This is a genomic window from Chthoniobacterales bacterium (genome assembly GCA_039930045.1).
GTDB lineage: Bacteria > Verrucomicrobiota > Verrucomicrobiia > Chthoniobacterales > DASVRZ01 > DASVRZ01.
The window spans coordinates 113,791-229,133 of sequence record JBDSQB010000002.1 but is presented as its reverse complement, the minus strand read 5'-3'; the positions used below and the strand labels follow the sequence as shown (position 1 = coordinate 229,133).

The 115,343-nt window shown below is 56.9% G+C and carries 99 protein-coding genes and 1 tRNA gene (2 of these 100 only partly in view); 41 read left to right on the top strand and 59 right to left on the bottom strand.

What is annotated here, in order from left to right; all coding sequences use genetic code 11:
- From tpiA to ABIT76_01190, 4 genes are all read right to left on the bottom strand, one after another.
- A protein-coding gene (gene tpiA, locus ABIT76_01205; GenBank protein MEO7931754.1) for a triose-phosphate isomerase crosses the window boundary here: on the bottom strand, positions 1–235 show its 5' portion. 536 nt of this gene lie to the left of the window's left edge; only the first 235 of its 771 coding nucleotides appear in the window; its start codon is at positions 233–235; its stop codon lies off the left edge, out of view.
- A 13-nt stretch (positions 236–248) separates the two neighbouring features.
- Positions 249–1,463 (bottom strand): phosphoglycerate kinase, encoded by a 1,215-nt coding sequence (locus ABIT76_01200; GenBank protein ID MEO7931753.1) that lies wholly within the window; start codon positions 1,461–1,463, stop codon positions 249–251.
- Positions 1,464–1,479: 16 nt separating this feature from the next.
- Positions 1,480–2,532, bottom strand: coding sequence for a type I glyceraldehyde-3-phosphate dehydrogenase (gap, locus tag ABIT76_01195; GenBank protein MEO7931752.1), 1,053 nt, complete (start codon positions 2,530–2,532; stop codon positions 1,480–1,482).
- A gap of 198 nt (positions 2,533–2,730) precedes the next feature.
- Positions 2,731–3,918, bottom strand: a complete 1,188-nt coding sequence (locus tag ABIT76_01190) for a DUF1573 domain-containing protein (protein ID MEO7931751.1) — start codon at positions 3,916–3,918, stop codon at positions 2,731–2,733.
- Positions 3,919–4,164: 246 nt separating this feature from the next.
- Here ABIT76_01190 and ABIT76_01185 point away from each other — a divergent pair, with 246 nt between their 5' ends.
- From ABIT76_01185 to ABIT76_01175, 3 genes are read left to right on the top strand one after another with little or no spacing between them, the layout of a single operon-like run.
- On the top strand, positions 4,165–4,821 hold the full coding sequence (locus tag ABIT76_01185) for a phosphatidylserine decarboxylase (protein MEO7931750.1): 657 nt from the start codon (positions 4,165–4,167) through the stop codon (positions 4,819–4,821).
- A 12-nt stretch (positions 4,822–4,833) separates the two neighbouring features.
- On the top strand, positions 4,834–5,679 hold the full coding sequence (gene pssA / locus ABIT76_01180) for a CDP-diacylglycerol--serine O-phosphatidyltransferase (protein ID MEO7931749.1): 846 nt from the start codon (positions 4,834–4,836) through the stop codon (positions 5,677–5,679).
- Positions 5,676–6,842, top strand: coding sequence for a glycosyl transferase (locus ABIT76_01175; protein MEO7931748.1), 1,167 nt, complete (start codon positions 5,676–5,678; stop codon positions 6,840–6,842). The genes pssA and ABIT76_01175 overlap by 4 nt, the downstream gene beginning before the upstream one ends.
- A 169-nt stretch (positions 6,843–7,011) precedes the next feature.
- Here ABIT76_01175 and ABIT76_01170 read toward each other — a convergent pair whose 3' ends face one another.
- Both ABIT76_01170 and ABIT76_01165 read right to left on the bottom strand, forming a co-directional pair.
- On the bottom strand, positions 7,012–7,998 hold the full coding sequence (locus ABIT76_01170) for an alpha-E domain-containing protein (protein ID MEO7931747.1): 987 nt from the start codon (positions 7,996–7,998) through the stop codon (positions 7,012–7,014).
- A 6-nt stretch (positions 7,999–8,004) separates the two neighbouring features.
- Positions 8,005–9,495 carry a circularly permuted type 2 ATP-grasp protein gene (locus ABIT76_01165; protein MEO7931746.1) on the bottom strand — a complete coding sequence of 497 codons (1,491 nt, stop codon included), beginning with the start codon at positions 9,493–9,495 and terminating at the stop codon, positions 8,005–8,007.
- A gap of 88 nt (positions 9,496–9,583) precedes the next feature.
- Between ABIT76_01165 and ABIT76_01160 the strand changes: the two genes are divergently transcribed.
- The 5 genes from ABIT76_01160 (at position 9,584) to ABIT76_01140 (ending at position 20,461) form a co-directional block, all read left to right on the top strand.
- On the top strand, positions 9,584–10,222 hold the full coding sequence (locus ABIT76_01160; protein MEO7931745.1) for an NUDIX hydrolase: 639 nt from the start codon (positions 9,584–9,586) through the stop codon (positions 10,220–10,222).
- A 489-nt stretch (positions 10,223–10,711) separates the two neighbouring features.
- The gene (locus ABIT76_01155) at positions 10,712–12,670 is read left to right on the top strand and encodes a response regulator (GenBank protein ID MEO7931744.1); all 1,959 of its coding nucleotides are present in this window, start codon (positions 10,712–10,714) and stop codon (positions 12,668–12,670) included.
- 98 nt (positions 12,671–12,768) lie between these two features.
- Positions 12,769–14,016, top strand: coding sequence for an urea ABC transporter substrate-binding protein (urtA, locus tag ABIT76_01150; protein MEO7931743.1), 1,248 nt, complete (start codon positions 12,769–12,771; stop codon positions 14,014–14,016).
- 14 nt (positions 14,017–14,030) lie between these two features.
- Positions 14,031–18,698 carry a PAS domain S-box protein gene (locus tag ABIT76_01145; GenBank protein ID MEO7931742.1) on the top strand — a complete coding sequence of 1,556 codons (4,668 nt, stop codon included), beginning with the start codon at positions 14,031–14,033 and terminating at the stop codon, positions 18,696–18,698.
- Positions 18,699–18,805: 107 nt separating this feature from the next.
- Positions 18,806–20,461: an AarF/UbiB family protein gene (locus ABIT76_01140; GenBank protein ID MEO7931741.1), complete on the top strand. Its 1,656-nt coding sequence runs from the start codon at positions 18,806–18,808 to the stop codon at positions 20,459–20,461.
- 169 nt (positions 20,462–20,630) lie between these two features.
- Here ABIT76_01140 and ABIT76_01135 read toward each other — a convergent pair whose 3' ends face one another.
- The gene (locus ABIT76_01135) at positions 20,631–21,590 is read right to left on the bottom strand and encodes a S1/P1 nuclease (GenBank protein MEO7931740.1); all 960 of its coding nucleotides are present in this window, start codon (positions 21,588–21,590) and stop codon (positions 20,631–20,633) included.
- A 138-nt stretch (positions 21,591–21,728) separates the two neighbouring features.
- Here ABIT76_01135 and tatC point away from each other — a divergent pair, with 138 nt between their 5' ends.
- Positions 21,729–22,526, top strand: a complete 798-nt coding sequence (gene tatC / locus ABIT76_01130) for a twin-arginine translocase subunit TatC (GenBank protein ID MEO7931739.1) — start codon at positions 21,729–21,731, stop codon at positions 22,524–22,526.
- Here tatC and ABIT76_01125 read toward each other — a convergent pair whose 3' ends face one another.
- From ABIT76_01125 to ABIT76_01110, 4 genes are read right to left on the bottom strand one after another with little or no spacing between them, the layout of a single operon-like run.
- Positions 22,527–23,339 carry an MnmC family methyltransferase gene (locus tag ABIT76_01125; protein ID MEO7931738.1) on the bottom strand — a complete coding sequence of 271 codons (813 nt, stop codon included), beginning with the start codon at positions 23,337–23,339 and terminating at the stop codon, positions 22,527–22,529. It abuts the gene before it with no gap.
- A 1-nt stretch (position 23,340) separates the two neighbouring features.
- A complete protein-coding gene (gene corA, locus ABIT76_01120; protein ID MEO7931737.1) occupies positions 23,341–24,402 on the bottom strand; it encodes a magnesium/cobalt transporter CorA in 1,062 nt (353 codons plus the stop codon).
- 1 nt (position 24,403) lies between these two features.
- The gene (locus ABIT76_01115) at positions 24,404–25,342 is read right to left on the bottom strand and encodes a ring-cleaving dioxygenase (protein ID MEO7931736.1); all 939 of its coding nucleotides are present in this window, start codon (positions 25,340–25,342) and stop codon (positions 24,404–24,406) included.
- 20 nt (positions 25,343–25,362) lie between these two features.
- Complete coding sequence (locus ABIT76_01110; protein ID MEO7931735.1) at positions 25,363–25,989, bottom strand: alpha/beta hydrolase; 627 nt, start codon at positions 25,987–25,989, stop codon at positions 25,363–25,365.
- Between the two features lie 42 nt (positions 25,990–26,031).
- Between ABIT76_01110 and ABIT76_01105 the strand changes: the two genes are divergently transcribed.
- The 4 genes from ABIT76_01105 to ABIT76_01090 all read left to right on the top strand — a co-directional run bounded on the left by ABIT76_01105 (position 26,032) and on the right by ABIT76_01090 (position 29,605).
- Positions 26,032–26,601, top strand: coding sequence for a cob(I)yrinic acid a,c-diamide adenosyltransferase (locus ABIT76_01105; protein ID MEO7931734.1), 570 nt, complete (start codon positions 26,032–26,034; stop codon positions 26,599–26,601).
- Between the two features lie 751 nt (positions 26,602–27,352).
- The gene (locus ABIT76_01100; protein MEO7931733.1) at positions 27,353–28,084 is read left to right on the top strand and encodes a hypothetical protein; all 732 of its coding nucleotides are present in this window, start codon (positions 27,353–27,355) and stop codon (positions 28,082–28,084) included.
- A gap of 242 nt (positions 28,085–28,326) precedes the next feature.
- Entirely contained in the window at positions 28,327–28,566 is a 240-nt protein-coding gene (locus ABIT76_01095; GenBank protein MEO7931732.1) for a hypothetical protein, read from the top strand.
- A 13-nt stretch (positions 28,567–28,579) separates the two neighbouring features.
- Positions 28,580–29,605: a DUF4062 domain-containing protein gene (locus ABIT76_01090; protein MEO7931731.1), complete on the top strand. Its 1,026-nt coding sequence runs from the start codon at positions 28,580–28,582 to the stop codon at positions 29,603–29,605.
- A gap of 163 nt (positions 29,606–29,768) precedes the next feature.
- On the opposite strand, the gene ABIT76_01085 is transcribed toward ABIT76_01090, so the two are convergent.
- The 7 genes from ABIT76_01085 to ABIT76_01055 all read right to left on the bottom strand — a co-directional run bounded on the left by ABIT76_01085 (position 29,769) and on the right by ABIT76_01055 (position 38,972).
- Positions 29,769–30,914, bottom strand: a complete 1,146-nt coding sequence (locus ABIT76_01085; protein ID MEO7931730.1) for a glycosyltransferase family 1 protein — start codon at positions 30,912–30,914, stop codon at positions 29,769–29,771.
- Positions 30,911–32,446 (bottom strand): hypothetical protein, encoded by a 1,536-nt coding sequence (locus ABIT76_01080; GenBank protein ID MEO7931729.1) that lies wholly within the window; start codon positions 32,444–32,446, stop codon positions 30,911–30,913. The genes ABIT76_01085 and ABIT76_01080 overlap by 4 nt, the downstream gene beginning before the upstream one ends.
- Positions 32,443–33,681, bottom strand: coding sequence for a glycosyltransferase family 4 protein (locus tag ABIT76_01075; protein MEO7931728.1), 1,239 nt, complete (start codon positions 33,679–33,681; stop codon positions 32,443–32,445). The genes ABIT76_01080 and ABIT76_01075 overlap by 4 nt, the downstream gene beginning before the upstream one ends.
- Positions 33,678–34,805, bottom strand: coding sequence for a glycosyltransferase (locus ABIT76_01070; protein ID MEO7931727.1), 1,128 nt, complete (start codon positions 34,803–34,805; stop codon positions 33,678–33,680). Before ABIT76_01070 ends, ABIT76_01075 begins: the two co-directional genes overlap by 4 nt.
- 51 nt (positions 34,806–34,856) lie before the next feature.
- Positions 34,857–36,938 carry a polysaccharide biosynthesis tyrosine autokinase gene (locus ABIT76_01065; GenBank protein ID MEO7931726.1) on the bottom strand — a complete coding sequence of 694 codons (2,082 nt, stop codon included), beginning with the start codon at positions 36,936–36,938 and terminating at the stop codon, positions 34,857–34,859.
- 8 nt (positions 36,939–36,946) lie between these two features.
- Positions 36,947–37,558, bottom strand: a complete 612-nt coding sequence (locus ABIT76_01060) for a polysaccharide biosynthesis/export family protein (GenBank protein MEO7931725.1) — start codon at positions 37,556–37,558, stop codon at positions 36,947–36,949.
- Positions 37,559–37,655: 97 nt separating this feature from the next.
- The gene (locus tag ABIT76_01055) at positions 37,656–38,972 is read right to left on the bottom strand and encodes an outer membrane beta-barrel protein (GenBank protein MEO7931724.1); all 1,317 of its coding nucleotides are present in this window, start codon (positions 38,970–38,972) and stop codon (positions 37,656–37,658) included.
- Between the two features lie 236 nt (positions 38,973–39,208).
- On the opposite strand from ABIT76_01055, the gene ABIT76_01050 reads away from it, so the two are divergent.
- Positions 39,209–40,234 (top strand): FecR domain-containing protein, encoded by a 1,026-nt coding sequence (locus ABIT76_01050; protein MEO7931723.1) that lies wholly within the window; start codon positions 39,209–39,211, stop codon positions 40,232–40,234.
- Positions 40,235–40,364: 130 nt separating this feature from the next.
- Entirely contained in the window at positions 40,365–41,486 is a 1,122-nt protein-coding gene (locus tag ABIT76_01045; protein ID MEO7931722.1) for an AAA family ATPase, read from the top strand.
- Here ABIT76_01045 and ABIT76_01040 read toward each other — a convergent pair.
- The 3 genes from ABIT76_01040 to ABIT76_01030 form a co-directional block, all read right to left on the bottom strand.
- A complete protein-coding gene (locus ABIT76_01040; GenBank protein MEO7931721.1) occupies positions 41,483–42,217 on the bottom strand; it encodes a TVP38/TMEM64 family protein in 735 nt (244 codons plus the stop codon). The genes ABIT76_01045 and ABIT76_01040 overlap by 4 nt on opposite strands.
- Positions 42,218–42,341: 124 nt before the next feature.
- A complete protein-coding gene (locus ABIT76_01035; protein ID MEO7931720.1) occupies positions 42,342–42,647 on the bottom strand; it encodes an SWIB/MDM2 domain-containing protein in 306 nt (101 codons plus the stop codon).
- 99 nt (positions 42,648–42,746) lie between these two features.
- On the bottom strand, positions 42,747–43,016 hold the full coding sequence (locus ABIT76_01030) for a hypothetical protein (protein MEO7931719.1): 270 nt from the start codon (positions 43,014–43,016) through the stop codon (positions 42,747–42,749).
- Between the two features lie 92 nt (positions 43,017–43,108).
- Between ABIT76_01030 and ABIT76_01025 the strand changes: the two genes are divergently transcribed.
- On the top strand, positions 43,109–43,486 hold the full coding sequence (locus ABIT76_01025; GenBank protein ID MEO7931718.1) for a hypothetical protein: 378 nt from the start codon (positions 43,109–43,111) through the stop codon (positions 43,484–43,486).
- Between the two features lie 6 nt (positions 43,487–43,492).
- Here ABIT76_01025 and ABIT76_01020 read toward each other — a convergent pair whose 3' ends face one another.
- Complete coding sequence (locus ABIT76_01020; protein ID MEO7931717.1) at positions 43,493–44,194, bottom strand: transglycosylase SLT domain-containing protein; 702 nt, start codon at positions 44,192–44,194, stop codon at positions 43,493–43,495.
- Here ABIT76_01020 and priA point away from each other — a divergent pair.
- Entirely contained in the window at positions 44,162–46,402 is a 2,241-nt protein-coding gene (priA, locus tag ABIT76_01015) for a primosomal protein N' (GenBank protein ID MEO7931716.1), read from the top strand. The two genes, ABIT76_01020 and priA, sit on opposite strands and share 33 nt — an antisense overlap.
- Positions 46,399–46,989: a hypothetical protein gene (locus ABIT76_01010; GenBank protein ID MEO7931715.1), complete on the top strand. Its 591-nt coding sequence runs from the start codon at positions 46,399–46,401 to the stop codon at positions 46,987–46,989. The genes priA and ABIT76_01010 overlap by 4 nt, the downstream gene beginning before the upstream one ends.
- 81 nt (positions 46,990–47,070) lie before the next feature.
- Here ABIT76_01010 and ABIT76_01005 read toward each other — a convergent pair whose 3' ends face one another.
- The gene (locus tag ABIT76_01005; GenBank protein MEO7931714.1) at positions 47,071–48,021 is read right to left on the bottom strand and encodes a type I phosphomannose isomerase catalytic subunit; all 951 of its coding nucleotides are present in this window, start codon (positions 48,019–48,021) and stop codon (positions 47,071–47,073) included.
- Between the two features lie 85 nt (positions 48,022–48,106).
- Here ABIT76_01005 and ABIT76_01000 point away from each other — a divergent pair, with 85 nt between their 5' ends.
- The 3 genes from ABIT76_01000 to ABIT76_00990 all read left to right on the top strand — a co-directional run bounded on the left by ABIT76_01000 (position 48,107) and on the right by ABIT76_00990 (position 52,676).
- Complete coding sequence (locus ABIT76_01000; GenBank protein MEO7931713.1) at positions 48,107–48,592, top strand: DUF2062 domain-containing protein; 486 nt, start codon at positions 48,107–48,109, stop codon at positions 48,590–48,592.
- 252 nt (positions 48,593–48,844) lie between these two features.
- Positions 48,845–49,486: a DUF4230 domain-containing protein gene (locus tag ABIT76_00995; protein ID MEO7931712.1), complete on the top strand. Its 642-nt coding sequence runs from the start codon at positions 48,845–48,847 to the stop codon at positions 49,484–49,486.
- Between the two features lie 52 nt (positions 49,487–49,538).
- Positions 49,539–52,676, top strand: a complete 3,138-nt coding sequence (locus ABIT76_00990) for a hypothetical protein (GenBank protein MEO7931711.1) — start codon at positions 49,539–49,541, stop codon at positions 52,674–52,676.
- A gap of 55 nt (positions 52,677–52,731) precedes the next feature.
- Here ABIT76_00990 and ABIT76_00985 read toward each other — a convergent pair.
- Positions 52,732–52,812, bottom strand: a tRNA-Leu gene (locus ABIT76_00985).
- A gap of 133 nt (positions 52,813–52,945) precedes the next feature.
- Here ABIT76_00985 and ABIT76_00980 point away from each other — a divergent pair.
- From ABIT76_00980 to ABIT76_00955, 6 genes are all read left to right on the top strand, one after another.
- Complete coding sequence (locus ABIT76_00980) at positions 52,946–53,599, top strand: prepilin-type N-terminal cleavage/methylation domain-containing protein (GenBank protein ID MEO7931710.1); 654 nt, start codon at positions 52,946–52,948, stop codon at positions 53,597–53,599.
- Positions 53,600–53,601: 2 nt separating this feature from the next.
- Positions 53,602–54,681, top strand: coding sequence for a 3-dehydroquinate synthase (gene aroB, locus ABIT76_00975; GenBank protein MEO7931709.1), 1,080 nt, complete (start codon positions 53,602–53,604; stop codon positions 54,679–54,681).
- Positions 54,682–54,708: 27 nt separating this feature from the next.
- Positions 54,709–55,800 carry a DNA-processing protein DprA gene (gene dprA, locus ABIT76_00970; GenBank protein ID MEO7931708.1) on the top strand — a complete coding sequence of 364 codons (1,092 nt, stop codon included), beginning with the start codon at positions 54,709–54,711 and terminating at the stop codon, positions 55,798–55,800.
- A 374-nt stretch (positions 55,801–56,174) separates the two neighbouring features.
- Positions 56,175–57,704, top strand: a complete 1,530-nt coding sequence (locus tag ABIT76_00965; protein MEO7931707.1) for an FAD-dependent oxidoreductase — start codon at positions 56,175–56,177, stop codon at positions 57,702–57,704.
- Positions 57,705–57,734: 30 nt separating this feature from the next.
- A complete protein-coding gene (locus ABIT76_00960; GenBank protein MEO7931706.1) occupies positions 57,735–58,418 on the top strand; it encodes a class I SAM-dependent methyltransferase in 684 nt (227 codons plus the stop codon).
- Positions 58,419–58,458: 40 nt separating this feature from the next.
- Positions 58,459–59,004: a hypothetical protein gene (locus tag ABIT76_00955; GenBank protein MEO7931705.1), complete on the top strand. Its 546-nt coding sequence runs from the start codon at positions 58,459–58,461 to the stop codon at positions 59,002–59,004.
- A 1-nt stretch (position 59,005) separates the two neighbouring features.
- Here the strand turns inward: ABIT76_00955 and ABIT76_00950 are convergent, their stop codons facing one another.
- Positions 59,006–59,833: a hypothetical protein gene (locus ABIT76_00950; GenBank protein ID MEO7931704.1), complete on the bottom strand. Its 828-nt coding sequence runs from the start codon at positions 59,831–59,833 to the stop codon at positions 59,006–59,008.
- A 164-nt stretch (positions 59,834–59,997) separates the two neighbouring features.
- Between ABIT76_00950 and ABIT76_00945 the strand changes: the two genes are divergently transcribed.
- Positions 59,998–62,586 carry a DNA topoisomerase III gene (locus ABIT76_00945; protein MEO7931703.1) on the top strand — a complete coding sequence of 863 codons (2,589 nt, stop codon included), beginning with the start codon at positions 59,998–60,000 and terminating at the stop codon, positions 62,584–62,586.
- A gap of 81 nt (positions 62,587–62,667) precedes the next feature.
- Positions 62,668–63,378 carry a Bax inhibitor-1 family protein gene (locus ABIT76_00940; protein MEO7931702.1) on the top strand — a complete coding sequence of 237 codons (711 nt, stop codon included), beginning with the start codon at positions 62,668–62,670 and terminating at the stop codon, positions 63,376–63,378.
- Positions 63,379–63,903: 525 nt separating this feature from the next.
- On the opposite strand, the gene ABIT76_00935 is transcribed toward ABIT76_00940, so the two are convergent.
- From ABIT76_00935 to ABIT76_00925, 3 genes are all read right to left on the bottom strand, one after another.
- Positions 63,904–64,128, bottom strand: a complete 225-nt coding sequence (locus ABIT76_00935; protein MEO7931701.1) for a hypothetical protein — start codon at positions 64,126–64,128, stop codon at positions 63,904–63,906.
- Positions 64,129–64,192: 64 nt separating this feature from the next.
- The gene (locus ABIT76_00930; protein MEO7931700.1) at positions 64,193–65,626 is read right to left on the bottom strand and encodes an ATP-binding protein; all 1,434 of its coding nucleotides are present in this window, start codon (positions 65,624–65,626) and stop codon (positions 64,193–64,195) included.
- Position 65,627: 1 nt separating this feature from the next.
- Positions 65,628–66,410 carry a BtpA/SgcQ family protein gene (locus ABIT76_00925; GenBank protein ID MEO7931699.1) on the bottom strand — a complete coding sequence of 261 codons (783 nt, stop codon included), beginning with the start codon at positions 66,408–66,410 and terminating at the stop codon, positions 65,628–65,630.
- Between the two features lie 48 nt (positions 66,411–66,458).
- On the opposite strand from ABIT76_00925, the gene ABIT76_00920 reads away from it, so the two are divergent.
- The 7 genes from ABIT76_00920 to ABIT76_00890 are packed head-to-tail and all read left to right on the top strand — an operon-like array spanning position 66,459 to position 72,310.
- Entirely contained in the window at positions 66,459–66,929 is a 471-nt protein-coding gene (locus ABIT76_00920; GenBank protein ID MEO7931698.1) for an 8-oxo-dGTP diphosphatase, read from the top strand.
- A gap of 45 nt (positions 66,930–66,974) precedes the next feature.
- The gene (locus tag ABIT76_00915) at positions 66,975–67,841 is read left to right on the top strand and encodes an MqnA/MqnD/SBP family protein (GenBank protein ID MEO7931697.1); all 867 of its coding nucleotides are present in this window, start codon (positions 66,975–66,977) and stop codon (positions 67,839–67,841) included.
- Between the two features lie 11 nt (positions 67,842–67,852).
- Entirely contained in the window at positions 67,853–68,164 is a 312-nt protein-coding gene (locus ABIT76_00910; GenBank protein ID MEO7931696.1) for a hypothetical protein, read from the top strand.
- An 18-nt stretch (positions 68,165–68,182) separates the two neighbouring features.
- A complete protein-coding gene (locus tag ABIT76_00905) occupies positions 68,183–69,697 on the top strand; it encodes a hypothetical protein (protein ID MEO7931695.1) in 1,515 nt (504 codons plus the stop codon).
- A 23-nt stretch (positions 69,698–69,720) separates the two neighbouring features.
- On the top strand, positions 69,721–70,623 hold the full coding sequence (locus ABIT76_00900) for a 3-keto-5-aminohexanoate cleavage protein (protein ID MEO7931694.1): 903 nt from the start codon (positions 69,721–69,723) through the stop codon (positions 70,621–70,623).
- Positions 70,624–70,628: 5 nt separating this feature from the next.
- A complete protein-coding gene (locus tag ABIT76_00895; GenBank protein MEO7931693.1) occupies positions 70,629–71,327 on the top strand; it encodes a hypothetical protein in 699 nt (232 codons plus the stop codon).
- Complete coding sequence (locus ABIT76_00890) at positions 71,327–72,310, top strand: hypothetical protein (protein ID MEO7931692.1); 984 nt, start codon at positions 71,327–71,329, stop codon at positions 72,308–72,310. The genes ABIT76_00895 and ABIT76_00890 overlap by 1 nt, the downstream gene beginning before the upstream one ends.
- On the opposite strand, the gene xerD is transcribed toward ABIT76_00890, so the two are convergent.
- The 4 genes from xerD to ABIT76_00870 form a co-directional block, all read right to left on the bottom strand.
- Positions 72,307–73,197: a site-specific tyrosine recombinase XerD gene (xerD, locus tag ABIT76_00885; GenBank protein ID MEO7931691.1), complete on the bottom strand. Its 891-nt coding sequence runs from the start codon at positions 73,195–73,197 to the stop codon at positions 72,307–72,309. The genes ABIT76_00890 and xerD overlap by 4 nt on opposite strands.
- A gap of 118 nt (positions 73,198–73,315) precedes the next feature.
- The gene (locus ABIT76_00880; protein ID MEO7931690.1) at positions 73,316–74,185 is read right to left on the bottom strand and encodes a phosphoribosylaminoimidazolesuccinocarboxamide synthase; all 870 of its coding nucleotides are present in this window, start codon (positions 74,183–74,185) and stop codon (positions 73,316–73,318) included.
- Positions 74,186–74,215: 30 nt separating this feature from the next.
- Entirely contained in the window at positions 74,216–75,190 is a 975-nt protein-coding gene (locus tag ABIT76_00875) for a dipeptide epimerase (protein MEO7931689.1), read from the bottom strand.
- Positions 75,187–75,822, bottom strand: coding sequence for an enolase C-terminal domain-like protein (locus tag ABIT76_00870; GenBank protein ID MEO7931688.1), 636 nt, complete (start codon positions 75,820–75,822; stop codon positions 75,187–75,189). Before ABIT76_00870 ends, ABIT76_00875 begins: the two co-directional genes overlap by 4 nt.
- Between ABIT76_00870 and ABIT76_00865 the strand changes: the two genes are divergently transcribed.
- On the top strand, positions 75,812–76,093 hold the full coding sequence (locus ABIT76_00865; protein ID MEO7931687.1) for a hypothetical protein: 282 nt from the start codon (positions 75,812–75,814) through the stop codon (positions 76,091–76,093). The genes ABIT76_00870 and ABIT76_00865 overlap by 11 nt on opposite strands.
- 13 nt (positions 76,094–76,106) lie before the next feature.
- Here the strand turns inward: ABIT76_00865 and ABIT76_00860 are convergent, their stop codons facing one another.
- Positions 76,107–76,859, bottom strand: a complete 753-nt coding sequence (locus ABIT76_00860) for a helix-turn-helix transcriptional regulator (GenBank protein MEO7931686.1) — start codon at positions 76,857–76,859, stop codon at positions 76,107–76,109.
- Between the two features lie 226 nt (positions 76,860–77,085).
- On the opposite strand from ABIT76_00860, the gene ABIT76_00855 reads away from it, so the two are divergent.
- Both ABIT76_00855 and ABIT76_00850 read left to right on the top strand, forming a co-directional pair.
- Positions 77,086–78,141 carry a zinc-binding alcohol dehydrogenase gene (locus ABIT76_00855; protein MEO7931685.1) on the top strand — a complete coding sequence of 352 codons (1,056 nt, stop codon included), beginning with the start codon at positions 77,086–77,088 and terminating at the stop codon, positions 78,139–78,141.
- A 2-nt stretch (positions 78,142–78,143) separates the two neighbouring features.
- Entirely contained in the window at positions 78,144–79,211 is a 1,068-nt protein-coding gene (locus ABIT76_00850; protein ID MEO7931684.1) for a Gfo/Idh/MocA family oxidoreductase, read from the top strand.
- Positions 79,212–79,516: 305 nt separating this feature from the next.
- Here ABIT76_00850 and ABIT76_00845 read toward each other — a convergent pair whose 3' ends face one another.
- Together ABIT76_00845 and ABIT76_00840 are read right to left on the bottom strand one after the other, a co-directional pair.
- The gene (locus tag ABIT76_00845; GenBank protein MEO7931683.1) at positions 79,517–81,727 is read right to left on the bottom strand and encodes an AMP-binding protein; all 2,211 of its coding nucleotides are present in this window, start codon (positions 81,725–81,727) and stop codon (positions 79,517–79,519) included.
- An 11-nt stretch (positions 81,728–81,738) separates the two neighbouring features.
- Positions 81,739–82,539, bottom strand: a complete 801-nt coding sequence (locus ABIT76_00840; protein MEO7931682.1) for an ABC transporter ATP-binding protein — start codon at positions 82,537–82,539, stop codon at positions 81,739–81,741.
- A 68-nt stretch (positions 82,540–82,607) separates the two neighbouring features.
- On the opposite strand from ABIT76_00840, the gene mutS reads away from it, so the two are divergent.
- Positions 82,608–85,100: a DNA mismatch repair protein MutS gene (gene mutS / locus ABIT76_00835; protein ID MEO7931681.1), complete on the top strand. Its 2,493-nt coding sequence runs from the start codon at positions 82,608–82,610 to the stop codon at positions 85,098–85,100.
- Here mutS and ABIT76_00830 read toward each other — a convergent pair.
- The 6 genes from ABIT76_00830 to ABIT76_00805 all read right to left on the bottom strand — a co-directional run bounded on the left by ABIT76_00830 (position 85,097) and on the right by ABIT76_00805 (position 92,919).
- On the bottom strand, positions 85,097–86,311 hold the full coding sequence (locus tag ABIT76_00830; GenBank protein MEO7931680.1) for an exosortase/archaeosortase family protein: 1,215 nt from the start codon (positions 86,309–86,311) through the stop codon (positions 85,097–85,099). The two genes, mutS and ABIT76_00830, sit on opposite strands and share 4 nt — an antisense overlap.
- Positions 86,217–86,696, bottom strand: coding sequence for an archaeosortase/exosortase family protein (locus tag ABIT76_00825; GenBank protein ID MEO7931679.1), 480 nt, complete (start codon positions 86,694–86,696; stop codon positions 86,217–86,219). Before ABIT76_00825 ends, ABIT76_00830 begins: the two co-directional genes overlap by 95 nt.
- 51 nt (positions 86,697–86,747) lie before the next feature.
- Positions 86,748–88,868, bottom strand: a complete 2,121-nt coding sequence (locus ABIT76_00820) for a polysaccharide biosynthesis tyrosine autokinase (protein MEO7931678.1) — start codon at positions 88,866–88,868, stop codon at positions 86,748–86,750.
- A gap of 37 nt (positions 88,869–88,905) precedes the next feature.
- Complete coding sequence (locus ABIT76_00815) at positions 88,906–89,625, bottom strand: polysaccharide biosynthesis/export family protein (protein MEO7931677.1); 720 nt, start codon at positions 89,623–89,625, stop codon at positions 88,906–88,908.
- A gap of 34 nt (positions 89,626–89,659) precedes the next feature.
- Positions 89,660–90,994: a hypothetical protein gene (locus tag ABIT76_00810; GenBank protein ID MEO7931676.1), complete on the bottom strand. Its 1,335-nt coding sequence runs from the start codon at positions 90,992–90,994 to the stop codon at positions 89,660–89,662.
- 152 nt (positions 90,995–91,146) lie between these two features.
- Positions 91,147–92,919, bottom strand: a complete 1,773-nt coding sequence (locus ABIT76_00805; GenBank protein MEO7931675.1) for an O-antigen ligase family protein — start codon at positions 92,917–92,919, stop codon at positions 91,147–91,149.
- Positions 92,920–93,918: 999 nt separating this feature from the next.
- Between ABIT76_00805 and ABIT76_00800 the strand changes: the two genes are divergently transcribed.
- A complete protein-coding gene (locus ABIT76_00800) occupies positions 93,919–94,836 on the top strand; it encodes a PEP-CTERM sorting domain-containing protein (protein ID MEO7931674.1) in 918 nt (305 codons plus the stop codon).
- A 286-nt stretch (positions 94,837–95,122) separates the two neighbouring features.
- Here ABIT76_00800 and ABIT76_00795 read toward each other — a convergent pair whose 3' ends face one another.
- The 18 genes from ABIT76_00795 to ABIT76_00710 all read right to left on the bottom strand — a co-directional run.
- On the bottom strand, positions 95,123–96,472 hold the full coding sequence (locus tag ABIT76_00795) for a sugar transferase (GenBank protein ID MEO7931673.1): 1,350 nt from the start codon (positions 96,470–96,472) through the stop codon (positions 95,123–95,125).
- A gap of 161 nt (positions 96,473–96,633) precedes the next feature.
- Positions 96,634–97,869, bottom strand: a complete 1,236-nt coding sequence (locus ABIT76_00790; protein ID MEO7931672.1) for a glycosyltransferase family 4 protein — start codon at positions 97,867–97,869, stop codon at positions 96,634–96,636.
- Positions 97,862–98,692: a glycosyltransferase family 2 protein gene (locus ABIT76_00785; GenBank protein MEO7931671.1), complete on the bottom strand. Its 831-nt coding sequence runs from the start codon at positions 98,690–98,692 to the stop codon at positions 97,862–97,864. The genes ABIT76_00790 and ABIT76_00785 overlap by 8 nt, the downstream gene beginning before the upstream one ends.
- Positions 98,693–98,778: 86 nt before the next feature.
- Complete coding sequence (locus tag ABIT76_00780) at positions 98,779–99,600, bottom strand: glycosyltransferase family 2 protein (protein MEO7931670.1); 822 nt, start codon at positions 99,598–99,600, stop codon at positions 98,779–98,781.
- 9 nt (positions 99,601–99,609) lie between these two features.
- Positions 99,610–100,062 carry a putative colanic acid biosynthesis acetyltransferase gene (locus tag ABIT76_00775; protein ID MEO7931669.1) on the bottom strand — a complete coding sequence of 151 codons (453 nt, stop codon included), beginning with the start codon at positions 100,060–100,062 and terminating at the stop codon, positions 99,610–99,612.
- A 92-nt stretch (positions 100,063–100,154) separates the two neighbouring features.
- Complete coding sequence (locus tag ABIT76_00770; GenBank protein MEO7931668.1) at positions 100,155–101,222, bottom strand: glycosyltransferase; 1,068 nt, start codon at positions 101,220–101,222, stop codon at positions 100,155–100,157.
- Between the two features lie 13 nt (positions 101,223–101,235).
- Positions 101,236–103,101 (bottom strand): asparagine synthase (glutamine-hydrolyzing), encoded by a 1,866-nt coding sequence (gene asnB / locus ABIT76_00765; protein ID MEO7931667.1) that lies wholly within the window; start codon positions 103,099–103,101, stop codon positions 101,236–101,238.
- A gap of 30 nt (positions 103,102–103,131) precedes the next feature.
- Positions 103,132–104,154 carry a glycosyltransferase family 1 protein gene (locus ABIT76_00760; GenBank protein ID MEO7931666.1) on the bottom strand — a complete coding sequence of 341 codons (1,023 nt, stop codon included), beginning with the start codon at positions 104,152–104,154 and terminating at the stop codon, positions 103,132–103,134.
- A 17-nt stretch (positions 104,155–104,171) separates the two neighbouring features.
- Positions 104,172–105,407, bottom strand: coding sequence for a glycosyltransferase family 4 protein (locus tag ABIT76_00755; protein MEO7931665.1), 1,236 nt, complete (start codon positions 105,405–105,407; stop codon positions 104,172–104,174).
- Entirely contained in the window at positions 105,400–107,013 is a 1,614-nt protein-coding gene (locus tag ABIT76_00750) for a hypothetical protein (GenBank protein MEO7931664.1), read from the bottom strand. Before ABIT76_00750 ends, ABIT76_00755 begins: the two co-directional genes overlap by 8 nt.
- Before the next feature lie 2 nt (positions 107,014–107,015).
- Positions 107,016–108,428, bottom strand: coding sequence for a hypothetical protein (locus ABIT76_00745; protein ID MEO7931663.1), 1,413 nt, complete (start codon positions 108,426–108,428; stop codon positions 107,016–107,018).
- Between the two features lie 35 nt (positions 108,429–108,463).
- Positions 108,464–109,579: a glycosyltransferase gene (locus ABIT76_00740; GenBank protein ID MEO7931662.1), complete on the bottom strand. Its 1,116-nt coding sequence runs from the start codon at positions 109,577–109,579 to the stop codon at positions 108,464–108,466.
- A 102-nt stretch (positions 109,580–109,681) separates the two neighbouring features.
- On the bottom strand, positions 109,682–110,659 hold the full coding sequence (locus tag ABIT76_00735) for a glycosyltransferase (protein MEO7931661.1): 978 nt from the start codon (positions 110,657–110,659) through the stop codon (positions 109,682–109,684).
- Position 110,660: 1 nt separating this feature from the next.
- On the bottom strand, positions 110,661–111,722 hold the full coding sequence (locus tag ABIT76_00730) for an acyltransferase (GenBank protein ID MEO7931660.1): 1,062 nt from the start codon (positions 111,720–111,722) through the stop codon (positions 110,661–110,663).
- Positions 111,723–111,764: 42 nt separating this feature from the next.
- Complete coding sequence (locus tag ABIT76_00725; protein MEO7931659.1) at positions 111,765–112,712, bottom strand: glycosyltransferase family 2 protein; 948 nt, start codon at positions 112,710–112,712, stop codon at positions 111,765–111,767.
- 4 nt (positions 112,713–112,716) lie between these two features.
- Positions 112,717–113,679, bottom strand: a complete 963-nt coding sequence (locus tag ABIT76_00720) for a hypothetical protein (protein MEO7931658.1) — start codon at positions 113,677–113,679, stop codon at positions 112,717–112,719.
- On the bottom strand, positions 113,676–114,563 hold the full coding sequence (locus ABIT76_00715) for a hypothetical protein (protein ID MEO7931657.1): 888 nt from the start codon (positions 114,561–114,563) through the stop codon (positions 113,676–113,678). The genes ABIT76_00720 and ABIT76_00715 overlap by 4 nt, the downstream gene beginning before the upstream one ends.
- 122 nt (positions 114,564–114,685) lie before the next feature.
- On the bottom strand, positions 114,686–115,343 hold the 3' portion of the coding sequence (locus ABIT76_00710) for a polysaccharide ABC transporter ATP-binding protein (GenBank protein ID MEO7931656.1). 593 nt of this gene lie beyond the right edge of the window; 658 of the gene's 1,251 nt are visible here — the last part of the coding sequence; its start codon lies off the right edge, out of view — the gene reads right to left on this strand; it ends in the stop codon at positions 114,686–114,688.

Here is a 115,343-nt window from a genome sequence, read left to right as displayed (position 1 = left end):
TTTCACCGGTGAAGGCACCCGATTTCTCGAAGTGCATGTTTTGCGCGCCGACTTTCACGCTTTGATGTTTGCTGAGGCATTCCGTCACCGTGGCAATGGAAAGAAAGGGCGGGATGATGACGACTTCGACGTCGAGTTCGTCGCCGATTTCGCGAAGGAAGCTCTCCATGAACGACCGGGCTTCCCCGTTGGTCAGGTTCATTTTCCAATTGGCGGCAAGGATTTTTTTTCTCATTCGAGTTGCAGTGTTATTTGTCGGCCAGAGCGGCGACGCCGGGGAGGACTTTGCCTTCGAGAAGTTCGAGCGAGGCACCGCCGCCGGTGGAAATGAAGGTGACTTTGTCGGAAACGCCCGCACGTTTGACGGCTTTCACGCTGTCGCCGCCGCCGATGATGGTTTTGGCGGACTGATTTTGCGCGATGACTTCGGCGAGGGCAAAGGTGCCTTTGGCGCAATCTTTGATCTCGAAGACGCCCATGGGGCCGTTCCAGAGGACGGTTTTGGCGGAGGCGATTTCGGCGGAAAACAATTTGATGGTTTCAGGTCCGATATCAACGCCTTCCCAGCCATCGGGAATGTCCTCGCCCACCGCAGTGACTTTGCCGGGACTGACGGTTTTGTTCTTAAAATCGAGGGTTTCGACGATGTAGTTATCGACCGGCAATAGGAATTTAACTCCCTTGGCCTTGGCTTTGGCGAGCGCGAGCTTGGCGGTGTCCACCTTGTCGGGCTCGGAGAGGGATTTGCCGATTTTTTTGCCGAGGGCGAGGCCAAAGGTATAAGCCATGCCGCCGCCGATGAGAATGGTGTCGGCTTTTTCGAGCAGCGCATCGATGACTTGGATTTTGTCGGAGACTTTCGCGCCGCCGAGGATGACGACGAAGGGTTTGGCCGGGTTTTGCAGTTCGTCGCCGAGGAAGTGGAGTTCCTTTTCCATGAGGAGGCCGGAAACCGCAATCGGAACGAGGTGGGCAACGCCCTCAGTGGAGGCGTGAGCGCGATGGGCGGAGCCGAAAGCGTCGTTGACGTAGATGTCGGCGAGCTCGGCAAACTGCTTGGCAAGTGCGGGGTCGTTCTTTTCCTCACCCGGCATGAAGCGGACATTTTCCAAGAGAAGAATCTCACCCGGATCGAGCGCCTGCGATTTTTCGACGGCTTCGGGTCCAACACAAACACTGGAAAATGCCACCGGGATGGAGAGCATTTCCGCCAGTCGTGCGGCGACGGGACGCAGGCTTTGCTTGAGATCGACCTGGCCTTTTGGGCGTCCGAGATGGCTGCAAAGGATGACTTTTGCGCCCTGCTCGACGAGGTAGCGCAGCGTGGGCAGCGTTTCCTTGATCCGGGTGTCGTCGGTAATGACCATCCCGCCGGGTTTGTCGTCGAGCGGGACGTTAAAATCGACGCGCACGAGGACGCGTTTCCCGGTGACTTTGATGTCGCGGATGTCTTTCTTGGCCATCGGAGTTGGATCTAAATCAGACGCCTTTGTCCGCGATGTATTTCAAGAGATCAACGCAGCGATTGCTGTAACCCCACTCGTTGTCATACCAGCTGATCAGTTTGAAGAATTTATCGTTCAAGGCGATGCCGCTGCCGGCGTCGAAGATCGAGGAGTGCGTATCGTGGATGAAATCGGTCGAAACGACTTCGTCCTCGGTGTAGCCCAGAATGCCCTTCAAGTAGGTCTCGCTGGCCTTTTTCATGGCGGCTTTGATCTCCTCGTAGCTGGTGGATTTCACGGTTTTGACAGTGAGATCGACCACAGAAACCGTAGGAGTCGGCACGCGGAATGACATGCCAGTGAGTTTGCCTTTGACCTCAGGAATGGCGAGTCCGACCGCTTTCGCAGCGCCAGTGGTGGATGGGATGATGTTGATCGCGGCGGAACGGCCACCTTTCCAATCTTTCTTGGAAGCGCCATCGACGGTTTTCTGAGTCGCAGTGTAGCTGTGGACGGTGGTCATGAGGCCTTCCTCGATGCCGAAACCTTCCTTCAGGAGCACGTGAACAACGGGAGCAAGGCAGTTCGTCGTGCAACTCGCATTGGAAATGATGTGGTGGTTCGCCGGATCGTATTTCTCGTGATTCACGCCCATGACGATCGTGATATCCTCGTCCTTGCCAGGAGCGGAAATGATGACTTTTTTGGCCCCAGCGGTGATGTGGCCGCGAGCTTTGGCGGCATCGACGAAGAGGCCGGTCGATTCAATAACAATATCCACGCCAAGCGCGGCCCAAGGCAATGCGGTCGGGCCTTCCTTGACGGCGAGACATTTGATCTCGTGGCCATCGACAACCAAGATGTCGTCCTCGGGCACTTCAGGACTGGATTTCTTGGAGTAAACTTCCTCCTTGGCGCGACCTTGGGTCGAATCGTATTTGACGAGGTAGGCGAGGTTGTCGGCACCGACGAGGTCGTTCACTGCGACGACTTCGATTTCTTTGCCGAGAAGGCCTTGGTCACAGATTGCGCGAAAGACGAGACGACCGATGCGTCCGAAGCCGTTAATGCCGATTTTGATGCTCATAAATAATAGATAATAGTGTGGTTGCGAGGCGTAGAAAATAGTGGGAAGCCACCCACCGTCAATGCCATTCGCAGAAAAGCATCAGATTGTCTGGCCATACGTCGCTATCACCTCTGCGGAAGCAGCCGCATAGCTCAAATATACTCCGAAGCACTCAAGCCTATGGCTGGAGCTGTCTACTAAAGCCCAGCGGGGGCTTTAGTAGCCTGTGCCAGTCAAGCGCCTTTTATTATTTCCGGCAGCGGCATTGCTTCTGACAGTCAAGTAACTGTTAAAAGTGCCCTTTCGGTTTGGGGAAAAGATTACGCGCACCGATTTACTCCTTCCGGGAGCAAGACTGCCGCTATATCGGGCTTCGTAGCCAGATGGACAGTCGATGCCACGAATTTTTAAAGTCGTTGTGCCGGTGTTCACTATTTTCAACGTGAGAGTGGTCTTCGACTTAACTTTGCGAGAGCCATAATTGAGGACGCCGCTTAATGAAATTGCGGGTCCCTGGGCCACCGTCAGCGTGAACGATCCCACCCGCCCGTCCATGCCATCTACCGCAATCGCATAAGTCTCCCCGCCGATGACTTTGAAATCGAGTTCGTTTGGGGTCGAATTTATTACGCCAGAATTCGCAGAGCTCGAGGCATCGAACAATGCACCCAAGCCATCACCGACATACACTCCCAAAATGGTATCGAAGTTTGTACCGGTGGATTTTATCTGCACCAAGCCCGTTCGGGGTGCCGTCCAGCTGTACCAGAGGGATTCGCCCCCCGCATTGCCAGCGTGATTTGGCTCACCAAATTCTCTAGTGCCACCCACATTGGTGGCAGAGATGGTTGCTCCAGCGCCATTCACAACCTGCCTGTTGGCAAAATTATCGTTGCTGGGAGGCGTAAACTTCATGGCCAGATTTAACTCGATGAAGCCGATGTTTCCGACAAACCCATCGATGGAAATTTGATAGGTAACCCCGGCTTGAGCCGTGAATGTGACCAAACTGGCCAAGCCAATCCCGGCATCATCATCCTCTGCAAAGTAAAGCTGGTTGCCTTGAACTTCGGTTACAATGAACAAATTTGACAGGGAATTGCCTGTGAAAACCGCCATGGTCGTATCGAAACTACTTCCATTCGTATCAATGGTAACGACCCCATCCACCGGCGCAGTCCAGCTCCACCACACTGTGTGTGACACAGAGCTGATGGAATAACCCCGGTCGTTTGTTTCTGTGGTAGCTAGAACATTATTTCCAAAACTAATGTGGTTGGTGCCATAAATAACCTCGCGATTGGCAAAGTTATCATTAGCAGGCACTTGCTGCGTTTGCGCTTGGGCGGATGACCATGCGAGAAGGATTCCGAGGCAGGTCGCGATAAATGGGTTGAGTCTCATAAATTGGTTGGCTTTCGCCTTTTTAGTGGGTGCCTTCCAGGAAAAGAGGCTTGGGGGGGTGAAAGTTACGCTAAAGGGGCATCTGCGAGCCCGCTGATCGGCATCGCTTCAATCAGTATGGCATTAAGACGATGCGCCTGTCTTGTCAATGAATTAGGAGCAAACTATCTAACTTGGCTGCTGAACCGATCTCGATCCGGGAACTTACGCTTGACGCTGGTTTCTCCGTGTCGAGACTAGGGGCTTATGCGCTGGCAAACTATCTATGAGGCTCGTTGGATCTTGGCAATTGTGGTCGCTCTGGCGGTCGGATCAGCAATTTTAAGCATCTGGTTTGCCATTCTGGGCACCTTGCTCGTGGGCTTGTGGCTGCTCCTCATCATTTACGTGTTTTACTTTTTTCGCGACCCGATTCGAGTGATTCCTCCCGGCGATTCGCTCGTTGTGGCGGCCGCTGACGGGGTCGTGGCCGATATTGTGGGTGAAATGCTCGAGCCCGAAGTGACCAATTCCAAAATGCAGCGCGTCGGCATTTTTCTTTCCGTTTTCGACGTCCATACGAACCGGGCTCCGCTCGCCGGACGCGTCATCCACCGGGCGCATCACCTCGGCAAAATGCTCGACGCGCGCCATCCCGACGCCACCACGCTCAACGAATACATCACCTGGGGCTTCCAAAATTCCCGGGTCACCTTCGTCGTCCGCCAGATCACCGGGGCCATCGCGCGGCGCATTGTTCCGTGGAGCGCGGTTGGCGACGAACTGAAAAAAGGCGACCACTTTGGCATGATCCGCTTCGGCTCGCGCACGGAAGTCTATCTGCCGCTTGACGCGAAATTGCTCGTGAAGATCGGAGATCGGGTGAAATGCGGCACCACTCCCATCGCCGAGCTGGCCGATTAGAACCTGACTCCCATGCGCGAAGGCGAACCCAAAATCTATCTCCTGCCGAACCTGATGACGGCGGGAAATTTATTCTGCGGCTTCACGGCGATCCTGCGCATCATCGAGGGCGCGCTGATCCAAGTCCAAAGCGATCCCATTCTGGGAAATCCGTTTGTCTATTATCGCGAAGCCATCCTGCTCATTTTGGGTGCCTGCGTTTTCGATATTCTCGATGGCCGCATGGCCCGGATGGCTGGGGCGGAAAGCCCCTTTGGACGCGAGTTTGACTCCCTCGCCGACATCGTTTCCTTCGGCGTCGCCCCGGCGTTGCTGGTATATCGGATCGTCCTGCGCGACTTCGATCCCGGCTGGCTGGTGGCCTCGGTTTATCTAGTCTGTGGAGCGTTGCGGCTGGCGCGCTTCAACTGCATCGCCGCCGCCAAGCAAGCGGGCGAGCCCGTGGACAAGGATTTTTCCGGCATCCCCATTCCCGCCGCAGCGGGTGTGACCGCGTCGATCACGCTCTTCATGCTCGGCCTGCAGGAACACGACCACGAGATCGGACGCTGGCGTTTCCTGCTTCCGCCGTTGCTCCTGTTTCTCTCGTGGATGATGTTCAGCCACTTCAAATACCCGAGCTTCAAGGCGGTGAACTGGCGCACGCAGAAATCCCTCCCGCGCCTGCTCGGCGTCATCGTCATCATACTGCTCACGGTCCGCTACTATAGCGTCATGCCCGCGGTCCTCTTCATCAGCTACCTGCTCTACGGATTCTTCCGTCCTTTCGTTTCCAAAAGCTGGCGGCGGGAAATCGAGGAGGACGATGATGACGACGACGAGGAGCCTGCCGCTTCATCCGGAACGCCGGTTTCATGAGCGACTTCCATCAGCGTGGCCTCATCAGCACGCTGCCCCGGCTGAATACGACCCCGCTGGAGGAATTGGAGAGGCAATTGGAGACACTCGCCGAGTCGCATGGCACTGCGCTCATATTACCCTGCACGCTGGACGACTTCCGACGTCCGGCGATGCGCTCCATTCTCGCGGAAATCCGGCACGCCCACTATCTTTCCCAGATCGTTGTCAGCCTCAACCAGGCCACCGCCGACGACCTCCCGGACATTCGCGCCCAACTCGCCGATCACCCGCGCATCACTCTTCTCTGGAACGACGATCCCGCGCTGCAAGCCCTCCTCCCCGAACCGCGCTCCGGCAAGGGCTTCAACCTCTGGACCGCCCTCGGCTGGCTCATCCTCCGGGGCGGCTGCGAATGCGTCATCACGCACGATTGCGACATCCTCCATTACTCGCGCGAACTGCCCGCCCTCCTCACCTGGCCGCTGCTCGACCCGGCTCTCGGCTACCGCTTCATTAAGGGCTATTACCCGCGACACGGAGGCGAACGGGGTCAGCTCTACGGACGCGTCACCCGCCTATTCGTCGGCCCGCTTTTGCGCGCCCTCGTGCGGGTCGAGGGCCACTCTCCGCTGCTCGATTTCCTCGATAGTTTTCGCTACCCGCTCGCCGGGGAATTTGGCGGGCGGCTCTCCGATCTGGCCCAATTTTCCCTCTCCGATGCCTGGGGATTGGAAATGGATCTTCTCTGCTCCGTGCACCGCGCCCTGCCGCCGGAAGCCGTCGCGCAGATCGACCTCGGCTCCAACTACGAGCACAAGCATCAAGTGTTAGAAGATGGCCGTGCAGATAGCGGTCTAACTCGACTGGCCGCCGACATTAGCTCCTGCCTGCTGCACCATCTTGCGCGGGAAGGAATGCGCCTCACCCCCGATTTCTTGCAAGCCTTGCGCAGCGCCTACCAACACTCCGCGAGGCACACCCTCCGTCGCTATCGTCACGTCGCCTTGCTCAACCGACTGCATTTTCCCGAGGACGAGGAAACGATGTTAGTTGAGAAGTTTTCCGCCGTGCTGGATCGCCCCCTGGAAAACACCCCCGTTCCCCTCCCGGCTTGGTCGGAACTCATGCGCACGCAACCCGACTGGTGCGCACAATTCCGCGAAATTCTCCAGTTAACTTAGACAGAGACGAACCCGGAGCGCGCGCCGCATCGCCTAGTTAGTCCTTGGTCTCATTTGAGGTCAGCAGTTTCCATGATTTCTCGAAAACGCACTAACAGCTTCCCCGATTCACGCAAGGTAGCGTTTGAAGATTTGCTTCGGACACATCGCGAGACAGAGGAGGAAGTTACTAAGCCGCCTCGGCCTCGACTTCCGGTACCTGCCAGTCGCAATATTCATCGCTCAACGCTGCCGCGATGGCGATGAGCCGTAGTTGAATGCGGTCCAGATATTGATGGAGCCCGAATTTGAAAATTTCGTCGATCGAAACGTAGCCGAGGTCCGCTTGCAGCCGGCCGGAAAGTTGTTCCAGCTCACATTGATATTGTCCAATGGGCAGGCCGGAAATGCGGTGGATCGCGCGGTCCAGTTCGCGCACGCAGAAGTTAATCGAGCGCGGGAAACTGGCGTCGGTTATGAGAAATTTCGCCACCTTCCAAGGCGCGACTTGGTCGACGTAAAGTTTGCGATACGCCTCCAGCCCGCTGCACGAGCGCAGCACGCCCATCCAATGCACGGTATCGACGTTTCCGCCAACTTGCTCGCCGCTCGGGAGCAGCACGTGATACTTCATATCCAGCAAGCGCGAAGTGCGGTCGGCGCGCTCCAGGAAACGTCCGGCCTGGCCGAAGTGCCAGCCTTCGCCGTGGGTCATCGTGGCGTCGGTGGTGCCTTGGAAAAGATGCGAGCCTTCGACGATGTAGTTAAAGAATTCGTAGGAGCTGTTGCGGAATAGTTTCCGAGCGTCTTCCGAGCGAATGAAGAGATAAAGCTTGTTTAGAATCTCGAACATCTCGCTGGAGATTTGCTCGCGCACGGTGCGGGCATTTTCGCGGGCGTAGGCGATGCAGGAGTAGATCGAGTTCGGATTTTTTTTTTGGAACGTCACGAAGTCGACCACGTTGTCGCCATTCATCTCGGGATAGAGTTTTGCAAACAACTCGTGGTCCTCCAGAGTGCTGATGATCGGGTTCCAATGCTTATGGGCGGCGCGCTCTCCATTCATCTCAAAGTCGAGCATTACCTGGATGTTCACATCGAGCATTCGGGCATTGCTTTCCGCCCGCTCGATGTAGCGGTTCATCCAGTAAATGGCTTCTGCGACTCGGCTTAACATAAATGGTTAGGAGAGGGTTTGGAATTGAGTCTGATGCTGATCGGGCTCGTTGTTAGGTTCATGGTCGAGCACCCAGGTGTCCTTGCTGCCGCCGCCTTGTGAGCTGTTCACTACCAGCGAGCCTTTGCGTAGCGCAACGCGTGTTAGTCCGCCCGGAACGATACTAACCTTTTCGCCAAACAAAACATAGGGCCGCAAGTCGATATGACGGCCCTCTACGCCGGAGTCGCAGTGCGATGGCGAGCGGGAAAGTTGCACCACGGGTTGCGCGACATAGTTGCGAGGGTTGGCTTTGATGGCTTCGCGAAATTGATTGCACTGCTCCTTGGTGGAATGCGGTCCGATCAACATGCCGTAACCGCCGCTCTCGTTGGCGGATTTAACGACCAATTTTTCTATGTTTTCGAGAACATAAGCGCGGTCGCTTTCGTTGCCAGTGAGATAGGTCGGGACATTAGGAAGAATTGGTTCTTCGGAGAGATAGAAGCGAATCATGTCGGGCACGTAGTAGTAGGTGACCTTGTCGTCGGCGACTCCGGTGCCAATCGCATTGGCCAGACTCACGCGACCCTTGCGACAAGCCTCGACGATGCCGGGCACTCCTAACACGGAATCCTTGCGAAACACCGTCGGATCGAGGAAGTCGTCGTCGATGCGGCGATAGATGACATCTACGCGTTTCAAGCCGCGCGTCGTCTTCATGAAAACCTCCGAGCCTTGCACGACCAAGTCCTGGCCGACTACGATTTCGATGCCCATGGAGCGAGCTAGAAAACTATGCTCGAAGTAGGCCGAGTTATACACGCCGGGTGTGAGCAAAGCGATAGTCGGATCGGGGTTTCCATCGGGCGCGATGTAGCGCAGCAAGTTCAGCAAATCCTGACAATAGCCATCGACCGGACGCACCGGATATTTGGCAAACAATTTTGGAAACACCCGCTTCATCGCCTGCCGTCCCTCCAGCACATAACTCACGCCCGACGGACAGCGGCCATTGTCTTCCAGCACGAAATATTCACCCTTACCGTCACGAATCAGGTCCGTGCCGCAGATGTGAATGTAGATGTCTTTCGGCACATCGATGCCCATGAATTCGGGCCGAAAATGCACCGCGCTCTCGACGACTTCCCGCGGCACGATGCCTTCCTTAATGATGCGCTGCTCGTGATAGACGTCGTGCAAAAACATATTCAACGCCCGCAACCGCTGCTCCAAGCCGCGCTCGACATGCGCCCATTCGTCGGCGGGAATGATTCGCGGAATCAGGTCAAACGGAAAGATGCGTTCCGTGCCCTCGTCGTTGTTGTAAACCGTGAAAGTGACGCCCTGGGTGAGAAATGATTTCTCGGCGACTTCCATTTTTTTCTGGATCTCATCCGGCCCCAGCTCGTTAAAGCGCGCGAGGAGTTTTTGATAGTGAGGACGCACCACTCCGGGCGACTCAAACATTTCATCGTAGAACCCGTCCGTTTGGTAATCGTCGAAGAAGTTTCCCATGCTGATGGCCAGATTTATACAGCCTTTTTCTCGTGGCAACGAAAAACTCGGCTTAACAAAAAAGAACCGCTCTGCTAAGCCATCGCGAATGAGCGACACCTCTGGAAACTGGGCGAGCGATCCGACATTGCCCGGCGCGGCGAACATCACCGCCGATCACGACGGATGGCACACTCTGGAGCGCACGCTGGAATACGACGGGCCATTTGCCAAGGTTTACCATGAACTGGTCGTCACTCCTACCCGGCCCGAGGGCATTTCCTGGACGGTGGTAAGACGAAAAAACGCCGTCGTCGTCGCCGCGAAAACCGTGGACGATCGCTGGCTGCTCATCCGCCAGGAGCGCATCGCCATCCGGCAGGCGATCTGGGAATTTCCGGCGGGTCAGATCGAAATGGAAGCGGGCGATTTCACCGGGCTGCAGCAGCAGAGCGTCTGGCGCGAACTCCGCGAGGAAACAGGCTACGCCGCCGGCCCAGATACGACTCTAACTCCGCTCGGGGTTTTCTTTCCGTCGGCCGGATTCACCGACGAGCACAGCTATCTTTTTCTCGCCGACCAGCTAGTGCCCCATGCCGATGGAGCCCAGCACGACGAGGCGGAAAGCATCGTGGAATGCCGCTCCTTCACCCCGGACGAGTTTCGCCAGATGATCGCCAGCGCCGAGATTCGCGACGCGAACACCCTCGCCGCCTTTGCGCGGCTCGTGACCATGGGATTGATTTAGTTTCACAATATGCTGAAACTTCCCTTGTGTCCCAGTGCGATGGGACGAGGGTGTGCGTCGCAGTGCCAGAGGACTCTTTAGTACCGGAGCCAACCACATCACGGGCCAACGATGCAGGCATTCTCGCAGCGCGTGGCGGAGCGGAAACAGGATGGCATTCTTATTTGGAAGTCGAGACGGGGCGGGTGACGGATGCGAGTCCTTTTTCTCGACATGGTCACCAATCAGGCCATGCGCTCGGCGCAATTGCTCACCGCCAATGAGGACCTGGAGGCGTTTAGTTATTCCATTTCCCGCAAGTTTACAAACACGGAGTCAATGCCTACGCTGTGAAGCCAGTCAGTTTTTCCGAGTTCAGCAAGGCGGTGGAGCAGCTCGGCTTCTTCTGGGTCGGGCTCAATAAAACCGCCGCCTTATGATCCATACCAATAGCAAAGATTCGCCTGGGAACTGAGCGGTTCATTCCTTGGTGGAAAGAGAGTTTAAATAATGAAATCCCCCTTAAATATTCTGCATCTGGAAGATGATCCTCAGGATGCCGCGCTCGTTCAAGCCGCCTTGGAAGCCGGAGGCATTGTCTGCGCGACCACCTGTGTGGAAAATCGTGTGGATTTTTTGGCCACGCTCAAACGCGGAGGCATTGATCTGATTCTATCGGATTTCTCGCTGCCCGCATTTGATGGATTGTCGGCCCTGGAAATTGTGCGCGCCCAATGGCCGGACATCCCACTAATCTTCGTTTCCGGGACGCTGGGGGAGGAACGGGCCATTGATTCGCTGAAGAGTGGTGCCACGGATTATGTCTTGAAGGAGCGCCTCTCCCGCCTGGCTCCCGCAGTGCGCCGGGCCATGCGAGAAACGGACGAACGCGCGAAACGCTGCCAGGTGGAGAGTGAGTTGGAGGCGAGCGAGCAAAGTTTCGCCAATGCGTTTGAGTATGCGCCCATTGGCATGGCGCTGGCTTCCCCGGACGGACAGTTTCTCAAAGTCAATCGGTCGCTGTGCGAGACAGTCGGTTATTCCGAGGCGGAATTGCTCTCGCGGACATTTCAGGACATTACCCACGCAGAGGATCTGGAGGCGGATATGGAGCATATGAGGCAATTGCTGGAGGGCAAAACCCGTTTCTACCAGATGGAGAAGCGCTATTTGCATCGGGATGGGCGCGCGGTCACCATTCTTTTGAGTGTTTCCCTGGTGCGCAACCCCCTAGGCGAGCCGCTTTATTTCATTTCCCAGATTCAAGACATCACCGCGAACAAGCAACTTGAGGCGCAATTTGTCGAGGCGCAAAAAATGGAGGTCATTGGCCAGCTTGCTGGCGGCGTGGCGCACGATTTCAACAACATCCTGGCCGTCATCATGGGCTACGGAAATTTGATGATGCTGGAACTAGCTCCCGATGGTTTTCCGCGCAAATGTGCCGAGGAAATCCAGCAGGCTGCGGAACGCGCGGTCGCATTGACAAGGCAACTCTTGGTTTTCAGCCGCAAACAAACCGTGCAGCCTGTGGTGCTTGACCTGAATCGGGTGATCGAAGACCTCGATAAAATGCTGCGACGGCTCATTGATGAAAATATTGAGCTCACCATTCTTCCCGTGCCGGAGATCGGACACATCAAGGCCGACGCCGGTCAGGTGGGGCAGGTCTTGATGAATCTGGTCGTCAATGCCCGTGACGCCATGCCCAACGGCGGAAAGCTGAAGATCGCCGCCAGCAACGTCACGCTTGGTGAGGACAAGGCTCGCAACCAACCGGGAATGGAACCGGGAGATTATGTGCTGCTTACAGTTAGCGACACGGGAACGGGGATGACGGATGAAGTCAAGGAGCGGTTGTTCGAGGCCTTTTTCACGACGAAGCCGAAGGGTCAGGGCACGGGTTTGGGCCTGGCCACCTGCCAGACCATCGTCAAACAATCCAACGGCTTTATCGCTGTGGAGAGCAGGCTGGGTCAGGGCACGATATTTCGGGTTTATTTCCCGGTGGTCGAGCAACCTCTCACCATCTCGGCGGAGCAGCTCATGGAAGGTCCGCTGCCACGCGGCACGGAAACGTTGTTGCTGGTCGAGGATGAACCGTCCGTGCGCCATCTCGCCGCCAGTGTGCTGGAGGCGCAAGGCTACACGGTTTTGCGGGCCAATAATGGCCAGGATGGGTTGCACATGGCGCGTGAGCACAAAGGAGAGCCCATCAGCCTGGTGGTGACGGATGTCATCATGCCGCGAATGGGAGGCAAAGTGATGGCCGAATGGCTCCAGGCCACCTATCCGGACATCAAAATCCTTTTTACCTCCGGCTATACGGACGACGCCATTGCGAAGCACGGCGTGCTAGAGACGGGCGTTCATTTTCTCCCCAAACCCTACACCACCTCCATTCTCATCCAGCGAGTGCGCGAGATGCTGGATGGGCCAGTTCCGGCGAACGAAGGGAAAACTCCATAACAGAATCATTGGAGGTCTTCGGTGTGTAGTTTCCTGCGGGCAAGACTTGGAGCTGTCTGAAGACTTCGCAATCATCCGGTAAATACACATTACAGAACATGAAAAAAATCCTCATCACCGCCGGGCTGGTAATGTTCTTGATCGCGGTCGGCGTGGGCGTGTGGGTGGGCTGGAGCGCCAAGAAGCAACCGATCAAAGTGGGGATTCTTCACTCGCTGACTGGCACGATGGCCATCAGCGAAACCTCCGTTCGAGACGCCACTTTGTTGGCCATTGAAGAACTCAATGCCCGGGGCGGTGTGCTGGGCAGACGGATCGAGCCCGTCGTCGCCGATGGCCGGTCCGACTGGCCGACGTTTGCCCGCGAGGCCGAGCGGCTGATCACGCAGGAGCGGGTCGCGGTCGTCTTCGGCTGCTGGACGTCCGCCAGCCGCAAGACCGTCAAGCCCGTGTTTGAGAAACACAACCACCTGCTCTTTTATCCGGTGCAATACGAGGGCTTGGAGCAATCACCCAATATCATCTATCTAGGCGCAACGCCGAACCAGCAGATCATCCCCGCCGTGAAATGGAGTTTCGACCATCTGGGCAAACGATTTTTTCTGGTCGGATCGGACTACGTTTTCCCGCGCACCGCCAACGCCATCATCAAGGCGCAGGTGCTGGCGCTGGGCGGGGAGATCGTCGGGGAGGAATATCTCCGCCTAGGCAGCCGCGACGTCACGGGCGTCGTCCAAAAAATCGAGCAGACGCAGCCCACCGTGATTCTTAACACCATCAACGGCGACAGCAACGTGGCCTTCTTCGAGGCGCTGCGCCGCGCCGGGATCACGCCGGCGCAGATCCCGACGGTCTCGTTCAGCTTGGCCGAGGATGAGTTGCGCCATATGGACGCGCGCACGATGGCGGGCGATTACGCCGCCTGGAATTATTTTCAGAGCGTGGACAGCCCGGAAAACCGCAGCTTCGTGAAAGCGTTCCGCACTCGCTACGGTCAGAATCGCGTGACGGATGACCCGATGGAGGCGGCCTATTTCGGTGTGCAGCTTTGGGCGCGGGCGGTAACCGCTGCGGGAACAACCGACGTGCCCGAGGTGCGCAAGGCGCTACGCAACCAAAGCCTCGCCGCGCCGGAGGGCATCATCACGATTGACGCGGCCACGCAGCACACCTGGAAAGTCGTGCGGATTGGCAAAATCCGGGTGGACGGCCAGTTTGAAATCGTCTGGAGTTCCAACGATCCCATCCGGCCAATTCCTTATCCTGCGTTCCGCTCGCGATCCGAGTGGGACGCGTTTCTGGTGGAAATGCAAAACGGCTGGGGCGGCGCGTGGGCCAGCCCGTAACTTGCGAGATGCGCATGAACAAAATATCTTTTCCAAAGCTGACCCGGATGGACGCCAAACTGGCGGCGTTCTTTATCCTGATCGGGTTGCTGCCCCTGCTCATCACCGGTTCGCTGGCCTTCAATTACGCCAGCCGGAGCCTGCGGCAACAAGTCATGAGCAACCTCCAGGTCGTCGCCGACAGCAAGGCGCAACGGATCGAAGATTATTTGGTCTCGCGGATCGTGGATGTCACAGGGAACTCGCGGCGCCCGAGCCTGCTCGCCCATCTGGATGAGTTGAGTAACACCTTTCACAAAGACAGAAATTCTCCCGAATACACGGCCGCCGCCCGCAATGCCGGGATTTCTTTCCGGCCTTACGTGGAACTGAATAATTATGACAACGTCCTGCTGGTTGACGCCAGCGGCGATGTCATTTTCTCCCACTTTCCCACCGCCGAACTGGGGGCCAACCTGCGCACGGCACCGTATCAAGACACCCCGCTGGGAAATGTTTTTGAAAACGTCAGCCTGCTCCTAACGACGGAGATCTCCGATTACGCGGTAGATGCCGCCACCGGCGATCAGAAGGCATTCGTCGCCGCGCCCATCTTCAAGAATGGCTTGCTGGTGGGCACGCTGATGCTGCGGATCAATAATAGGGAACTGTTTGAGATCGCGAAGGACTACACCGGCCTGGGCGAGACGGGCGAGACCGTCATCGGACGCTTGAACGGCAACTCCATCATGTTCATGACCCCGACCCGCCACGACCCGCAGGCCGCCTTTCGCCGGTCTATTTCCGGCGGTGTGCGCAACGGGCATCCCTTGCACGAGGCCGTTCACGGTAACAACGGCATCGGCCAGGTCGTGGACTATCGCGGGAAGGAAGTGCTGGCGGCCTGGAAATATCTCCCGACGCTCCGCTGCGGTCTGGTCGTCAAACTGGACGCGGCGGAGGCCTTTGCGCCCATTCGCGCCTTGAGCAAGCTGTACCTCGTTTTGGGAACGGCGATTCTCTTTTTGATCACCTTGCTGGCCCCGCTGGTCGCCCGTTATCTCGCTGCGCCCCTCCGCGTCCTGGCCCAAACCACGCGCGCATTCAGCGCAGGGGAAACGACCCGCCGCGCCCATGTCAATTCCAGCGATGAGATTGGCGACTTGGCGGCGGCGTTCAACCAGATGGCCGACCAAATCCAGCAGCAGCTCACCGCCTTATCCCGGGACCGCGATGAACTTGAGGTGCGCGTGGCTGAACGCACTGCGGAGTTGCTCCATTCCAACGACACGCTGCAAATGCAGGGCCATGTGATGGAGAGCATGACCGAGGCGGTGATCGTTGCCGACGAAGATGGCCAGATCATCACCACAAATCCGGCGTGTGACGGCATGTTTGGTTATGAACGCGGGGAACTAATCGGCCAGAATGTTTCTGTGCTGCGCGATCTGGATGAGGCGGAAGGTCGGCGGGTTACCTCCGAAACAATGGCTGCTGTGCAACATGGATCGAGTTGGGTGGGGGAAGTCATCCGGCGCAGGAAAGACGGCACGACGTTCATCGCGCAGGCGCAGATCAGTGCTTTCGAGCTGGCCGGCAAGCGCCGTTTTTTTGCGGTTCAGGAGGACATCACCGAGCGCAAGCGGGCGGAGGAAGCCTTGGGGGAAAGTGAGCAGGAGTTCCGGGCACTGGCGGAGTCCATGCCGCAAATGGTGTGGAAGTGCCGGCCTGATGGATGGAACGTTTACTTCAATCAACGCTGGGTGGATTACACAGGTCTGACACTGGAGGAGAGTTCCGGGCACGGTTGGAGTCAGCCGTTTCATCCCGACGATCGGCAACGTGCCACAAATGCGTGGAAAAACGCCACTGAGAATGGCGCAGAGTATAACCTGGAGGTCCGACTACGCGATCACCTTGGCGGTTATCGCTGGTTCCTCGTTCGTGGAGTCCCGCAGCGCGATAAAGCCGGCGCGATTCGCTGGTGGTTTGGCACCTGCACCGACATGCACGACGTGAAGCAGGCCAGCGAGGCGTTGCGTGAAAGCGAGGAGAAATTCCGCCTGCTGGCGGATAACATCACCGACGTCTTCTGGATCACTTCGCCGGATTTGACGATCATGCACTACGTCAGTGCGGGTTATGAAATGATTTGGGGACGTTCGATGGAGAGCTTGTATGCCCGTCCTCACCAGTGGATCGAAACCATCCTCCCGGAGGATCGTGACAACGTCCTCGCGGTCTTTGGCACGCTCATGGCCAACGAGCCGCGGGTGAGCGTCGAGTATCGGATCGCTCGTCCCGATGGCACCGTCCGCTGGGTTCACGACCGCGGCTTTCAAGTGCGCGACGCCGCGGGCAAACTGGTGCGCCTCACGGGCCTGGCCAGCGACATCACGGAGCGGAAGGCCATCGAGGACAAGCTGCTGCAGAATCAGTCGTTGTTGCGCATTGCGAGTAAAATTTCGCGCGTCGGAGGATGGGCGGTCACGGTGCCGGACAACGTCGTCTTTTGGTCCAGCGAAGTCTGGGAAAGCCTGGGCTTTCAGCGCGGAGAAGAGCCTTCCCTGGAAGAGTCGTTGAACCTCTATACCCCGGACAGCCGCGAAAAGCTCGGCGCGGCCATCGCGCTTTGTGCCACGGAGGGCACTGCATTCGACATGGATGCGGAGATGAAAGAGGCCAACGGGCGGCAGATTTGGGCGCGCATCGCGGGGGAGGCGGAGCGGGATGCCGATGGCATCATCACTCGGGTGATTGGTGCTTTCGGCGACATCACCGACCGCAAACAGGCGGAAGTGAAACTGGCCTACGAGCGCGATTTGTTGCGGACCCTGCTGGATCATTCGCCCGACCAGATTTATTTCAAAGACACCCAGTCCCGTTTTCTCAAGGCGGGTCAGACACAGGCCCGGCTGTTTGGCGCGGCCTCCCCCGACGACATGGTGGGCAAGACGGATTTCGATTTCTTCTCCGAGGCGCACGCCCGTCCCGCCTTTGAGGACGAACAGGAAATCATCCGCACCGGCGAGCCGATGATTGGCAAAGTGGAAAAAGAGATCTGGCCGGATGGCCGGGAGTCGTGGTGCCTCACCACCAAACTGCCCTTTCGCGACAAGGACGGCAACGTCATCGGCACCTTCGGCATTTCCAAGGACATCACCGCCATCAAGCTGGCGGAAAAAGAGGCGGCCTACGGACACGATCTGTTGCGGACGCTGCTGGATCATTCGCCCGACCACATTTATTTCAAGGACACCCAATCCCGCTTCATCAAGGCCAGCGAGGCCCAGGCCCGGCTGTTTGGCCTGGCCTCTTCCGACGACATGGAAGGCAAGACGGATTTCGATTTCTTCTCCGAGGAACACGCCCGTCCGGCCTTTGAGGACGAACAGGAAATCATCCGCACCGGCCAGCCGCTGATCAACAAAATGGAAAATGAGGTCTGGCAGGATGGTCGCGAATCCTGGGTGCTCACGACCAAAATGCCGTTCCGCGACAAAGACGGTGAAATCATCGGCACCTTCGGCATCTCCAAGGACGTCACCGCTCTGAAAGAGGCGGAGGCCAGATTGTTTCAATCTCAAAAATTGGAGACGGTTGGCAAGCTGGCCGGCGGCATCGCCCACGAATTCAACAGCATCATGACGGCCATCATCGGCCAGAGTGAATTGCTGCTCCACGATCTGCCCCCGGGAAATCCGCTCGTAACCAACGCGACCGAAATCCGCAAGGCCGCCGACCGCGCCGCCGCTCTCACGCGCCAACTGCTGGCCTACGGACGCAAACAGATTCTCCGTCCGGAAATCCTCGATCTCAATGCCGTCCTCTTCGACAGGGAAATGATGTTGCGCCACCTGATCGGCCAAAACGTGGATTTGCGCCTCGTGCCGGGCTGCGGATTAAAACCTGTGCGGGCGGATGTCGGGCAGATCGAGCAGGTCATCGTCAACATGGTGTTAAACGCCAACGCCGCCATGCCCAATGGAGGCAGACTGACGCTAGAAACTTCCTGCGTCGCGCTGGATCCAAATGCTGTGAGCGGCTTCCCCGAATTGAAGCCAGGCGAATTCGTCATGCTCGCTATCACCGACACGGGCATCGGCATGAGCGAGACGACCCGCCGCCACATTTTCGAGCCTTTCTTTTCCACCAAAGGCGTGGGCCAGGGCACCGGCCTCGGGCTCGCCACCTGCTACGGCATCATCAAACAAAGCGGGGGGCACATTGCCGTCCAGAGCCTTCCCGGGGAAGGGACCAGCTTCCAAATCTACCTTCCCAGCTTCGCGCAGGCGAGTTCCCTCGAAGTTTCACCCGCGCCCGCATCGCCCGCCGCCAGGGGCACGGAAGCCATCCTGCTGGTGGAGGAAGATCCCGCCTTGCGCGAGATGTCCGGCATCCTGCTCGGGAAGGTGGGTTACACCGTGCTCACCGCCGCCAGCGGGCAGGCCGCCTGGAGTCTGGCGCAGCGCCCGGATCGAGGGCCGATCCATCTGCTCGTTACCGACATGGCCTTGTCCGGCATGGCTGGCGAAACTCTCGCCGCCCACGTCCTTGCACACCACCCCGGTGCGGCTGTCCTCTACACGTCCGACCAAGCGGATGCCACCGGAGCCCACGGCGGCTTCCTGCCAAAACCCTTCAGCCCGACGGCACTCATGCGCAAAATCCGTGAGACACTCGATCAATCGCCTCGCCCGTGAGTGACGTCCGGTAAGGTCCGCTCCGATTCGCTGGGAGCGATCCTGACAGGGTGGGAGTGCGCTGTTTTAATGGCAAACACTTCAGAAGTGGCCTGCGAATAAGGGGTATGGCCTTTTCTCTCAAACCCAGTCACCTCAAACGCTACAAAGACGTCGCCAGCCTGCTCATCAAATACGGACACGGCGACCTCGTCCGCCAGGCGGCGGTGATCGACGATCCGCTCGACTACGAGGCCTCCCCGCCCATTCCGCCCGAGGCGAAGGAACTCGCCGACGACCTCGAAAAACTTGGCCCGACTTTCATCAAACTCGGCCAGCTTATTTCCACCCGGTCCGACTTCGTTCCGGCGGCTTACATGGAGGCTCTCACCCGGTTGCAGGACAACGTCGAGCCGTTTCCGTATGAGAAAATCGAGGCCATCGTCTCGGTCGAACTCGGCGCCCGCATCAGCCGGGCTTTCCAGGAATTCGATCCAACTCCCATGGCCGCCGCCTCGCTGGGGCAGGTCCACCGCGCGGTGTTGCGGAGCGGTCAGATCGTCGCGGTAAAGATCCAGCGCCCCGATGTGCGCGAGACCGTCTCGGAGGATTTGGAGGCGCTCGCTGAAATCGCCGCCATGCTCGACGAGCACACCGACGCCGGGAAACGCTACCAGTTTGCCGCCATGATCGAGGAACTCCGCAAGTCGCTCTTGCGCGAGCTCGATTATCGTCTGGAGGCCGACAATTTGCGCCTCATGCGCCGCAACCTGGCCGAGTTTGAGAAGATTCTCGTGCCCGCGCCAGTGGACGATTATTGCACCGGACGCGTCCTCACCATGGAGTACGTGCCGGGTCAAAAAATCACCAAGCTGAACAAAGTCACCTTCCTCGAAATCGACGGCGCCGGCCTCGCGGAAGCCGTCTTCCAAACCTACCTGCACCAGATCCTCATCACCGGATTTTTCCACGCCGACCCGCATCCGGGTAACATCCTGCTCACGCCCGATCACCGCATCGCGCTGCTCGACTTGGGTATGACCGCGCGCATCGGGCCGAATATGCAGGAACAGATTTTGCGCCTCCTGCTCGCCATGTCCGAGGGCCAGAGCGACCGCGCCAGCGAGATCGCGCAGCGCATGGGCGAGGAGCGCGAGGGGTTCGACGAAGTGCGCTTTAAGCGCGACATGGGCGACCTCCTCAGCCAGCAGCAGGACGCGTCGATTCAGACGTTACAAACGGGGAAGGTGATCATGGAAATCACCCGCATTTCCGCCGAAACGGGGCTCACTGTTCCCTCCGAGCTCACCATGCTGGGCAAAACCCTGCTCAACCTCGACCTCATCGGACGCACGCTCAGCCCGGAGTTTGATCCCAATGAATCCATCCGCCGCAACGCCTCGGAGTTGATGCGGAAGCGGACACTAAAAAGCCTCTCGCCCGGCAACCTCCTCACCACCCTGCTCGAGGCCAAGGAACTCATCGAAAAACTCCCGTCTCGGATCAATCAATTCCTCGAACTTCTCGCAACGAACAAACTCAAGATGCAGGTGGACACCATCGACGAGGAATACCTCATGACCGGCCTGCAAAAAGTCGCCAACCGCATCACGCTCGGGCTCATTCTCGGCTCCCTGATCCTCGGGGCGTCGCTCCTCATGCGAGTGGAAACCAGCTTCCGCATCTTCGGCTACCCCGGCTTTGCGATGCTCCTTTTTCTGATCGCCACCGCCGGCGGCCTCATCCTGGCGATCCAGATTCTCCGCAGCGACACACATAAATAGTGCGCTGCGCTCCACCTTGGAGTGCGGCGGCGTGAATGGGCGAGCTTTTCATGCAGCCCCACGCCGCTCACTCCAACCAACTTCCGATGTTGGATTTCTATTGAGGGGGAGCGTTTCCAGGCTTTTCGGCCAGACGCGTGTGCTCCCGAACGACTCAAACTCCGCTAGTTTATTTCTCCGGCCAGATGGCTTTGAGCAATTCGGCGAGGCGGTAGCCGGCTTTTGAGAGCTCGACTTCGACGGTGTCGCGGGATTTTTCGTCGTAGCCGGGCGGCAAAGTGATGGCCCATTCGAAATGCTCGTCGTGTTTGTCGTCCTTGGGCACGGTGAAGCGCTGGCCGAGTTTCACGCCGTCGAAACAGGCGGCGGAAAGGTGCAGCGTGTCGGTGGCCCATTGCTCGGGCCAGGTGCCGACGGGGCCGGTGGCTTTCCAGTCGGGTTGGGGCGGATTCTTCGCGATCAGCCAACTGGTGAAATCCTCCGACCCGGCCTGGTCGCGGGCGAGTTTCACGGTTTGCGTGTCCCAATACCCGTGCAGAGTGCTACGGGTGGTGAGTTTGAAATTATTCGCGCCCGCGTCGGGGTAAGTCTTCACGCCGGTCTCGGGATCGGCGAAATGGTTCTGGTCATCGACGTAGCTGCAGCCGACATGGAGCGGCTGGTGAAGGTCGCCGAGGTAGTGGGCGATGAGCATGAGGGCGACGCGCTTGTTGATCTTGAGCGGGTTGTCGCGGACATCGTCGGGCTTTTGAAGGACCTCGATGCAGGTGCGCAGGGTGTGGACGATGTCGTGATCGTTCGTGCCGGTGAGGCCGTCTTTGTAGGCTTTTTCCTGAAACGGAATGTCGCAATAATGGTAGCCGTGATGGCCGGGGTTATTGGCGACGAAGTCTTTCATCTCGGGGTTGAGATATTGATCGGGGAGCTTCGCGCGGTCGGCCCAGGTGGCAGCGCGGTCGAGGGCTTCATCGCGGTTGAGGAGGGCGTGGACTTCTTTTCCAGCGCGGGTGCCTTCGAGGTAATGCTCGGCGATGGTGCCGACGGCTTGATGTCCGGCGTTGCCGTAGCCGAGGGCGGTGCAGGCGAGGGTGAGGCCGGTGGCGGCCGAGAGGAGGAGGGTCTTGATCATGGGTGGGTGGGGTAAAGTTCGCCGGGGAAGGGGACTCGTAAACTGGGATTCTGCTGTTTCGTTTCAGGCGCATGGAAAAATGGCCCGATTCATTGATAACTGTTTATTCGCACCCGATCGTGGATAAATTGTGCGCGAATGAGTTGGACCGACAAGATTTTCAAATTTCGCGAGCCGGACGAAGCGTCGGTGAAACCCTTTCTCGATCACCTTGAGGACCTGCGGTGGACTTCGATTAAAATGGCCGTGACGCTGTTTCTGGCGATGGGCCTGGCCTTTTGCTACCGCAACACGCTCGTGAACGTCATCCAGCATCCGCTGGTGGCGGTGAATCCGAATTTCATTTCCACGCTGCGGGCGCGCGGGCCGATGGATTCAATCGCGATCTCGTTCTCGCTGGCGTTTTACGCGGGCATCGTGCTGGCGTTTCCGTTTTTGCTCTACTTCCTCGCGCAATTTGTCCTGCCAGCGCTAACCCTCGCGGAAAAGAAATACGTCCTGCCCGTGGTCTTTATCGGGCTCGGGTTGTTCATGTCGGGCGTGCTCTCGTGCTACTACTGGCTGCTGCCGCAGACGCTGGCCTATGCGCTAAAGGATCAGCAGGACCTGAGTTGGACCTCGAACTGGGACGTGCAGTCGTATTTCTCGTTTACGACGCAATTTGTGCTGTCGTTCGGCCTGGCCTTCGAGCTGCCGCTGGTGGTGCTATTTCTCGTGCGAATCGGCGTGCTGAACTACGCGATGCTGAAAAAGACGCGCATGATCGCCTTCGTGATCATCTTTTTGCTGGCTGCCGTCATCACCCCGACGACCGATCCCTTCACTCTCTGCGCGATGGCGTTCCCGATGTATTTTCTCTACGAGATCTGCATTTTTCTGGCGAAATACACCGAGAAAAAAGCCGCCGCCCTTCAGGAAAAATTGCCGCTGGAATAGCTAGAACTGCGGGTGCGCTTCGAGCCGCCGCAAATCGTCGTTGGAGATCGGGCCTTTGGCCGAACCCAGCGGGCGCGCGCTGGTGGACATGCGGACCCGCGCCAGCCATTGCATTGGAAGTGGATTCTTCAACAACCCGAGGTCGGTCGCCGCGACGGTGGTCTGCTCTTTTTCGCCCGTGGCGTCACCGATGCCCACGTAAAAACCCGCCAATAACAATGTCACTCGCACCGCTGTGGAGCGGCTGTAACTCGTCAGCACCGCAGGACGCGTGAGCCGTTTCCGCAAGGCCGAGAAATGCGCCAGCGACCACATCGGGAGATTTTTCGCGGGCGAATACGGATCGTAAATAATGCCGTCCGGCGCAGGCGCGGCGGGCAGCGTGGTGAAGTCGCCGAGGCAAAGCTCCCAGTCGAGCACGCCGCCGTTTTCGAAAGTGATTCGAGTTCCATTCTTCTCTGCCAGCTCTGTTAGTTGAGCCAGCCAGGGCAGTGGATAAGTGAGTTGTGCGGCGTGACTCAGCGTAAATCGCAGCGGCTCCAGCGTGCAATCGAAGCTCACCAATTTGCATTGAAATGGAACTCGCATGGACGCCAGCTTTTCCAGCAGCGCCACCGCATTTGCCGCCGCTCCCAACCCCACATCCCAGATCGTGAAAACCTCCCCTCCTAACATCCGCGTCTCCAGATCGAGCGGCCCGATGTGAATCGCCTCCGCCTCCACCATCGGACCCACGACCGGATGAAACGTTTCCCCGGTTTCCAAGTCGCGCAGCGTGTGCAAACCGTCGCGCAGCGCGACTAACTCAAACATATCAGAGCCACTTTTTGCGCTTGAAGTAGATCGCCATGGAAGTCGCGAGCACGATGCAGACTAACCAGAAAATCGGGTAGCCATAAGGACTCTTCAGCTCGGGCATGTTCCAGCGTCCGGCGCTCGTGTCGAAGTTCATTCCATAGACGCCAACTAGAAAAGTGAGCGGCATGAAGATGGACGACAAAACCGTGAGCACGCGCATGATTTCATTCGTTCTCATGCTCACTGCCGACAAGTAGATGTCCATGATCGACGAGGTTAGCTCTCGGTAGTTTTCGATAATGTCCATGATCTGGATCGAGTGATCGTAGCAGTCGCGCAGAAAGGGTTTGGTAAAGTCCTTCACCATGCCCGTCTCGTCGCGCAGGAGCGAGTTGAGTATCTCCCGCTGCGGCCACGCGCCCCGGCGCAAATGCACCAGCGAACGCTTGGCCTCGTGCAGCTTTTTGACGAATTCCTGCGTCGGCCTTTCCAGCACCTCGTCCTCCATTTCCTCCAGCAGGTCGCCCATGCATTCCATCACGGGAAAGTAGTAGTCCACTACGGTGTCGATCAGTGCATAAGCTAGATAATCGCTGCCTGAGTTGCGCAGATTTCCCACGGCACGGGAGAGCCGAAGTCGAATGGGATTGAACATGTCGCTGCACGTTTCCTGAATGCTGATGACGAAATCTTTCCCGACAAAAATACTCAGTTGCTCGAAGACCAAATCCTCTCCCTCGCCCCGGTAAACCATCTGCATGACGATAAAAAAATGGTCGCCGTAATCCTCGCACTTCGGACGCTGGCCGGTGTTCAGCACATCCTCCAGCGCGAGTGGATGCAGACCGTAATGCGCTCCTAACTTCTTCAGCAATTCGACATCGCCCAGCCCGTCGATATTGATCCAGGTGATCTTGTCGTTGTCGCGAAAAGGATAGCAGTCCTCGATCTCCTGAATCTCGATGTCCTCGTAGGTGTCCTTGTTGAACTCGATGTGGCGCACGACGGGTTTTACCGTCGTAGGCGCAATCAAAGTCGCGGGCGCAGTGCCGGGCAAATGATACTTGAAATGGAGCATGTTAGATTGGTTTCAGGCCCGCCTCGATCTGGCTGCGGCGCGATTCGAGAAATGGTGGAAGCGAGAGATGTTCGCCGAGACTTTCCAGAGGTTCGTCGGCGGTAAATCCGGGCTCGTCCGTGGCTAGTTCGAAGAGAATCCCATTGGGCTCTCGGAAGTAGAGGCTGCGGAAATAAAAGCGATCCACGGGTCCGCTCGTCGCGACGCGAAACTCCGTGAGCCGGTCCGTCCACGCTTTGTAATCCGTCAGCGTGGTGCGAAAGGCGACGTGATGCACCCCGCCCGCGCCATGTCGCGCCGGGGCGATGTTAGGTTCCTCGGCGACATGTAACTCCGCCGCCGGTCCGCCCGCGCCCATTTCATAGACGGTGACCGGAGTTTGATCCGAATGAAAGTAGGTCCGCGCCTTCCGCATTTGCAGGAGTTCTAACAACAGGGCCTCCGTCTTCGCGAGTCGCGGCACGCTGATCGTGATCGGACCCAAACCGCGAATTTGATGCTCGGCTGGAATGGGACTTTTCTCCCACGGATGCGCCTCGCCCTGGCCTTCATCGTTGATCAGACTCAGGCGCTGACCCTCGGGATCGTCGAAGTCGATCGTGAGTCGTCCGTCGCGTGTTAGCAGGCCCGAGTGCGTCACGTTTGCAGCGTCGAAATGCGCGGCCCACCAAGTTAGACTCGACTCACTGCCAACTCGCAGACCGGTGCGGCAGATGCTGTTAGTACCGCGAGTTTCGCGAGGTGCTGGCCAGTCGAAAAACGTGAGGTCGCTGCCCGGTGTGGCGAGTCCATCGGCATAAAATAAATGATAGGCCGAGACGTCGTCCTGGTTGACGGTTTTTTTGACGAGGCGCATTCCCAGCACTTGCGTGTAGAAGTGGTGATTGCCCTTCGCATTGGCGGTGACCGCCGTGAGGTGATGAATGCCGTGAAGTTGCATGGCGAGTTAGGTTGTAATGGTTAGATCGTAGTGGGGAAGCTAGTGGCGAGCCAGCTTTTAGCGGCGGCGATTTCCTCGGAATGCAACTCGTGACCGCCGTTCGTCCAATGCAGCGTGACTTCCGCGCCCGCCCGCTGGAGCAACGTGGCGAGCCGCTGCGTATTCTCCGGCGGAATAATCGGGTCGCGTTTTCCACCTGCGAGGAAGATGGCCGGACGGTCGAGTTTGGGCAAAATCTCCGGCTCCAGCGGCACCATCGCTCGCAGGAGAACCGCCCCCGCCAGAATCTCTGGCCGCAGTAGAAACAAACTCGCCGCGATGTTAGCACCGTTGGAATAACCAACCGCGATCACCGGTCGTCCGGCCAGCGAATAGTCGGTCTGTGCAGACTGAATGAAGTCCGCGAGTTCGTGCGTGCGGTGAATCAGATCCGGCTCGTCGAACACACCCTCGGCCAGCCGGCGAAAGAAACGCGGCATCCCGTTTTCCAGAATCTTGCCACGCGGACTGAGCAACGCTGCCTGCGGCAAAAGCGAATGCCCGAGATCGAGCAGATCGTTTTCCGTGCCGCCAGTGCCATGCAAAAGCAGGAGGACCGGGGCGCTCGTTTCGCCGGGAACAAAGCGGTGGACGAAGGGCTCGGACATGCGGCACCATGACTCCAAACGCCCCGCCACTCAACTTCTAACATGAGCATAGCCACCCAGACCGGAGACGACGGCACGACCGCGCTAATGTTTGGCCGCCGCGTCTCCAAGACCGACCCGCGAGTCGAGGCCTACGGGACGGTGGATGAACTCAATGCCGCCCTCGGCACGGTGCGCGCCACGGTGAATGATCCCTTCATCGCGGAGCCGATTTTTCAGATTCAAAAACAACTCGTCACGCTCATGGGCGAGCTGGCCGTCGCGGCGGAAGATCGCGAGCGTTACGCGGCGAAAGGCTACGATTTCGTAACGCCGGAAATGGTCGATGCGCTCACCGCGTTGATCGATGACCTGGAGAAAAACCGGCAGGTGAGTTTCAAGCATTGGGCCACGCCCGGCTTTAACTCCGCCTCCGCCGCGCTCGACGTGGCGCGCACCATCTGCCGCCGCGCCGAGCGCCGCGTGGTCGAGTTAGGGTCGGATGGAGTGAACCCCGAGATCGTCCGTTTTCTCAACCGCCTCTCCGACCTCTGCTGGCTCTACGCGCGGTGGATCGAGACGCAGGCGGAAAAGTCACACGGAGGCACGGAGAAACACGGAGAGAGCGAGTAGGTTAGTTTTTCCTCCGTGTTCTCGGTCCGTGCCTCTCGTTCCCAAACTCCTGTTTGGGAATGCCTTGGTCTTGGAAACTCCGTTTCCCCGCCTGCAAACAGAGTTTGCCCAGCAAGTGCGTTCCCAAACGGGAGTTTGGGAACGAGTGAAACCCACGAGGGCAGATCCCCTCCAGAGAACGCCACTGGAGGGCACTTGTCTCAAGTGCCTACCATTTCCCAAAGTAACTCGAAAATTACCCCTTGAACTGCATGAAAAGGTAAAAATAATCTTGGTCCCGCTTAACAAACGGGTTAACAACAAGCCATGCCAAGACCCTCTCAGCATCGGACAGACTGGCTCCGCCGCCAGCGCCGGGGAGGGACTTCCGTTCTTCTGGCACCATTCACCGGAGCACCGCGCTTCACCGCTGGAACATCCAGGCTGCCCTCTGGAAGATCACTCACCAGCGCTGGAACCCGGCTCGCGCAAGCTGGAAGCCTCCTCACGTCGGCTGGAGAACCGCTCACGGACGTTGGAACATCCCTCGTCACGTCTGGAAGGTCACTCACGGTGGCTGGAACACGCCTCACGCAGGCTGGAACGTCCCTCTTCCTCACTGGAAAGCCGCTCATCCCGTCTGGACGCTCCCGCATCCACCCTGCAAGACCGCTCACGGGGGCTGGAACCTGTTTAGCCCCGCAAACCCCTCCATTTCGACCCTTTAGTATTCCACCAAATCAGAAAACCGCAGTCACCCGTCCTTAAAATTATGAAAGATACCTTGTCCAACAAACTCGTCAGCTTCAACGGCTCCTTCGCCGTCCTTGATACCCCGATCTACGTCCCCATCTGGAAAGACAAAACCCCGCTCCTCTTCACCGAGGACGTGGCCATCGTCCGCACCGCCGTGGCGGCCCTCGGCACCGCTGGAGCCGAGCAAAGCGCCCCCACCACCGGCACTGCCGAAGCCCTCCGCCTTCTCCGGCAGACTTTCGAGGAGAAACTCCACATCCTCTCCCGGGCCACCTTTCGGTTTCTGAAAAAAGCAGGCCGCACCGAGGACGCCGCCAAAGTCGATCTCAACCCCAGCAAACTGCACGACGCTCGTGGCGTGATCCTCGCTGGCCTGGGCGAGACCGTCCTCGACTTCGCCGAGCCGCTCACCCTTCCTCCCGCCGCCGGCCAGCCCGCCCCCGGCGAACACGCCGGCATCACCGCCGCCCTCTTCGCCGAAGTGGACGACCTCTGGGAGCGCTACAGCACCGCCGTCGGAGCCCCTGCCGGAGCCCGTTCCCGGCGCAAAGGCCAGACCAGCGCCCTCCCCGGCAAATTCGCGGCCGTCGAGGAACAATTTTCCGGTCTGGACGACCTCATCATCCAATTCTGCACCACCGACTTGGGCAAAGAATTCATCGCCGCCTGGTTCAACGCCCGCCAAGTCACCGCCCTCGGCCGCCGCAGCGCCAAGCCGAAGGACACCGTCCCGCCAGTCACTCCCTGACAGCCAGCTCACTGACTTCACTTCTGCTTTCGGCGCGAACGCGACAAGCGTTAAAAAGGGTTAAACTCGCGCAGTTCAATACGCCTCCAAGTCTTGCCGAGGCAGTGCCACTGCCGGGCCAAGCGTGTTCCCAAGTGCCACTTGCGGAACGAAAGGCGAAAGCTGGGAAATGGCATCCAACTCCCCCATTTTAGCCCGGCGCGAGGATTTCTACTCGTTGCCGGGCACATTTTCTGATTCCAATGAGCGCCGTGAAATCCCTCGCCCCCGCTGGCAAACCCTCCGCCCTCGTCGATACGCGCGTCATCTACTGCGGCGACAACCTGGAGCAACTCGAAAAGCTGCCCGCCGCCTCCGTGGACTTGATCTACATCGACCCGCCCTCGCTGCGAACAACTCGCCCGCGTGCTCAAGAAAACCGGCAGCTTCTACTACCACAGACGATCACGCCTCGCACTTTGCGGATAGTCTCTAAAAACTAATACAGCCATTCCCATGGATACCCGTTACCAAGTTTTCCTTAGTTCTACGTTCACTGATCTAATTGATGAGCGCAAAGAAGTGATCCAAACCCTCATGCAGATGGACTGCATTCCAGCAGGGATGGAATTATTTCCGGCTGCAGATGAAGAGCAATGGGCCTTTATTCGTAAAATCATCGATGATTGCGATTACTACATTCTGATTATTGGAGGCAGATATGGATCAACTACCGCTGAAGGAATTAGCTATACAGAAAAAGAATACGACTATGCAGTGTCTATAGGGATTCATGTAATTGCTTTTCTTCATGCTCAACCCGAACTTATACCACTTGGCAAATCGGATATTGAGCCCGAAGCGCGTAAACGGCTCGAAGCATTTCGCAAGAAAGTCAGCGCTAGTCGAATGATTAAGCCATGGAGCAATACTGCTGAACTCCCGGGCTTAGTCGCCTTAAGTCTGCCAAAGGCGATCAAAGCGTTTCCAAAGGCCGGTTGGGTGCGCGGTGGTTCAGCATCAAATCCCGAACTCCTTAAACAAATAAATGAATTGCGGCAACGGAATGATGAACTCCTAGGTGAACTGCGGAAAGCCTTAGCGAATGCTCCTACGCACGAGACCCTCAATTTAGCCTCTGCCAACTCAAATTTTCACCTTAGGGGTCGCTACTATAAACGATCCGGTTCAGACAGCCATGGAAACCCAAGATACTATGACGCTTCTTGGGAGACAGACATTAGTTGGAATGAGATCATAGGCTTACTCGGCCCTCAGCTATTTCAGCCACTGAACGAAGAGACAGCCAATAGTGAGTTAGGGAAATCAATTGCTGTGAGGCTTCCACTTGATGGCCACTCCGTCAGTATCGAACGTGAAACTTTCGCTACGATGAAGCTTCAACTCCTTGCCCTTGGCTTTATCAAAATCGAAAGCCTAAAAACCATGAAGGGTGGAATGGGCCTTTTTTGGTCTCTCTCGCCGGTTGGAAGAGACGTCATGTTACAGGTGCGCACAATCAAAGAGAAACCGAACCAATAAAACCTTCAAGGTGGAGAATTGGACAGGAAGCTTCCTCGGTGGATTAGTAGCCCCAAACGTGATCATCCTTTTTGTCAGCTCGCCTTCCCAAGACGCCGAACACGAAGTCGCCGCTTCTGGAAAGAAGAACGCCGCAATATCTAGCAGCGGATCAACATTGCAGTCATCCGGCTAAGGAAACGCTTACGAGCGATTGATAGGTGGCGAGGTATTGGGCGATGACTTTGTCGGTGGCGAAGCGGGTCAGATTGGCGAAGCCGCTTTGAATGAGGCGTTGGCGAAGGGTGTCGTCCTGCAATGCTAACAAATCAGCGGCGAAGCCTGCTTCGTCGGCGAAGTCGCGGATGAGGCCGCCGTCGCCGACGACTTCGGGGAGGCTGGTGGTTCTCGCGACGAGGACGGGGCAGCCGCAGGCTTGGGCCTCAATGATGGGCCAGCCGAAGCCCTCGGTTTTTGAGGGGAAGAGAAAGGCGTGGGCGCGGTTGTAGAGCGCCTCGATAATGGATGTCGGCGGATGGTCGATTTCGAGAATGCGGTCGGCGATTCCGAGTTGCGTGGCGAGTGCGCGTTGCTCGGGATGCAGGGTTTCCCCGGCGAAGACGAGCTTTCCAGAAAACTGGTCGGCGATGCGGGCGAAGATGCGGAGGATGCCTTCGCGGTTTTTGCGGGTGAGGGACGAGCCGACGTGGAGGATGAATGGAATGGAAGTCAACTCGTAGGGGGCGAGCCGCCGGTCGGTTTCGTTCTTTGGCAAGACGCCGTAGGGCTGGTTGAGCGGGAGGGGGATGACGGTCGATGGCGTTTCCGGTGCGAGCCGGGTGAGGTCGCCCTGGGTGGCGGAGGAAACGCAGATGACCAGACGCATCCGGCGCAGGCCTGCGAGGATGTTGGACTGAAGGATTTTCCCGAACCGACTTGCAGGGCAATCGGTGTCCTCGCCGAGTGCGCCGCGAACGGCTAGCAAGTCGTGGCAGGTGGCGACGACGAGGTGGTTTCCAGCGGAGGCGAGATAGGGCGCGTTGGAGTGGTCGGTGATGTGGACGATGAACTGGCGTCCGGCGAGTTCGCGTTCCAAGCGCGCGATGTGTTTTTTCAGGACTCGGGGAAAGAGCAGATACTTGTCGAGGTAGCGCAGCCATTTGGTGAGCGGGCCAGCGGAGAGCTGGCCGATGCAGGGTGCGGGTTCGATGCCACTCGCGGAGACTTTGCGCGCCTTCAACTCGGTGAGCAGCATGTCGTGGTAGCGCAACATGCTCATCTGGTGGTCGAGCCGGTAGTTGCCGACCAGCAGGACGTGGTAGTCGCTCATTCGCGGGGGGAAGCCTTTTTCTTTGCCCGCGGTCGCGGCCGGGCTTTTTCCACAATGTTGGCGACTTCCATTTGAATCACCTCCGTGGCCGGTTCTCCTGCAGTTGCCGCAGGGAAAGACCCGGCTTCCAATGCAATCTCCGCCCGCAGCCGGTCGGCGTAGGTGGGAATGGTGCGGACGGCGGGAGCCTGAGCGGGATCAGGTGCATCGGCGGGCAGATTTTCATCGCGCCGATTGACCGATGCGAGGGCGAAACCGGCGGCCATTACGGCGTAACCGAGCACGGTGGATTGGCCAAACTGGCCCATGACCAAGTCATTGGCGCACGCCGTCGTGAGCAGGAGCGGCAGGGTGTTGTTGGTCATTCGCAAGGCCAGCCACGCCATCCGCGCGATGAAGCCGAGCGCGGCAAATCGCCAAAGCAAATACGGCAGCCCGAGATACGGGCCCATCTCCATGACGATGCGATCCATCTCGGATTCGCCGAGGTTAAAGCGCAGCATTTTATACATCATGCTGGAGGCCGCATTGGTGCCCATGCCGATGCCGACGCCGGCCGCATCGGCACGCGAGGCCGCATCGATAGGCTTCTTAAATTCACCCAGAAAACGATCGACGAATCCCTCCTTTACCCCGCCGCTCGAGGTGAAGCGCGTAATGATGACGTCCATGCCGATCTTCAGCGCGCCGACCGATCCGATGAGGAAAATGACTGCCACGCTGATGGCGACGAGTTTGAGCGAACTCTGCAAAAAGCGCGGTTTCACCATCCAGATGACGAATACGGTGAGGACTTGCAACCCGACCAGGGCAAAGACGGTGCGGCTGCCCGACATGACGACCAGGATGAGCAACGACGGCGCGGCCAACAGGAAGGAGAGCCGGGCAAAGATGTTTTTTTCCAGCAGATGATGAAACAAAAATGCCGCCAGCATCGCGGTGTAACTGGCGAGTCCGTTGGTAAAGGAAAACATGCCGGACGGGCGGATGCGGTCGAAGGCGGTCTCCAGCATTTTGCCCTCGCCGCCCGCACCGACATTGACCCGCGCACCGGAGGGAGACATGAATTGCAGGGCGACCAGCAGCGCCATCGGAGGCGCGAGCCAGAGGACGATCTGCCCGATTTTCTTGATCTCGGCGTAAGTCATCACTTGCGGGAGGAGGAAAATGAGCGGCAAATGCAGGAAATTTGAGTGGATGCCGAAGCCGATGACGTAAAGTGGCGGTGCCTTGAAAAGCCCGAGACTCACGATTACCGACAGCGTGCTCAGGACAAGCAGGAAGGTGAGAAAGCCATTGAGTTTGAACACCTTCTGCCGCATCGCCTCGAAATAAATGAAGACGAGCACCGGATCGCGAATGATCAGCAAAGGACCGGAGAGGCCGGGCAGAATCCATTTGCGGAGCGTGCCCTCGAAGATCCAGAGCAGGAAATAGGCGTAAATCGCCAGCCGCAGCCAGTGCAGCGGATCTTTTTCCACAGTCGCCCGGCTTGCCGGAACTGCGGCGATGGTGGTTGCAGTCGGGTTCATGTGAGAAGGCGGGCGACCTCGGCCACGAGTCGGGTGCGATATTTATGCCAGGTGAACGTCTTCGCTTTTTCGAGGGCGGCCGCTTTCATGGATTGGAGATGGTCGCGGTGTGTTAGCAAAAAAGTGAGCCGCTCCGCAATCGAAACCTCGTCCCGAATCGGGATGATGTAGCCGTCCTCGCCCTCGGTGAGCAGGTCGGGACCCGACGTGTTCGGCGTGGTAATGACCGGGATTCCCTGAGAAAGCGCCTCGGTGATGACGAGACCGAAACCTTCAAACAACGATGGGAAAACCAGCACGTCGTGCTCGCGCATTTCCCGCAGGACTTCGGAATGCGGCAGCGACGGGAGCCAGCGGTGTTTTTGCAGGGCCTTTTCGAGCGGCGCGCAATGCGACATCGGCTTGGTGCCGAGCAGTGTGAGGGTGGCGTGTTTTCCGAGTTGCTCAATGGCCGAGAGCAAATAGGAAGTGCCCTTGCGCTGGCCGAGCGAACCGACAAAAAGCACGCGCAACGGGCCGTCGTGCGCAGGGGCGGGTTCGCTCTCCGGCACCGGGCAGCCGTAGGGAATGATGTGAATTTTCTCCGCTGGATACGAGTAATCGGTGAGCGTGCGCGCCGTGAACTGGCTGGCGACAAAGATGGCGTCCGCGTCCGCCAGCTCGGCGTCTTTGCGGGCGAGTTTCTCCGGGCTGTCGATCATCGCCGTGAGCGTCGCGGCCCATTCCGGCTGACGCTCCGCCTCCTCGCTCTGGATCGCCTTGGACGACTGCCAGTAACCGATGGGCAGATCGTAAAGACAGCGAATCTGCCGTTGTTTCGCCGCCGCAAAACTGGCGGAAGCGCCGTCCTCATACGCATAAATCGCATTCGCTGGCGTCGCGGAACGCAGCAATTCGTCCGCCACTTTCAGGTCCAGACAACGCGTCACGCGGTCGATGGAAAACGGGCCGGTCTCGTGTTCCATCCATTGGTTCCAACCCAGGCGGGTGGCGGCGAGGCGGCCCATTTCCCGGAGCGGCTGCGTGCGGGTTTTGGCGGAAACGGGCGAGGGAAAAGTGCGGCGCTGGAGCTGGCTGAGAATCGAGTGAGGGAGAAATCGGCCGAGCGGCGCGTCCTCGGGCCAGTTGATGCACGTGCGGAAACCGGCCAGAAAATCCGCATCCGCAAACGCCAGCGCCGCCTGGCGGACGTTGGCGTTTCCAAAAGGATGCGAGACGAGGATGGCGGGCTTCATGGGAGTCGCGCGCGATTGTGGAGATCCGCGAGAAATTGGGAACCAATTTCCGGCAGCCGGGGCGAGGGCGGGTTTTTGGAGAGCTGATTCACGTTGTCCTTCCAAATGGGATGCAAGTGGCGGGCCAAAGTGGGAGTGAGTTCGAGCTGCTGGTCCGGGAGGAAATCGTTGCGGGTCACCAGCACGGGGAGTCCGTGCTCGATCATGGCGGCGACGGATCCGCTTTTTTCAATCAAGTTCCAGGGCGATGCGGCGACTCCGGCGTCGGCAAATTGCAGCGCGGTGGAGATTTCGGAGGCAGAGAGTTCGCCGAGGTTCAGGAACTGGGCGCGAGTTGCATATTTATCGGCGAAGTCGTTCCAGATTTGCGTCCCGGTGTGCCCGAGGCGTCCCATGGAGAGGAAGAGGAGTTTTTTTCCCGCGAGCTTTTCCATTAGCCCATCGGGAGTCCATTCTGGATGCAGGGAGCCGAAGAAAATCGCCACGAAAGTGTGCTCGCGGTTGAGCGGAGTTAGATTGCATTCACGGCGCGCCAGCAATTCGTAAAACTTGGGAAAATCCGGTGCGAGTTCGATGTCGATGTTAGAGAACAATGGAAGTCGCGTGGCGGCGATCCCGTTGCTCTGGAGAAAATTTGCATAGGCGGTGGCGTGCGTATGAACGAGCGCCGGAGAAAGGCTGCGGACGAGTTGCAGGACGCCGCGCCGCTGCCACCAGCCGAGGATTTTGTATTTCAGCGAATCGCCCGGATTGAGTCCCAGCCAGAGTTCGTGAAACATGAGGTGCCAGCGAAACTTTTTTGCGAAGGTTCCCAGCGCCGCCGCCATTTCCTGGCAAAAGCCTCGTTTTTGATAGGCGTAAGGCACAAATTGGAGGCTGACCCAGTCGGGTTGAAATGCGGTGAGCGCTTTCTCCAAGGTCGTGCTGCGCTGCGTCCACGACTGCGAACTGGAAAGACGCATTTCCTGAGTTCCAATGTTATCTAACTCGACCCAGGAATCATTCAGCGAAACGAGGAGAACGCTGTGTCCCTCCTCTCTGCAATAATTCGCCAGCTGCCGCGAGTAATCGCCGACGCCGTCTTTTCCAGGTTCCAATGATCCGCAAAGTATCGCCAGCTTCATCCCATGGTTCCTGTGAGTGCGGTCCTTGTTCGATGGTCCGCCGGCAAAAAGCTAGGCTACAGAATGCTTGTGATATTCCTCGTAACGATAGTACGGGTAATCGGCTGAACCGGACTCGGCGCAGTTAAAGACGAGTCCGAGAATATTCACCTGACGGCCGAGCAAGATTTGCAAGGTGCGGCGGGCGAGTCGGGCGGGAGTGAATGAGGCGCGCAGGACGAAGACGACGCCGTCCACTTTGGGCGCCAGATTGCTGGTGTCATCCGCAGCGAGGACGGGCGCGCTGTCGAGGATGATGTAGTCGTACTCTGGATAGAGTTTTTTGATGAGCGTGTCGGTATGTTTGCCGAGGAGCAAATCGTTGGCTGCATTGGTGCCGCGTCCCCGGCTCATGATGCTGAGATTTTTGACCTTGGTGGTAAAAATGGCGTCTTCCAAAGACGACGTTTCGGTGAGGAAATCGGCCAGACCCGGACTGGCAGGCGTCTGGAAAAGTGTGTGAAGCGAACCTCGGCGCATGTCGGCGTCGATCAGGAGGGTTTTCGCGCCGGACATCGCCATGGTGACGGCGAGGTTGGAGGAAACAGTGGATTTTCCCTCGTTCGGGATGGAACTGGTGACGAGGAGTGTCTTTGGTTTCGCGCCAACGTGAGGCATGAAGAAGATGGAGGAGCGGATGTTGCGCAGCGATTCGAGCAGCATGTGCCGGTCGTCGTCTTCGGAAATGAGCGGCTTGTCGGTGACGGCCGAGCGCGGCACGTGGCCAATAATCGGGTAGTCGAAAGTGGCCTGCATTTCGCTGAAGGAACGCACGCGGTCGTCGAGCTGATTGATGAGCAGGAGAATGCCGATGCCGACAACGAGTCCGCCGAGCACGCCGATGACGAGCGCTTTGACTAGGCCGCGCTTGTAAGGTTTCGGCTCGCTGGCCTGCGCCATGATCTGCATGAAGTCGGGAGTGGTGCGCAGGGTGCTGCTGATCGTCGAGATTTTATCGGAGATGTTTTTGTAGTCGATGTTGGCTTGTTCGAGCGTGGCCTGGAGTTGTTTGTATTCTCCGAGAAGGCCGCCGATCTCCCGGGCTTTTACTTCCCATTCCTTGATTTCGCGTTCGTTGTTCGTGATCTGCAAACCGAGCGATTCTTTCTGATTTTTGATTTCTTCCCGGCTTTGCTCGCGCAAGATTTCGATCTTCTTTTCCTGGCGCGCGATCTCCTCGTTATAGGCGACGATCTTCGGGTGTTTTGGCTTGAGCACCTGGCTAAGTTCGGCTTTTTCGGCCAGTAAAACTTGGACCTGCTTTTTGGCTTCAAGATATTCCTGGGCCACGCCGCTTACCTGACTCGTGTTCACATTGGCGATGAGGTTGGGGTTGGTGCTGTTGGGAGTGAGTTCGGCGGACTGGCGTTTGACGGTTTGCTCAACGCTGAGCATTTCCAGAAGCTGAAACTCTGTCTGATTTTGCGCGAGAGTCTGCTTCAACTTGGCTAGATAGAGCGCGGCTCCGTTGTCCTGCTCCACGAGGGCAACGTCGTTATATTGCTTTTTCCAGGCGGCAATCAGGTCGATCTGCTTGTTGATTTTTTCTTTGGCCTCGACCTGATCTTTCTTTAACTCGGCCACCGTTTTATCGACAGGGCCAGCAAGGGTGATTTTGCGGAATTCCAGATATTCATACATGACCGCACCCAGCCATGCCTGGGCGTAGGGGCCGTTTTTGCTCTTGGCGGTGAGGACCAGGATATCGCTGTGAGCCGGTTGCTCAACTTCCAGATCGACCACGTCCGGAGTTAGGCCCGGATTGGTGATTTTGACCCGCTCCTCGGCTTTGCGCCGAATCTCGGAGCCGTTAAGAAGCTCGATCTGAGTGGCAAAGAAATCACCGGGCGTGCCGTTGGTGCTAATGCCTTGATTGTCGGGCCCGGAAATGAGCGAGGACGAGATGATTTTCCCCTCGGAAAACTTGTAGTCCTGCATCTTCATCGTCAGCACGATCTGCAGCAAGACGCCGAGCGAAATGGTGAGAAAAATAATCCACCAGTGCGTGACAAATTGCTGCCGCAGCCGGTGCAACTGGGCATGAAAAGTCTCGGCCTTTTCCGTGGTTGTGGAGGTCATGGAAGATTTGTTCATCGCCAAGGTTAGAAAAAGGTGACGCCGCGAGCCGGGACGTTGATGGTGTCGTTAGGTTGCAAGAGGATGTCTTCTCCTTTGGCGTCGAGAAATTTTTTGTAATCGAAAATGATGATGCTTGGAGCGCCGTTGCCAGATTGTCGAATAATCTTCACTCTTCTGGTGTCTCCAAACCGGGTGGGACCTCCCGCATTGGCAATGGCTTTGCTAGCAGTGAAATCTACCGTCGCTGGAATCTCTTGAGAACCTTGGGTGAGCACTTCGCCTGAGACTGTAATTCTACCACGAGTGGCCGTACTGATCGCGTCCAAGGCCACAATGACGGTCGCTCGGTAATAATAATCGACTTCCAAGGAAGACTTGATCGCCGTGGCCAGTTCTTTGCAGGAACGTCCGGCGGCTTTGACGCGGCCGATGTAGGGGACTTCCATTTCACCGGAGTCGGTGATGAGCAATTGCACCGGCGGATCACGATCTTCCACCACGCGGAAACTCACCTGGTCGCCGATGCCGAGCTTGCGGGTGTTGTCCAAGACCGCCATGGAAGTCGTGGTGGCGACCGTGGAGGCCGCGCCACTGTAGGCGGAATTTGTCGGCGGAGTCGGATAATTCTGCCTCATCACCGGGCGAGGCGGAGGAGTCTGGGCGGGCAGGGAATTTACCGCGCCCAAAAGGAACAGGGACGCCAGAATGCTGTGCCCGAACCGGGCCGTCAGCTTAGAATTGGTAAGTGATGCCAACCAGAACCCGGTTTTGCGTGTAATCGCGGAAATCGAGGTTTGAATCCTTTTTGATAAAACCATATTCGGCGGAAAGAATCCAAGTTGGAGCAAATTGGTAGGTGGCTCCGATGGATGCGCCGTAGCGCTTGGCATCCTCAGCATTGAAGCTTCCTGATTCACTGGCTTTCTCATAAAACAGGCGGGTAATAAGGTCCACATCCTTGATGATGCTCCATTTGGTGGTGTGCCGGACATAAATGAGGTCGATGTAATTGGAGTTGACGCCAAGCATGGCTTCGCGCCCGATGGTTAGATCCTGTGTGATGTAGGCGTTGAGTTGATTCGTGATGCCTGCGTTGGCGTAGATGCCGCCAAAGTTATCGGTATCATTTCCAAGACTGCCCAAGAGCCCGGTGACGTCCACGGTGCCGGAGCGATTATCGAAATCAATCGCTTGATAACCAGCGGCAGCGCGGAAGGAGAAGTTTTCAGTAAGCGTGCCTTCAACGAAAGCGCCCAAGTTCCAGCCAGTGGCGTCGTTTTGAATATTCTGGTCATAACGAGTGGCACTATAAGCACCTTCGATGCCAACACCCCATGTCGGGTTGATTGCATAATAAATAGTGCCATAAACCTGGTCGGTCTTGCTGTCGAGATAGTCGTAATTTCCCGAGGTGCCGATGATGTCGTTGTGACTGTAACCGGCAGTGATGGCCAGATCGGAGATGTCCCAAGTGACGGCGATTCCGGCGGTGTTGGAGAATTGGCCGAAGTTATCCACGTTGCTGAAGCCCACGGAGTCGATCGGCGTATCCGTGAGAGAAAAAGCGTCGTAGATGCGAATCTTGAAGTCGCCGGAATAGATGTTGAAGGCCAGCTCGGAGCCGGGGTCCAGGGTGAATCCCGAACCGCCACCGTTGTTGTCGTTCAAGTAATAAGCGTAACCGGCACCAATGTGGAGCGTGACGGAATTCAACTCGGAAAGTTCCCATTTCGCTGTAACTCCAATGGATGGGCGAATAATGACGTCGGACTGTTTGTCAACATTGGAGAGGTTAACATTGTCATTGTATTCGGCAAAAACCGAGGCATCCATCAAGAGCGAAACCGAGCCCACTCGGATGTTGTAATTAGGTTCTTCGGCGGTGAACTTTCGATTGTCCGGCGCATAAGCCCGTGTCATGGAAGGCCGAATAATATCCTGTGCCTGCGTCGTGGCGATCAGCCCCAGGGCGGAGGCTACAGCGAGGATGACTTTGGGCGAAGTCGCTGAACGCATGGTGGTTTTGCAAAGGAAATTGGCGGTGCTCATAGAGTGCGATTATCAGTTTCTAAAATTCTTGTCCACAATTTTCGCCGGGTTTGCGAAATCCGGCCTCAGTTTTTTTCCAAAAGAGGTATTCTAAGCGCGAGAATTCCGGAAAACCGGAACAAATACAAATCAAAATCAAAAAGACCCGATTTATTCTTTACAAGCGATTCGACTGTGTTAACATCCGACCGTTTTAAGGATTCTAGCTGGTTCCGTAACAAGTAAACTTACCATATATGAGAAAATCATTCAGACCATCTCGGAAATTGCACGGAATCTACTCCGCCGCAGTTTTATCACTCACCGCCGCCCTCTCCCTTGGCAATGCCTCGGCAGAAGCCAAGGCCGCTCGCTTGCTGACCACGTCGGCAGGAGAACAACAACTGCAAGTCGGTTCCAGCGTTACCACTGACAAGGTGAACAGCGCCACTCTGATCCCGCTTCCGGGCATCATCGTGAAAGTCCAGCCCGGCAGCCACGTCACCTTGCTCTCGAACGAAGTGGCGGAAGGTTCCAGCCGCAACGTCCGTGTCTCCGTCGAATCCGGCTCTGCGTCGGTCTTCCTCGATCAGCAATACGCCAAGAGCAACGACTTCGCCGTTGTCACCTGCCAAGGTGAAATCAAGGCTTCTGACGCTTTGTTTAACGTTTCCGTCGGCAGCCCCGATTCTTCCGTCGCCGTTGTGGACGGACAGGTATCGATCAGCTTGCTCTCTGGAAATGTGAAAACATTGCCCAGCGGATTGGTTTCCAAACTCTCTGATTGCGGCGTGAATGCGACCGCTTCCGAAGGTTCTCCGATCTCCCAAGATTCCGTGGCTGTGCAAGCCGCTTCCAATTCGTTGACCATGCTCGCCGAGAGCGTTGCCAAGAAAGAAGTGTCTGCGCAGACCTTCGCCGGCACCGTTCTGTTGGTGGAAACCACGATCTCACCTGAGGCATCCCAGAATGCCCGCCAAGTCTTGAGCCAGTTGATCGCCAGCAATAAAACCGCTGTCCCGGCTGACGTCGCCGCGAACAAACTCGCTTCGGCTGATTCGAATGCAACTACCGGCTCCTCCGAGCAAGGCAGTTTCAGTGACACCCAAACCTTTAGCGATGGCAAAACTTTCAGCGACGGCAAGACCTTCTCTGATGGTAAAACTTTCGCTGACGGCAAATCGGACCCAGCCGCTCCCGGTGAAGGCCCCGGCAACAGCATCAGCGCCCTGCGCCCGCCAAATCCTCCTCCGGCTTCTTCAATTCCGAACGTTAGCCTCTAACATCACCTAACCAGTCACAGGACTTCTGAAAGGCGGGATTTTTGTCCCGCCTTTCTTGTTTTTTGAAGCAATCTGGAAATCCTCCTCAACGAGGCGTTGCTTCCAGAAGTGAAAATGCTATGGAACAGCGGTGAATACCGTTACCCCGCGCATCTTTATCGCAGCCACCCACCAGGACGATGGGAAAACCACCACCTCGCTGGGATTATTCGCAGCCTTCAAAAAGCGATTGGGCCGCATCGGCTACATCAAGCCAGTTGGACAGCGTTTCATCGACGTTGAGGGCACGCTAATCGACGAGGATTCCGTTCTCATCGGTAATACCTACGAGGTCCACACGCCGCTGGAGGCCATGAGTCCCATTGCCGTGGAACCCGACTTCACCCGGCAATATATCGAGGGTGGAAACATCAAGCATCTCACCGACCGCATTCAAAATTCTTTCGACCGGGCCGCTTGGGAAAAGGAATTCGCGATCATCGAAGGCACCGGGCACGCGGGAGTTGGATCGGTATTTGACCTTTCCAATGCGCGCGTGGCGCAGTTGCTTTCGAGCAAAGTGATCATCGTTACCAAAGGCGGAATCGGGCGTCCCATCGACGATCTCGCGCTGAACAAAGCCCTGTTCGACCAGCAAGGTGTCGAAGTCGTTGGCGTGATCCTGAACAAAGTCCTTCCTGAAAAAGTGGACTACATTGAAGATTTCGCGCGGCGCGGCCTCCATCGACTGGGGATCGATCTCCTCGGAGTCGTCCCGGCCAATTCCATTTTGGCGAAACCGACTTTGCAGCAAGTCTGCGAGCGCATTCAGGGCCGCTTCGTTTCCGGCACGCGCAACTGCGGGCGACGTCACGTCACAAAAGTCATCATCGGCGCGATGACGCCCACGAACCTGTTTCCACAATTCAAGGCCGGCACGCTCGTTATCACACCCGGCGACCGCGAGGACATTATTCTCGCAGCCATTTCCTCGCACCGGCCCGAAGAGGGACATCCGCTGCCACTGGCGGGTTTCATTCTTTCGGCGGATCATCTGCCGCACCCGCGCATCATGGAGCAACTGGCGGAGTCGGGCATCCCGGCGATTGCGTCACCACTCGATACTTATTCCGTGGCCAGCGGGATTCATTCGATGACCGTGAAGACAATGCCGGGCGATCAGCAGAAGATCGAAACCATTCAGCAGATGATCGAGAAGCACGTGGAAATAGATCGACTGCTCGAAAAACTTTCGCTCCCGATAGCGCCCTAACTCGGATCGATCTCGATCATTTCCGGCGGTGCAATCGGCGTTTCGCGAGTCGCTTTGGCCACGGCTTGGCGGGCGACTTTTCCCACGTAGAACAGGCAGGCGATCCCCGCAATCAGTCCCAACCCCAATGGCAGCAGCAGCGCCGGGCTTTTGGTGGAAGCCGAGTCGAGCCCAGCCTGGCCCGCGTGCCCGAGATAAACAAAAAACGCAGTGCTCGGCAACACGCCAGCGACTGTGGCCACGAGGTAGTGCCAGAAGGGAATCGAGGTGATGCCGTAAATGTAATTGGAGAGGCCGAAGGGCAGGGGACACATGCGGAGGAGGGTGACTATTTTCCAACCTTCGTTGCCAATGGCGGTGTCGATGGCTTTGAACTTCGGGCTATCCTTCAGTTTTTCAGCGACGATGCCGCGCGCGAGATAGCGGGAGGTGAGGAAACCCAGGCTAGCACCCAGCGCGAGGCCGAGAATTGTGATGATGACGCCGATCCAGAAATGGAAAATGATCCCTGCGCCGATGGTTAGCGGCATCGCGGGCAGGGCGAGGAGGCAGACGATGCCGAAGACGACTACATAGAGTAACATGCCCCACCAGCCGAGGCCTTGCACGTAGTGGATGAAGGTTTGCATCCAAGCATTGATTGTAGCCAGCCCGACAATTTTCGCTCCAACGGCCATGCCGGCCAGAAGCAGGATGAAGAGGGCGAGCTTGAGCTTGTTGGAAGTGGTCATCGGGAGGCGTGGGCCGGTGATTGGAATCTAACTCGACTGCAAAAGAAAACCGCCACCTGCGGAGATCTCCTCAGGTGGCGGTTTTTTGATGTGTTAGTTTTTTGCTAGAATCAAAAAAACCTGATTAGGAAAGATGGCCGGAGATGAGCTTGGTCATCTCGAACATCGTGACTGATTTTTTGCCGCCAAAAATAACTTTCAAAGCTTCGTCAGCGACGATCTCCGTTTTTTTCTTGGGGTTTTGCAGGTTGTTTTTCTTGATGTATTCCCACACTTTTTTAGTGACTTCAGTGCGTGGGAGCGGTTTCGAACCCACAACGGCAGCCAATTGTTCATCGGGTTGCACAGGCTTCATGAAAGCAGCGTTAGCTTTTTTCGCGGGAGCTTTTGCGGGGGATTTAGCAGGGGTTTTCGGTTTAGGTGTCGCCATATCTGTTTGGAATAGTGTTCCCGGACGTTGTTAGCAATCGAAATTTACAGTCAAAGAACGATTTCCCTCTGAAAAACGTCTTTTGAGCCCATTTTCGGACTAAAATCTCACTGGCAGCGCCTTGCGCAGCTCGTGGGCGTAAGCGGAGTTGATTTCAAATTGCGTCGTCCGGAGTTGCGCCTCATCCACTTCCAACAAATACGGAACGGTCACCACGAACCCGGCATTCATCATGCCGTTGAGCATGTCCACGAGTTCCGCCTCTTCGTAGCTGGTCGTCTCCAGCAATTCCTGACCCGAGGCTCCGATGCCAAAGCCGATGATTCGGACCATGCTGATCTCGCGGCCGCTGAGTTTAATCCTGCGCATGGGTTCTACGATAGCAGGATTTGTGCACAGGTTGCAAAACCGACTCATCATTCCTCCCTTGCAGCGTGGCTTGGTGAACGTATGTTCCCGGCATGAGTAACCCCCATTTCTCAGCAAAAATCATCAATCACTCCCACGGCCAGGGTGCCACTTCTCTGGAGGACATTCAGCGGCGAGCGGGAGAGCTGGCCCGGATCGACGGACGGCGGGCGGAGGAATTTACCGACTCGGATCTGGACATGGCGCGTCTCGAGTTGATGGGCGGCCACGGCGAGGAATTTGAGTCGGATTGTTATGTGCTCGGCGGCGACAGCATTGCCGGAATCATGGGACATCACATTCCCAATATCTCAGGCGACGAAAGTGAGAATGCGGTCACGGAATTGATCATGGAAGGCATGGAGGAGGCCGAGCACGACCAGATGCTGGCGGCCAGTTCGCTGAACGAGGACGACGACCTCGAGGCGTAAGCGGAGTTAGAGGCGATTCGCGCCGGCCTTCTTGTAATACTCGTAGCGATGCTCGATCGACTCCACGTAGTCGCGAGTGCTGTCGAAACTTTTCTGCTTCATTTCCTCGGCGCTCATCGGCGATTCGCCCGCCTCGGGCTTGCCGATCCAGCGTTTCACCCGGCTGCGCCCGGCATTGTATTCGGTGAGCGCGAACGACAGCGGACGATCCTTTTTCCGGTAATGATCCAGCGCGCGCTTCAGATACCACGCACCCACGGAGATATTCGTCTCGGGGTCGAATAATTTCTCCGGCTCGAAGTTCGCGACATTGTTCGCCTTCGCCCAATCCGCCGCTGCCGCCTCGGTTACTTGCATCAAACCCCGCTCGCCCGACGTCCCGATCTTGTGCGCGCCGAAGCGACTTTCCTGCCAGATCACGGCCTTGATCAGGTCAAACTCCACCCCGTTTTCACGGGCGACTTTGGCAATGATCGGGTCGTATTGCGAGTACGCGCCGAGGCTCAGTTTCTCCTTTACGAAATAAAGCGGGTCGCCGTGCGAGATCACGAACAGTCCGCCGACGAGCCCCGCGATAACGATGCAACTCGCCGCAAATTTCTTAAAAAAGCTACCCATGTCGTGATGTGCGGTTAGCTTGGCGCAACCTGCCTCCAACGCAAACGCCAAAAACCCATGCCCGCCTTCGTCCGAGTCATCGTCGATCATTCGCCCGACCGTGAATTTGATTACGCGGTGCCGGAAAACCTGGCGAGTTCCATCGTTATCGGGAGCCGGGTGCGGCTGCCGTTTCGCGAAAAAGACACCCTCGGCACCGTCGTGGGCTTGCTCGACGAATCCGACATCGAAGGCATCCGCCCGATCACCGCGCTGGTCGGCCAGCAAAACGCTGTTCGCCCCAAGCTGATCGAACTCGCCCGCTGGATGGCCGATTACTACGCCTGCCCGGTGGAGACCGCGATGCGCAGTGTGTTGCCGCAAGTCATTCGCAAGGCGGACGTGGGATTTCGCCAGCAGATTGCTATCGAACTCGCCCGTGAAGTGAGTGAAATGGAACTCGAATCACTCCGCAAAAAAGCCCCGCGCCAGGCCGAGGCCATCGACGCGATCCGGCTGCATGGCGGCACCCCGGTATTGCTCGCCGAACTCGCCCGCCAGAGCAGCGTCGGAGAGGCCACGTTCCGCACGTTGGTTGAAAAAGGCATTCTGAAAACCCGCATCGCCGTTCGTCCTCGCGATCCCAATGAGGGCGAAACCTTCGTTCACTCCGCCGCGCTCACCCTGAGCGACAACCAGGTGAAAGTCCTCGCCGCCGTCATCGAATCGCTCGACACCGCGGGCGAAAAAAAGCCCATGCTCCTCCACGGCGTCACTGGGAGCGGCAAGACCGAAATCTACCTCCGCGCCATCCAGCACACGCTCGACCTCGGCAAGAGCGCCATCGTTCTCGTCCCGGAAATCTCGCTCACGCCGCAGACGACCGAGCGTTTTCGCGAGCGCTTCAATGCCGCCGGGCACGTCGTTGCCGTCCTGCACAGCCATCTTTCCAGCGGCGAGCGCCACGACGAATGGCACAAGATCGCCACTGGGGCGGCCCGCATTGTCATCGGAGCCCGCAGCGCCGTCTTTGCGCCCGTTTCCGACTTGGGTTTGATCGTGGTCGATGAGGAACACGAGACCTCCTACAAGCAGGAGGAAGCGCCGCGTTATCAAGCCCGCGACGTCGCCATCGTTCGGGCGAAATTGGAAAACTGCGCCATCCTCCTCGGCACCGCTACGCCGTCGCTCGAAAGCTACCGCAACTGCCTCACCGGCAAATATCGCCTCCTGCAACTTCTCCAGCGCGTCGATGACAAAAAAATGCCCGTCATCCAGATCGTGGACATGCGCGAGGAAAGCCGACGCCATTCCAAAAAAGACGGCGGCAGCCCGCTTCTCAGCGAAAAACTGAAAACCGCCATCGAGTCGCGACTCGAAAAACGCGAGCAAACCATCCTCTTTCTCAATCGCCGCGGCTACTCCACCTCGCTGGTTTGCAACGCCTGCGGACACGTCGTGCATTGCCCAAATTGCAGCGTGCCGCTCACTTTTCATCGGAGTTCCAATCGACTCAACTGCCACATCTGCGGTCACATCGAAGTGCCGCCCAAAGTCTGCCCCGAGTGCCGCGACCCCGGCATTCGCCAGCAAGGCGCGGGCACCGAGAAAATCGAGGAAGCCGTCGCCCGGATCTTTCCCAAGTCCATCGTGCGCCGGATGGATGCGGATTCCATGACCAAAAAGGACGCCTTCCGCGAAATGCTCAACGCCTTTCGCACCGGCAAGATCGACATCCTGGTCGGCACGCAAATGATCGCCAAGGGCCTCCATTTCCCCAATGTGACTCTGGTCGGCATCATCAACGCCGACAGCGCGCTCCATCTGCCCGATTTCCGCGCGGGCGAACGCACCTTCCAGCTCATCACCCAAGTGGCCGGACGCGCCGGGCGCGGCGATGTCGAGGGCGAGGTGTTTGTGCAATCGCACACGCCGTTTCACCCCTGCATCCAGTTTGCGCGGCATCACGATTTCGCCGGATTTCAGGAGCAGGAGCTCGATTTCCGAGAAAAATGCGCCTACCCGCCTTTTACCCACATGATCCTGGTCACCGTCCGCTCGCCGCACGAATTGCGCGGGAGTTTTTCGGCCGAAACATTGGCCCGCCGCCTCGCTGAAAACCTCCCCGAGGGTACCATCCTCGGCCAATCCGCCCCGGCTCCCATGGAGCGATTGAAGGGCTACTACCGCTTCCACATCATCCTGCGCGCACACCACATTTTGAAAACCAGCCGCCACATCCGCGAGGTGATTTCCAAACTCACCTTCCCCGAAGACGTCATCGTCACCACCGACGTCGATCCCTACCAACTCCTGTGAACATTCCACGGGAAAGAAGCCAGTCGAGTTCCATTGCACTCACACAGCCGTGGCAGGAAACGCCGGATGCCGGATTCCAGCAGAGTCGAGTGCAACTCCACTGGGAGCCCGCTGCGCTCCACGTTTCTGTGCAACTCGACGACACCCGCATCGTTTCCAGCGCGACCGGCCACAACCAATCGCTCCATCTCTTGGGCGACACGCTCGAAGTCTTCCTCAAACGACCCGAGTCCGAGTCGTATCTGGAGCTGCACGTCGATCCGCAAAACTTCCGCACCGCCCTCCGCTGGCCCCCCGGCGGCATCGAACGCGTCCGTGAGAACACTGGAACTCGCGTGGAAGACTTCCGCATCGACCCCGAATCGTTTGGAAGTCGCGTGCAAATTTTTCCCGACGCCTGGCACGTCGCAATCACCGTCCCGCCCGTGCTGCTCGACCTCGAAACTTGGAGTCGAGGCCAGACCCTGCAATTTTCCATCAGCCGCTACGACTACGCAGAGGGAACTCCGATCCTCTCCACGGTGGCCGCGCACGCGGTGAAGAACTTCCACCGCACTACGGACTGGCTCCCCGCCACGCTGCTCTGACGTGAAGCAATCGGGCCTGACGCTCCGGAAATGACCTGTGACCACACGGAAACGTCTTGTTTCCGAAGAGTTACAACGGAGTTAGATCGGGATCGTGGTGCGGAGGAGGGTGGTGTCGGGGGCGACGGGGTAGAGGGTGAGATCTTTTTGAGTCGGCGGGACGAGGAAAAATTCGCCCTTGGAGAAGACGCGGCGGCCGGTGCGTATGCGGCCGGTGAGCACGGTGATGATGCAAAAACGACCGTCGGTGATGCTGGCGCGGGGTTCGTTGATCTCCCATTTCTCGACGCGGAAGTAGTCGCAGCGGACGAGTTCCTCCTGGTCGCGTGGGAGGAGTTGGGGGTCGGTGTCGTTGTAGTCGATGGATTGGAGCGATTGTTCGACGTGGAGCTGGCGGGGCTGGCCGTCGAGTCCGAGTCGGTTCCAATCGAAGACGCGGTAGGTGGTGTCGCTGTTTTGCTGGATTTCGACGATGACGTTGCCCGCGCCGATGGCGTGGAGGCGTCCGCTGGGGATGAAGATGGCGTCGCCGGATTCAACGGGGATGCGCTGGACGATTTCCTCGACGGTGCCGGCATCGAGGTGTTGCTGAAAGGTGTCGCGCGTGGTGCCTTTTTTGACTCCGGCAAAGATGGCGTGGTCGAGCCGGGCATCGACGATGTACCACATTTCGGTCTTCGGTTCGCCGTCGAGGATGGGGGCGAGGGCGGCGGGCGGATGGACTTGGATGGAGAGGCGTTCCTGGGCGTCGAGCAGCTTGAAGAGGAGGGGAAAGCGGGGCGAGGGATGGGCGATGTAGTCTTTGCCAAAGACGTCGGCGCGGTAGCCGGTCCAGAGTTCCTGGAGGGTGGAGCCTTTCAGCGGGCCGATGTGGACGACGCTCTGGGCTTCCTCGCGATCGACGATTTCCCAGCTTTCGCCGATGCGGCTGCCGTGCGGGAGGTGTTTGTCGAAGAGGGTCTGGAGGTGGCTGCCGCCCCAGACGCGTTCCATGAAGAGGGGCTCGAAGAAGAGCGGATCGTTAAATTCCATGAGGGAAGTAGTAAAGGCGCGGCTGGCGGGGCGCAACTATTCAACTTTTTACGGCCCGCGAATGCGTGTAGGGTGCGCGCCCCGCATGAATTGGAACATCAAGGAAAAGCTCCGCCAGGTGCTCACGCAAAATGCGACGCCGCACTCGGTGGCGACCGGGGGTGCGATCGGGATGTTTTTCGGGTTTCTGCCGTTTTTCGGTGTGAAGACGCTGCTGAGTTATTTCACGAGCCTGATTTTGCGGGTGAATACGCCGGCGGCGATTATCGCGGTGACGCTGCACGATTTGTTGCTGCCGTTTCTGCCGGTGATCCTGCGCGTGGAGTATCAGCTCGGCTTCTGGCTCACCTCGCACCCGCATCATTTCGCGCCGAAGATCAAACGCGGGCAACTCAACCTCGATTTCTTTCACGACTGGAACAAATTTCTGAAGGTAGGTATGCCAGTCCTCATCGGTTCCGTCATCGTAGGTCTGCTGGCAGCGGGCGCGGTGTATCTGCTGGTTTACGCGTTTGTCTGGCGGCGCAAAGCCCGCATCGCGAGGCACGCGCAGCAAGCCTCCGGGGAGTAGGAGGAGCTTAACCGGGTAAAACCAAATAGCTGAAAAAAAGAGTGGCGGACTAATCTTTATCGATTATTAGTTAACCACGTTAAGCAACTGGTTGAAGCAATTCAAAAAGTTGGTTGCACACTGAAAAATGTGTGGAAACATAACGACAGATTTCAAGAATTGTTCTGGGGGGAACAGCTGGCCGTCGGACTTTTAGTTCGGCGGCCAGTATTTTTTTAGGGCAGAACGTTCGCTTAGCTTTTGCAATTTACGATGCAACGTCCACCTGTCCGCGTCCTGGGTTTCACCATTTTTTGCCTGCTGCTCACGGCGCTGGCCTACTACGGAGCGCGCTGGGCGGAAAATTTTCCCAGGCAGCTCGCGGCGGCGACCGAGGCGGCACTGGAGCAAAGAGCCCTGCAACTCCGCTCGCAGTTTTTCGCGATGACGAATTTCCAGCCGCGCGTGCGGGTGCGGCAGCGCGTTCTCTCCGAAACCACGGCCAACATCGCCGAACTCGCGATTCTCGAGAAAGACACCGAAGTCCAGCGCGAGTTCGTTCACACCTGGGCGGGCAGCACGAAAACCCTGCGGCTGCGCGGCAAATACCGGGTGAAAATCGGCTTCAACCTCCTCGACCGTTTCGAAATCCAAGTCGAGAAAGGGCACCATCGCATTCTCCTCCCGCCCGCGACGATTCTCTCCGTCGAGCAGCGCGAAATGAAAGTCGAGGCGCTCGAAAACGGCTATTGGAACCCCATTTCCGCCGACGATTTGGAAACCTCCGTCGCCGCGCTCCAGCAGCAGGCGCGCGACCAAAGCCGCGGGCTCGTGACGCAGGCGGAGGAAAATTTCACCATGCGACTTCGATCGCAATGGGACCCGCGTCTGGAAGTCGTCCGCGTGCAGCCCTGAAAATCCGTCTTTGGCCACGGCGGGTTTCAGGTTAACCTCGCGGTTCTTTATTGTGGAAACGACGACGCCCGCCCTCAACCCTCCTCCGACCTTAAAAAAGCGTGTTCGCTGGCAGTTTTATCTCGCGGGACTGCTCACGTTCACCTTCCTGATTTATTTTTTTCAACCGGGCATTTCGACCTGGTGGCTGCGGCGTCAGCTCACGGCGCGGGCGAGGGAAATGGGTTCGACGGTGACTTTTGCCAAGGTCGAGGCAGATTTTTTCAGCGGTCACGCCCTGCTGAATGGAATGGAACTCACTGACGAGCGGCATTCGGAAAATCAGATTCGCTCGGCAGACATCGAGATCGATTTTTCGCCCTGGCGCCTGCTCTTTGGGAAGGATTTGTCTCCGATCAAGAAAATCGCCGTGGGAAAAACCCAAGTCGATTGGAAGTGGCAGTCGGAGAAGGCCGAAAAACATGCTTCCGCCCGGCTGGCGTCGAACTTCCACAACCGTTTTCCCGAGTCCTTCACTGGGAACAGCATTTCGGCAAATTTGGCGTGCGGCAACACGAAGATCGACCTCGCCAACGCCGATTTCACCTTCCTGCCCAACGTCGCGGGCGAGATCGACATTCCCCATCTCACCGCGTCGCTCCCGCCGTGGAAACGCACTTTTAGCAATCTCGAAGGCACCACCGCGATCAAGGACCGCGCGCTCTACGTCGGCGGAATCAAGTTCACCCCCGACCTCGTTTTGGAGCGCGGCTCGCTCGATTTTACCAAGCCCGAGAAACAAAAAATCACCTCCGACCTGCTCTTCAGCGCGTTTGGTGGTCAGTGGCGCACCGACCTTGATCTGGATCGCCGCAAATCGCCCGTCGAGATCGACACCGCGGCGTCCTTTTGGAACTTGTCCGTGCGCGAGCTGGGCGAGTTTGTCGGCAACAATCAATTGGCCGAAGGGACGATCCACGAGGGTCGGCTCACCTTCCATGGGAGTCCGGGTGAAATGGCGAAATCGAACACGACTTTGCGCCTGAACGCGACCGATTTTCGCTGGCACGAACGGCGCTGGAACTCGCTCATCGCCAGCGGATTGCTGGTGAATCGCCGGATCGAAATCGCCCAGTTCGATCTTGTACAGGACAAGAATCAAATCCAACTCAAGGGCACGTCGAATTTGCCCGCAAAATGGACGCAACTGCCGAACGAATTTCAATTTCAAGTCCTTGCCCAGATCGACGATTTGCACTCGGCGGCGCTCCTTCTTCTGCCGGGTCAGAAAGGAATCGCTGGCGAGGCTTTTTTCGCCGGTGAAGTGCGCAATCAGGGCGGGCAATTTTCCGGCAACCTGAAAATGCGGGGCGGCCCGCTAGAGATCAGCGGAGTCGCGGTGGACCGGGTGCGCGGCGACCTGAATTTGCAGGGCAGCGAGGTCAGCGCGACGGCGTTGGAATTTGCCCGCCAGGGAGACAAGGCCGCGGGCTGGGGGACTCTGAACCTGGCCGAGCCGCGGCGTTATACCGGGGAATTTTCCGTGACTGCCGCCGACATCGCGGACTATGACGCGATTTTGCCGAAGGCGGTGGCCGAGCACGCGGCGGCGGGCGGCGTGAAGCTCTGGTGGAGCGGCGACGGCACGAGCCACGCGCACTCGGGAGCATTCAAGGTGAGCTTGCGCGATTTCCTCGTTTCCCACGAGGCGAACGCCGTGCCGCTCGGAGTGGAATCCCACGGCTCATATTCGCCTGCGGGAATCACCTTGAATCAACTCTCGCTGGTGCGCCCGAACGCGAAGCTCAGCGCCGCTCTCATCGTGCGCCCCGAGTCGATGGAATTGCGCGATCTGCACCTCAACGGCAGCGGCGGCGCGACGGCGACGGGAAACATCACGTTGCCCATCAATCTGCTGGCGGCTTTGAATAATCCCACACTCGCCTCGCTGCTCGACTCAAAGGCGTCTGCGACGGGGCAAATCACCGCGAGCAAAGTGCGGCTCGACGAACTTTGCGAACTCGCGGGGCGTCATCTGCCGGTGCGCGGACGGACGAATTTCAGCCTGGCGGCTGAGGGCCCGCTCGACAGTCTCGAAGGCCACATCCAGATGGAACTCAGCGACTTTTTTGGACCGGAAAATCTCACGATTCCGGCGATGAAGGCGACCGTGAATCTCACCAGCAACGCGCTTCAAGTCGATACGGAGATCAATCCAGGCGAGGTTCGCGACACGATCTCTGCGCATTTCGCGGGCAAGACCGCGCTTTCGCAGGAAAACCTGATCAAAGGCCAGTGGCTCGACGACTCGGCGGCGCTCTCCGGCACGATTGAGGCTAACCGACTTGCATTGCCGCTGCTGCATCCGTGGTGGCGTGCCAGCCGGGTTTTGAAAGGCGACGCTGGCGCACATTTGACTCTCACTGGAACGTGGAAAACGCCCGCCTTCGATGGCGCGATCACGTTGCAAAACACTGAATGGCAACCTGAGTGGCTGGAGTCGCCTCTGCAAAAACTCAACGGCGCTCTGGCCTTGACGATCAATCGGTTGTCTTGGGAAAAAATCACCGGCAGCTATCGCGGAGGCAGTTTCACCGTGAATGGCACGAGCGGTTTTCTGCCTGCGGAAAATGTTGATCTCACCATCGAAGGCAAGGCGCTCACGCTCTCTGCGGCGGATGATTCCCACGCGGTCGCCGATGGCACGGTGCATCTGCAAGGCCCGGCGGAGGGGCGGTCGATCAGCGGCGCGGTTCGCCTGCAAAGCACCGTGCTCCATCGCGAGCTGACCCTTTCTGCTCCTGAGGTCGAACTGCCGCCGGTGAGCCGGTTTTCACTCCCGTGGGTGCCAGCGGATTGGAAGATCGAACTCGAAGTCACTGCCGCGCAGCCGGTGGAAATTCGCGGAAAAGAAAACACCTGGCTGGTGCAGCCGGAACTGGTCCTGCGCGATACCGCCCGGACTCCGCTCATCTTGGGAAAACTCCGCATTCAGCCGATGGCTTTGACTAGAAACGCCACTGCGGAGAACGATGCGGTGCTGGTCTATTTCATGAATTCGACTCTGGAAAACGGTACGGTCGAATCCGCGAAACCCACCGTCACCGCCGATCTGCCACCCGCTCCCGCTGTCGAATCTGCGACCGCCACTCCGAGCCCCACGCCCGCACCAGCCCCGCTGCGTTTGGAGATCGCTCCCTTGGCACCCTAAAACTGGGCCTGGAGCGGAGTTACATTCCAATCAGGAATGTGGTTTTGAGGTAAAGTGCTCGAGGGGGGACTTGAACCCCCATGCCTTTCGGCATACGCACCTCAAGCGTACGTGTCTGCCATTTCACCACCCGAGCTTTTTTGTGAGCCGTGAGAATACCCTGACCAGCGAAACGCGCAAGGGTTTCTTTGGGCGTGTGGGCAGAAAATGCCTTTTCATCCGGGGCAATTCACCTTACGTTCCGGCGTTCTCAAACTGACCCCAGACTCATGAAAAAATCCACTCAGGCATTCACCCTCGTCGAGCTTCTCGTCGTCATCGTCATCATCGGCATTCTCGCAGCCATCGCTCTGCCGGTTTTCCAGAAGGCTCAGGAAAAAGCCAGGGCAATGAGTGATTTGAGCAATCTCAAGCAACTCGGAATCGCTGTGCAGGCTTTCAAAGGGGATAATAATGGAGAAATTCCCAGTGGCTCCACGGCAACGAGTGCGCCCAAAGTTTGGCAACAACAGCTGAATCCTTCCTACATCTCCACATGGAAAGTCTTTAAATCGCCTTTTGATAGTCGAACAGTTACCGAGACTACTTCTTCACCAGTAAGTTATGGAATAAATGGCGAGGGTGCTACTACTGGAATACTTGGCATTGATAGCTCAAAAATCACCTATCCAAGTAACCTTATTATGTTTGCGCCGGCGTTATCCGCAGGAACAGGACTTACATTTAGCGGCATAGGAGATGCGGACGTTTTGGTAACTGTCACTACTGCCGGAATCGGCGACCGTGGCACCCATTCTTCTCGCAAGAGAATCAATGTAGTTTATGCCGATGGCCATGCAGAAGACATTCTCTTCAGTAAGTTTATCATAAAAACTGGTGATGAAGGCAGCAAGCGGTGGGATTATACGTATGTAGCACCTTGAAAATGGTGTCGGGAGTTTCAGTGTGTCTGGCGGACAGATCCTACTCCATTGCAATCGGGTGTGGTTTTCTTAGATCTTTTGTTGATCAGATTGCTTTTCTCAACCTGAAATCTACGGTGGCCGTCATTACGGATGATAATGTTGGCCCACTCTATGCGGAATGCGTTTTGCACAGTCTCCGCGTTGCTAACATCGAAGCAGTTTTACTAACTGTCCCCGCCGGGGAAAAAAGCAAATCGTTGCCCGTCGCGGAAGGGTTGTTAGACAAGATGGCCGACGCTGGCCTGGACCGGAGTTCCATTGTTATCGCACTTGGCGGCGGAGTCATCGGCGACCTCGCGGGTTTCGTGGCCGCCATCTATTTTCGCGGCATTCCCTGCATTCAAATACCCACCACCGTCCTGGCCCAAGTCGATAGCTCCATCGGCGGCAAGACCGGCGTGAATCTCGCCAGTGGCAAAAATCTCGTCGGCAGTTTCCATCAACCACGCGCTGTGTTAGTCGATGTTAGCACCTTGCAAACATTGCCCGAGCGCGAGTTCAACGAGGGTTTCGCCGAAATCATCAAGCACGCCATCATCCGCGACGCGGACCTCTTCGAAAAACTCCAGTCCTTCGACTGTGCTAACATCGACGACCTCACCTCCATCATCCAGCGCAACATCGAGATCAAGGCCAGCATCGTCAGCCAGGACGAATTCGAAACCCTCGGCCTGCGCGCGCTGCTCAACTTCGGCCACACCATCGGCCACGGCATCGAAAACGCCGCCGGCTACGGCAACCTTCTGCACGGCGAAGCCATCAGCCTCGGTATCCTCGCGGCGGCGCGATTGTCCGTCTCCCACGCACAGATGCCTGCCGCCGATCTCGCCGCCATCGAGGCCTTGCTCATTCGCTTCCAACTCCCCACGCAGCTCCCTGCCAGCATCTCCACAGAATCGATTCTTACTGCGCTCCAGAAGGACAAAAAATTCTCCGCTGGCCAGATTCGATTCATCCTCTCGCCCGGCATCGGCGACGCCTTTGTGGCGAGTTCCATTTCCATCGAAGACATCCGCCGCGAGATAGAAGCCTTGCGCTAGGAGCCGGTTTGGGATTCATCTCTTTCCATGAATCACACCGAGGCCTGCATCGCGCTCAACATGATCCCGCGCATCGGCCCCGTGCGGATTCGCAAATTGCTCGATTGCTTCGAGACTCCCGAGCGCATCCTCACCGCGCGACAATCCGTCCTTGAGCAAATCCCCGGAATCGGTCCCGACACCGCCTCCGAGATTGCCAACTGGGAACGCACCATCGACCTCAGCGCCGAGCTCGCCCGCATTCAGGAATACGGCGTCACCGTCATCACCCAGGCCGACTCGTTTTACCCCCCGCTCCTCCGCGAAATCCACGACCCGCCGACCGTTCTCTACGTCTGGGGGAAACTTCTCGAAAAAGACCAGCACGCCATCGGCGTCGTCGGCTCGCGCAAAACCACCCACTACGGCATCGAAGCCGCGCGCAAACTCTCCTACCAACTCGCCTACTCCGGCCTCACCGTCGTCAGCGGCCTCGCCCGAGGCATCGACACCGCCGCGCATCAGGGCGCACTCGCCGCCAAGGGCCGCACCATCGCCGTCCTCGGCAGTGGACACCAATTTCTCTACCCACCGGAAAACAAAGAACTCGCCGAGAAAATCGCCGCCGGAAATGGAGCCGTCATCAGCGAATTTTCCATCACCGTGCAACCCGACCGGCAAACTTTCCCCATGCGCAACCGCATCATCAGCGGCTGGAGCTTTGGCACGCTCGTCGTCGAAGCCGGACTCAATAGCGGCGCGCTCATCAGCGCCAACATGGCCCTCGAACAAGGCCGCACCGTTTATGCCGTTCCCGGCCCCATCGACCGGCCGAACTCCATGGGCTCCAACCGGCTCATCCAGCAGGGTGCCAAACTCGTGATGGACGCCGCCGACATCCTCGACGACCTCGGCACGCTCTTCCGGCATGCGCCAGAGTTGACGCGCAGCGCGCCCGCCGACCTGAGCGACGAGCAACGCGCCGTTTACGACGCGATCACCGATGACGAGACGCCCATCGACCGCATCGTCGCCGCCAGCGGCCTGGCCACCGGCAAAGTCCTTTCCACCCTCCTCGCCCTGGAAATGAAACGCCTCGTGAAACAATTGCCCGGCCAGCGTTTCGTGAAACTGCTCTAACTCCGCTCCGGCGTCCGCCCCGTCAGAAAATTCGTCCGCGGAAGCAGAAAATTGGTTCGCGCGAGGTGCAAATTGGTCTGTCCGACTCGCAGATTCGTCCGCGCGGGTTCATGATTCGTCCGCGAGGACCAAAAATTCGTCCGCGTGAGGTCCCAATTGGTTCGTCCGACCTGCAAATTCGTTCGCGCAGACTCTAGATTCGTCCGCGTGGGTTCGTCATTTGTCCGTCCGCTCTCCAAATTCGTCCGCTCGATCCTGATTTTCGTCCGCTCGGGCCTCTCGTCCATTCGATTGGTACTCCCGTCTGCGCGTTCTCCGAGTGGAGTTGCAGAGAAATCACCGTCCGGCGCTGGGGCAAGGCGCGTTACACTGGCATGAACACCACTCCTTACTGGCTCGAAACGGCGGAGGAAATCTCGTTTCCTGCACTCGCATCCGACTTGCAGGTCGATGTCTTGATCGTCGGCGGCGGCATCACGGGCATCACGGCGGGCTGGTTGCTGCGCAAGGCTGGCAAACGCGTCGCCATCGTCGAACGCGGGCGCATCGCCGAGGGCCAGACCGGGCACACCACGGCGCATCTTACCCAGGTGACCGACATGCTGCTGACCGATCTTCTTCAACATTTTGGGCGCGACCACGCCCAGGCGATCTGGGATGCGCACGGGGCGGCGATTGATGAATTGCGCGAGATCGTGACCGAACTCGGGATCGACTGCGAGCTGCGGGCGATTCCGGCGTTTCTGGTCGTGGCCGAGGACGCCGATCTGAAAGAGGCAGCCCAGGAACTCCGCGACGAGGCCGACCTCGACTACGAACTTGGTTTCCCCGGTATGTTCATGGAAGCGGGCCCGATCACGGGGCGTCCGGCGATTCGCTACGCGAACCAGTGGAAATTTCATCCCGTGAAATATCTGCGTGCGCTGGCCCAGGCGTTCGTGGAGGCGGGCGGGCTGCTTTTTGAGCAAACGGAGGCGTCGGAGTTTCATGACGATCCGACTCGCGCCACGGCGAATGCCACGGGCAATAAATATACGATCCACTACACCGACCTCGTGCTGGCGACTCACGTTCCGCTCACCGGTCACGCCGGTTTTCTGAGCCAGTCGCTCTTGCAAACCAAGCTCGCGCTTTATTCCACCTACGCCGTCGAAGGGAAAATACCGACCGGCACCGTCCCCGAAATGCTCTGGTGGGACACGGCGGATCCCTATTTGTATCTGCGAATCGATCATCACGAGGATGGCGACGTGGCGATTCTCGGCGGCGAGGACCACAAAACGGGCCAGGAGTTAAACACCGAAGAGCGCTTCGAGCGATTGGAGGCGAAACTCCGCGAACTCCTCCCCGGAGTCGCACTGGAACGGCGTTGGTCGGGTCAGGTCGTCGAGCCGGTCGATGGGTTGCCCTACATCGGCGCGATGCGGGAGCACCAATACATCGGCACCGGTTACGCCGGGCACGGGACGAGTTTCGGGACATTGGCGGCGCGGATGATCACGGATTTGATCGTCGATGGCGCGAGTCCGTGGAGCGATTTGTTCGCCGTGGAGCGCAAGAAACTGTCTGCGACGTGGGATTATTTGGTCGAAAACAAGGATTACCCATTCTATCTGGCGAAAGATTTTCTCTCGCGCGGCAAGGACCAAGCCGTGGAGAATTTACAGCCGGGTCAGGGCGCTATCATCCGGCGCGACGGCCACAAAATCGCCGCCAGCCGCGATGAGTCGGGCCAGACTCACCTCGTTTCCGCCGTCTGCCCACACATGGGTTGCATCGTGGCTTGGAATGGAGCCGAGCGAACCTGGGATTGCCCGTGCCACGGCTCGCGTTTCCAATGCGACGGACGCGTTTTCGCCGGTCCGGCCGAGAGCGATCTGAGTCCGGTCGAGAGTAAGGGTTGAATCGCCACCCGGTTCCACTAGAGGTGAGCCATGGATGATGTGCCCGCCAATGTTCACGAGAGTATTTTCACTTCCATCTACGAGGCGAATCACTGGGGATCGACCGTCTCCCGCTCGGGTCCGGGGTCCGAGAGCGAAACGACGGCTGTCATTCGTATGGAAGTCCCGAAATTGCTCCGCTCGCTCGGCGCGGAGAGTCTGCTCGACATTCCCTGCGGCGACTTCGGCTGGTTGCGGCAGGCGTCGCTTCCGATCCAAAATTACATCGGCGGCGACATCGTTCGCGAGCTGATCGAGCGTCTGCAAGTGGAGTTGGAAAACCATGCGCTGGGGTATTCCTGCACGTTTCTCCACCTCAATCTCCTCGCCGACGATCTGCCCAAAGTCGATGTCGTGCTCTGCCGCGATTGTCTGGTGCATTTTTCCTACGCGTCCATTTTCGCCGCGATCCAGAATCTGGTCCGCAGCGGCTCGACCTATTTGCTGACGACGACATTTACCGGGCGCACGGCCAACCGCGAGTCTCGCGACGGCGGCTGGCGCACCTTGAATCTGGAGTTGCCGCCCTTCCATTTTCCACCGCCGCTACAGCTCATCAATGAGGCGTGCCCCGAGGGCGACGGACGTTACGCCGACAAATCCCTCGGTCTCTGGCGGCTGGCCGATCTGGGTAAATTGACCTTCCAAGCGCCGCCGCAGAAGCCGGGAAACTAACTTTCCACGTCCGCTTGGTTTCGCCGGACGAATTATTTGTATGGAAGAAACCTCAAATACCGCTCCCTCGGACGAGTTTAAGCCCGATGCCGAGACTCTGGCCGACGCCGAGTCGCTCGATTACAAACATTGCCCGGTGACTGATCCGGCGCATCAATTGCAGAAAAAAGCGGGCGGCATCGCCGGTGCGATCGGCGGGACATTCATCGGCACCGTAGTCGCCGGACCCGTGGGGGCATTGATCGGCGCGGCCATCGGCGGAACGGTCGGGACGATTGCAGGCAAGATTGGCGGGGAACTTTTCGACCCCAGCGGCGAGCCGGAGTATTGGATGAAGCATCACGCCGAACAGACGTTTGCGAAGCCGGGCTCGTCCTATCTCGACTACGAACCGGCCTATCGCGCGGGTTATAACAACTACACGCCCGGTGAAAGTTTCGAGCAAGCCGAGCCGGATTTGATTCGCTATTACAACGACCACGGCGGCACCGCGCATTTGCCGTGGGAGGAAGCCCGCCCCGCTGCCCATGCGGCCTGGGACCGGCTCACCTACATCTTCCCACTGGAGAAGATGAATCGATTCTAAGTCACTTCCGCGGCGTGCGCGGCTCGTATTTATCCACCACGAGCGAATGCTGTTGGTGGACGGTCTTAAAGGGGAATACGACCACCGTTTCGGCGCTGGCCCGGCTTTTCCGGAGGAGGCGGTTGTCGGGGTTGGACTCGACTTCGTAGTTAAACTCCAGCTTCGTGATCCGGGCAATGATCCAGAAAAGGCGATACGGCTCCAGCAGCGCGCCCTCGGATTTGAGAACGGTGGCGTCCTGGCGGCTGATCCAGATCTTGCCAGTGAGTTGGGCGAAGAAACGCTGCTCGCGGGTCTTGATCGGCAGGCCAGGTTTGGGATTGAAAGCGATCACGGCGGCGGACTCGCCCGCAGCCTTTTCATCGGGCAGACAGGTCCAGACGTAGCGGTCGCGCAGGGAATATTTGCGGATGGCGTCGGCCAGCGAGTCGATGCGGGTGTTCGACGAGGAATCGTCGTCGTCCGCGGCGGGAGTGGGAGTCGAATCGGGCTGGTCTGACTTCGTGGGTTTGTCCGCCGTTTTCTCAGCGCCCTTATGGAAAAACGTCAGCGTTCCGTCCAGTTCCTCCGAAGTGTATTCGATGGGATCTTTCTCATCGGGACGGAAGATCGACTTCCAAGTTCCCGTGGCGATCACAGTGCCATCGCTGTCGAATTGCTGCGTCGTGAGCGTCTGGCGATATTGCCATTTGCGGAGCGGAATGGCCCGGGCTTGGATCTTGGCGAGGGCGCTGTCGAAAAGGGCCAGCGCCGCCGGGTCGCTCTCCTGCGCTCGCAGCAGCGGCACGAGAAAAAGAGCCGCGAGCAGGACGATCAATCGGGGAAACATCGCCTAAAGTGTGGGCGGAATGGTTTCCTCACAATCAGAAATGCATCAGGGATCTGGATGAAATTGAAATTTGCAACCGGCCCCGCCAGCGATTAAACGTGTGCGGCTTCGATTCCCAGTGAACGCGCTGAAGCCGATTCTTTTCAGATATCTATTTAACTCCCATGGGCAAAACTCTCATCATCGCCGAAAAGCCATCGGTCGCGGGCGACATCGCCAAGGTCATCGGCAAACTTCAAAAAGAGTCGGACTGGTTTGAAAATGACGAATACATCGTCTCATCGGCCGTCGGCCACCTCCTGGAATTGTGCGCGCCCGAGGGAGTGGAAGTGAAACGTGGCAAATGGAGCCTCGTCAATCTGCCAGTATTGCCCGACGAATTTGCCCTGCGTCCCATCGAAAAAACGACCAGCCGGCTCAATGTGCTGAAGCGCCTGATCAAGCGCAAGGACGTGGATTCCATCATCAATGCCTGCGACGCCGGCCGCGAGGGCGAGCTGATTTTCCGCAACATCGTCACCGCCTCCGGCACCAGCAAACCCACGCAGCGGCTCTGGCTCCAGTCGATGACTCCGGGTGCGATCAAGGAGGCTTTTGCCAAACTTCGAACGGAAATACAGATGCAGCCGCTGGCCGACGCCGCCGTTTCCCGCAGCGAAAGCGACTGGCTGGTCGGCATCAATTCGACTCGTGCGCTGACGGCTTTCAACTCGAAAATCGGCGGTTTCCAGAAGACGACTGCGGGCCGCGTGCAAACGCCGACGCTCGCCATCCTCGTCGAGCGCGAGGAGAAGATCCGCAACTTTAAGGAGCGCCCGTATTTTGAAGTCTTCGGCGATTTTGGAGTCGAGTCAGGGAGCTATCGCGGACGCTGGTTTGATCCAAGTTTCAAAAAAGCCACCGACGAAGCGGGCGAGGAAGCCAAGGCCGAGCGCCTTTGGACCCGCGAACGCGCCGAGGCCATCGCCGCCAAATGCACCAGGAAAATCGGCATCATCGAGGAGGAAAAAAAGCCCACGAGCCAGATCGCGCCGCAGCTTTACGACCTCACGACCCTCCAGCGCGAAGCCAACTCCCGTTTCGGCCTGCCCGCAACCCGCACCCTCCAGATTGCCCAAGCCCTTTACGAGCGCCATAAAGTTCTCACTTACCCGAGAACGGATTCGCGTTATCTGCCCGAGGATTACATCGGCAACGTGAAGAGCGTCTTCGGCAGCTTCGACTCCCGCGATCTCAGCGCGCACGCCGAAAAAGCCCTCAAAAACGGCTGGGTTCATCCGAACAAACGCATCTTTAACAACGCCAAAGTCTCGGACCACTTTGCCATCGTCCCCACCGGCAACTCGCCCGCGGGCCTCGACGATCTCCAGATGAAAATCTACGAAATGGTCAGCCGCCGCCTCATCGCGGTCTTCTATCCGGCGGCCCAATTCGAGATCACCAACCGCGTGACCATCGTCGAAGGTGAGAAATTCAAAACCGACGGCAAAATCATCATCGACCCAGGCTGGATGGCGGTTTACGGCAAGGAAGCTCAGTCCGAAAAAGCGGAAGGCGACGAGTCTGGCAAGGCGCTCGTTCCCGTCAAAAAAGGCGAAACCGCCGACGTCGAGCAGATCGAAGTGAAGGAAAGCCTCACCCGCCCGCCCGCCCGCTACAACGAAGCGACCCTCCTCAGCGCGATGGAAGGCGCCGGCAAACTCATCGACGACGACGAACTCCGCGAGGCCATGCGCGAGAAAGGCCTCGGCACCCCGGCGACGCGCGCTTCTATTATAGAAGGCCTGGTTTACGAAGGTTATCTCGAACGCCGCGGACGCGAACTCATCGCCACGAGCAAGGGCATTTCCGTCATCACCCTCCTGAAAAACCTCAAAGCCGACGTTCTCACCAAGCCCGAGCTGACCGGCGAATGGGAGTTTCGCCTGAAGGAAATGGAAGCCGGCCGTCTTTCCCGTGTCGAATTCATGACCGGCATTCGCCATCTCACCCAGGATCTCGTGGACAAGGTCAAGGGCTTCGGCGACGAGCCCATCGAGGGCACCTACCTCACGCTCGACGTCGTCTGCCCGAAATGCGGCAACGGCCCGTTTAAGGAAGATTACCGCACCTGGACCTGCCAAAGCTGCCAGCTTCGCATCTGGAAAGGCGTCGCCGGACGCGAGTTTGAGCCGAAGGAAGTCGAGGAACTCCTCACCACCCGCCGCGTCGGACCGCTGGAAGGATTCGTCAGCAAAATGGGCCGCCGCTTCGCCGCCAGCATCATCCTCGATGAAGACTGCAAAGCCACCTTCGATTTCCCAAAAGCCGACGCCGACGGCGCACCCGACCTCACCACCGCCAAACTTCTGGCCGAGACCGAGCTGGGCAAAATCTACGAGACCGAGACCAACTACCTCTGCGTTCCCGAGAAGGAAGGCGAACCCACCATCAAAATGGGCAAGCAGATCCTCCAGCAAAACATCCCGGCGGATCAGGCTCTGAAGATTTTCACCGTCGGCAAGACCGACCTCTTCAAGCGCTTCATCAGCAAAAAAGGCAAACCCTTCTCCGCCTTCCTCAAACTGGAGGGCGCGAAAGTCGGCTTCGAGTTCGAGGCACGCAAAAGCTTCAAGCCCAAGCCGACGCACAAGCCCTTCGCCCGAGTTCCATCCGAGTCCGATGAAAAACCGACCGCAACTGCGAAAGCCAAGCCCGCTCCCAAGCGTAAGGCACCCGCCAAGCGGAAAGCCGTCGCCCCGGCGTCCGAGTAATCCTCCAAGCTGACGCCCTGCCCAGGGCGCGAATTTCCGTGGCCGGAAAGTCGTTTTCAGGATATGGAACGGCAACCACTTATGAGCTCCTACATCCAACCCTATCCCGCCACCGTTTCCGAAACACCCGAGGCGGATCGCGCCGCGTTCATTCGCAAAACGTATGCGCACCTCGCTGGTGCCCTCGCCCTGTTCACCGTTTTAGAGGGCATTTTCCTCAACATGGGCCTCGGAGTGCAGGCCATCCAACTGCTGGGAACGAGCCGCTACTCGTGGCTCATGATTCTCGGCGGCTTCATGCTCGTCTCCTGGATCGCGGAGCGTTGGGCGAACAACGGCACCTCCCTGCCAACGCAATACGCTGGGCTCGCCCTCTATACCGTCGCGGAATCTTTGCTCTTCCTGCCGCTCATCACCATGGCCCTCCTCATGACCGGCGATGCGTCCCTGCTCATGCAAGCCGCCATGCTCACGGCTGGCATGGTCGTCGGAATTTCCGCAGTGGCCTTTACTACGCGCAAGGATTTCAGCTTCCTCGGTGGCATTCTGAAGATCGGCGGCTTCGTCGCCATGGGATTGATCGCGGCCTCATTTTTCCTCCCCATCAGCCTAGGCCTCTGGTTCTCCGGCGCAATGATCGTCTTTGCCTCCGGTGCGATTCTCTATAACACCAGCAACCTCATTCATCGCTACGCGCCGGGTCAACACGTCGCCGCCGCGCTGTCGCTCTTCGCCAGTGTCGCCTTGCTCTTCTGGTACATCCTCAGCTTCCTCATGCGCATGCGCCGCTGAGTACGGGTTAATGGACCGAGCGATCGGTATAAAAAAGGGCACTTTTTGCGCGAGGGGCGCGCGTGCTCCCATGTAGGCGATCTGTGTTTCGGAACGGCTTTCCCAGACTCCAGGCGCGAGGTCTTTTTTCTCAACGACCGGGGCCGAAGTGCGGCGGAGTTGCAGCGGCGTGCGTTCCTCTTTCGCCGGAGCCACAGCCAGCGGCGCGGAGGTGAGAACCGCGTCGTTCAGAGTGCAATGCAAGTCGGGCGCTGCCGATGTTAGGCGCGCCTGAATGGAAGTCGCCGAGGACACCCAGAAATCGAGGTCTTCCAGAGGTTGCGGCGTTTCCTGAACGAGCCGGATTTTCACCGGACCCGGTTTGTTAGTCAGCAGTGCGCAGGCGCCGTCTTTCGTGATGATTCGTCCCTCCGAAACCGTGCCAGATAACAATGGAACTCCGGCGTCGGCGAGCGGAAGGATCAACCATCCATCCTGCAAAACTTCGACCTCGAAATCGGTGGTCAGCCGCCACTCTCCATTTTGCTAGGAGATCTCGCAATGCGCGCTGGAAATAATCGCCGGACACGGCGCTGCGGGCTTTTCGACGAGCGGCGGAAGCGTCTCGGCTTTGTTGAGACGCGCCATGGTTTCCTGCCACTGGCTGAGGGAAAGTTCGACCTTGCCGACCGAATTGACAACTGGATCGGCGGCAGGCGCGAGTTGCGGTAAAATGAGGAGCAGGGCGAGAGCGGATGTGCGTGGAAACATGCGCCGACTCTGGCGCGGCTCTGTGAATATTTGATGAAGCTCCCGCGAAGTTTGCGAGAAGATTTCAATGAAACTCGACTCGGAATACAGTGCCCGCAGGCGAGTTAGGGTGCGCTGTAATCGTGCCGCTGTGGCTCTCGACGATAGACCTAACAATGGCGAGTCCAAGTCCCGTCCCGCGCTCGCCTGTGGCCGGCGATGGCGTGGTGAAAAAACGGTCGAAAATTTTCGGCAGCAAGTCGGGTTCGATGCCTACGCCTTGATCGCTCACCTCAAGAACGATGACGCCACTTTCCCTCGCGAGTTGCAGGCGAATCACGCCTCCCGGACGGCTGAAACGCAGGGCGTTGTCGAGGAGGTTATTGCACAGAAGTTCCCACTGCTGCGCGGCGATGGTTAGGAAAATCTCGCCCTCCGCCACATTGGCATGGAAGTCGAGTTGCAGCGCGGCGGCGCGGGCGGCATGGGAGGAGGTTAGCACTCGGGTGATGGCGGCGATGTCGATGGCCATGTTAGTCGCGCGCTGGCTTTCCACCCGGCTGAGGGCGAGGACGTTGCCGACGATTTGATCGAGCCGCGCGACCTCGTGCTGGATGTTAGTCAGAAACCGCTGGCGCACTTCCGGCTGGTCGGTGTCTTCCAAAATTTCCGCCGCGCCACGGATGGCGGCGAGTGGCGTTTTGAGCTCGTGGGAAAGGTTGGTCACCATGTCTTCCACATAGGCCTTGCCCTCGAGCTTGAGTCGCATTTTTTCCAGGGCACGCGCCAGCATGCCGAGTTCGCTGCGGGTCCAGGTTTCCAGTTTGATGTTAGGTTGCCCGGCGGCAATCGACTCGGCCTGGCTGGCGAGTTGTCTAACTATTCGCGTAATGTAGCCGGAGATGACGTAGGCGAGAATCGCAGCCAGCGAAAAGGCTAGAAACACGGGCACGGCGAACTTCAGCAAGGTGGTTAGAATGAAGACCGCGATGCGTTTCGTTGGCTTCACTGCGGTGACGGTGCCGACGACGCGATCACCGACGCGAACGGGCACTGTGCTGTAGAGTTTCACCGTGCCATCGACGTGTTCCCAGCGCGCGCCGTAATTGCCGAGCCGGGCCTGGACGACATCGTTGGTGTGCAGTTTTCCAGAGCGCCCGAGCGTGTCGTAAACGATCTGGCCCTTGTCGTCGCAGATGATGAGTTCGAGGTCGAAAGCGGTGCGCTCGCTGCCGAAAATGCGCGACTTGAGCGGCCTGCCAGCGCGAAGTCCTTCGATGACGGAGTTGAGTCCGAATCGAATGAAAGCCGGGTCGGCGGTGCCGGTTTCCACGGCCTTGGCATAGACGCCGGCGGTGATGGTGGCGACGTCGATGAGACCTTCCTCGGTGGATTGCAGCCAGGCGCGCTCGACCACACCGCGCGCGGTCCAGATGAGGTAGCTGCAGGGGAGAATGAGGATGAGCAAATGCGAGACAAACACCTTCCAGTGAATGCTGCGGAGCCCCGGCAATCGCATGTTAGGAAATGGTTAGTCGCCCGGCGGTGCGGGCGAGCGAATCGACGGCGCGCGGGTCGAGTTCGCCGCACCAGTGTCCGCCTTTTTTCAGGCTGGAGCCGACGATGAACGCGTCCGCCAGCGGCCAGAGCGGAGTTAGGTTTGACTCAGAAACGCCGGAGCCGATGACGACGGGCAGCGCGGTGTGCGAGCGGATGTTTTCGAAGTCGCCCAGGTTAGGAGCGTCGCCTGTGACCCGGCCTGTGACGATCACCGCGCTCGCACCCATGTATTCGGCGGCGGCGGCGGTTTCGGCGAGGGAAATGTCGGCGGTCATGGCGTGCGAGGCGTGCTTCTTTTTGATGTCGGTCCAGACTTCCACGGCGTCGGCTCCGATGGCGCGGCGGTAGCGTAGCAGTGGCCCGGCGCAGGCGTCCATCCAGCCTTCGTCGGCGACGTGGCCGAAGGTGAACGCCTCGGCGCGAATAAATTGCAACTCGCATGAAAAAGCGACTGCCAGCGCGGCTTCGTTGGCTCCCGCGAGAATTTGCAGTCCGATCTTTCCCGGGAATTCCGCCCGCACGGCCTGCGCGCAGATCGTCATCGCGGCGACGATTTCCGGCCCGACATTTCGCGCGAGATACGGTGTGTCGTGCATGTTTTCGATCAGCACGGCGGAGAAGCCAGCCTCACGATAAATCCTCACCTCGGCCACCGCGCGGCGTGTGATTTCGTTCACACTCGACTGCGACTGCGGTGTGCCGGGCAGCGCCGCGAGATGGATCATGCCGATGAGAGTTTTCATGCGAATTTCCTGTTTTCCGAGTTCGCCAGCACTCTACGCTCTGCGCCCATGGATTGGAATAACTGGATTCCGCAACAACGCGCCACGCTTTGCTTCATCATCGACGGCCCGCGCGTGCTCTTGATTCACAAATTGCGTGGGCTCGGCATCGGCAAGGTCAACGCGCCGGGCGGAAAAATCGATCCGGGTGAGAGTGCGTTGGAATGCGCCATTCGCGAGACGCAGGAGGAGGTCGGCGTGACGCCCATCGACCCGCGGCACGTGGCGGAGTTGTCCTTTCATTTCACCAATGGATTCCAACTCCAATGTTCCGTTTTCCTCGCGTTCGATCACTCAGGAGAGCCCCATGCCACGCCCGAGGCGGAGCCGTTTTGGTGCGAGTTGCAGTCGATTCCCTACGAAGAAATGTGGCAGGACGACGCGCTCTGGCTGCCGCAAGTTCTCGCGGGGGAACGTCTCACTGGCCGCTTCGTTTTCGATGAAGAGACGATGCTGAGCCACGAATTGCTCTCTTGGTGACGGTTAAAAACTTGGCGGTCCCCGGAACTTTCATTAGAGTCAGGGATGTCTCAAAAAGTTTTCACCCTCGGACACTCTCCCGATCCGGACGACGCGTTCATGTTTTACGCGATGGCGGAGAAAAAAATCGATCTGCGCGGCTTCGAGTTTGAGCACATTCTCCAGGACATCGAGACGCTGAACGACCGGGCGACGCGCGGGGAGTTGCACATTTCCGCCGTCTCCATTCACGCCTACGCCTACGTGCTCGACAAATACGCGCTGCTCGCCTGTGGAGCCAGCATGGGCGACGGCTACGGTCCGATGTTAGTCGCGTTGCCGGGGGCGGATTTGCCTGCGGATAAAAGCGACGACAGCGTCCGTGCCTGGCTGAAAGGCCGCACCGTGGCGATCCCCGGCACGCGGACGAGCGCGTTTCTCTCGTTGCGCCTGTTCGTGGGCGAGGTGAACTACATCGTGGTGCCGTTTGATGAGATTTTTAATGCCGTCAAAGACGGACGCGCCGATGTCGGGCTCATCATTCACGAGGGCCAACTCACCTACGCCGCCGATGGCTTCGAACTCCTTCTCGACATGGGCGAATGGTGGAAACGCAGCACCGGCCTGCCGCTCCCGCTCGGTGGCAATGTCATCCGCAAAGACATCGAACCCGAAGTCCGCCGCGAACTTTCCATCGTGTTGAAAGACAGCATCGAATACGGCCTGAAAAACCGGCTCGCCGGCGTGCAACATTCCATGCCGCTGGCACGCGGACTTGACCTCGCGATGGCCGACAAATTCATCGGCATGTATGTCAACGACTACACGCTCGACTACGGCGTCACCGGGAGAAAAGCGATCACCACATTTCTAGGAGCCGCCAGCGAGGCCGGCCTGATTCCAGCTCCCGTGGAATTGGAATTCGTCAGCTAACATCCAATCTTATGGCCATCAAAAAACGTCTCGTCCGCATCGCCCCCATGCAATTGGGAAAAATGTTAGGAGCCCTCTATGGAGCGATGGGGCTGATCTTTGTGCCTATCTTTGGCGTCATTGCCCTGGCTGGAGCTTTCATTCCCAAGCAGCCTAACATGCCTGCAACGCCCGGAGCCATGTTCGCGGGACTTGGCGTGGGGCTCATGATTTTCATGCCGGTCTTCTATGGTTTAATGGGCTTCATCGTCGGCCTTATCGGTGCTACCATTTACAATCTCTTCGCCAAGTGGATCGGCGGGATTGAAGTGGAAGTCGAATAAGGCTGCTCTGCGGGACAGATGGAAGATCCGCTTAAAAGCGAGTGCGATGCGGCTCTGGCCAAGTTGGCTCGGCGCATCCGGGATTTTTCGCGCCACTCGGAGTTTGGTTCGTATGCCGTGGGCGATCCCGAGGCGGATGCGGCGCTGCACCATCTGGGAAATGAAATCCGGGCCACTTTGCCACCCTTGGCGGGGGAGGATGGTGCCTTCCACGGGCCAGACGTCTATGTGGCCACGGAACTGCCCCAAGTCGGCGGGCATTCCCTGGTGATCGGTGATTTCGTGTCCGCTCTGCAGGAAGACGCGGGTGAGAAGCCCGTGCTGTTGCTCACGAATTTCCATAGGCGCGAAGCTGGCCCGCTGCCCGAGTGGTCTCTGGAAAGAATCGGCTTCACCCCGGATCGCGTCGAGATCGTCCAACAATCGAGCCCTGCGGAAACGGTGCGGCGCTTGCTGGAAAGGCTGCTGGAGTTGCGCCCGGCGCGGCTGTTTTTGTTTCAACACCCCAAGGATCCGTTGCCTGTCGCGGCCGCTCTGCCTGAGCTCGCTGGCACCCGGTTTCTGGTGCATCACTCCGATCACATGCCCACTTTTGGGCTCCATCTGCCGGGCATGAGAGTTATCGAACTCCATGCCTCCGGCGCGTCGCAAAGTCGTTTCCTCGGGATTCCTTATGAATTGCTCCTGCTCACCGCGCCCGATCCGGGTCCTCGTCCGGTGGGATTTCTGGAAAAAGAGGCGCTCATCACCGGCAGCTCCGGCCGTCCGCAAAAATTCGAGCGTCCCTATTTCCTGAGCTATCCGGATGCCGTCGGAGTCATCCTGCGGACGACGCGCGGCTGGCATCTGCATCTGGGCCCGCTGGCCGATACGACTTTGAGTGCGATCAGCGCCATTCTGGAAAGGGACGGAATCGCTGCAGACCGGTTCATCCATGTGCCCTGGGTGCCGTCCGTGGCCGAGGCGCTTTGGGAGCATCGCTGCGACCTCTATATTTCGTCGTTTCCCATGGGCGGTGCGAGGACCGACGTCGAGGTAGCCGCCTCCGGCACACCGCTCCTGCTTCATCAATCCAACGTCGCAGGGAGCGTCGATGCTACGAAGCCTGCCGGTTCCCTAAACTGGCAGGACGTGGAGGAACTCGCCGCGATTTTGGAGAAATGCCATGACCGCGAATGGCTCGAAACCCAATCGAGATTGATCCGCGCCTACTTCGATGAAAAGCACCATGCCACGGTCTTTTCGGCCACTCTGCGGCGAATCGTCGCCCATGGAAAAGGCGCGCCCGAGACCGATGTGACCCAGCGCGATGCGGTGCGGCTGCAAAAAATCACCCGCGCGCTCTACAACGACGCCGTTCGCCGCACTCACGAGGAACTGGAGCTTCGCCGGAGCCAGAAAAGCAGTATTTCCGGCCTGCAAAAACGCGTCAAAGCCCTCGAAACCCGCCTCAAAGAAGTAGCTCGGAAAGCCGAACCGCCTGTTCGCGCCGATTCCAGCAGCCGTTGGTGGCGCTGGCTGCGAAAATCTTGAGTGCAAACTCCAAATATTTTGGCATGAGCCCCGTGTCCCCTGAAACTGACGGCTCGCCGATGGACCTCATCCTCAATTTCGTTCCCACTGGCATGTTGCCCACGAAGGCCGACAACCCGCATGTGCCCGTCACCATCGAGGAAATCCTCGCCGACATCGCCGCCGTCCAGCAGCTCGGGATCACCATGGTCCACGTCCATGTTCGCGACGCCGCGCAACAACCCACGCTCGACACCGGCTTCTATGCTGAACTCGTCTCCGGCATCCGCGAGATCGATCCCCAACTCGTCGTCTGCGTCTCCTGTAGCGGCCGCCGTTCACCCGAGCTCGCCGCGCGTCGCCTCCCGCTTACCCTCACCGGAAACGCCAAACCCGACCTGGCCTCACTCACCCTCAGCTCGCTCAATTTCACCCGCCAGGCCAGCATCACCTCCCCGGAAACTCTCACCGGTCTCGCCACAGAAATGCTCCGGCACGGCATTGTTCCCGAAATCGAAATCTTTGACACCGGCATGATGAACGTCCTGCGCTACCTGCGTGAACACGGCAACATCCACGACCCGTGTTACATCAATCTCATCCTCGGAAACATCGCCAGCGCGCAATGCGAGCCGGGCGTTCTCGGGCTCCTGCTCGGCCAACTGCCGCCGGGAGCGCTTTGGTCACTGGGCGGCATCGGCAGCGTGCAGCTCCCGGCCAACGCTCTGGGCATCGCCCTCGGCGGTGGCGTGCGCGTGGGATTGGAGGATAATCTATTTTTTGACCAAGCCCGCCAGCAACCCGCCACCAATCTCAGCCTCGTCGAGCGCGTCCATTCGCTGGCCCGCATCCACAGGAGAAAAATCATGTCGCCTGCTGATTTCCGCAGTCGCCTGCGACTCCTCCCCGGCCACGGCAGCTATGGCCGGGAACCCATTTCCATCTAAGTCCCATGCCCGCGCCCTTTGTCCTCTTTGGCACCCATCCGCTCTTTGGCGATTACGTGGATGCGATTCACTCCGTCGGCGGCATTCTCACGCGACTGGTGAGAAACATCGAGGAACCCGCGAGCCCGCCCGGCCAGCGAGTGGAGGACCGCATTGCCCGTTACGAAGACTGGCTGCAGCGCCAGGGCCTCGACCACCGGGTGCAAGTAGAATGGCTCTCCACATTTCAACCTAACTCCCATGAAACCGCCGTCGCTGGGTTTCGCGGTCCGAAGCTCGAGTCGCTGGTGCGGGAACTCCAGCAACGCTTCGACCTCCACTTCCCCCCATTGATTCATCAAACGGCCTGCGTCTCGCCGATGGCCATCCTCGAGGAGGGCGTCTTTGTCGGCGCAGGCACCATCGTTGCGCCCCACACGCGGGTCGGCCGGTTTACCTATCTCAATCGCGGAGTCACCCTCGGGCACGATGGCGAGATCGGCGATTACGTCATCATCGGCCCCTCGGCTTCGCTCGCTTCCGGCGTCCATCTGCAACGCGGCGCGATCATCGGCATCGGAGCCACCGTCGTGGAAGACCTCCGCATCGGCACCGGCAGCTATGTGGCCGCCGGGGCCGTGGTGCTGAAAGATGTCGCCGATCATCGTCTCGTCGCCGGTGTGCCTGCGGTCGATAAAAAGGCGTTTCTCCCAGAATCCTGCTGATGAATTTGTTGGCTCAAAAAGAGCGGAGTTTGAGCGGGATCACCCCCTACCAGCCCGCGCTGCAAGATGAATGGGATCGCTGCATCGATGCGGCGCGCAACGGCGCTTTTTGGTTTCGCCGCGCTTACCTCGACTATCACAGCGAGCGTTTTCACGATGCCTCGTTCCTCTTCCGCAACCGCAAGGGAAACGTCATCGCCGTCCTGCCCGCGCACTGCGAGGGAAACGAACTTCGCAGCCACGGCGGCCTGCCCTTTGCCGGGTTGATCGTCGCCTATTCCTGCTCTCTGGAAGACATCGAAACCATCTTTTCTCTCCTCGCTGAGCGGATGCGATCCCACGGCTGGACCCGCCTGATCTACGCCGCCCCGCCGTATCCCTACGCCTCCCAGCCTCACGATGAAACCCTCTATGTCTTGGAAAAACTCGGCGCGCGCCGCCTCCCGGGCAAGCTCACCGCGATGATCCATTTGCGCGGGAAAAACATGGCGGACTTTTTCTCGCGTCACCGCCGGAGCGCCGTGCGCAGCGCCAGCAATCGGCATCCTTACGTCTTCACCGAGGAGAAAAATCTCGCCCTCGTCTGGCCCGAGTTGGAGCGTTTTCTGGAGCGACGCCACGGCAGCCGCCCCGTGCACAGCCTGGAGGAAATCACCCGATTGCAAGAGGCGTTTCCCGAATCCATCCGGCTCCTCGTGGCCCGGCGCGATGGCCGCCTGGCTGGCGGGCAGCTCTTCTATCTCTTTGACAACGTCCTGCGCTGCCAGTACGTCTTCCGCACCGAATCCAGCAGTAACGATTACCTGTTTCTCCGGCTCGATCTCGAGGCCTGCCAGATGCCCGGCTGGCAACGCGACTGGCTCGATCTGGGGACTTCCATCAACCCCGCCACCGGCTTGTTAAACAACGCGCTCTACCGAAACAAAGAATACTGCGGCGCGAGAGGCATCTGTCTTCACACCTGGCAATGGGACATCGACTAACCTCGCGGGTGAAACTTGCGATGGATCGATTTCAAGTGGTCGCGATCCACATGCGTGTAGATCTGAGTCGTGGCTATATCGGCGTGACCTAACATCTCTTGAATGATGCGCAAGTCGGCTCCATTTCCTAACAAATGCGTCGCGAAGGAGTGCCGCAACAAGTGCGGATAAACATTCGTGTCGATGCCGGCAAACTTCGCCGATTGCTTCACGATCTGCCAGATGCGCACCGTGGTTAGTTTGCCACCGCGACGGTTCAGAAAAATCTCGCTGCCCGTCTTTTTCCCGACCACGCGCGGACGCTCCACGGTTAGATAATTCTGGATCGCCTCCAGCGCGCGTTTGCCGACGGGCACGAGCCGCATCTTGTCGCCCTTACCGATCACGCGGATCCAGCCTTCCTCCAGATTGATGTTCTCCAGACGCGCATTCACCAGCTCGGACACGCGCAATCCACTGGCGTAAAGCAGCTCGATCATCGCGCGCTCACGCAACGCCGAAGGATGGTTAGTCGGCAGCGCGTCGAGCAACTTCTCGACTTGCATTTCATTCAACGTCTCCGGGAGAAACCGCGTGAGTCGAGGCAGCGGCAGCACGCCTGCGATGTCGGCTTTCACGCGTTTCTCCTTCACCAAAAACCGAAAGAAAATCCGCAACGCCACGATGATGAGTTTGATCGAACCCGCCGCCAATCCGCTCCGTTTGCGATGCGCCAGATATTCGGTGATGTGGTCGAGGTTCACTTCCGAAAACGCCGTCACCTTGGTGTTCTTCTGGAGCCAGCTAACAAACCGCTCGAGTGAGATGCGAATGGTTAGTTGATAGTTAGTCGAGAGCCCACGCTCGACCGCGAGAAAGAGCAGGAAGTCGTCGATGTCCTCTTGCATGGCTAGGGGAGCGCACGCGTCTCGCGTGCATCCAGCGGGCGTCCCGCCCGGTGGCATTGGACGAGCTTTGAGGCGAGACACCTCAAAGAACACGCGGGACGCGTGCGCTCCCGAAGACTCATCGCGTCAGCCTCTCAAAGGCCTCGCGATATTTTTCCGCTGTCTTCGCGATCACCTCCGCAGGCAGCGATGGCGCGGGCGGAGTTTTGTCCCAGTCGAGAGTCTCCAGATAGTCGCGGACGAATTGTTTGTCGTAGCTCGGCGGATTCGAGCCCGGCTGATACGAATCTGCCGGCCAGAAGCGCGAGGAATCGGGCGTGAGGCATTCGTCAATTAAGATCACCTCGTCTCCCAGCATCCCAAATTCAAACTTCGTGTCTGCAATGATAATCCCCTTCGCAGCGGCGATGTCGCGGCCTCTCGTGTAGAGCGCGATGCTGGCATCCCGCACCTTTTGCGCAATGTTAGCACCGAGAATTTCCACACAACGATCCCAACTAATATTCTCATCGTGACCTTCATCGGCCTTGGTCGATGGCGTGAAAAGTGGCGCGGGCAAAATGTCCGCATTCTGCATTCCGATGGGAGCCGCGTGGCCGCCGACCGTGCGGCAGATTTGGTATTCCTTCCAGCCCGAACCGGCGAGGTAGCCGCGCACAACGCATTCGACTGGAAGTGGACTGGTTTTTTTAACTAACATCGAGCGCCCGGCCAGCATCTCGCGATAAGGATGCAACTCCGCTGGAAACTCATCCCCGTCGGCGGAGATGTAGTGATTCGCAATGTTAGGAAACTGCTCGAACCACCAGCGGCTGAGCTGCGTGAGCACCTCACCCTTACCCGGAATCGCGTCGGGAAACACACAGTCAAAGGCCGAAATGCGGTCCGTCGCCACGATAAGCAATTGCTCGCCGAGATCAAAGACTTCGCGGACTTTGCCGCTGCGCAGTTTCGTGATGCCGGGAAGATCGCAGGTGAGGAGATTCATGGAGGAATCAGGAAATCAGGAAATCCGGATTTAGGAAAGGGTGAGGATTCCGTGGCTGAATTTCACGCGGCCGAAGGGCTCGGATTGGAGGAGCCAGGCGCCGTCGAGGTCGGCGTATTCGGTGCGTTGGGCGATGGCGAAGCCGGCGGAAATGAGGACGCTAGTTTCCAACATGCAGCCGGTCATGGTGCGGAGTCCGCGCTGTTGTCCTCGGCGCAACATTTCCAGCGCGGGGGTGATGCCGCCGCATTTCACGAGTTTGATGTTGAACCCGGAAAATGCCTCGGGCAGCCGGTCGATGTCCTCGGGGATGACGCAGCTTTCGTCGGCGAAAATGGGCAGGGGAGTCGTGGCGAAGTCAGCGCCGGGCGGGAGCGGTTGCTCGATAAATTCGACGCCGAGTGCGGCGAGTTGCGGGGCGATCTGGGCGAGAAACGGGGCGTCCCAGGCGGCGTTGGCATCGACGACCAATCGGCTGGAAGTCCGCTCACGGATTTTTGAGACGAGTTCCAATGGATTCTCGCGATTGAGCTTGATCTTCAGCAGCGGAAATCCGGCGAGTTCGGCCAGTTTGGCGGCGAGTTCGGCGGGGTCGGAGAGTCCGAGGGTGACGCAACTCACCACTGGGCGCGCGGGTTCGTTCCAGAGAAGTTCGGGAAGCGTGACGGACTTCGTTTGCGCGAGCCAATCCCAGAGGGCGAGATCGACGGCGCAGGCGGCGGCGCGGGAGGGTTGCACGCGCTGCCAGATGGCGGGCCAGAGCGAAATGATGTCGTCGGCATTGGAAATGGTGATGCCTGCGAGCCAGCTCGATAACGATGCAAGTCGGGTCGCCACGTCGTCGGCGGTTTCGTGGTAGAAGGCGTTGGGCGACGCCTCGCCGAGTCCGATGCAACTTGCATGGGAAAGTTTGAAAATGACGTTTCGGACTTCGGCTTTGGCTCCACGGCTGATGCGAAAAATGTGCCGGGGCTGGAGATGGAGGATCTCTACGGAGGAAATCATGGGGAAACCCAATCGCTGTCCAGGTCGGGGTAGTCGGTGCGTTGAGCGATGGCGAAGTCGGCGGAAATGAGGATGCTGCTTTCCAACATGCAGCCGGTCATGGTGCGGAGGTTGCGGGCGACAAGTTTGATGTTGAACCCGGAAAACACCTCGGGGAGCCGGTCGATGTCCTCGGGGTTGACGCAACTTTCGTCGGCGGAAATGGGCAGCGGAGTGGGGGCAAAATCAGCCGCGGGCGGGAGTGGTTGCTCGATGAATCCTACGTCGAGTGCGGCGAGTTGCGGGGCGATCTGGGCGAGAAACGGGGCGTCCCAAGCGGCGTTGGTATCGACCACGAGGTAGGGTGACGAGCGCGAGCGGATTTTCGCGGGCGAGTTTGATTTTAATGAGGGGAAATCCGGCGAGTTCGGCCAGTTTGGCGTCGAGTTCTGAGAGTCCCAGGGTGACGCAACTGGTGACCGGCGCGCGGGTTCGTTCCAGAGGTGTTCGGCGAAGGTGATGGACCGGGAATTCGCGAGCCAATCCCAGAGGGCGAGATCGACGGCGCACGCGGCGGCGCGGGAAGGTTGCACGCGCTCCCAGAGGTCGGGCCAGAGCGAAAGGATGTCGTCGACGCTGGAAATGGTACCCACTTATATTGTTAACAATGCCGAAGGGAGATTCGCCCTATTGGTTCCTAACAGCCCGCAAAGTCAGTTGGAAGGCTTTTCCATCTGCGGTCCAGATCGTAAATGGGTCTGGGCCGATGCCGTCATTGATGGGGCCGACGTGATCGTCTGGTCTGCCAATGTTCTCGTTCCGATCGCGGTCCGCTATGGCTGGGTTAGCAATCCGAACACCAATCTCTATAACGGCGCAGGCTTTCTAGAGGCACCTCCCATGCGTTACCATTCTACAGATTAGTGAAATTATTGCGTCATTGGTGAGTATAGCTAAACGTCTTTGTGGCTTGGAGACGAAACGCCCCAGGACTGGTGCCAGTGAGCTTTCTGAAGCGGGTGCATAAATAGCGTTCCGTCTCGAAGCCGGACAATCTTGCGATTTCCTTTATCGGCAGTTGGGAATGAATCAGGAGCTCCTTGGCTCGTTCGAGTCTCGTTTGATTCAAGAGCCGGTTGATGCTTGTGGCACCATGTTCTGCGAACAGATGGCGGAGATAATCCACGCTGATTCCGACATGCTTCGCGACTTCCGCAACGGAACGGATATCCCCGTAATTTTCGGCAATGTGTTGCCTTGCGCGAGTTAAGTAAACTTCCGGTAACGTTGGAGGTATCTTCTGGGCCAATGGCTGCTTCAGCTGCAACAGACGGGCAACCAAGGCAGAGACCCGAAAGCTAAGTTCCAATTGCCGGCTCGCATCCGCCCGAACCCAAGCCAAGTGGAGGAACTCGGTCCGCACATAGGGGTCGGCCCGCCGAGACTGGCCCCCGCCAGGTGGAATGTAAATGGCTTCTGGAAACGTTGTTCCTTCTGTTCTGAAATAGGGATCTTCGAGATGAATGCAGATATCATCTCCAAGCGTGAACATCTGCTGGTCGTGCCGAACACACGCGGGATAGATCACCGTGCCATGCGCCTCAAACGCAATCTTCCTGCCGCCTTCAAGGGTAGTGACTCCCGATCCACGCGGGTGATAGACCATCTCGATCACTGGATGGGAATGCATCGGGAAATAGCTCGAAGTCTTCGCGCGCCAGCTACACACAAAATTCAGAGGATGCTCTCGAAGCATCTCAAGCCATGACCGTTCTAGTGACGCTTGGCAGTTGAGGGAAATGGGGTGCATCCCCTAATTCACGCCCGAAGACCGGGCAGTCACAACCGAAAAGTGGAAGTAATAGCCGAATTATGGCCGTTGTTTATATCGGAACCGAGAGCCTAAATTTCTTGATATGACAAATACTGCAAACGTCGTCCTATTTGAAGAAATCAATAAGGTAGGCATTGGAACCGCACGCTTGAAAGTGTGCGCCTCCGACGAGATCGTGACCGAAACCATCTATTCAGCGATTTCGCCAGGAACCGAATTACGGACATTGGCTGGTCACTATGGTGCGGCTGATAAATTTCCATTTATTCCAGGTTACAGCTCTGTTGGAAGAGTGATCGCAGTTGGGGACAAAGCAAGCGGATGGCGGGTTGGCGATCTGGTTAGCTCCCGCAATCCGGTGCCTTTTGAAGCCACCAACTCCATGTGGGGCGGGCAGGCCAGCCATCAGGTGATCACCACTGTGGGAGAAGACCGACCAGTGCTCCTGCCTGACGACGCGAATCCTCTCGATTATGTAATGGCGGAGGTCGCAAGCATCGGGCTTCGCGGCGCTGAAGCGGCTGTTCCCAAGCCGGGCGAAACGGCGGTGGTCATAGGCCAGGGCGTCATCGGAGCGTTCTCGGCTGCGTGGCTGGGCGTTCACGGCTGCCGGGTGATTGTCGTAGATCTCGAAGCCAGCCGCTTGGAGCGTGCGCTCCGCAACGGTGCGGCCTATGCCGTTTCACCCAAGGAACCGGATACGCTGGATCGCATCCTAACGATTTGTAACGGTGGTGCCGACATTGTCGTGGAAGCGTCTGGCTCGATCCCCGGAGTGGAAATGGCCTTCAAGCTATTGCGCAAAAAGCCCCAAAACTATGCGAAGGAATACAAGGTGGAACCGATTCGCTTTTACGGGGGCGACTGGCCCCGGTTGGTCTTCCAAGCCAATTATCTTGAGCCTATTTCGTGGAAACCGGATACCTGTCTTCCAGGCGAAGCAGCGCTTCTGATCACCCCGCGAGATCGGGGCATAGAGGAACGTCAACGCGTCGTTGAGCATATCCGCGCGGGACGATTGATTCCCCGAAATTTCGTGGACCAGATTTTCCCGTGGCAGGATGCGCCTTCGGCCTATGCTGGGTTGCTCGAACGCCGCATTTTCTCGGCTGTCATTGATTGGAAGGGGAACAACTAACCATGCGTGCCGCCATCATCGGTTGTGGCCCCTCGGGTCCCCAGCGCGGAGGGGTCCATTCCATTTCCTACGCACACGCTCGCGCCATGAGCACCGTCGGGAAACGTATCCAACTCGTGGCTGCAGCTAGCCGAAGTGAAAAAAACCTAGAAGACTTTACTACGGAATTCGCGGGCCTTCGAGGCTACCAAGACTACCGCAGTCTCTTGGCAGAGGAGTGTCCGGAATTTGTTAGTATTTGCGCATTTCCTCCAGATCGCGAGGCGATGGTGTTGGCCGCCTTGGAAGTCGGAGCAAGGGCGATCTGGGTTGAAAAGCCGTTCGCCATTTCGATGGGATCGGCCCACCGCATGATCCAGGCCGCCGAGGCGGCGGGTGCCCGACTTTTCGTCAATTTCCAGCGCCGCTATGGCAGACCTTTTGAATGGGTCAGGGAAGCACTGGCGTCTGGTCGCATCGGAAGCGTGACCAGTGTACAGGTTAGCCAGCCGGGGAATGAAGTGATCAACTTTGGCCCTCACCTGATTGATGCCGCCCTGAACTTGCTGAATGTGCCGTTCGATCGTCAACCTGTTCGAGTTTTGGGTGCGGTGGAGTGGTCGGATGACTCTTACCAAGGCGTCCCGGTTGAGACCCAAATTGTCGGTACGGTTCATTTTTCCGATGGCTGCCGCATGATCCTCGAAGCTGGAAAATATTTTGCGGCGCGGCTGCCGATCATTCGGATCGACGGGGAATACGGTTTCGTCGAACTTCGCCTATCGCCATTGGCCAATGAGGAGGGGATGGCCCGGGCACGTTTCAAGGACGATTCCTCCGTCACTGTTCTCAACAGCGACGATAATTTTCACCACGGGGCGACGGAGCCGAATCTGTATGTGGACCGCGCGTTGATTGATATTCTGCAAGCCTTGGAAAGCGACCAGCCTTGCCGCCTCGACGCCGCAACGGTCCTTCCGGGTCTGGAAGTCCTGCTAGCGCTTTTTGAATCTGCCCAGCAGTCGAAAATGCTGACACTTCCGCTGAAGCAACAGGAGTCTCCCTTTCAGCGTCGATTTATCCGCTGCTGATAAGGGTGAAGAAACTCCTAACTTCCCGAATTTACAGACCGCAAGATTTACTGGATCTCCACAAGTGAAAGTCGATCAAGGCGCACATTGTCGGTTGGCGATGACACGCCATTTGTAAAACTTGTCCAGCGAAGGAAGCACGCCAATCCGAGCGGGATTTTCGGCATTGATAAATCGCTCGATCGTCGTCGATCCAGGTATTCCCCGAGGATGACATCTTTTCCTTCTGTCCAGGTCCCCATTTTCGGCGAGTCGCCGAAAACCACACGCGAGTCGCGTGTGCTCCCCGGAAATCAGGCGGCTTTTCATTTCGCGGCGGCGCAGAGTTGTTTGACGCCTGCGAGGTCGAGTTTGCCGGTGCTGAGGACGGGGATTTTTTCCACCTGCGAGATGATTTTGGGAATCCAGAGATTGGGGATGCCGGCGTCGTTGAGTCGTTTGCGGAGTTCGCTCGCGTCGATGGGGACGGTGGTGAGGAGGACGAGGGCCTCGCCTTTGACTTCGTCGGGGATGGAGCCGATGGCGAGTTTGCGGTCGCCCGAGGGGTCGATATCGAGGGTGCCGGCAATGGTGCTTTCGACGGTTTCGTGCGGGACCATTTCGCCGCCGATTTTGGAGAAGCGGGAGAGGCGGCCTTCGATGAAAAGGAAACCGTCGTCGTCCATGCGGGCGAGGTCGCCGGTGCGAAACCAGCCGTCGGGGGTGAGGACTTCGGCGCTGCGAACGGGGTCGTTGAGGTAGCCGGAGAAGATGTTGGGGCCTTTGATCCACAACATGCCGGTGTCGTGGAGGGAGAGGGGGGCGTCGGTCTCGGGATCGGTGATGCGGATGGCCTGACCGGCGAGAAGTTTGCCGACGCTGCCGGGGCGGTTGGAGGGCTGGATGGAGTCGCCGGGGCGCGAAGGTTTGGGGTCGTGGAGGTTGGTGCTGACGGCGGGGGAGGTCTCGGTGAGGCCGTAGCCCTGGAGGACGGGCAGGCCGAGGGCGGCCTCGAAGGCGGTGGCGAGTTCGGAGGGGAGCTTCTCAGCGCCAGTGACGAGGAGTTCGATGGAGCGGAGTTGCTCGGGTTTCGCCTTGCGGATGTAGCCGCGAAGGAAAGTGGGGGTGGAGACGAGGAGATTGACGCGGTATTTTTCGATGAGTTCGATGTTTTTCGCGGTTTCCAAGGGTGAGGGGAAGGTGACGGAGCGGAGGCCTTCGATGAGCGGATACCAGAGGGTGACGGTGCAGCCGAAGCTGTGGAAAAACGGAAGCGAAGCGAGGATGGTGGAGCGGGGGGCGAGGTTCAGCATGGAGCTGAACTGGGCGACGTTGGCGAGGAGGTTGCGATGGGAAAGGGCGACGCCTTTCGGTTCGCCGGAGCTGCCGCTGGTGAAAAGGAGGACGGCTTCGCGGTGATCGCCGATGGCGGGGAGGTCGATGCACCAGGCAAGGAATCGGGTGGGGAGAATGGCGGCGAAGATGCGCCAGAAAATGATCTGCGGCTTGAGCTTGGGGAGGAGTTCCTCGAGGTAGATGACTTTCCGAGGGTCTTTGGGCCAGGGGATTTGCTCGAATTTGCGCTGGACGAGTCTCGCAGTGATGGCGACTTCGATTTCGCCACGGGCGATGGCGGATTCGAGGGAGGCGCGGCCAGCGGTGAGGTTGAGGTTCACCGGGACTTTGTCCGCGAGCATGGTGGCGAGGTTGGCGACGACGGCACCTTTGCTCGGGGGTAGGACGATGGCGATGCGGCTGGCCGGGTAGCGGCGCTTGAGATGACGGCTGAGGGCGATGCCGACGGCAAGGAGCATCCCGCGGGTGAGGGTGGAGTGATTGCTCCCGTCGATCACGGAGACGTCGCCCATCTTGCGCTTCAATCCCGCGATGCAGGCGCGTCCGAGGTGTCCGCGGAGTTCCTTGCGAGCCTGGTAGGCGGCCTCACCGAGGATGAGGAGACGTTCGCGGACGTGGGCGACGTCGGCTTTTTCCGCAGGGATCGGGACGTCGAAGGAAACAGTGACCGGATATGGAATGCGGGTGGGCATTTTCCTGAAGAAGAGGCCGCCCTTGAAGGAAAAGATGGAACCCCAAAGGCGGTCGAGCCAGACCGGGACGACCGGGGTGCCGGCGCGGCGGGCGATGAGTTCGAAGCCTTTTTTAAGCTTGAGCAACGTGCCGCTGCGGCTGAGTTCGCCTTCGGGAAAAATGCAGACGACTTCGCCTGCGGTCAGTTTTTCAGAGGCGAGCCGGATAGCGTCCTTGGCGTGCGTTTCCGAGATCGGGATGGCTTTGATCCAGCGAAAAACGAGGTTGAGCGCGGGGATGTCGTAGATGGTGCGGTGGACCAGAAATCGCACGGGACGCGGGCAGGCGAGTTGCAGCACAACGGCGTCCACGTAGGTGAGGTGGTTGGGAACGAGGAGCACCCCGCCGGTGCGCGGGAGATTTCCCAAGCCCTGGATGGTGACGCGATAAACGAGGGTGCGCAGGAGGCCGCCAAAGAGGCGTTGCAAAAAGGGGAGAGTGGCGGACATGGCGGAGACTTCTATCGAACTCCGTCCTCCGGGGCAATAGCCAGATGGTAGCGTCCGCCACGTTGGGTGAGACGGAGATTACGCTGAAAAGTGGCCGCGAGATGGGCGCTCGTGAGCGTGCGTTTCTTCGGCCCGGAGTGTAAAACCCGCCCGCCTTGCAGGAGCAGGACGTGGCTGAAACCCGGCGTGATTTCCTCCACGTGATGCGTGACGAGGACGAGGCCGGGAGCGTTTTCCGAGCGGGCCAAAAGCTCGACGTGTTGCAAAAAATCTTCCCGCGCCACCGGGTCGAGACCGGCGCAGGGCTCGTCGAGAATCAACAAATCTGGCTCCGCCATCAGTGCGCGACCGATGAGGATTTTCTGCCGCTCGCCCTGGGACAGCACCAACCAGGGACGCCACGCCAGCGATTCGCATCCGAGTCGTTCCAGGATCTCCTGAGCACGCTGCAACTCCGCCTTTTTCACCTTGCCCCAATGGCCCACCATTGCCTCGCGCCCGCTCAGGACCGTCATTTGTCCCTCTTCCTCATCGGGAATCCGCTGCCGCACCGACGAGCTGACCAACCCCACGCGCTTCCGCAACTCGCGCCAATCGTAAGTGCCAAACGTCCGCCCCAGCAGCGAGATCGTCCCCTCGCTGGCTGACAAATAGCCCGTCAACGCCGCCAGCAGCGACGTCTTTCCCGAGCCATTCGCCCCGAGGATCACCCAATGCTCGCCCGGTCGCATCGTCCAGTCGATCCCACGCAAAATCTCCACCGACCCACGTCGCACCGATACATTTTCCAGCGCGAGCAGCGGGGCATCCATTCGGAAACTAGAAGCTCGGAGGTGCTTCCTTGCGAACTTTTTTCTTTCCCCTAACATCCCAGCCAGCAATGTCGGACAACCTCACCCCCATGATGCAGCAGTATCAAAAGATACGCGCCTCGCTGCCGCCGCAGACGCTGCTCTTCTATCGGTTGGGGGATTTCTACGAGATGTTTTTCGAGGATGCGCGGGAAGCGGCGTCGATCCTCGGGGTCGCCCTCACGAAACGCCATACGACTCCGATGTGCGGGGTGCCGTATCATGCGGCGGAGGGTTACATTGCGAAGCTCATCCAGGCGGGCAAGCGCATCGCGATCTGCGAGCAAACCAGCGAGCCACAACCAGGGAAAATCGTCCAGCGGGAGGTGACGCAAATCATTTCGCCGGGCACGGTGTCGGATTTCAACCTGCTCGATTCGTCGAAGAATAACTATCTGGCTGCCGTCTGGCACGAGGCTGGGACAGGTTACGGTTTGGCCGTGATCGACCTGAGCACGGGCGAGTTTCGGTTGACTGAGATGGTGACGATGGCGTCGCTGCTCGATGAATTGGCGCGGGTAAATCCGGCGGAAATGCTGGTGGCGCAAGCGCAGATGGCGCATTTCTCCGATCTGGTGAACCTGGTCGAGGTGGAGGATTTCCTCTTCAGCCCGGAGCATGCGAGTTTCACGCTGCTCGACCACTTTAAGACGCAATCGCTCGATGGGTTTGGCGTCTCGCATCTCGCTCTCGGCACGTCGGCGGCGGGGGCCATCCTGCATTATCTGCGGCACAGTTTGCGGCGCAATGTGAGTCACGTCGGGACGCTGGGATCGTATCGCACGGACGGTATTGTCGCGCTCGACGCCGCGACGCAGATCAACCTCGAGCTGGTGACATCGCGCACTTCCGGCAAGCACACGCTGCTCGCCTCTTTAGATAGGACTGTAACTCCGATGGGAGCGCGCCGGTTGCGTCAATGGTTGCTCCAGCCGATCTGCGATTTGGTGGAACTGAACCGGCGTCAGCAGTTCATCGGCGATCTACTGGAGGAAACGTACCTGCTCGAGAAATTGCGGCAGACCGCGCGGGATATTCGCGACATCGAGCGGATCGTTTCGCGGCTTTCGCAGGGCGGCGGGAATGCGCGCGATGTGCTGGCGCTGCGCTGTTCACTGGAGCAGATCCCGGAGTTGAAGTCGCATCTGGTGGCCCTGATGCGACCAGAGCTGGGTGCGCGAGATCGCGACCGGCTGGCATTCGAGTTGGAGGAAAATCTGCTGCCGCTGCCGGAGTTGACGACCCTTTTGACCCGGGCCATCACCGACGAGCCGCCGCTCGCGCTGAAGGAGGGCGGCATTTTCCGCGAGGGGTATCATCCCGTGCTCGACGAGCTGCGCGTGGCCTCGGTGGAGGGCAAAAACTGGATCGCCGCGCTGCAAGATCGCGAAATCGAGCGGACGGGGATCAAGTCATTGAAGATACGCTACACGTCCGTCTTCGGGTATTTCATCGAAGTGACGAAGGCCAACGTCGGAGCGGTGCCGATCGACTACGTGCGCAAGCAGACCACGGTAAACGGCGAGCGTTATGTGACTCCCGAACTGAAGGAGATGGAGAACAAGATTCTCGGCTCGGATGAGCGGATGAAGAAGCTGGAGTACGATCTCTTTGGCGAGCTGCGGAGTCAGATATTAATGGAACTCCCGGCGCTGCAACGGACGGCGGCGACCATTGCCACGCTCGACGCGCTGGCGTCGCTGGCCGAGACGGCGCGCCTCTTTGGCTATTGCCGTCCGACGCTGACGAACGAGGGCCGGTTGCACATTGTCGATGGCCGCCACCCGGTGCTCGATCAGAATTTAGTCGATGGAAAGTTCGTGCCCAACGATGTGTTGCTCGACTTGGAGTCGAATCGGCTGCTCATCATCACCGGGCCGAACATGGCCGGCAAATCGACTTACATCCGTCAGGTCGCCTTGCTCGTCCTCGTGGCGCAAATCGGAAGCTGGGTGCCCGCCGCCTCAGCCGAGATCGGCTTGGTGGACCGGATATTTACCCGAGTCGGCGCGAACGACGATCTGTCGAAGGGCCAATCGACCTTCATGGTGGAAATGAACGAAACGGCGAACATCGTCAACAATGCGACCGCGCGGAGTTTGGTCATATTGGACGAGATCGGCCGGGGAACTTCGACCTTCGACGGGCTTTCGATTGCCTGGAGCGTGGCGGAGTTTCTCCACGATCAGATCGGAGCGCGGACGTTGTTTGCGACGCATTACCACGAGATGACCGATCTGGAATCCGGGCGTGGCGGGGTGAAGAATTACAACATCGCCGTCCGCGAATGGAATGAGCAGATCATTTTCCTGCGCAAGATCGTGAAGGGTTGCGCCGATAAGAGCTACGGCATCCAAGTGGCGCGCCTGGCCGGGTTGCCGCCGACGATTATTCGACGCGCGAAGGAGATTCTCGGCAACTTGGAGCAGGCTGAGCTGAGCGCCGGTGGCCGCGCCAGGCCCGCGACTGGCGCACGCGCCCGCCGCACGAAGGAAGACAAGGAGCAGATCCCGCTGTTTTAGTTTTTCACCGCCGGTTGGAGAAGAATGCGACTCAACTCGGACCGGAAAACAGCTTGGGCCGACTCGCGGTCGGGTGTGCCGTTGACCACGATCTCCAGAGTCTGGCTCGCGGGGTTGACCTGACGCCGCAGGACGCTGTCGAAGCGGTCCCAGCGATTGTTGGTGGGGTCGGGGACACTCCCGGTAAGGCCTTCACGCCAGACGACATAGAAGACATTCACAGGACGGCCGCCCTGCTCGAAGATGTATTCGCGCACGGGGAGTTGCAGTCCATTGGCGAACGTCCACGGGGCGATGCCGAAGTCGGCTTTTTGTTTCATTCCCATCGCAGTCAGACAGATATGGGGCTGATGCATAGTGGCGCGGATGGCCGAGGTGCGTCCGGCTTCCCAACGCAGAAAAAACATCGTGCAAGCGGCGCGGACGCTACCAATGGTACGCCAGCTCGCGGCGATGGCGCTGTCGTAGCGCAGGTAGGCGCGGGTGCGGTTGTCGATGGGGTTGTCCTTAAACCCTGGTGAGCCAGTCGGAGCCTGCACGGTCCAAGGCGTGGGTTCGCGAGAAGCCGATGGCGCATACCAGATGCGGGTGATGGTTTCTCCCACGAGCAAGCCGGCGATGAGCAGGAGGCAAAGGCGCAGGGCCGGACGGGGGACGGCGTTGAGCGCGGGTGCAGCGGCGCTCTTTTCCATGGGAATGGAAGTCGAATGGAGCTTTGAGGAGAGCGCGTAGAGGCCGATGATCACGGTGACGAGCACGAGGAGTCCTGCGGTATCGTGCCAGTGTTCGAGGGCGGCAATGCCCTGGTTGCCAGCGATCCAGACGAGCGTGCCGCTGCGGATAAAATTGGCAAACAAGGCGAGTCCGAGTCCGCCCAGGAGGAGCCAGCCGCGTCCGGCGATGGACAAGCGGCGCAAATCGCCGAGCAGGAATGCCGCCATGATGGTGGTCTGAAGCGAACGAATGCCGCTGCACGCCTCATTGACGCCGACGATTTGCCCGCGAATCTGGATGAGGTTACCCGCCTGGGCGGCGGGGATGCCCATGAGGTTCATCGTTTCCGCGACGGCTCCGGCGATCTTGCGCATGAGGCCCTGGACGAGCGGTTCCTCGATTTCACTCGGCCAAGGGATGGCGACGAGCAGAAAGCAGACGGGAAAAAGAAAGTGGGCGGCAAATTTCCTGCCTCCGGCGCACCAGAGAAGTCCCAGGCTGATGCCGGTGAAGAGGAAAGAGTGGATCCATTGCGGCGTGCGCCAGTCGGGGATTGGGGACTTCAATGAGGCGCAATGGCAAAATCAGGAGGAGTGCGATCACCATCAGAGCTGGCAACCACTTCAGCCGGGCTGGTGGCTGGAGCGGTGGCGCATCGGCCCAGCGCAGCCAGAAAAGGATAGCGGCGAAGGGCGGGACGAACCAGCCGTAGCCGTATTGTTCGTTCACGCTCCATTCGACTCGCATTTCATTCCAGAGGAAGAGCCACGGCAGAACAATGGAGACAAAAAGGACGACCGGCGCGGGAATGCCCAGAACCAGTGCGCGAGTCTCGCCGTCTGTGGACTCGTTGAGCAAGGCTGGCTGGGAAACAGTGCTCATGGAGGAAGGCTTTGGGAGGAAGAGGCGAGGGGCGTCAAAAGCCCGAGGAAATCACGCCTCGGCACCGTAAACTCCCTTGCCACTATACGATCCGAGATAGCGGCCGGAGTAGTAGTAGCTGCTGCGGGTGGGCAGGAAATTCAGAATGATGCCGTCGGGCAGGCAATTGATTTCATCGAGGGTTTTGACGGCGCGCAGCACGGTGCGTTTCGGAGTGGACATGGCCCGGATGACGAGGCAGCGGACTTCCATATAAGGAGCGATGAGTTGCGCGTCGCTCACGGCGAGACAGGGGGCGGTGTCAACGACGATCCGGTCGTAGGTGAGGAGGGCTTCGTCGAGGAGTTCCTTGAAACGAGTCGTGCCGAGGAGTTCCGCGGGATTTGGGGCGTGGTTGCCGGCAGTGAGTATGGTGAGATTTTCCACTTCGGTGGCGATCACGGCCTCGGGAAGAGGAACCATGTTGGCGAGAACGTCGCTCAGGCCGGGGCTGACGTGTTTGTTCAGGAAGACCTTGGAAACCATGGGCTTGCGGAGATCGGCGTCGATCAGGAGGGTTTTAAGGCCCTGCTGGGAGAGCGTGATCGCGAAGTTGGCACTGCAAAAAGTCTTTCCCTCCGATGGCACGGCGCTGGTAATCATGAAGGTGCGTTTGACTTCGTTGACCGACAAAAAAGCCAGCGACGCGCGGAGCGAACGGAAGGCTTCGGCGATCAAGCCTCTGCGATTGGTTACAGTATCGAAGATGCTCGACGCCTCGGGGCCGGCTTTCTTTTTGCGAATGGGAACGGCTGAGAGCACGCTCAAGCCGGTCATTTCCTCGGCCGATTCCACCGTGCGGATGGAGGTGTCCAACGCATTGAGACCCAAAGCAATGGCGACGCCAGCGGCGAGTCCGAGGAGGATGTTCGTGATGTAAACCTTGACCGGGCTTTCTGTCAGCGAGCCGGCACCGAGGGCGCGCTCCTGAATATTCACTGGCGAACTGGTGAAACCAGTTGTCATGTCGATTTCCTTCATGCGATTGAGGACGGAATCATACATCAGCCGATCGGTGTCGAGTTCGCGCTTGAGGTCGTTGTATTCGACGGATTTACCGGTGACGGCGAGCAAATCGGACTCGCGGGCTTTTTTGTCTTTGTTGATCTCGTCGAGTTGCGCCTGGAGATGGTCGCGCCCGGTTTCGAGAAGGGAAACGACATTTTCCAATGTGGTATTGCGGTCCGTGATCAGGGAGTTGAGCTGCGTCTGGTTCGCAATGTAAGTCGGATGCTCCGGGCGATAGCGCTGCGAAAGCAGGAGCATCACGCGCTCCTGGTCTGCGATCGATTGGTTGAGCTGGGCGATTTTTGGCTCTCGTGCGACACTCGGGAGGCGGAGCAATTCATCGATTTTACCCACGTTGGCGCGGGCCACATTCAAATCAGAGTCGAGTTGGAAACGAGTCGCCTCCAACTGGTCGATTTGCGCGGTGGATTGCTGGACTTTGCCCTCGAGCAGCGTCTGCTGCTTTTCTGGCGACGGCGAGTTTTCCCGCTGGCGGAAATTCTGCAACGCTTCCTCAGAAACGCGCATCTTTTCCCGCAGCCGCTCCGATTCCTCGATCAGATAACGCCGGGCGTTTTTGCTGGCCTCGGAGCGTTTTTCGAAAACGTAGCGGATATATTCCTCTGCATAGGCATTGGCCAGAATCGTGGCCACTTGCGGATTCGTGTGCGTGACAAAAATATCGATCAACCGGGTCGCCTTGCGATAACGCGGAGTCACCAACTGCGGGATCTGGCCAGCCGTCGGAATATCGGGCCCTTGGATCGCGTGGTGCTGGTCGTCGTTCCACTCGATGCGTTTGCTGACGCGCTCGGCAAAGGTGTAACTCCCGAGCAAATCGACCACGGTATTGATCATGTCGAGGCTGCCGACCTGCTCATCGCGCACTTCTTTGACGTTGTTGAGGACTTTGTTTTGCTCCTGTTCCAGAAATAATACGGACCGCGCTTGGAATTTCGGAACGGTCATGGCGACCTTGATCGCCGCCCCGATGGCACCGAGGACGAGGCAAAGCAGCACGATCCAGAGACGCTCCTGGACGGCGTGATAGTAGCTGGCCAGTTTGTCGCCTTGCGACGGGCCGTCGCCGCCGAGGTTTGATGTGTTATCCGTTTCGTTATTCATGGGGTCTGACTTCTACAAAATTCTCATCCGCAACGACTTAGAACCAGCTTTCCGCGACGGTGATGACGTCGCCTGGTTGCACGGTGAAGCTGTTTTCACCTTCGCCAGAGAGTTTCTTGGCGTTGATCTTGATCGATTCCCGGCCCTTTTTAGTGGTGCGTTGGATGCTCACTTTTCCCCGGTCCGCGCTGCGGGTGAATCCGCCGGCGACTCCGACCGCTTCCAAGAGTGTCATGGAAGTCCCGCCGGGGAGTTCGTAGGTGCCGGGCTTGCCGACCTGGCCGAGGATGGTGAATTTTTTCTGCGCGTAATCGACGACGTTCAGATAGACCTGCGGCTTGACCAAATAACGCGCGTCGTAAAGTTTCCGGATCAATTCGCGGGCGTCGCGCACGGTCATTCCGGCCACTTTAGTGTCGCCGATGAGCGGGAGCTGCACCGAGCCGTCGCTGCTGATTTTACTGCGAGTCGCGAGGTCGGGCTCGTGGAAAATGGACATCTCCAGCGTGTCGGACGTGGTCAGCACGTAGTCGTTGGCAGCAGAGTTGATGACTTTGTTGCTGAAGTCGTCGGCTGGCGCGGTCGCGTTGCTCCGGCTGGTGGAATCTGTGGGAGCCGCAGTGGGAGCGGGTGTGGCTTTTTCCTGGGCCGGCTGCTGCAAAGGTGGCGCTCCATTGTCTTGGGCGGGAAGGGTTTGCAACGAACCGATCAGCAAACCGGCGACGCAAAGTCGGAGGGAGAAGAATTTTCCAAGCATGAATAAAAAGAGTCGAATATGGTGGTTGGGACGGTTAGAAAGTCAAACTTAAACTCATCGACGCTCGGGTTTGCTGGCCGCTCGCCGCCGAGCCGAGGGAGTTGCGCCCTTTCGAGGTGCGGATCTGAGTCTGGAGCGAGAGGTGGGTGTTCATTTGCCAGCCCAGTCCGATGGCGGCAAAGGAATATGGATCTTCTTCATTCGCTGTCGAACCGTTGATTATGGAAGCGTTTTGTTCATAGCCGCCACTGAGACTGGCATCCAGCCGGGCAAAAAACCGTTGTCGGAAACTGAGCAGAAAACCCTTCGAGAGCCGTTCGTCCGTGGAGGTGAAATTGGAGAGGCCAGTCTGCTGATAGATGGAAAGTTCCAGAAAAGTGAACTCCCGCGGATGCCAGTTCACGGCCAGGGTAAATTCCGGCAGGCTGGCCGCGCCCTCGATGCCGACATAGAGTCGAATGGAAGTCTTTTCCGAAGGCGTGTAAGTCGTCGAAAGCGAGTAAACCGTCCGCAGCCCATTCTCGGAATTGCTGCTGGTCTGAGTCTGATCGCGCACGCCGAGACCGATGCTACCAGTGAAGGCCAGCTTCGAAGTCGGCCCGTAATTCACCCGGATCACGCCCTGGGCATACGTCCGGTCGTTAGTGGAATTGCCTCCATTGTCCTGCATGTCGGAGCCGGCGGAAAGTTCCAGGCGATAGGCGGTTTTATCCGTCCAGAAATTATCGAGAAAAATGGCACCCGCATATCGGTAGTTCGTGGTATCGCCAGCGCTGTTCGCGCCCCCGGGCGTGCTGTATGTATCGGACCCGAAACTGCCGCTCACGCCGGTGCGCATGTATTCAGTCAATTGGTACTCGATTGAAAAATTTTCCCCCACAGCCACGCGATCCGTCGCCTGGCCGCGTTGAATGTCGAATCCGGTGCCCGAGGAGGCGTTCGTGGTCGAGCGGATCGTGACCCGCTCGTTCATGCGCAGCAAAGTCACGTTGGCCGTCTGCGAAGTCGTCACATCTCCGTTCGATCCGACGTAATTGGGGTCCAGATAATAGAGCCAGCCCACCGAGTAACTGGCTCCAATGTCCCATGTGCCGAGCGTTTTCTGGTAAGTGGCGAGCAGCGACGGCGCGACGAAAAAACTGTTGCTGGAGGGGTTCGTCTGGTTGTTGAGAGTGTATTTTTCGTTGGAATATTCCCACCCCGTGGTCAGACCACCATGGAACTCCAATGGGCCAAACTGGGTGAATTTGGTCAACAACGACTCCTTTGTTGCCGCGTCGGCCTCGCCCTGGGCGGACTTGGTTTTGGCTTTATCGACCTGATAATCCGTCCAGCGGGAGCGAAATTCCGCCTCGCGGACGGTGGACACGGTCTGGGCTCCCAATTTCCCCACCGCGGCCAGGCTGAAAGGTAACAATGCGACTCGAATCCAGTTTTTCCCAGTCCGCGGAGGGCGGCGAAGTGCTGTCTGGGGAAATTTGCAATGAGCCATCGGTCGAGGGGAACCGGAAGCTACCTTTTTCAGAATGAGGCGTCCAGACCCGAATCTCGCAAATACCGCTGCAACCACGACCAGGCCGCGTCCCAGCGCTGGTCGTGGATGGCCAGAGCGGCGCAAGTTCTCCAGACTTCGGGCGATTTTTTGGCGGATTTCTCTGCCTGCACGCGGGCTTCCTCGAGGATGCGCCGGGCTGTGACCTCGTTGCCCGATTTCCAGTAGAAGGTGAATTTTTCCAGCGGGTTTTCGATTTCCTCTGGATAAGACAGGGTTTTACCAGTGCCGGGTGTCGGCAGCGAGAGGTCGAGATGGTGATGCTCGGTGACATTTTGCACGGCTTCCTGGAATTTTTTGTCATCCACGAGCTGCCGGATCTGCACCGGCCAGGCAGCGTCCTTCCAGTCGGGGTGAGTTTCGATGAATTGAAACAGGGCGGCGCGGTCGCCTTTTTGATACCAGAGTTGCAGGAACGACAGCCGCTCGGCTGCGGACATGGGACTCAAAGTCGCGTCTTCCCCTGCGATGTTTTTAAACTCGCTGGCCGCGAGTGCATTTGGAACCGTGCGCAGCCAGAGGAGGGTGAGCCCGGCCTGGCCCCGGCTCGGCTCACGGAGCGCCCGCAGTAAATCGGGATACGACGCGCTCTGTTGCAGGAGGGTTTCGTAAGTGCGCCGGAGATGGTCTTTGGAGCCCTGCGGGCTGGCGTCGAGGCGCTGGCTGCGGGCGATGGCGTCCTTCCAGAGGAGCAAAGTCCGCTGCTGGTCCACCTGCATCCAGGCGATGCCTTGTTGAATAGGGACCCGCACCCAGTCGGGGTTCAGTGCGCGTTCTGCGGAAAAATAACCGTCCACTTCCTTCTCGGTGCCTTCGTAGTTGAGTTCAAGAATGCCTTTTTGAAGATAAAGCGCGTGCGCCATGGGAGAGCGGGCGATCGCCTCGCTGGCGAGGTTGCTGGCTTTCTCCAGCTGATGAGACTGGAAAAGTCGCAAAATTTCGGCCTGATCTTTTGCTGCGGCAAAAGGCGGAGTCGAGCGGAAGCCTTTCCATTCCGCGCCCACCATCCAGATGCCTAATGTCAGCGCCAGCAATCCAGTCAGCCAGAAAATGATTCGTTCCCAGAGACGGGGAGGGGTCTCGGTAGCAGGCCAGGTTTGCAATCCGGCCCCGGCAAAAAGGCAGACCCACCAGCCCAAGGCGACGCGGTGGATGGGCACATCGACCATCCCGTGGGCCAATGCGGCGAGCACAGCACAGAGGACTCCCCAGCGGAGCGGCCAGTAGGCATGTTCCCGCTGGCTGGCGACCCGGCTCAATAGGATGAAAGTCATCGCTACCGCCACGACCACCGCGGGCAGCCCGGCTTCCGCAGCCAGCATCAACCAGTCACTTTCAGGATGGACACTGGTCGATTCCGACAGCGATGCATTTCCATATTGGGGAAAAACATAGCGAAAGGCACCCAAGCCCACTCCGGTCAGCGGCGCATCCTGAATCATTCGCCAAGTGTCTTGGAAAATTAGAATCCGGCCATCCAGAGTCGGTTCGGTCTCGACCTCAGATGAACTGGACACGCGGATATGGGCTTTGGTTTGGTCATGATCGAGTCCCAGTTGATCCAGCAGGCGGTTCCGGGCCTCGCCTTTGGAGACGATAAAGAAGATGAGGGCGGCCAAGAGAATGCCTGAAACGGAGACCGCCAGCGGGATCGACCAGCGTTTTCTTCCCAGACCAAGCAACCAAAGCAAGATTCCGCCAAATAGAAATACAACTCCTCCCCGGGACCCTGAATACACCATTAGTGCCGTGACTGAAGTCGCCAAAGAACCCGCCGCCAGGCATCCTGCAAGCCAGTGTTTTCGAGCCACACCCAAAACGCCGAGGGCCAGCATGCATCCCGTCACTAAAAAGCTGGCGGTGTGATTGCGATTTGGGAAAAAGCCAAAAGTTGGCTCCGTATCAAATGGGAACTTCCATCCGGTTTTAAAGGAATAGATGGCCAGTCCTGCATAAACTGCGCAAGTCAAAGCCCCCGCGGTGGCCAAGGCCAGCAGCGACCTGGAACGGAGCGGTTGCGTCAGGCAAAAGAGCAGCAGGCCCACGGAGACGGCAGCGATTCCCAGCCAGAAAAGAGTTTCCTCTGGGATGGGAGTGACAAGTTTCCCTAAATTTACTGGCAAACCTACAAAGCGATCACGCCAGCCCTGTCCGCCTGCAAACGTCGCTGGCAGTAGCGAGAAGCTGCAGCACAACAAAAAGCTGCCACTCAAGACAGCGAGCATTCTGGATAATCGCAGTTGCGGAGGGCAAAGCAGAAGGCCAAAGCCCGTAAGAGCCAGAAACAAACCTTCCCCTCCTTGATCATGGTCTCCGCAAAGGAAAATCGCTGCCACTATCCCAATGCTCAATAGCAGGTAAAATTTGAGCGTTGAGGAACTTTCGTAGGGGGAAATTTTCAACTCCAGATCATTTACCCTACTGCTAAAGTATTTGGCAAGATGTATGAATTCTGCAACTCTTGTCGCATCGCATCTATTGGACAATTTACAGGAACTCCGATTGTTTCCCCTAAAATACATTTGACGAGATTCCTGCCATATCTTATAAGCCCTTCTATGAAAAAGCTTGTTCTCCTCACATTGATAGTTTCAGTTTTTTGCGTTTTGACCGGTTCGTCGTATGCAGGCACGCCAAAACCACGTGGTGCAATCATTATTCTTCCACCAGCGGGATCGTCACAGCCCCTCAAAAGCAATCCTTAAAAACATCCCCGCCTTCCCACCTTAACTAAAATTCTAATGACAAAGAAAAATCATTCTTTCAAAATTCTCGGGTTAATTTCAGCAATCTGTCTGGTTGGCTCCCTGTCAACTGGTTTTGGAGCTCTCGGTTATACGACTAATTTCGATGGCTTAACAAGTAATTTATCGTTATCATTCCAAGATGGGTGGTTAACCAATGATGAGGATACTGGGATTACAACGAGTGGGGGGAGTTCGATCGGGCAGTCGGAATTTGTTAAGCAAATTTCTGGATATTCTTCTTACGTCGGCGACAAAGTGGTTTCTCTGGGTGGACTTCTCCAGCCAGATGTGGTTCCGGGGCAGAATTCCGTCAGTCTTTATCGTCCATTTGATATTACGGTAGGGAATGGTGGTAATGGCAGCCTTTACTTCACTACGAATTACGCGATCACCGATTCTGCGGCTCCCTATTCCACCCGCGATACCTTCGCCTTCACGTTTACAAATGCCGCAGGTGCTCGCGTCGCGGCCATTCGTTTTGCTCCGGCTGTCACCAACTTAGGAATTTATTTGGACAAATATCTCCCCGGTGACATTTTGGCTAGTTCCACCATTACCCCGTCCGGCCTTTTTCAGCCCTATAATACATCCCCGCTTTTCAAGCTTGAGGTCACCATTGATATGGCCGGTATTTTGAATGCCGCGATTACGGATAGCACTGGTACGAAGTCAGCTATTTTTACTAACGAAGCTACAGCTTCTGGAATTTTGACTGAAAATATTCAACGGGTGGCTGCCACTTACAATGTTACAGATACTACTTCTGACAATGGAGGTAAGGTTAATGCTGGGTCCAATAGTCTGATTTTGAATAATTATAGCGTAATTCCTGAGCCTTCCACAGTTGGTTTGTCGATCATCGCTGGCCTAGGTGGTGCGGCAATGATGTTCCGCCGCCGCAAGGCAGCGTAAGCTCCAACAAGACTACTATAAAAAAGCGGCACTGGTAACGGTGCCGCTTTTTTTAGGTAATTACATTTGTGTTATATCTCGGCGTTGCTGGTTTATCAGTTGATGGGGATATGCCAGCGTCGCGTAGGATGTCAGCCTTTCGTCATGTATAGCAAGGTTGACCTCAAGTTCTATTAACCAATGTATGCAATGTGCGGGTATCGAAAATAAAGCGTCGTGCCGTCATGCCTCAAGCGATATTCCCAAAGTCAAATGCCCTTACAGAAAAGAGCTTTTTGATTGCGGCCTACTTTCCCTTGGCCAGGAAGATGACATGAATTGTTTTAAGCACAATCATGGCGTCTAGCTTCAAGGAATAGTGCCTGATATAATAGAGGTCATATTTCAGCTTCTGGATGGCATCTTCCAGATTGGCACCATATGGATAATTGACCTGAGCCCAGCCTGTGATGCCGGGTTTAACCAAGTGCCGGAAGTGGTAGGAGGGAATGTAATCCTCGTAGAGAGCCACACATTTAATCCATTCGGCTCGGGGGCCAATTACGCTCATATCACCGATAAGGACGTTCCAGAGCTGGGGCAACTCATCCAGCCGCAGCTTGCGCAGCCAGCGCCCTGAGGGAGTGATGCGACTGTCATTCGATTGAGTATAGAGGCTACCTTCTTCTTCCCGTTCATACATAGTGCGGAACTTGAGGACCATAAAAGAGCGCCGGTGCCAGCCCACGCGTTCCTGCTTGAATATAATAGACCCACGACTTTCCAGACGAATGATCAGCGCAACAATGCCAAAGATTGGTGCCAAAAGAGTCAGCGCCGCTAAAGCAAAGAGAATGTCCAAAATCCGCTTGAAACTGGCATAATGCGTATCGGTGGATAACGGAAATCCCTTTTGCAATGGCCAGACAGGGTCTAAAGCCATTACGGGAACCTTCTGCCAGAATGTTTCGTAGAAAGATTCCAACGTGTAAACCGGCACACTCTCAAAGTGCAGCCGCAGCAGGGCGTCGGTTAGAGCTGCACTGATTTTTCCTGGTTCTTCTGCGATGACGATGCCAGCGACTTGACTGCTGATATTCCGCACATGCTCGAGGACGTTGCGGTTGATTACGGGCGATCCCTCCCCATCGATTGGCTGGGAAAAGACATCGGGCTCATCACTGACAAAACGCAGTTTCTCTGTAGACGAAGATTTCCGAAATGCCCGGCTGAAATTTTGGGCCAGCGTTCCGCCACCAATGACCAGAAACTCACGAGTTTTGCGCAGGCTCCAATACCAGCCGGCGATCAGCCGTCTGTAGAATAGAGCCACCAAAGGAAAGGTGAGAAAAGTGGACAGCAGAACGCTACGACTCGGGCGAATGCCCTGGCTGTAGGTCGCCATGGCGTAAATAAAAACAAAGGACAGTGCTGCCGCTGCCAGCATCGAAAGAATAAATTCTGCGGCAAAGATCAAAGTCCGCTGGTCGCGGCGCGGATTATAGCCTCCGACAATGTAGAGAGCCCCGATGGTGACCATTAATCCGATGGAACAAGAAGCAAACCAAGCCATCGGAGATGTATTTTCTGTAGTGCCTCGAATGAGCATGAACAACCTGAAGATCACTATCCAACTCGCCACATCGAGGAAAGTCATGAGCAGACTTAACGCCCACTTTTGAGAAAAGAACGGGGCCGCTTGTCTATCGGACTTGGCGCGGTTAAGCGCTTGGGGGACCACAACACTGCTCATATAGAAAACATCAGTTTTTTAAAAAATATGACAAGAACGTTTCCTTTGAACCTATGAATAGAGATTCACCGGCAATCCACACCTTGTGATGGAACGTTAATGCTAGAAGGGCGGGGAGAGACCTTGGAAAGTAATTCGAGGAATTGCCGGATGGCATTTTCAAGGGTCGCTCCTTCGCCAAGCCGTCTCGCACGCTCATTGTCCCCCTTGAGCAGAGTGGCATCATCCCGATAATCCAGAATCGCTGCGACCAACTTCGCGGGATCATTGGGAGGCATCACTTTGCCCGTGCGATGAGCTGCGATCAGTTGTGCGATCTCACACTTTTCGGGGCCAATAAAGAGGCAGGCTCTGCCGGCGGCCATGCCTCCGTAAAATTTGCTGGGCACGACCAATCCACTGAGATTCGCCCGCAGGGAGACGACATGGACGTCACCCGCACCCAAGCTTTCCGGCAGAGTGGTCCAAGGTTGGGGAGGCAAAAATCGAATGTTGCTGAGCCCGCGCAAACTCGACTCTTCCTCCACTTCCAATCGACGCGGGCCGTCGCCGATGAAGAGAAAAAGCACGTCGGGTGCACTGGTCTGTAGCGTCTCGGCGGCATCCAGAATTTCGGAAAACGAATGTGCCATTCCCATGTTACCGGAGTAGAGCACCACGAAGCGGCCACTCAGATTTTGCTCCCTCCAGAAAGCGTTTACCGCCTGGTCAATGGGATGAATCCACTGCGGGTCGGTCCAGTTTTCGATCAGGGTAATTCGCACCGGGTTCAGCCCACGCGCGATCAGCCGGTCCGACATGCATCGTCCGATCGACACCACCTGATCGTGCCGCTTCAAAGCAGCGGTGGAAATCCAGCGAAGTATTCTGGCCAGAGCGCCATTTTTGGGAATCACCCCTGCTTCCTCCGCCATCTCTGGATACAAATCCTGACTCCAGTGAATCAGTTTGCAACCGAAGAAGATTTTCAAAAGCCACCCCAACACCGCTTGCAGAGGCGGATCGGTTGTCGTAATCACCACATCCGGTCGTCGCTGGCGCGCCGCCGTCCAAAGCATGGCGGGATACAAACTCAAATAACTCAGCGCGCGTTTCACATGACTTTGACGCGAAAACGGCAGCGATCCGACCCGCACCACTTCGAGCCCCCCGTCTTTTTCACCGTCTCCCGCACCAGCCGCAATCACCGTCACAACAAACCCCGCCTCGCTCAACGTTGTGCCCAATTCCTTCACCAGGTGGCCCACCGCTCCCGGACTCGGCGGAAACGTTCGGGTGAGGATCAAGAGGCGTTTACCCACGAGCCGTAGTCCTGATTTTGCGCCGGATGTCCATGAAATAGCGGCACTTCAACCGGGCAAACGTCCCGCCCGCTTTCCCATCGAGAAAGCCACGCTTCAAAAAGTAAGTGATCAGGAAAAAAAGAGGCCCCAGCCACCAATCGTTCAGATGCTTGTATTTGAATCTTTGGCGTGGCGTAAATTTTGCCCACTCCTCCGGGCTGGCGGTTTGCAGCCACTGAAAGCGTTTCGTCTCCCACTCCGCGTAGGCTTCATGCTTCGCAATGTAATGTGCCAGACCGCGATCCTCGCGATGTTCCAGTCGCCCGTGAATTTCTCCAACGCTGCCCTCAAGGATCGGGTATTCGTGCACTTCCATGTCCAGATGGCTCCAAGAATCCTCTGGGAATCGCTCGTATTCTCCTGTGCCAATACGAAACAAAGCTAGCTTGCAAAAAACATCTCCATGTTTTAGAGGTCGCCCCATAAACCAGTTATGGAAATAGATCCAAAAGCCTGCATGGTCCGTGCCTGGCAGAGTCTCGCGCAATTCGTTAAGAAAGGCCGGGGTCACGCGTTCATCGGCATCGAGGAAGAGAACCCAGGGATTTCGGAACGTATGATTTCGCAGAGCCCAATTTCGTTTTTTGGGAAAACTACCATTCCATTTAAAGTCGAGCACAGTCGCGCCAAACTCTCGTGCGATTTTTTGCGTGTCATCGGTGCTGCCGGAATCCACCACGACGAGTTCATCGACCGCTCCGTTTAAGGCTTCCAGACAGGCGGGCAGATTGGCCCCTTCATTACGTACTGGAATGCAAACGGATAACGGGACGGGTAACATGGAGCGATTTCAGATTACAAACACACATTTATCAAATCATTGGTTCTTATCTGGATACATAATTTGTTCGCAGCTAAGGCGGATAATTAACGATTACAACCTGATTCGCGAAGCTCACGGAGCTTAATACAAATCAAGAGATCATAGAATCCTTGTAAAGCACAGTAAGCTAAACCTGGATAATAATCTAAGAATCCACCTCGAAGGATATACAGATAGAAAAATTTCACGAGCCAGCGCAACGGCATCTGCGAGTGAAGCTTTTTCAAAGCACGTCGGCGACGTAGGGAATCTCTCGAAAGTAGATCCGACCACAAAAGTGTACCAGCCTCGTTTTCATAAATGCTTTTCGCCTCTTCCGTGGAGTAGTGGTTATGCTTCTGTACCCATGCCGCCAAACCATGAGAAAAATTGTAATGGTCGTAAGGAACTGCGATGTATCCCACACCTCTCAATAAATGATCTTCTTTTTGGCCATGACCTGCCTTGATAAAGCGAACTTCTCCCACCTTTAAAAGCCTGACCTGTGGATAGGGATATTGGGTAGAATACTTAATCCATCGATTGAGAAAAATAATCCGATTCGGTACAGAAAACGCGCTACACCGATCTTCAATTATGACGCGCTCGCATTCCATTGTTAATGCATTATTAAATCTCTCATCTGCATCTAGGTGGAATACCCAAGCATATTTAAAGGGGATATGGTCTAATGCATAGTTGCGTTGGGAACCAAAATCATCAAACGAGTGTTGATAAGTACGGGCATTAAATGATTCTGCAATTTGACAGGTGAGATCGGTGCTAAAAGAGTCTAGCACCACCACATCGTCACACCATGTAACTGACTGTAAGCAGGCGCTTATATTACACTCTTCATTTTTCGTTAGAATCAAAATCGAAAACATTGGCTCGTCCTAACGTTTGGAAAACGGTAGTGCAGGATTGCCGCCGACTATAGTTCCTGTATCCACATTTTTTACTACTACGGCGCGAGCTGCGACAACTGAATCTCGCTTAATAACTACACCCGGCCCAATAAAAGCATCTGCACAAATCCAAGTATTATCTTCGATTGTAATTGGAAGCTTAAGCAATGGCATCGATGTATCGCGATAATCATGGCTGCCCCCGCAAAGATGTGCGCGTTGCGAAATTGTTACATTTTCGCCGATCACCAAGGTTCCCAAATTATACAGCAAGGCATCAAAGCCTATAGAAGACCAATCGCCTATGCGTAAATTCCATGGGATGAAAATCCTAACGGTTGGGTGAATATGTACATTGCCACCTACTTTTGCGCCAAAAAGACGAAGTAGCTGCCGCCGCCAACCCCATAACAAACGTGGGCTATAGCGAAATAATGGCATGCATGAAGCCCACAATACTCTGCCCACTAACTCGTGGCGTGACCATTTGCGGTCCATTCGGTTTTTTTGGATGTTAAGAGGAGATGAGGATATCATCGTAAAATATTGTCATTATATGCGGCTAGCATTCGAATGGCTAGACTGTGCCAAGTGAAGCCCTCCTTCATCCAGGCAATTCCTCTGTGTCCCATTTGTTGTCTTTCTTCTTCGTCCATCAAGAGAGCCTCTTTCAAGGCGCAGGCCAGAGGCTCGATTTTCGGAGGCACCCACCATCCGCAGCGGTGTTTTACCAGTTCCTGCCAAGGGGCCCCAGTGGTGGTGATGACGGCAACTCCCGCTGCGAGTGCTTCGGCAATGGCAATGCCAAAATTTTCGCTGTAGGTCGGTAGAATGAAAAGATCTGCCTCGCAAAAAGCCGCAGTCTTTTGCTCACCTTCAAGGGCACCTTCAAACTGCCAGTCGTTTGCCAGTCCGTGCTGAGCCACCAATGCTTCGACTTCGGCTCGATGCCCGTCTTCATCAGGTCCAATCACCCGCATTTTCCAGCCTTCGGGTTTCACTCGCGCCCAGGCTTGCACGAGCAGGGGAAGACCTTTCTTTGGATGAATTCGCCCGAGGAAAAGGGCTGTCTTGGTGGCTGATTGGGAATGCGCCTTTATCCTAGGTTCAGGGACTTCCACACCATTGGGAATAACGTAAATGGGATTTTTAAGTCCCAGGTTGCGGAACTGATCTGCCTCGCTTTCCGCTGTGGCGTGGAGGGCGCATGCGGAAGCCAGATCGCGTCGTTGATAGCACCACCAGGCGAGTTTCTTTTTCCATTTCTTATGGTTTAGAGCCCATGGCTCGAGCATTCCTCTGGGGCTGACCATCCTTGGAACATGGAAACGGGCGGCCATTCTGGAGACGGCGTGATTCGTTGGCAACCACAGTCCATGGTCGTGAATCAAATCAAAGTCGCCCAGCTGTTTTTCCATTGTGGCTAAATTTCCATGATAAGCTGTAAATCGGGGAGGAGTGTCAAATCCATCTGCTGGCTCAGGAGACCAGATGTGGCTGTCGATGCCGAGATCTGCCAAGGCGTTGGCCAGAGCAGGAACTGAGCGCGCAGGTCCACCCGTGGCAAGGCGGAGACTGGCTACAGTGTGAAGCACGCGCATCTATGAGAGTTCCTCAGGCAGCGCCCACCTCGCAGCATCGTTCTACTGTGGAGATGGATTTAATCGCGACTGCCACAGCCCAAGTTCGATACCAAAGTTTCAGCGGAACGGGAGATTTATCGCGGGCTGTGTCAAGAAGATCCCCAAATTGGCCTTCCATCCAACGCTCAAAAGGAAAGCGAAAACCTCGCTTTGATTGATTGCGAACCCACTCTGGAACCTCGGGCACAGCATCCAGTAAAAGTTGTTTTCCTCGCCGTAGGCGCAGTTTTGGCGGTAGTGAGAACAGTGTTTCGATTAAGCGCACATCCACAAAAGGCACGCGCAACTCCAGTCCATGAGCCATGGAATAAACGTCGCTATCTCGCAACAATTGGTTCCGCATATAACGAGTGATTTCCAGTAAGCTGATCACATCCTTGGAGTCGGATGGAAGTAGTGGTACAGTCCAGTTCGTTTTAGCAGGAACCCCGGCGAGTTGCGTTGAGAGTTCGGCGGCCTCTTCCGCTGTGAAAATTCCCCGCTGCACATGATACGCGTGCAGCCAATCTCCATGGCCACGAAAGAAAGCTGAAAGTCGGCGAAAAGGGGAGCCAGCTTCCTGTAAGTCCAATACGGCGGCCAGTGCGTGACGGAGGGGGCCCAAAGCTTTGCGCCAAGTGCGATAGCGGGGGACTTGATCGAAAGACTGATAACCAGCAAAAAGCTCGTCTCCGCCCAGGCCAGACAGCACCACTTTTAATCCCTCTCGTTGAGCCAGCTTGCTCACACACCAAGTGTTGAAGCCGTCGATGCCTGGCTGGTCGATGGCTTCCAGAAAAGGACCCACTTCCGCAGCGCCTTCTTCTGGGGACATCATCCATTCCGTATGTGTCGCGCCAAAATGTTCCGCAGTGCGGCGGGCTAACTCGGATTCGTCAAACTCAGGATCTTCGAATCCAATGGAAAACGTCCTGATGTCGGCACGAGGTCCCAAGGTTTGGCGGGTCAATGCCAGCAATATCGTGGAATCAATGCCTCCACTGAGAAAGATTCCCACTGGAACATCGCTCACCAGATGGCGGGATATACTTTCCTCGAGGGCCACGCGGGTGAGATCGGCTGCAAGCAAGAAGTCTGAACGAGCTGCCTTGCGGTGGGCAAAGTGATAGCTAAGAATGCTCGGATCGGGCGCCTTTAACGTGATTTGATGCCAGCATTCAATGGTGATTTCTTTCCGACTCCACCGGAGCAGGTGTCCCGCAGATAACTGGCGGATATCCTGATAGAGCGTCTCTGGATCCGGCACGCTCCCCCAGAGAAAAAAATCCCGCAAGGCAGTGGGATCAATCGCATCGTTTCCGTGGCGCAGCACTCTGCATTCGGAGGCAAATGCCACAGAATCGTCACTCTGGCTGTAGTAGAGAGGTTTGATCCCCAAAGGATCGCGGACCAGGAGTCCGGTTTCGGTGTCCTCATTCCAGAAAGCAAAGGCAAACATTCCAGCCAGCTTCGGCAGGCAGGCCACGCCTTCCCGAATCAGCAGACGCAAAAGGACTTCGGTATCTCCCGTGGTGGTAAATGTCTCACCTTGCGCTTCCAGAGAACGCCGCAGCTCGCGGAAGTTATAGATCTCTCCATTGAAGATCAGCCAGAAGCGGCCAGGGGACTTCGCATGGTCCTCCACATGCGTCGCCGGTTTCTCACAAAAGGCCATCGGCTGGCGGCTGGCTTCGGTGAGATCCAGAATCGCCAGCCGGGTGTGAATCAACCCCACATCACCCGCAGGGCTGAACCACGTGCCACTGCCATCCGGGCCTCGCGTGGCGAGACAGCGCAACGCGCGGTCTGCAAAATTAGCAGCCGGAGCGCTACCGAAAAATCCGGCGATGCCGCACATGTAGGGGGGAGGGGAGAAACGGAGCAGGCTCTAAGTGGCCTGTTTGTTCGAAGGTTGGGTGTTTGCCATTATGATTTTATCATAAATATTTTCGTAAAGAAGCGCGACTTTTTCTGTTTGATATCGTTCTACGTTTTTAAAGCCCGCTTGGATCAGTTGTTCCCTGAGATTCGCATCGGATAGGATTTTTATCACGGCTGTCCGTATCGACTGTGGGTCCGCCGGATCCACGAGCAGCGCTCCAGCGCCAGCCGCATCTGGCATGGAGCTGGTCTGGCTGGTGATGACCGGACGGCCAATCGCCTGGGCCTCTAAAATCGGCAAACCGAAGCCTTCATAAAAGGAGGCAAACACCAGCAGGTCACACCGCCGATAAGCTTCTAATAGCTCTGTGTCCGAAATGCGTCCAAGTTCCCGATAATCCACCCGGCTGGCATTCAGAACCGTGCGCTGACCACGACTAAGTGCGCCCACGATTTCGAGTTTGCAGGATAGACCAATCAAGGCACGAGCCACGCCTTCCGCGTTTTTGTTCCATCCAGTGCCGACTTGTAAAATCACCGGGCACTCTGCGTTAAAAGGCTTGGGAGACGGCTCAAACTCGGCTCGCACACAATTAGGAATCACGACAACTTTATCCGCGAGTCGGCCCACCCACTGGCGCAGCTCATTTTTGGTTGTCTCAGAAATAGTCGTCACTACAGCGGCACGTTTCATGGGGCCCACAAACCAAAGCTGACGCAGCAATTCTCTCCGCCAGCCTTTCAATCTTTCCAGCGCGGCGCAGTCGTGAATCGTCAGGACCAGTTGTTTCGCCGGAAGACGAAAAGCGAGATAATGCACATCGCCCACAATATGATGGATGTCGGCCACCAACTTGGACGCGGCTTTCAAATTCCTCAGGCGTGGAATTACTCCCTGGCTCGGAAATGGGCTCACACTCGCCTGCGCGTGCCACTTTGGGGACAGCTTCTTCCGAATACCATGAAACAGGCGCTCGATGCTCACGTGCCCCTGCTCGGGTAGCCGCTGATGGTGGATGACGGTAGGCAAAGATTTAGAGAGTAAAGTTATACGGATGCCGCCGGAAGACCCGAAGGTGCAAGCTTCAAATGCAAAGCCTGCAACAAGGCTCCGGTGGCCCGATCATAGGAGTAATTGGCAATGTGCTCTTTTGCACGAAGTCCCATTTTCTTCAGGCGAACAGGATCGCTTAGGGCACTTCGCAAAACGTCCTTCAAAGCCTCCACATCGCCTGCCTCAAATTTCCAGCCAGTCTCCTCTGGAATAATCAGATCCGGTCCGCAGCCGACATGGGAACTAACAATCGCCGGGCGGGCCAGATTCATGGCTTCATTGATCGCCAACCCCCATGTCTCGCCCCGCCCAAACGACGGCAGAACTAACACATCGCCCATGGCATAAACCTTCGGCATCGCGGTTTGATTTTGAAAAGGAGCAAAGAAAACACGACGTCCAGTTTCTGCTCCAGATGCGTCTTTCAAGGAGCTTTCCAAATGGCCGCTCCCTACAAACAGCAACACGGACGCCACAGCATCAGCGGATTTCGTCAAATTCAGAAAAGCCTGCAGAAGATCCATCGGACGCTTTTTGTCTTCCAATTTTCCTGCAAATAACACCACTGCGGCCCCATGCGGGATACCCAGAGATTGTTTCCATTCAGCTGCATCGAGATCAGCCTGAGGCGCTGCCAACTGGAAGCGCCTGTTATCAACGCAATGAGGCACCCGGCTAATTTTCGAATTTGAAACTCCACTCCGCCTGAAGTAGTCCACGTTGGCCCGACCCACGGCTAGAAAGTGTGAGAACCGACGGAAAAGCAAGCTGCGCAACCACCGATTTAAGAGGGGCTTCCAGCCCGAGGCCGGAAAAAGCTCATGGGAATCGCCCCGGAACAGGAACGGCACGCCGACTAACCAGGGAGAGACGATCAGGCGCAAATGCGTCAGATAAGCATAGCCAAACAGGAGCACGGCATCCGGCTTCCATTTCCTGATGGCGCGAGAAGCGCCCGGATTGTTGAGACCGCGAAAATGGTGCGTCCCCGGTTGGGTGCTGCGGTTCTCCACAAACTCGGCTTCATAGCCCTCCAACAAGGGAATGTCCCAGGCAAAAGACGTCTTGAAGCTTACATCCTCACTTTTGGTGATGCCAGCATCCGACAAATAAAACACCTTTAACTGCAAACCGGGCTGGCTGGCCAAGTGGCGGAACCAGGGGGAGTAATATTGAATCGGATGCGAGACCACGACTGCCAGTCGAAAGGGCGAGTCACTTTCAGACATGACTGTTCGGCGGTGACTCTCCCGCAGGGTGCGGTGCAAGTCGCATCTTTAAACCCTTGCTCTTCCAAGGGGCGGCTTGGTTTCGGGAGCCTTTGAACCAGCTATACAACAAAATACCGCTTGCCAGGCTGGCCACGAGAAACTGAAAAGTGGATGTCACCAGCACACTGGCCACCATCTCATAGGAGCCCGCCACCTGCAGCAGTAATCCGAGAAGCACAATTCCCTCGATGGAGAAGAGCCTGATTCTAAGGGAGTAAGCTTCAATCAATCCAATGAAAATCCCCAGCAGAGATCCCACTATGATCGGCCCCCAGAGGATGCCAAAATTTCCCACCGCCTCCGGCAGCAACCCCCAGGCGATATACGTTTTTTCAGTGTCCTCGACGGATGTCTGGCGGCCGTAGTGGAGATTCAGCAAAATCTGACCTTCATGGGCGCGTGGTTTGTCAGCCCAGAACAAGCGCGGGATCAGCAACTTGGGTATTAAAGTGTAAGTTTCTCCGTGCAGAGTCTGGATGTCGCCTGGTTCCAGCCGCTCGATGATGAAAGTCAGATTTTGCAGGTTGTCGATGCGATCCAGGATCGACTGGCCATTAGTACCGTCAGCTACGGCGTCCAGCGCCGTTTGCTCCTCGCCATTGGACCACACTTCCCAGCTCGCGGAAATCCATTCGCGAAAAAAGGCGGGGAGTTGGGTCATCGTTACCGTGGATCCCGAGTCCTTGTCCCAATAGCGAGCGCGCATGACAAATTTGCCCTGATTGAGGACGCCGATAATCGCAAATGTAATCACCAGAAATTTCCAAGGAAGGCGTCTGGAGCCAAGGGCCAGGCCCAGCATCACAGCGATGACCACACCGCTCGCTCCAGACACAAGCACATCGGCCACTGAGAGCAGGCAGATGGCGATGATTAATGCCCAGAATAACCATTGTCGAAGATCGGACTTGAGTTTGCCGATAACCAGGGCACCGAGCATCCCACCCAGCATGGCTGCGGCTGTGGCAAAAGTTCGCAGCAAGGGAAACAAGTCGGCTGGCAAGAGGGTGAACAACCAACCGGCGCGCGCAGTTACATAGAAGAGAAGCGCCATGGTTAAAAGCACAAAAGACAGCGAGAAGCAGCGGGCAGCGGCATTCCTGCCCTCTGCCAGAGACAGATTCCAACGAGAGGGACGCACTCTTCCGATCAGCCCTTGGCCAAAGGCGCGCCCTCCCCAGCAGCAGCCGAGAAAAAGGCAAAACCCCAGGCTGGCTTGAAGCAGCACGGGGACGGGGGTAATTTGCACGGTCTTATTTTGAATCACGAAAGGCAGGGCATAGATCACCAAATGTTGCACCGCGAAAATGGGCAGCAAAGGCAGGCCTTGGCGTGGAGCACTGGTCCAGAGCCAAACCAACGCCAGACTACTGCCGCTAATAAGCAGGTAGGACGCGATCCAGGAAGGATTCTGTTGAAGAATGGCAATACCTCCCGCCACCACGGCCAAGGTTAAGATAACTCGTGCCCCCGCATAGAGGCGCCTGACCCTTTGCGACATTTCCGCAAAGTTCAGATCAAGCGCGCCTGTAATTGCCGGGGTGTTGAGAGCAGTGGCGGGCATGTTTATCTATTCTCCAGGCAATGCTTCCAGAAATCAGCTAATTGTTTAGCCTGAGCTTCTGCTGTGAATGGCTGAAATGCGACCTCATTCAAAGAAATTTGCGGGAGCCTGCCATCCCTTATTTCGACCTGCTGGAGAATGCGAGCCGCAATCGTCTCCACATTTTCCCCGCTGGCAAAGGTAACGACGCTGCCACCGGCAACTTTGCGGATCAAAGGAACGACAGAGCTTTGCTCATGAAACACCGCCAGAAGCGGTTTTCTGGCCAGCAGGTAAGGATAAATCTTGGAGGCGGTATAACCCGGATCATCGGAACCCGGCACGATCAGGGCATCCGCATCGAGAAGGCAGCGCAGAGTCTCAGAATAAGGAATGCGGTCGGTGGATTCATACACCCATTTGCTCAGGCCGTATTCCGCCGCCAACGGCTCAACGATCTTCACCCCCGTTCCGGCTGCGGCGTAAGAAGTTCCGATAAAATGCAGTCTCAGCTTCTCCATTTTCAGCTTCTGCCTATCACTTTCCGCTTTTCTCACCGCCAAAGCGGCAAACATAGAGCGAACGGAGAACAACATGCTCGAAGGACAGACGCCCACATAAACCCAATGGATCAATCCGTCACTTGGATCGAAGACCTCCTGTTTTATGTTCTCTGCCTTTACCCGATCAAAGTCTCGTTCATCGCCCGGAAACGGGATCGTCAGAGAGGGCAATCGGTGAATGGCGTGCTTAGCCACCCGCTGCGGACTTTTCTCTGTTTCGACCCTCGACCTTCGACTTTCGACTTTCCCACAGTCTTCCACCCGCAACCACGGATACCGCTTCGCCAACTGCTGTGGATAGGCAGGTGAAACACTCGTTATCCCGGAACATTCACGCAGCACCTTGGGTTCCTGACGACGGTTAAGCCAACTCGCGATGCCATATTTCAATCTTCCACCCGGTGGAGTAACTTCTGGATGGTCCCTGTAGTAATCACTCACCCAAGGATCCTGATAGTCCATCATGAACGGCACACCGAACTTCCGCTTCCATCGAGGTCCCAATACGTGTAATCCAAATTGCGTGGTCGAGAAATAGACCAAATCAAATCTCGCTTTCCGCTTTCCACCTTCCACATTTCTTTCAAGCAGCTCATCCCCGCGCCGCCGCAACGCTCCGATAGCCCGAAAGCTCAGCATTCCCAAGCCAGGAACCTTCCCCCATTTCAGATCCAATGCCTTTACTCGATGCACTACCACGTTCGTCGGAAGTCCCGCCGCCAGCCAGGGATCTTGTGGGGCTGCGACTTGGTCAGGCTCTACGCTTAACACTTCGATACCTTGCTCGCGCAGATAAGGCAAAAGCAAGCGAACCCTTTGCATGTCCGCCGCATTGGACGGCGGAAAATGAGGGGACACAATGAGCAAGCGCATGCTATTATGAAATCAAGTGCAAACAGCTTGATCAGTTAGTCCAAAATCGACTTCAAACGTGAAGCCAAGAACTGGACATTTGGCCAATCCTCTGCAGAACGGAGAAGCCGGTTCCTAACTTTGGAAAGTTGGTCACTACTGTGAACAACGTCGAGTAATGTTGCAGTAAAAGCCTCAACGGAATCTCCTGTGATAAACGACTGGTCCGAAGTCAATTGATATCCCCGCGCACCCGCTCTTGTAGTTAATGCAGGAATAGCCCACGACAACGACTGGCCTAGCTTCATAGACGCTCCGCGCGAGAGCCAGAATATTGGATTGAGAAACAGGGTCCAACTGGCCGCCTCCCGTTGAAGCATCTCATCATTAAGCTTTCCCAGATATACAACAAACGAATATTTTGTAGCCAGTGCGCGCCCTACATCATCGGGCCCGCCAACCAATCGAAATTCCAAGTTCGAAGCATCAAAGGTGGAGAGGTGGTCGCACAATCGTTCCAGCGCTATTCGATTGGGTGTGTGATTCAATGTACCGACAAAACCAATACGTCCGAAAATGGGCTCCCAAGTCAACGGATTGACTTTGATAATGCGGGGAAGTACCACGGTCGTAGTAGCACCCAACCAGCGCTCTAGAATTTCCTCCTCCTCCGACATTACGCAAACAGCATCAAGATAGCGGTGACGGTAACGACTTTCATTTGCTAGGTCTAGACCAAGTTGCCACATGGCTTTAATCCTTCCGATCTTGGATTTACGCGCTCCTCCGGGACCTGCTACTTCATAAAGATCGTCGCCACTTTGATTGCCATGAGACATGACAACAATTTTTGCGTGTGGGGCAAGCTCAGCAACTAATGGTGCAATCCTGATTAGTTCTGAACGATTTAAGAAAATATGCGTTGGATCTATGGAAGCCGCCGCTTTCACCAATACCTCACGCACGTCTTTTGGTCGATAGAACAGATATGATCCAAGACCGAATAGGCGACGCAGACGCCAAATGGGAGCATCTGTGACACTGACAGGGACCAATTCCAATTCCTCCGATGCAGCGCCTACTATATCCAGAAATTCCTGCGAGCATAGTTGCACGCCACCAAGTATTGGTGAGTACAAATCTTTGGGATCAAAAATGAAAAGCGACCTCATAGCTAACTACTCAATGAAAACAAAGACAGTTCTATAACAATCAGTGCCGTCTTTAAACCTAGAGATCTAGTTAAAAAATCCAGTATCTCTCCAACCGACACCTCAAAATGTGGAGTTCCAATGATTTAGATATGCCTGTGCAGCCTTCTCCAACGTAAGATTATCAAGAATGTAATCTCGCGGAGCATAAATACCAGCCCGGCATCCATCCCAAAACTTGCTAAACGCGGCCTCGAATGTCTCAGGGCCGACAAATCTTTCTCCGCAGCGTTCATCCCAATAAGGTACTGAAGAAACAGGTGAAAAGCGGACCCGATGTGGAAAGAATTCCGGATCTTCCCAGAAGCCGCCGACGTCCCACGCGATGATCGGAACATCACAAGCAAGTGCCTGTTGATAGGCGATTCCTTGGGTTTCGTGCCTTGACAAATAGCAGACGGCTCGTGAACGGGCTAAAAGCCTCTGATACGTATCTTCTTTATAGAAACCATAGCGGATAACCTCACTCCGGAGCCCCAAGTTATTAAGTTGTTCGATGATCGGGGTTAGAAGCGATGGCTCCAAGTTTTCCCGATTCCAATAGATCTTGTCATAGATTAGAACGTCAACGTCCTTATCTCCTGTCGAACCCGGCTTCCACATTTCCGTATCGATCCCAACCGGCCAGGCTCGGACAAGGTCTCCCCAGTAGGGTTCACACATTTGCCGCATCCACTCACCAGGAACCAGAATGCGTCGGATCGGCTTCCTGTTAAGGAGATCGGGATCGGCCAATGGATGCGCCATCACTGATGCACCGAAGAGAATGGGATTTTTCCATTCCATCAGGTCTAGAACATGAGGCTTGCCGATGATCCCTACCGGAGCATCTGGATTTCGCTTGGCCCATGTGAAATCGTTTGTCCTGAAGGGAACTCCCAGCCGCTTTAGTCCGGCACAAAGGTTTAGGAAAACCCGTTCTTGCCCCCCCGGCCGGCGCGGCCCCCTCAGGATCCGCCGCACTAGACTCCGTGGGTAGCGGTCTCCCGGAACCCAGCGGTCTGTATCCGGCTCCTTATAAAGCAGATTCAACATGGCCATTTCAGCGACTCGAAAAACTTCGGCGACCCCACACCGTAATCGGAGCCTCCACGCTTCTAAACCAGAAAATTACAAATACGCAAACGCTAGCGCTAGCACCCATCCAGCGCAACCAAGTAAACTCCCAAGCATACACATCGTTCCATGGACAAAGCACAAGTTGCTGAAAGAGGTAAATAGTATAGCTGGCTAACCCAACCTTGGCGACCCAAGCGGCCTGAAATACCGACCGCCTCTCCCAGCCAGAATAGAGCAAAGCGATGGAAAGGAGAGAGACTACCGTCGGCAGGAAAGGAATAAGAAAATAGGAAAATGGTTTAATCTGTCTTAATAGACCCACAAGCAGCATTAGCATCATGATTACGCCAGGGCCGAAAAGCAGTCGCTCCGTTAGCTTATTGAGCCTCCTCCATTGCCCCGACACTTGGGTCTGAAAGAATGCAAAAAGAATGCCAATACCGAAACAATCCGCAGCACTATCGAACATCAACGTTGAGGGGCCATTTGGAAAATAGACCAACACTCGAGCAATAGGACCGTAGACAACAAGTCCTACCGCAAACCAAAATAACACCCGTCTCGGAAGATACTTAGACAGCAATCCCCACCCCAAATAGAATTTCTCCTCGATATGGAGTGTCCTCAAATGGAAAGGCAGATAACCTATTCCCGGCGTCATGTCCAGCCAAGGGATGAAAAAAAGCCACCAATGAATCCCTGCCCGCTGGATGGATCCAGATGCCGTGATGTTCATGACAAGCACAAGAGCGAGGTAGCTTGGAATCAGCCGGGAAAATCTTCTGCCATAAAACCGGCCAAGGTGCACTCCACCGGGATGAGCTTTCTCATTCAGCAAAAGCCCTCCAATTAGAAATCCGGAAATCACGTAAAACAACCAGACTCCAATATCTCCTTTGAAGTAGAACGACACACCCGGAAACGCACGATGAATGGGTGGAAGATAGAACGTATGACTAAGACAGACCAATATTACGGCATAACCCCGGAGACAGTCCACCCATTCGTTACGCAGTCCTACGACTGTTGTTTTTGTTTGGATCATCGTCACTAGGAAACTCCCAAAACCAATGCAGAAAAGCACATCCTACCGAGAACAGACTTTCGAGATCAACGTCAGGACACGTCTCCTCATTCCGAGCATCAACTCAACCCGTCGGAATCCAAATACGCGGTAGAGCCAACCAAGGATGCCCTTCTCAGGGATCTCAAAGGCGGGATCCAGCGACAAGACCCAGTCGGCAACTTCCGCACCTTCCTCCCGATCACTGTAAGCGATCCAATGGGCAAGAGGCCAGAGAATTTTTGCCGCAGCTTTCTTTCTCCTCGCCGTCAGTTCTCCTCTACGGTCTAGCGTTCCTAGGGCTTTGCGATACATTACTGAATGGTAGTAGTTCGTAACGACAGCCCGGCTACCTTTCGGAAACTGCAGCCTTCCTAATTCGTGATGCATGTGAGCAAATACTCTTTCTCTGCACACAGAGACTCTGGGCTTGGCCAAAGCCACCTCAATGATAAACATCCGATCGTCACGTGCTCCAAACTCTTGTCGGTGAGGGATATTCAATATGAATTCGCGCCTGAACAAGTAGGCAGAATAGTGGGAACTATCACATTCTCCAAGTTGCTGGGCGATGAAATCATCGCATTCGTGCCACAACGATGATTCAATGAGCTCTTCAGCCTCATTGTAAATTTCGGTTCCAGCGACCACCACATCGGCGCATTCCTCCACGGCAATGTGTAACTGTTTGGATGTTCCATTAGGAAGAAGCCAGTCATCCGAATCAAGAAAACGAACATATTGCCCTGAAGAGCGTGCCGTCCCCGCTTGTACGGCCCAATCCTTTCCCCAGTTTTCTTGCCGAATTCCGATTACATCATCTTGAGTTTGTAACCATTCCCACGTTCCATCAGAACTCCCGTCATCCACGACAATGATTTCGACGGGACAGCCGGCTTTTCTACATGATTCGACGGCTCTAGGTAGACACCACAATCTGTTGAACGTTGGTATGATTACTGAAACAAGCATCACTCTAAATTCGATCACTAGTTTTCACCGGGCGAACTCCTAAAAACTTACGATAGAGCGGCCTCATCCAGTTCTTGAAGAAACGACGGAGTCGACCAGGCCACAACAAGAATAGGCGTCCAGACAGCCATGCCAAACTTCGTGGAAGCCTGAGATCAATCAAGCGCAGTGCCAGTGCCTCAGCCCGATATTCAGGATACCCATGACTGTCTCCCAAAAAATGCACGATACGCGGACTGGCCTCGTTCAGCGGATTCCATGACTGATGATCAGCACAACCTAGAGGAGGGTTAACCAAACGCGACTTTCCTCTAATTACATCGACCTCAGGGCGAGCGGGAAACGAAAATAGATCAGCCATGATCCCCCCATCATCGGGTACCGGCCTCACCCCATGCTCCCCAAGGGCTAGGGCGATCAGAAGCTCATCGTTCGGACGTTCACGCAGCCGGACCAATCCGATTTCATCGTATCGAGGCTCAAGTGCACGCGATGTATCGAAAATCGTTGTAGCTAATCCTCCTTTTTTTACATAATACACCCCCCCATTGAACTTGGGGATTGAGTCAATTCCTAGCTTCGGGAGAATGGAATCCAAGTTCCCGAACCACTCGCCACCCGTCACCGGGCGTCCGACAACTCCTACCGGAGTGCCTTCAAATGTTTCAAAGACTGATTCGAGAGATCCAACGCACAAGCAGTCGGCATCGATGAAAAGTGAGCGGTCTGCGCGGCAGAGTCGATCAAGCTTCAGCTTCGATGAGAATCCTTCGCCGAGTTCGGCTACGGATGCCTTTTGAATCTCAACAAATGAAAGAGAAGCGGGCAACTCTCCCTCCCAATCGGTAACCAGTCGGAAGGCAATATCAGTATTCGAATTCCACAAGCGGAAAGAGCGGGCGAGATTCAACGCCATCTCCACATACAAGGACTTGCCGAGCGCAAGTGTGAAGACCTCTCGTTTCATTGCATCGATCTGGTACGTTTTTTATCAGCTTGTTCCTTCTTCAACTGGATTCGGGACCCGACGATGCGAAATGCCAAATTGTATGCCTCGTCGTCCATGATTTGACGTATGCCAACGACGATCGCTGAACGGATCAGTTTGGGAATCATCCAGAGACGACGCCAAAGCGGAGGTGAACCGACTGGCGAGAGATGCTGGGCAGGCCGTTTATCCAAAGAAGAAGTCATGTGCCACTCGCGTCCTGTGCTTTCGAGGTATCCGCTATGTTCGACCGCCGGGGTTTCACCTGGATTCATGACCGCACATGGGAGATTGTTCTCTAGCGCCCAATTTGTGAGAAAATTCTCGAATCCATCGATTCCAAGACTGCTTCCTTTCTTTGATTGAGACAGCTCATAGAATCCCTTTCGGATGAGGTCTGTGCGGCAAACGCAAGGATTGGCGGAAAAGCCAACCGATGAGAAATTAAAATCACCCTCCAGAATATAGTCTTCAGCCGTAAGCGGTGCGGTCTTACTCCATCGTGCTTGGATCCACTTTGGATTTCGCAGCAGTCCTGCGATCGCCACATCAACGTCTAAGGGATTCATCGGAGTCCAATCATCCTCAAGCCAATAGAAGAACTCGCTCTCAACAAGCCTGAGTGCGTTGATGATAGAGCGGATGTATCCCGAACGCCGAAAGTTTCTCACAATCACATTTGGAGAAATTGCAGTGATAGCATTCGGGGCAATTTCGCCGTCAATTGCTAGTATGATCCTAGTTTTTTCTTTTGGAAAAAAGGAAGAAAAGGCTTGCCATGTCTCTTCTAGAAGTTTCTCTCTGCCTTCGCAAGTAAAAACAATAACATCGAGTATTTTTGAGTAATTATGATCATCCTTCATTTTCACAACTGTTATTACGGATTACTTTTAAGAAAAAAGATCTTATGTTGGTCTGAACGCGCAAAGTTTGTTGTCCGGACTCAAGTCGCCGGTGGGGAAAGGCACACATGTTTCGGTTAAGTCTATTGACTCTCCTGAAGAATGCTGTGCGACTGATTTAGTTCTACAAAGCCTCTAAGTGGCTTTTCGTAAGGAGCTACACTTCTAATCGGGGATAAGATTTCGAAACTTGCCAGATCTAGGAAATCTTTGCGGATTGCTGTTGAGTCAATCCAAAGTCCGACATGGTAAACTCCTTCGATAAGCGGAATGTTGTTAATCTGGATAACCGTCTTAATGACTTGGTTCTTCTGGAAGAATATTGACTTGTCCGATCTCATGTCACAAATCGCAACACGCTGTCCTAAGTCATTATAAATTAGTGCACAATATTCTGACACCGGAATTGACGCACTAGTATAAAATTCAAATATTATCGTAAGGTCTTCGCCCGAGTGCAATACTTGTGGGGTTGCGGTGCATTCACTTAAGATCAAGTCACTCCCCATCGTTAGATCTTTAGTGATTTTTGGATTCTCTGAGTATTGTTTATTGTAGAGCCCTATTATCTTGTCTGGAATTCCTGAATCCAACTTCATCCCAGAAGCCAATATAAGGCATTGGCTGCACAGGGACTGCACCGCGCCCATGTTATGACTCACAAACAAGACCGTCCGCCCACCCTTTGCCACATCTTGCATTTTCCCAAGGCACTTTTTCTGGAATTCAGCATCGCCGACC

Coding starts and splice junctions, on each gene's coding strand:
- priA (MEO7931716.1), top strand. CDS start 44,162: ATGCCCGCCTTCGTCCGAGTCATCGTCGATCATTCGCCCGACCGTGAA.
- ABIT76_00725 (MEO7931659.1), bottom strand. CDS start 112,712: ATGCTTGTTTCAGTAATCATACCAACGTTCAACAGATTGTGGTGTCTA.
- ABIT76_00805 (MEO7931675.1), bottom strand. CDS start 92,919: ATGGTGTATTCAGGGTCCCGGGGAGGAGTTGTATTTCTATTTGGCGGA.
- ABIT76_01000 (MEO7931713.1), top strand. CDS start 48,107: ATGAATTGGAACATCAAGGAAAAGCTCCGCCAGGTGCTCACGCAAAAT.
- ABIT76_00920 (MEO7931698.1), top strand. CDS start 66,459: ATGGATTGGAATAACTGGATTCCGCAACAACGCGCCACGCTTTGCTTC.
- corA (MEO7931737.1), bottom strand. CDS start 24,402: ATGCTCCATTTCAAGTATCATTTGCCCGGCACTGCGCCCGCGACTTTG.
- ABIT76_00910 (MEO7931696.1), top strand. CDS start 67,853: ATGGCCATCAAAAAACGTCTCGTCCGCATCGCCCCCATGCAATTGGGA.
- ABIT76_01040 (MEO7931721.1), bottom strand. CDS start 42,217: ATGACCACTTCCAACAAGCTCAAGCTCGCCCTCTTCATCCTGCTTCTG.
- ABIT76_00795 (MEO7931673.1), bottom strand. CDS start 96,472: ATGACTTTCCTCGATGTGGCGAGTTGGATAGTGATCTTCAGGTTGTTC.
- ABIT76_00825 (MEO7931679.1), bottom strand. CDS start 86,696: ATGAGCACTGTTTCCCAGCCAGCCTTGCTCAACGAGTCCACAGACGGC.
- ABIT76_00880 (MEO7931690.1), bottom strand. CDS start 74,185: ATGAATCTCCTCACCTGCGATCTTCCCGGCATCACGAAACTGCGCAGC.
- asnB (MEO7931667.1), bottom strand. CDS start 103,101: ATGTGCGGCATCGCCGGATTTTTCGGTAGCGCTCCGGCTGCTAATTTT.
- ABIT76_00950 (MEO7931704.1), bottom strand. CDS start 59,833: ATGTTTCCCCGATTGATCGTCCTGCTCGCGGCTCTTTTTCTCGTGCCG.
- ABIT76_00750 (MEO7931664.1), bottom strand. CDS start 107,013: ATGCCCGCCACTGCTCTCAACACCCCGGCAATTACAGGCGCGCTTGAT.
- ABIT76_01175 (MEO7931748.1), top strand. CDS start 5,676: ATGAGCGACTTCCATCAGCGTGGCCTCATCAGCACGCTGCCCCGGCTG.
- ABIT76_01170 (MEO7931747.1), bottom strand. CDS start 7,998: ATGTTAAGCCGAGTCGCAGAAGCCATTTACTGGATGAACCGCTACATC.
- xerD (MEO7931691.1), bottom strand. CDS start 73,197: ATGCAAGAGGACATCGACGACTTCCTGCTCTTTCTCGCGGTCGAGCGT.
- ABIT76_00815 (MEO7931677.1), bottom strand. CDS start 89,625: ATGCTTGGAAAATTCTTCTCCCTCCGACTTTGCGTCGCCGGTTTGCTG.
- ABIT76_00890 (MEO7931692.1), top strand. CDS start 71,327: ATGAATTTGTTGGCTCAAAAAGAGCGGAGTTTGAGCGGGATCACCCCC.
- ABIT76_01165 (MEO7931746.1), bottom strand. CDS start 9,495: ATGGGAAACTTCTTCGACGATTACCAAACGGACGGGTTCTACGATGAA.
- ABIT76_01005 (MEO7931714.1), bottom strand. CDS start 48,021: ATGGAATTTAACGATCCGCTCTTCTTCGAGCCCCTCTTCATGGAACGC.
- ABIT76_01190 (MEO7931751.1), bottom strand. CDS start 3,918: ATGAGACTCAACCCATTTATCGCGACCTGCCTCGGAATCCTTCTCGCA.
- ABIT76_00820 (MEO7931678.1), bottom strand. CDS start 88,868: ATGAATAACGAAACGGATAACACATCAAACCTCGGCGGCGACGGCCCG.
- ABIT76_00860 (MEO7931686.1), bottom strand. CDS start 76,859: ATGCATTCCCATCCAGTGATCGAGATGGTCTATCACCCGCGTGGATCG.
- ABIT76_01055 (MEO7931724.1), bottom strand. CDS start 38,972: ATGAGCACCGCCAATTTCCTTTGCAAAACCACCATGCGTTCAGCGACT.
- ABIT76_01065 (MEO7931726.1), bottom strand. CDS start 36,938: ATGAACAAATCTTCCATGACCTCCACAACCACGGAAAAGGCCGAGACT.
- ABIT76_00940 (MEO7931702.1), top strand. CDS start 62,668: ATGAGCTCCTACATCCAACCCTATCCCGCCACCGTTTCCGAAACACCC.
- aroB (MEO7931709.1), top strand. CDS start 53,602: ATGGTGTCGGGAGTTTCAGTGTGTCTGGCGGACAGATCCTACTCCATT.
- ABIT76_00930 (MEO7931700.1), bottom strand. CDS start 65,626: ATGCGATTGCCGGGGCTCCGCAGCATTCACTGGAAGGTGTTTGTCTCG.
- ABIT76_01125 (MEO7931738.1), bottom strand. CDS start 23,339: ATGTTTGAGTTAGTCGCGCTGCGCGACGGTTTGCACACGCTGCGCGAC.
- dprA (MEO7931708.1), top strand. CDS start 54,709: ATGAATCACACCGAGGCCTGCATCGCGCTCAACATGATCCCGCGCATC.
- ABIT76_01080 (MEO7931729.1), bottom strand. CDS start 32,446: ATGAACCCGACTGCAACCACCATCGCCGCAGTTCCGGCAAGCCGGGCG.
- ABIT76_01070 (MEO7931727.1), bottom strand. CDS start 34,805: ATGAAGCTGGCGATACTTTGCGGATCATTGGAACCTGGAAAAGACGGC.
- ABIT76_00895 (MEO7931693.1), top strand. CDS start 70,629: ATGCCCGCGCCCTTTGTCCTCTTTGGCACCCATCCGCTCTTTGGCGAT.
- ABIT76_01060 (MEO7931725.1), bottom strand. CDS start 37,558: ATGAGGCAGAATTATCCGACTCCGCCGACAAATTCCGCCTACAGTGGC.
- ABIT76_01020 (MEO7931717.1), bottom strand. CDS start 44,194: ATGATCGACGATGACTCGGACGAAGGCGGGCATGGGTTTTTGGCGTTT.
- ABIT76_00745 (MEO7931663.1), bottom strand. CDS start 108,428: ATGCGCTTGCTCATTGTGTCCCCTCATTTTCCGCCGTCCAATGCGGCG.
- ABIT76_01035 (MEO7931720.1), bottom strand. CDS start 42,647: ATGGCGACACCTAAACCGAAAACCCCTGCTAAATCCCCCGCAAAAGCT.
- ABIT76_00905 (MEO7931695.1), top strand. CDS start 68,183: ATGGAAGATCCGCTTAAAAGCGAGTGCGATGCGGCTCTGGCCAAGTTG.
- ABIT76_01160 (MEO7931745.1), top strand. CDS start 9,584: ATGAGCGACACCTCTGGAAACTGGGCGAGCGATCCGACATTGCCCGGC.
- ABIT76_00925 (MEO7931699.1), bottom strand. CDS start 66,410: ATGAAAACTCTCATCGGCATGATCCATCTCGCGGCGCTGCCCGGCACA.
- ABIT76_00865 (MEO7931687.1), top strand. CDS start 75,812: ATGGTACCCACTTATATTGTTAACAATGCCGAAGGGAGATTCGCCCTA.
- ABIT76_00715 (MEO7931657.1), bottom strand. CDS start 114,563: ATGAAGGATGATCATAATTACTCAAAAATACTCGATGTTATTGTTTTT.
- ABIT76_01185 (MEO7931750.1), top strand. CDS start 4,165: ATGCGCTGGCAAACTATCTATGAGGCTCGTTGGATCTTGGCAATTGTG.
- ABIT76_00780 (MEO7931670.1), bottom strand. CDS start 99,600: ATGTTTTCGATTTTGATTCTAACGAAAAATGAAGAGTGTAATATAAGC.
- ABIT76_01140 (MEO7931741.1), top strand. CDS start 18,806: ATGGCCTTTTCTCTCAAACCCAGTCACCTCAAACGCTACAAAGACGTC.
- ABIT76_01085 (MEO7931730.1), bottom strand. CDS start 30,914: ATGAGCGACTACCACGTCCTGCTGGTCGGCAACTACCGGCTCGACCAC.
- ABIT76_00855 (MEO7931685.1), top strand. CDS start 77,086: ATGACAAATACTGCAAACGTCGTCCTATTTGAAGAAATCAATAAGGTA.
- ABIT76_00955 (MEO7931705.1), top strand. CDS start 58,459: ATGGAAGAAACCTCAAATACCGCTCCCTCGGACGAGTTTAAGCCCGAT.
- ABIT76_00770 (MEO7931668.1), bottom strand. CDS start 101,222: ATGCGCGTGCTTCACACTGTAGCCAGTCTCCGCCTTGCCACGGGTGGA.
- ABIT76_00960 (MEO7931706.1), top strand. CDS start 57,735: ATGGATGATGTGCCCGCCAATGTTCACGAGAGTATTTTCACTTCCATC.
- ABIT76_01110 (MEO7931735.1), bottom strand. CDS start 25,989: ATGTCCGAGCCCTTCGTCCACCGCTTTGTTCCCGGCGAAACGAGCGCC.
- pssA (MEO7931749.1), top strand. CDS start 4,834: ATGCGCGAAGGCGAACCCAAAATCTATCTCCTGCCGAACCTGATGACG.
- ABIT76_01075 (MEO7931728.1), bottom strand. CDS start 33,681: ATGAAGCCCGCCATCCTCGTCTCGCATCCTTTTGGAAACGCCAACGTC.
- ABIT76_01050 (MEO7931723.1), top strand. CDS start 39,209: ATGAGAAAATCATTCAGACCATCTCGGAAATTGCACGGAATCTACTCC.
- ABIT76_00980 (MEO7931710.1), top strand. CDS start 52,946: ATGAAAAAATCCACTCAGGCATTCACCCTCGTCGAGCTTCTCGTCGTC.
- ABIT76_01135 (MEO7931740.1), bottom strand. CDS start 21,590: ATGATCAAGACCCTCCTCCTCTCGGCCGCCACCGGCCTCACCCTCGCC.
- ABIT76_00875 (MEO7931689.1), bottom strand. CDS start 75,190: ATGATTTCCTCCGTAGAGATCCTCCATCTCCAGCCCCGGCACATTTTT.
- ABIT76_00800 (MEO7931674.1), top strand. CDS start 93,919: ATGACAAAGAAAAATCATTCTTTCAAAATTCTCGGGTTAATTTCAGCA.
- gap (MEO7931752.1), bottom strand. CDS start 2,532: ATGAGCATCAAAATCGGCATTAACGGCTTCGGACGCATCGGTCGTCTC.
- urtA (MEO7931743.1), top strand. CDS start 12,769: ATGAAAAAAATCCTCATCACCGCCGGGCTGGTAATGTTCTTGATCGCG.
- ABIT76_00935 (MEO7931701.1), bottom strand. CDS start 64,128: ATGTTTCCACGCACATCCGCTCTCGCCCTGCTCCTCATTTTACCGCAA.
- ABIT76_00945 (MEO7931703.1), top strand. CDS start 59,998: ATGGGCAAAACTCTCATCATCGCCGAAAAGCCATCGGTCGCGGGCGAC.
- ABIT76_00840 (MEO7931682.1), bottom strand. CDS start 82,539: ATGGATGCCCCGCTGCTCGCGCTGGAAAATGTATCGGTGCGACGTGGG.
- ABIT76_00845 (MEO7931683.1), bottom strand. CDS start 81,727: ATGTCCGCCACTCTCCCCTTTTTGCAACGCCTCTTTGGCGGCCTCCTG.
- ABIT76_01155 (MEO7931744.1), top strand. CDS start 10,712: ATGAAATCCCCCTTAAATATTCTGCATCTGGAAGATGATCCTCAGGAT.
- ABIT76_01200 (MEO7931753.1), bottom strand. CDS start 1,463: ATGGCCAAGAAAGACATCCGCGACATCAAAGTCACCGGGAAACGCGTC.
- ABIT76_01025 (MEO7931718.1), top strand. CDS start 43,109: ATGAGTAACCCCCATTTCTCAGCAAAAATCATCAATCACTCCCACGGC.
- ABIT76_00775 (MEO7931669.1), bottom strand. CDS start 100,062: ATGCCATTATTTCGCTATAGCCCACGTTTGTTATGGGGTTGGCGGCGG.
- ABIT76_01115 (MEO7931736.1), bottom strand. CDS start 25,342: ATGCAACTTCACGGCATTCATCACCTCACGGCGGTCACCGCCAATGCG.
- ABIT76_00965 (MEO7931707.1), top strand. CDS start 56,175: ATGAACACCACTCCTTACTGGCTCGAAACGGCGGAGGAAATCTCGTTT.
- ABIT76_01095 (MEO7931732.1), top strand. CDS start 28,327: ATGAGCGCCGTGAAATCCCTCGCCCCCGCTGGCAAACCCTCCGCCCTC.
- ABIT76_01030 (MEO7931719.1), bottom strand. CDS start 43,016: ATGCGCAGGATTAAACTCAGCGGCCGCGAGATCAGCATGGTCCGAATC.
- ABIT76_01090 (MEO7931731.1), top strand. CDS start 28,580: ATGGATACCCGTTACCAAGTTTTCCTTAGTTCTACGTTCACTGATCTA.
- ABIT76_00850 (MEO7931684.1), top strand. CDS start 78,144: ATGCGTGCCGCCATCATCGGTTGTGGCCCCTCGGGTCCCCAGCGCGGA.
- ABIT76_00730 (MEO7931660.1), bottom strand. CDS start 111,722: ATGATCCAAACAAAAACAACAGTCGTAGGACTGCGTAACGAATGGGTG.
- ABIT76_01145 (MEO7931742.1), top strand. CDS start 14,031: ATGAACAAAATATCTTTTCCAAAGCTGACCCGGATGGACGCCAAACTG.
- ABIT76_00755 (MEO7931665.1), bottom strand. CDS start 105,407: ATGTCTGAAAGTGACTCGCCCTTTCGACTGGCAGTCGTGGTCTCGCAT.
- ABIT76_00720 (MEO7931658.1), bottom strand. CDS start 113,679: ATGAAACGAGAGGTCTTCACACTTGCGCTCGGCAAGTCCTTGTATGTG.
- mutS (MEO7931681.1), top strand. CDS start 82,608: ATGTCGGACAACCTCACCCCCATGATGCAGCAGTATCAAAAGATACGC.
- ABIT76_00740 (MEO7931662.1), bottom strand. CDS start 109,579: ATGAGGTCGCTTTTCATTTTTGATCCCAAAGATTTGTACTCACCAATA.
- ABIT76_00995 (MEO7931712.1), top strand. CDS start 48,845: ATGCAACGTCCACCTGTCCGCGTCCTGGGTTTCACCATTTTTTGCCTG.
- ABIT76_00735 (MEO7931661.1), bottom strand. CDS start 110,659: ATGGCCATGTTGAATCTGCTTTATAAGGAGCCGGATACAGACCGCTGG.
- ABIT76_00915 (MEO7931697.1), top strand. CDS start 66,975: ATGTCTCAAAAAGTTTTCACCCTCGGACACTCTCCCGATCCGGACGAC.
- ABIT76_01105 (MEO7931734.1), top strand. CDS start 26,032: ATGAGCATAGCCACCCAGACCGGAGACGACGGCACGACCGCGCTAATG.
- ABIT76_00900 (MEO7931694.1), top strand. CDS start 69,721: ATGAGCCCCGTGTCCCCTGAAACTGACGGCTCGCCGATGGACCTCATC.
- tatC (MEO7931739.1), top strand. CDS start 21,729: ATGAGTTGGACCGACAAGATTTTCAAATTTCGCGAGCCGGACGAAGCG.
- ABIT76_00785 (MEO7931671.1), bottom strand. CDS start 98,692: ATGTTACCCGTCCCGTTATCCGTTTGCATTCCAGTACGTAATGAAGGG.
- ABIT76_01100 (MEO7931733.1), top strand. CDS start 27,353: ATGAAAGATACCTTGTCCAACAAACTCGTCAGCTTCAACGGCTCCTTC.